The organism is Paraburkholderia sp. 35.1, assembly GCF_050436525.1.
Classification (GTDB): Bacteria; Pseudomonadota; Gammaproteobacteria; order Burkholderiales; family Burkholderiaceae; genus Paraburkholderia; species Paraburkholderia tuberum.
In genome coordinates, this window is record NZ_JBNDMJ010000002.1 from 458,842 (window position 1) to 573,136 (window position 114,295).

Here is a 114,295-nt window from a genome sequence, read left to right on the forward strand (position 1 = left end):
CCTACGATTGCGGCTTCGGCACCGCCGACCGCATGCGCATCGTGTTTACGAAGCGGCTTGGCGTGACGCCGACGCAGTATCGCGAGCGCTTTCGCCCGGTCTGAATACGGCGTGAGAAAATCGTCGACTCTGCACGTCAACGATCACCAGGAACGACATGACCTCCTCTTCTCCGATTCGCGCGATCGTCACCGGCCATACGCGCGGCCTGGGCGCGGCGCTCGCCGAACAACTGCTCGCGCGCAACGTCACGGTGCTGGGTATGCCGCGCTGAAGGCGCGCTTTGCCGCGCGGCTCGAAGAGATCGAGCTGCCGCTGGCCGAGCCCGCACGCGTCGCGCAATGGATCGCCACCGACGCACTGAGCAACTTCGTGCGCGGCGCGCAGACGGTGCTGCTGATCAACAACGCGGGCATGATGCAGCCGATCGGGCCCATCGAAGGACAGGACGCCGCGAGCGTCGCGGACGCGGTGAGCCTGAACGTCGCGACGCCGCTGATGCTCGCGAGCGCGCTCGCCGCCGCGGCCGTCGACGCAACCGACCGCCGCATCGTGCACATTTCGAGCGGCGCGGCGCGCAACGCGTATCCGGGCTGGAGCATCTACTGCGCAACCAAGGCCGCGCTCGATCATCACGCGCGCGCCGTCGCGCTCGACGCGAATCGCGCGCTGCGCATCTGCAGCCTCGCGCCGGGTGTGATCGATACGGACATGCAGGCGCAAATTCGCGGTAGCGGCGAAGAGCAGTTCCCGATGCGCCAGCGCTTCGACGAGCTGAAGCGCAACGGCCAACTGTCGACGCCCGAGCAATGCGCGGCGCAGTTGATCGACTATGCGCTCAGCGATGCGTTCGGGCAGACGCCGGTCGCGGACATTCGCGAGATCGCGAAATCGGCCTGAACGGGCTATTGCTGCCGGGTATTTGCGCTCCCGAAAATCCTCACCTCAAGCACGGAGCAGTGGCGGATCGGCGTCAGCTACCGTCGTCGTTTCTCCCGAAAAGCCTCACCTTTGAGGTGAAAAGAGGACTCGAGGAGGCATTTCAGCGAGCGCATTGCGGCGCTCACACACCGCTCCCGAAATCCCTCACCTTTGATCGAACGCAGCCGGATCGCTTCGCCGATGCCGGCCGCGCACGCGGCAGATCGCCTGGACATTCAACGACTTACGTTGCACAGCCGCCGCACGGTCACCGCGACGGATGCCATGATTGGCGACTGCATGAAGCGCGTTTTGTACGTCGGCACGACGGGCCGTCGCCTGATACAGCATCGACGGCTCCCGAATATCCTCACCTATGGCTGACAGGCATGAATGCGCGCATTCCCGCGAGCCTCTTGCCGCGGGGTTTGTGCGGTTCCCGGCCCGGCCGGTTAGTTGCAAAAGAACCGCCCGCGAGCGACTCCCGAAAGTCCTCACCTTTGACGCGATGCACGCGCCACGTTCATTCGATCGGCACGTTCTTCAGCCCCACGCACCGCGACGACGTTCTTCATCGCGTCGACGAACCTGACGAGAAGGAAGCAACGTTGGGAATGCGATATGAGTTTCAGAGGAAACCATTCGCAATTTGTAGCGCCGTCCGGGCGACTCCCGAATTCCCTCACCTTCAATTTTGAAGTGCGCGTACAGGTGCGCATATTCTCACCTCGGCGGCTCCCGAATCTTCTCACCTATCAGTATCGGCGCGTGCGCCGCAGAATATAATCGGGGCCGACGGTCGATGACTCGTCGCGAGGCGGTAGTGCGTTGCGCCGCCTCTTCCCCGCTGGCAGCACGCGGCTCGAACGGCAGTTCCTGACAAACCGGCAAAGGAGGAAGAATGAAAACAAACGGCGCGAGCAGAATCCTCGGTGCACTGTTCGCGGTGGCCATCGCGACTTGCGCGACCTGTGCAAACGCACAGACGCGCGAGATGCCGAACGATGCGTCGATGCAAAGCCAGTCGGTCCCAGCGGCTTCGAACCGGAACAACAACCGGTCCGACAGCGCAATCGTCCGCGACGTCCGCCGCGCTTTCACGCGCACCACGAACCTCAATTCGGCGAACATCCGTGTCGAAGCGCGTCACGGCATCGTTACGCTGACCGGCACCGTGCCGCGGCAATCGCAAATCGCGCGAGCCGGCAACGCCGCGCGATCGGTTCGCGGCGTCAGAAGCGTGCATAACCGGCTGACCGAGCGACGGCGCGCCAATCAGTGAGCACGGCGTGGTGGCATCGGCCGGACGGATCGGTGCCGCCTGTTCGACCTCCCCCCTATATCGGCCTCGACCCGCATGTCATTCAAAGTGCCCACCGTCGCGCGCCGCACATTTTTTCTGCTCTGCTTAAGAAACAGGTTGACCTCGGCGGAAGGCGAACCCTAGAATTCAAAAATCATCACCAATGGGGCTCATGCCTTGGACACCTGCAGTAGCCGACTTTCGAACAGATTCGCTGCCTGACCGGCAGGACGTCCGCGCTCTCTTCATCAGCCGCCGTCTTGCCAGTTGGCAGACGGTGCGCGCCGCAGTTTCTTCCCGTGCACCTAAAGTAACGTCGTATCCGCATGACAGGAACGCCGCGTTCACGCGCGTTCCCGCGCCGATACGGCGTCGCATCGCGAGCCTTGCGCTTGCGGTCGCGTTTGCGCGCGCGTTGTCAGTCAACGCAAACAGTTCAACGCAATGCGCGCGAACGCGTGGATAAACACATGCGTAGCGAACGTGTAGCGAGCGTGCGTAGCGAACGCTTCAGACGCTCGAACGCAGTCCCCGCTACACACCGACAAGGAGCCGCCATGCCCGACAGTGACAGTTATCCCTTATGCCGCTTCCCCGTTCTATCAACTGAGGAAAGCGAGTAGACCTCCACCGCCGCGCCCGGACATACGCGGCCTCCGTGTCTGCTGGCTTTCCACCAGCGCGTCGAAACCGGCGCCCGGAGATCCCTCATGCAATTCGGCCTCCTTCTTTCGCAGTTCCCGCGTGTGCAGGAATCGCGCGCCCATTACGACGGCATGCTCGTGCTGCACGCACCGCATCCGTTCATCGCCTTCTGCCGTCGCGTGATGTCGCGCGTGGCATAGCGTTTCGCGATCCGACCTTCGACAAATACAACCAGGAGAGAACGACATGTCTACTCCGACGAACATTTCCTCCCGCGCGCAGCGCCGTGCTCGATTCGGCACACGTCGGCGATATCAAGGGCGCGCTCGGCACGATCGCTCACCATGACATCGCGCCACGCACGAGCTGGTGGGCGCGCCTGCGCACGCTGCTCGCGATCCTCGGCCCCGGTCTGATCGTGATGGTCGGCGACAACGACGCGGGCGCATTCGGCATCTACACGCAGGCCGGCCAGAACTACGGCACTACGTTGCTGTGGACCATGCTGTTGCTGGTGCCGGTGCTGTTCGTCAATCAGGAGATGGTGTTGCGGCTCGGTGCGGTCACGGGCGTGGGCCACGCGCGGCTTATTTTCGAGCGCTTCGGCAAGTTCTGGGGCGCGTTCAGCGTCGTCGATCTGTTCCTGCTGAACGCGCTAACCATCGTGACGGAATTCATCGGCATCACGTTCGTGCTCGACTTCTTCGGCGTCTCGAAGATCGCGGGCGTGTGCATCGCCGCGGCGCTGACGATGGCCGCCGTCAGCACCGGCGACTTCCGCCGCTTCGAGCGTTTCGCGGTCGCGCTGTGCGTGTTGAGCCTGCTGCTCGTGCCGGTGCTCGTGTCGATTCACCCGCCGGTCGGCCAGATCGCGCGCGACTTCTTCATTCCGAACTGGCCCGCGCACTCGAAGCTGTCCGACGTGATGCTGCTCGTAATCGGCATCGTCGGCACGACGGTTGCTCCGTGGCAGCTGTTCTTCCAGCAGAGCTATGTGGTCGACAAGCGCATCACGCCGCGCTTCATGAACTACGAAAAAGCCGACCTGTGGATCGGCATCGTGTTCGTACTGATCGGCGCGGTCGCGATGATCTCGTTCAGCGCGGCGCTGTTCGACGGACGGCCCGGGTTCGGCAACTTCACGGACGCGAGCGGTGTGATCGCCGGTCTCGAGAGATACGCGGGACGTACCTCGGCCGTGCTGTTCGCGATCGCGCTGTTCGACGCGTGCGTGATCGGCGCGGCGGCTGTGTCGCTATCGACCGCCTATGCGATCGGCGACGTGTTCAAGATCCGCCATTCGCTGCACCGTAGCGTGTCGGATGCGAAGGGCTTCTACGTCGTGTACTTCGCGATCGTCGCGGCCGCCGCGGCATTGGTGCTGATTCCAGGCAGCCCGCTCGGTCTGTTGACCGAAGCGGTGCAGACGCTCGCCGGCGTACTGCTGCCGAGCGCGACCGTGTTCCTGCTGCTGCTGTGCAACGATCGCGCGGTGCTCGGTCCGTGGGCCAATTCGAAGAAGCTCAATCTGTTTACCGGCGCGGTGATCTGGGTGCTCGTGATGCTGTCGATCATCCTGACCGCGTCGGTGATCTATCCGGACATCGCGGCGGAAACGATCATCGAAGTACTGGCGGGCGGCACGTTGCTCGCGGTCGTCGGGTATGTGGCGAGCTTCGGGATGCGCAAGCTGCGCGGCGAGTCCGCGGCCGAGCCGGCTCCGGTCTATGCGAAGGACGCGCGCAACACGTGGCGCATGCCGCCGCTCGACGAACTGCCGCCGCCGCGTCTGACGCTCGCCAAACGCGTATGGATGGGCGTGCTGCGCGGCTATCTACTGCTCGCGATCGCGCTCGTGATCGTCAAGGTCGTGCAGATGGCGTTGCTGAAGTAGTGCGAATGGTGAGGAGTTCCAGGAGGTCCGGACAATGGTGAGGTTTTACGGGAGCCACGTCCGGAGCGACAACGTAAGCGCTGCCGGAGCCCGATCTGGCCGGCAGCGCTTCAAATGACTCATTGCCCCTTCCACGCGCGCGGCACCCGGTGAAAATTCCGGTCGAAGTAAATCAGGCTGTCGCCGTCGGCGCGCACGCGAATCTGCGTGGTCTCCACGAACATGACCGAGTGCGAGCCGACTTCGTCGAGAAGCCGTACAACTCGCAGCAGATGCTCGAGCGCATTCAACGCGCAATGAAACTCGCGTCCCAGCGTCACGCGAAACACATGCGCCAACTCGAACTGCGTGAGCGGATCAACTCGCTCACGTCGCGCGAGAAGGACGTGCTGCACGGTTTGATCGAGGGGAAGCCGAGCAAGGTCATTGCGGCGGACCTGTCGATCAGTGTGAAAACCGTGGACGTGCATCGCGCGATGCATCAAGAAAAAGCTCGGCGCTTCGTCGATTCCGACCCTCGTGCGCGGCGTGCTCGAAGTATTGAGCCCGTTGGACGAGCGGCCGGAATGACCCGGCCGCCTCGGCCCTTCCAGACGCATCAGCGCATGTACAGGCCTCCATTGACGTCCCAGCACGCGCCATTGGCGAAATAAGCGTCACCGGAAGCGAGCATCACCGCGACATCGGCAACATACGACGCGGCCCCGAGCTTGCCGACCGGTATCGCTTCGATCACTTTTGCCAGCTTGTCCGCCGCCACGCTCTCGTGAACGATCGGCAAATCGAGCGGCCCCGGCGAGATCGCGTTGACTGTCACACCGCGCGCGGCGAGATCGCGCGCGAAGACCTTGGTCAACGTCAGTACGCCGCCCTTCGCGGCCGCATAGTGCGCGCCCGTTGCCGAGCCGCCATTCTGCCCCGCCAGCGACGCGATATTGACGATGCGGCCCACGCCGCGCTGCGCGAAGTACTGCCCGAATACCTGGCAGCCGAACAGCACGCTGCGCAGATTCACGTTGATGACCTGATCGAACTGCTCGGCGGTAATGTCCATCACGGGCACGACCTTCGAGGCGCCCGCATTGTTGACGAGCGCGTCCACGCCGCCCCAACGTTCGAGCAACGCGTCGCGCGCCGCTTCGAAGTCCGCCTTGCGCGTGACGTCGAGCCGGATTGCGCAGGCGCTCGAGCCGTCGCTGCTGAGTTCATGCGCGAGCGCTTGCGCGGGTTCGATCGCGATATCGGTCAGCGCAACCCTGTAGCCTGCTTCGTGAAAACGACGCGCGACGACGGCGCCAAGTCCGCGCGCGGCGCCCGTCACGAGCGCGATTCTGTTCGACATGTTGCTGACTCCTTGATTGCGTTCAGGCGGATTGCCCGAGGCGCGCTTCGAGGTGCGCGGCGACCGCGCACACCGTTTCGTCGTCGTTCTTGCGACCGATGATTTGCAGGCCCGCCTTCAGCGTCGAGCGTTCGATCGGAACGGGCAGGCTCAGCGCCGGATGCCCGCTCAGGTTGAACGGCCGGATCAACGACGACATGCCGATCACCGACGTGCCGGCGCGTGCCGCTTCGAGCGTGATCGGCAATGAGGGCAGCGTCGGCAGCACGAGTACGTCGACCCGGTCGAGCGCGCGGTCCACTTCGTCGGTGAAGGTGCGGCGCACGCGTTCCGCCGCGTCGAGATCGGCGGCGCTCGTGGCCGCGGCCGCGCGCAGGCGCGCTTCGATATCAACGCCGAGCTTGCCGCTTGCCACCAGATGGCCGAATGCGCGCGATGTCTCCGCGTTGATCACCGCGAGGCCGGCCGTGAATGCGTCCTTCAGGGATGCGAGTTCGATCGCTTGCGTGGCGAGTTCGGACTTTCCGACCGCGTTGGCGATTGCTTTGGCGATGTCGTCATCCGCGTCGACTGCGACCATGCCAATGCGCAACTGCGAAACGTCTCGACGCGCATCGTCAGCGCGAAACGAAGGATCGATCGCCGTCATCACGCGAATCAGCGTGTCCGTCTCGCGCGTAAACGGTCCAACGCAGTCGAGTGTCGTGACGCGCGGCGCCACGCCGTGCCGCGACACGCGGCCGAACGTCGGCTTCAGGCCGATAACGCCGCAGCATGCGGCGGGGCCGCGGACCGAGCCACCGGTGTCGGTACCGAGCGCGGCGTCCACGAACTTCTGCCCGACCGCCGACGCGGACCCGCTCGACGATCCGCCAGGAATGCGTGCCGCGTCCTGCGGATTGACCGGCGTGCCGGAAAAGTCGTTGATGCCGGTCATGCCGAACGCGAGTTCGTGCATGTTGGTCTTGCCAGTGACGCGCCAGCCGGCGTCGAGCAAACGCCGCACGACTTCGGCGTGCTCCGATGCAAGCGGTGCGTCGGCAAGCGCGCGGCTTGCCGCTGTCGTCGCGTAGCCGGCGACGTCGATGCTGTCCTTGATCGCAATCGTCGGCGCGTCGGCGCTGTCCGTCGCGCTCAGATCGAATGTCTGCAGAAATGCGCTCATGCCGAAACTCCCTGGGCCGGGTTGACTTGCCACGGTGCATCGAAAAGACGCTCGGTACGGAAATGGCGGATCAGCCATGTCGCGCCCGCATCATGAGTGGCGGGCACGAAGTCGACTTCGAGGCGCGCCGCGATCAGTTCCGCTTTCGCATCGACATAACCCGAAGCCTGCAACATGATCCAGCGACCCTTCGTCGTGTCGCCGTTCACCTCGATATGCTCCGCAGACAGAAAGTGGACATTGGTCGCGAAGTGCGGCGTGGGCGGCAAATAACGCTGCAGCATCGCGACGATCTGCGCCGGCCCTTCGAGACGCCCGAACTTGTTCGCGTACTGCGGGCCGATGCCTTCCCAGATCGCGTCTTCGGCGAACAGCGCGGCGAGCGCCTCGCCTTCGAGCGCGCGCATGGGCACATCGCACAGCGCCATGTAGCGTGCGATCGTCTTACGCACCGCGTTCTGTGCTTCTAGCGCTTTGACGCGCGCGAGCAGCGCGTCGATAGCCGGATCGGTCATCGCGTCACGCATGGTTGGCGACCGCTGGCGGCACCGTCAGCGCACGGCCCACGCGCGCCTCGATCTTGCCGTAGCGCCACAGGTTGTAGTCGCCGACCGGCGTCGTCCGATACAGATTGCACACGGCCACCGCGGTATCGAAGTCGGCGACGTCGGCCATGATGTAGAACGTCCACGGCGCGCCATCGGCGTTGCCGACCACGAGCCGATCGTCGTCCATCACGCCCAGCACGCGCACGTTTTCCATCGCTTCGATCGCGTTCAGCATCTTGCCGTACGCTTGCCACACTTCGCCGATCTGTTCGCGCGGCAAGTCGAAGAAGTTCTGCGAGACGCCGCAGCAGAACAGCACACGCAAAGGCAGGTTTCGGTTGTCGCTCATGGGAACGTTCCTTGGTTCGGTTGATAGCCTTCGAGTGTCGGCATGACGACCGTCAGAGCAGGAAGCCGATCGCGCTCAGCGCATCGGTGGAATCGATCAGGCGGATTACTTTCTCGACGAGACGCGGCTCGCCGCTCGCCATGCTGATCTTGTGCGTCAGATCGGCCGCGAAGATCGTCGACGTGCCCCGCTTGTACGCGATGATGATCTGCGACGACTTCACTTCGACCATGTCCGCGCTATCGCTCGCGAGCGTGAAGCGCGACACCGTGCGCACCGTGCGCGCGGCATCCGACGCGGATGCCGAATAGCCCGACGTCATGCGCTGCACGCGCAGCTCGCGCATATGCTGATCGTCGTACGCGTAGTTCAGCGTTGCCGCGTAATCGGTCGTGTTCGGATCGATCGGCACCACGTAGTGGCCCGCCGGGTCCCACAACTCGAGCCACTCGCGATAGTCGCGTCGATCGAGCAATTCGGCTTCGCGCCAGATGAACTCGATCGCGCGCGCAAAGGTCTGGTGGGAAAAGAGTGCGTTTCTGTCGTCCATCATGCCTGCTCCATCATTGCGCGCCATTGCTTGTAGGCTTCGCGCATGCCGGTTTCATCGGTTGCGTGGGCGGTTTTCTCGCCGTTCGCGGCGGTCGTTTCGCGATTCAGACCGCGATTGACGAGGATCGGTACGTCCGGTCCCGCATGCGAGCCGCGCTGCACGCGCTCCCACGCTTCGGCGTCGTCGGGACTGCCGAAGCCGAACGGGCCCTGGAAGTGCTCGTGAATGCGCAGGCGCACGCGGTTCGCTTCTTCAGGACCGCCGTCCATTGCGAGCGCGACGTGGCGAATCTCCGTTTCCTCGGCGGAAATCGGCCGCAGCACACGGAAGAACGCCATCGACAGCGCGAGATTCGGGAACAGGTTCAGGTTGAAGCCGACGCCCATCAGCGAGCGCACGATGCGGCGAACTTCTTCCGGCGGGTGCTTTTGCGCGAGTTGCGCGGCGAGTTCGCTGAAGCGCTCGGGCAGCGGCGCGCCATCGTCGCGGTCCAGATCGACGATCTCGGGCATCAGCACCGCGAGGCTGTGACCGTTGCCGAGCGAGCGGCAGAACGCCTGGTCGCTCGTCATGAAGCTGGTGATCGCGGCGGCGGTTTCGTCGTCGATGGACTTCATCCACGACTTGTGCACGACCGGGAAGTGGTACAGATCCGTCGTGTTTTCGAGCTGGATCTTCCAGTTGCCCTTGAACTTGAACTTGTGCTCGCCGTTGGCCTTGATCGGATAGCCCGCGCCCTGCTTCATGAACAGGTCGATCCACGGCTTCGCGCCGCCGAGGAAGTCTTCGAGCGGTTCGATCGTTTCGTTGAAGCTCGCGAAAATGAGGCCCTGATAGACGCCCACGCGCAGCTTCTTGAGCGGCAGATCGCCCTTTTCGCATACGCCTTCGTAACCGTCGCCGTACGGCAGAGCGCGCAGCGTGCCGTCGAGCGCATAAGACCAGCTGTGATACGGGCACGTGAAGCCCTTCGCATTGCCCTTGTGCTCTTCGCACACGGTCGCGCCGCGATGCCGGCAGCGGTTTTGCAGCACGTTGACCGCGCCGCTCTTGTCGCGCACGACGATCACCGGCTGCCGGCCGATCGTCGTCGTGATGAAATCGCCGGGCTTCGGCAGCTCGCTGTCATGCGCGACCCAGATCCACGTCTTGTAGAAAATGCGCTCCAGTTCGACTTCGAACAGCTCGGGATCGTAGTACAGCGAAGGCGCGATGCGATCGGCCTCGGCGCGCCTGGCTAAGGCGCTGGTGTCGATGGTTTGATAGGTCGGCGTACTCATTGTATGCGGGGAACAGTTGCGTGGTTGGAATGAAGACGCACATCGACGCGACGAGTCGCGTGCAACACATCAGCGCATCCTCTCGTTGACATCAGTCTCGCTTTGCGACGATCATGCGTCAAATCGATTAAAAACAGGTTGCCGAATAAGTTCGACTGATATCACAAGAGACCCCATGACCTCCATCGACCACGTCGATCTCAATCTGCTGAGGGTGTTTCAGGCGATCGTCGAGGAGCGCAGCCTGACGAAAGCGGGCGAACGCCTCGCGCTGTCGCAGCCCGCGGTCAGCTACTCGCTCGGCCGTCTGCGCACGATGTTCGACGATCCGCTCTTTATCCGCACGCGCGCGGGTATGCAGCCGACCCCCGTCGCGCTCGAGCTCGCGGAAATCGTCGGCCACGCGCTCGACACCGTGCGTCAGGCGCTGCGTTACGCGGAGCGTTTCGACCCGGCGACGAGCACGCGCACGTTTCGTCTGTCGCTATCGGATGCGGGCGAAATGGCCTATCTGCCCGCGCTGTGCGCGGCGCTGCAGAAGTCCGCGCCGCGCGTGAAGCTGGTCGTCGAGCCGTTGCCGGTGGAGGAGATCGAGGAGGCGCTGCGCTCGAGCCGGTTGGACTTCGCGATCGGCAATCTGCCGTCGCTGCTGCCGCGCACGCGGCATAGCCTGCTGTTCGAGGAATCGTATGTGTGCATGACGCGCAAGCGCCGCGACCTGCCGAGCGGTGACACGCTGAAGCTCGAACGGTTTCTGGCCGCGTCGCACATTCAGGTGCGCTCGCTCGAACATAGCCACCATGCGCTCGACGACGCGCTGCGCGCGCAACGCGTCGGCCGCAATATCGCGTTCGCGTTGCCGCACTTCGTCGCGGTGCCTGGCGTGCTGGCTGCGACGGATCTGTTCGCGACGCTGCCCGAACGGCTCGCGCATATCCTCAATCGCGGCGACGCGTTCCGGATCTATGCACTGCCCGTGCCGCTGCCGAAGGCCGCCGTGACGATGCACTGGCACGAGCACTTCCACGAAGACGAAGGCATCGCGTGGATGCGCGGCCTCATCACCGAGATCCTCGCGGGCTTCGAGAAAATGTGATTGCGCGGAGGTAAATCAGAGGTCGAGCACGAGCACGGGAGTGCGCGAGCGCGACACACAGCAGCAGATCACGCTATTGCTCGCGCGCTCGGCCTTGCTCAGGCAGTGATCGCGATGCTCGGGCTCGCCGCTGACCACATCCACCATGCAGGTGCCGCACACGCCTTCGCCGCACGATGTGTCCACCTCGATACCGATCGACGCGAGCGCGTCGACGATCGACGTGTTCGCATCGACTCGCACGGTCTGACCGCTACTCGCGAGCTGCACGTCGAAGCTATCGAGCGACGCTTCGGCCGCAGGCGCCGGCTCCGCCTTGAAACGTTCGAGATGAATCACTTCCGCGGGCAAGCGTTGCTGAGCGCTTGCTACGACAAAATCCATGAACGGCGAGGGACCGCACGTGTAGACATGCGCGTTCGCGCCTGCATCGAGCAGGCACGCATCGAGCGCGGGTTTCAGCTCCTCGGGCTGCACGCCGAAATGCAGCTTCACGTGCCGTGCGAACGGCTCGCGCGTGAGCAGCGTCATGAAGGCCGCGTGCGCCTCGCTGCGGGCGAAATAGTGCAGCGTGAAGCGCGCGTGCCGCGCGGCGAGCCGATAAGCCATCGACAGCAACGGCGTAATGCCGATGCCCGCGCCGATCAGGATGTGCTCGTCCGCGCTTTCTTCGAGACGAAAAAGGTTGCGCGGCGCGCCGACCGACAGTTCGGTGCCGACGCTCACCTCTTCATGAAGCGAGCGCGAGCCGCCGCGCGATTGCTCCTCCTTCTTCACCGCGAAAATCTGCGACTCGATACACTCCGGGTCGCCGCACAACGAGTATTGCCGCGTGACGCCCGAAGGACTCGTGACGTCGATATGGGCGCCGGGTTCGTAGCGCTCGAACGGCAGCCCATCGAGCCGCGAAATGCTGAACGAGCGGACGCCGTGCGCTTCTTCGCACAAGGCATCGACGCGGACTTTCAGGGTTGAAGCTTGCATGATTGCCTTCCGATGTATTCCTGGGGGGACGATATGCCGAGATTAGCGCCCCGCATCGGATAAGCAAAATAGATTAAAAAACCGTGCTTGCATCAATGCGATTTATTTTATGCTGAAGTGTCAAGCGCCCGACATCGCGTCCTCCTTGCGTTGCGATTCGCTGCGCGGCTGCGTCGCGTCATTCGAAAACGGTATGTTCGGCTTCATGAAGAAGCTCAGCACGATGCCGAAGAGCATCACGCCGATCGACAGTACGAACGTCAGATCCCAGCTGCGCAACCGGTCGGCGACCAACCCGGCGATGACTGGGCTCACGATCGCCGCAGTGAAGCCGGTGCCGCTCATGATGCCGCTGGCCGTGCCGGAGCGGTCGTAGGCGACGTCCATCGGAATCGCCCACATCGGGCCGACGTTCATTTCGTTGAAGAACATCGCCGCGGCAAGGAAGATCAGCGAAATCATCGGATCGTGCAGCAGCACGACGGGAACCAGCGACAGCGCGGTCAACGCCATACACGAGGCCACCAGATAGCTGCGCGCAAGCTTGACGTTGCCGGTCCTGCGCAACAGGCGGTCGCTCGCCCGAGGTGAACACCACGGCCTTCCTGATGTTCAGGTGGAACGAATGCATGAAGTACAGCGGCATCCAGTCGAGCATCAGCCACAGGATCCAGTTGTAGCAGAAGTACACCGCCGAGATCGGTGCCATGCGTTTATACAGGCGCATCCACGTGCCGCGCGGATCGACCGGACGCGTCTTGGGAGGCGGCAGTTTATCCAGTTCGGCGCGCGTGATGCGCGGGTGATCGACGGGACGCTCCGTGTAGGTCAGATACCAGAGGACCAGCCAGACGGCGCTCATTGCACCGAGCAGATAGAACGAAAAGCGCCAGTTGAACGCGGTCATCAGCGTGAGGACCAGCATCGGTGCGATGGCGTTGCCCAGCCGCGCGGACGAGTGCGTGATGCCCTGTGCCATGCCGCGCTTGTCACGGGCGATCCACGAGGCCATCGCGCTAGTCGAGGCCGGAAACGTCGCGCCTTCGCCGAGACCCAGCAGCACATCAGGCACAACATCACCAGCACGGTGGTGGTGGCCTTCAGCGACATGCGTTTCATATGTCGTCCTCCAGATGTCATTTATTTTTTTGCGGTGAAGCCACGCGATTGCGCGTGCGATCCGGGACGCTCAGCCCTTCGGCGTTCCCGAGCCGAAGGCCGCGACGGCGTCGCGGAACCGCTGGCTGCCGTACACCTGCTCGACGAGATCCTCGTCTGCGAGGTTTTGATCGATCACGATGCGCCGCAAGCTCTCCTTGACCGCATGCTGCGTCACGGGCGATAGCGCAACGAGCCGCTCGGCGAGCGCGCACGCCGCGTTGCCGACCTGTTCCTTCGCCGTGACGTCATACACATAGCCGCACGCGTGCGCTTCGGCGGCGCTGAGGAAATCGGAGAGCAGCAGCATCTTCTTCACGCGCGGCACGCCGAATGCCGCCACGAGCCTCGCGAGATTGCGTGACGACAGCGTGTTCGATAACGTCTTTGCGATCGGCGCGCCGAAGCGCGAGCCCTGCGCACAGATGCGGAAGTCACACGCGGTAGCGATGGCGAGTCCGCCACCCACGGCCCAACCGTCGATCGCGGCGACGGTGGGCACCGCAATGCGTTCGACCGCGTCGATCACCTGTTCGACGAGCGCTTCGTATTCGACGCCCTGCGAGCCTGCCGTAAAGTCGCGGAAGTAGTCGATGTCGGTGCCCGAGATAAAGGACTTGCCGCCCGCGCCGCGTAGCACGATGCAACCTACGGTTTCGTCCGCGCGGCATTGGTCGATCAATGCCAGCAAGGTCTCGTACATCGGAATCGACATCGCGTTGTGCCGCTCGGGGCGGTCGATCACGATCTGCGCGACCGACTCCGTCAGACATTCGAGCCTGACTTTCTCACTCGTCGCTTCGCTCATTTCGCGGCCCCGTTGATCTCTGCGTAAAGCTCGTCGTTGTGCTCGCCCAGCCGCGGCGGATGGCGTCTTACGCGCTGCGGCGTACCGAGCATCTTGACCGGAAAGCCGATGTTCTTGACCTTGCCTTCAACCGGATGGTCGATCTCCATGCACATGCGGCGATACTGCGCATGTTCGCTGCTGAAGGCTTGCGGATACGACAGGATCGGTCCGGCGGGAATGCCCGCGGCCAGCATCGTCTCGATCCATGCCTCGCAGTCGCGCTGGCCGAACGACTTCTCGAGCGATTCGATCAGCGCTTCGCGGTTCTTCAGGCGCAGGGAAACGGTCTCGAACTCGGGATTCGTCAGCAGATCGGTCCGCTCCAGCAGTTCGCAAAGACGCGACCACAGCTTCTGGTTGGTTGCGCCCATCACGAAGTAACCGTCGCGCGCCTTCACGGCCTGATACGGCGCGCTCATCTTGTTGCTGGTGCCAAGCGGCGTCGGCTCGACACCCGTTCCCCAGTAATCCGACATGTCCCAGATCGAGAAGGCCATCGCCGAATCGAACAGAGACGCGTCGACGTGTTGCCCCTGCCCGGTCTTCTGCGCGCCGATATAAGCGGAAAGCACGCCGTACACGGCGAACAGCGCACAGCCGATGTCCGCCACCGGCACGCCGGCCTTCACGGGCTTGCCGCCTTTGTAGCCCGTCACGCTCATGACGCCGGACATCGCCTGCGCCATCAGGTCGAAGCCGGGGCGCTGCGACCACGGGCCGCTCTGACCGAAGCCCGAGATGCTCGCGTAGACGATCTTCGGGTTGATTTCACGGATCGTCTCGTAATCGATCCGCAGCCGCTGAACCACGCCGGGCCGATAGTTCTCGACAATTACGTCGGCGGTCCTGGCCAACTTGTAGAAAAACTCGCGCCCTTCGTCGGTCTTCAGGTCCAGCGCGACCGAGCGCTTGTTGCGGTTCATGTTCAGAAAGCCCATGCTGTCCGGGCCTTTCATCTTGAAGCCCATGGCGCCGCGCGTCTGGTCGCCTTCGAGGGGTTCGACCTTGATGACGTCCGCGCCGAGATCGGCGAGCATCATGCAGGCGAACGGGCCGGCCATCACCTGGCTGACGTCGAGCACACGGATGCCCTGCAGCGGCAACGGCCGGTTGTCCGTATCCGCGTCGTCGCTGGATGGTGTTTGTGCGTGGCTTTGCGTCATGTCGTCTCCTGTTTTTCCTGCCGGGCCGCTGTCGCGCGAAGCGCGTCGCGCGGCCGGCCGTTGCAGCACCGTGTTGGCGTGCGTCAACTGTCGCGCACGCGAGGTGCCGCCGCAAGAATGCGACAGTCATACCTGGTTTCGCAAAAGACGAAGGGGGTGGTGCTTTGCAGTCGAGGGTGTCGAGCGCAGGAACTGCTGCGCCCGCGCTTCAGCGGCCGGCCACGCGCCGTCCGGCCGTGAGCGCGGCTTCGACGTTGCGCAGCGTCTGCGCCTGCGCATGTCCTTCCACACAAGACAGTACGTAGCTACGTTGATGCCAGTCACCCGCGAGCTCGACGACGCCGAGGCCGTCCTCGGGATGGAAGCTGCGCAGCACGTCGGGCGGCATCAGACCCACGCCGAGCCCGTGCCGCACGACGGCGAGCATCGTGTCGAAACCATTGACCAGATAGTCGCAATCGAAGCGGCGGCCGCGGCTGTGAAACGCGCGCTGCACGGCGGCGAGGATTGCCGAGCCCTTGCCGAGGCTGACGAGCGGAAGCTCGAGCAAGGCGTCGAGCGTGATCGGCTGCGGATCAAGATGGAAATGTGCGCGGCTATAAACGAGCACCAGCCGGTCCTCGCGATAGCGCATTTGCGGCAGATCGAGAAAGCCGCTCTTCTTTTCGTAGATGCCGATGTCGATCATCTTGTCGCGCAACATCTGCTGCACGATGCGGCTGTTCTCTTCGACGATCTTCAGCGAGATGCCCGGATAGGCATTCCGGATCGCGGCGATATCCGCGGCGAGAAACTCGATGATCACGGCTTTCGGCGCGCCGATCACGATGCGTCCGTCGAACCCGCTCACGAGTGCCTGCGCCTCGCTCGCGAGCCGGTCCACCAGCGTGTCGACCTGCTGCAGATAGCCGAGCAGCTTGCCACCCGACTCGGTCATTTCCACGCCGTGCGGTACGCGCCTGAAGAGCTTCGTGCCGAGTTGCTCCTCGAGATCCGACACGCGCCGCGACGCCGCCGCCACCGCGAGCCCCAGCCGGTTGGCCGCCCGCGAGATGCTGCCCTCTTCGACCATCGCGACGACGAGACGAACGGTGGTGGTGTCGACTTTCATGCGCTGACATGAGGACCGGGTCGTGGGGGAGTGCCATGTTACCGCACTCCTTTACCTCAGACTGCGCGGGCCAAAGCGAAGCCTTCGCGCGATACACGTCACCGCGCGAAGGCTTGCACGTTAGGCTTGCACGTTAGGCAGGCGAAGCATTACGGCTGACGCGTTTCGTGCGTGAACTTCAGCGTGACGACGGTAACGAGACCGAGCAAGATCAGGAACACGGCAACCGGCCAGTAGGCCTGGTAGTGCGCGAGCAGCGCGGTCGCGATCAGCGGCGACAGGCCGCCCGCGAAGATCGACGCGACTTCGTGACCGAGCGCCACGCCGGAATAGCGGACTTCGGTGCTGAACAGTTCGCCGACGAGCGCGGGCAGCGTGCCGATCATCGCGCCGTGGCAGACGGCCGTGCCGAGCAGAAGCGCGAGCCAGATCAGCGGCGTGGACTGCGTGTTGAGCAGCCAGAAGAACGGAAACGCCATCACCACGAGCGACACCGCGCCGATCATATACACCGGCTTGCGCCCGATGCGGTCCGACAGCTTGCCCCACGCGAGCATCGCGCCCATTTCGACCACCATCGCGAGCATCACGCCGGTCAGCATCACCGAATTCGAAATGCCGACGAACTTGCCGTACACGAGCGAGAACGCGAGAAAGATATAGGCGCCGCCGTTTTCCGCGACCCGCAGACCCATCGCCATCAGGATCTCTTTCGGGTGACGCTTGATCGCTTCGAGCACCGGCATATGCGCGGTCTTGCCGGCTTTCTCCGCGTTCTCGAAGTCGCGGCTCTCCGGCAGGTTGTGACGGATGTACACGCCGAGCGCGAAAATCACGATGCTCGCGAGAAACGGCAGACGCCATCCCCATGACATGAACTGATCGTGCGGCAGCGCTTGCGCCGCGAGGAACGCGCCTGCCGACAGCACGAAGCCGCCGCCCACGCCGAGCTGACTCCACGCCGCGAAATAGCCGCGTTTTTCGGGCGGAGCGTTCTCGCTGATCATCAGCACGCCGCCGCCCCATTCGCCACCTGATGCGATGCCTTGCAGCAAGCGCAAGCCCACGAGCGCCGCGGGGGCGGCCAGACCGACGTGCTCGTAGGTTGGCAACAGCCCGATGCCGAAGGTCGCAAAGCCCATGATCAGCAGCGTCCAGACGAGCGACGCGCGGCGTCCATAGCGGTCGCCGATATGCCCGAACACGATGCCGCCCAGCGGACGCGCGACGAAGCCGATCGCAAACGCGGCAAACGCCCCGATCGTGCCGATCAACGGGTCCGCGTGCGCGGGAAAGAACAGTTGCCCGAGCACGAGCGCAGCCGCGGTGCCGTACACGAAAAAGTCGTACCACTCCATCGCGTTGCCGGCCACCGACGCAATGATGATTTTCCTGAGTGCGCGATCCGACTCTTCTGTGGCGCGCCCGGCCGCGATCGGGGATTGAACGGAGGACATGTCTGCTCGCATTTGAATTGGGGGGATGGCGGCCTTTCAGAAAAGGCTTCGCCCGATACGCAGTGTCGAGGCGACAGATAGTGGCGTCAAATTAGCCGAAAAGCAGGGCGGGTATCAGTGCAGCTAATATGCCCGGCGTGCCCGGGCACCCGCGGGCAAGCTCACGGGCGCTCAGCGTGCCGGCTGATGAAACATCGTATGGATGGTCTCGCGCAGCCACGCGATGCCGGGGTCCGCCGCGAACTGCGAGTGGCAGTGCACCTGGATTTCGATCGGCGGCAGCGAAAACGGCAGCGGCAGAATCCGGAACGCCTTGCCGCGGTTGAAGCGCTTCGCGATGCTTTTCGGAAAGATCACGGCAAGATCGGTATTCATCACGATCTCGGGCGCGACGACGAAATGCGGCAGCCGCAGCACGACCTCGCGCTTCAGGTTCAGCTCGTCGAGCCATTGCTCGACCATCCGATGCCCGGTCGCATTGGTGCTCGCGTACACGTAGCGTAGCGCGGTCAGATCTTCGCGGCTCGGCCTCGTCTTGCGCAGCGGATGACCGGCGCGCACCACGCACACGTGCTCGTCGACGAACAGCGTCCGGCTCACGCAGCCCGCGTCGAGACCCGGCACATAGCCGAGCGCGAGATCGACTTCGCCGGCGCGCATCGCCGCGCTGACCGACTCGACCGGCACATTGGCAACCTCGATGCGGATGCCGCGCGCTTCGCGATCGAGCAGCGCGGCGAGCGGGGGCAAGAAGTAGAACTCCGACATGTCCGACATCGACACGCGAAACACCCGTCGCGCAGTCGACGGCTCGAACTTCGCCAGCTGCTGCACGGCTTCGTTGATGATCGCGAACGCTTGCGCGAGCGGCGGATAGAGGCGGTACGCGGCATCGGTGGGGACCATGCCATTGGGCGTGCGCGAAAACAGCGGGTCTTCGAACAGAGTGCGCAGACGGCGCAGCGCGTGACTGACCGCCGGTTGCGTGAGACCGAGCCGATCGCCGGCCGCCGTCAGACTGCGCAGGTCCCAGATCGCGAGGAACACGCGCAGAAGATTCAGATCGGCGATGCCGGGATTCAGCTTGTTCATGCGCAGCTCTCGCAAACTAAGGCATGTCGCTGGCCGCGCGACGCGCCGGTCAATATGCGGCGAGGTTACCGTAGATGCTGCGCATTGCAAAATGCGGCGTCGCCCCGCTGTACGGCGGCAGCGCGTGGAAGTCGCGGCGCATCGCATCGCGCACCGGCGACGCGAGCGCATCGGTGAGCGCGCTCGCATCGTCGAACACGACCTTGTTGCGTTGCATCGCGCTCGCGCGCGCAAACGGCAAACCGCTGCGGCTGTCGATGCGCGTGTAGATCTCCATTTCGCGCAGCGCGGGCAATTGCAGCATCAACGGCGGATGATGCGCCAGATAGTGCGTAAGCCACGCGTTGAAGTCTTGCGCGACGCCTTCGTATGCGACCAGATAGGTGCAGCGTTGCGCGTTGTCTTCGACCGACGCAGCCTGCGGTGGCGCGAAGATGCGCACGGCCATCACCTGCTGCGAGAGGCTTTGCGGGCTGAATTCGGCGCGCGCGGCCGAATGCAACGCGTGGGCGATTGCGCCGTCAGGTTCGAGCGCGGCTTCGAGCGGCTCGAGTTCGTCGAAGTACCACTGCAGCACGCACGACGGCGCCTCGGCCGCCGGCGCGATACGCGCATCGACCTGTCCCGCGATCGGCTCGTGCACGATCAGCTTGCGCAGCCCCGCGACTTGCGTGGTGGCCCGCAGCAGCGCGCGCGGGTCCGTGAGCGATTGCCGCGCGTCGCTCGTGCCGATCAGAAAGAGACAGACCTGCATCGTCATGCCGCCTCGCAAGCCGCGACACCGGCACGCGCAAGCCGGTGGAACTGCCTGCCGAAGTAGACGAGGCCATCGCCGTCATCGCGCGTGGCGATCCGCTCGATCCGCACGAACATCACCGAGTGCGAGCCCACCGTCTTGCTGTCGACGATCTGTCCTTCGAGGCTCGCGAGCGCGTCGCCAAGCACCGGAGCGCCGAGCGCTCCCGGCTGCCACGCGCATTGATCGAAACGCGCGTCCATCGAGCAACCCGTCATGCCCGCGAACACGCGCGCCAGCTCCTGGCAGTGCGCGCCAAGGATGTTGATGCACAGGTTCGCGTTTTCGTGCATCACGTCATGCACATAGCTCGATTGATTGATGCATACCAGCATGGTCGGTGGCGTATCGGTCACCGAACAGACCGCGCTCGCGGTGATGCCGCAGCGCCCGCGCGGACCATCGGTCGTGATGATGTTGACGGCCGCGCCGAGGCAAGCCATCGCGTTGCGGAAGTGCGTGCGCGTTTCGTCGTGCGTCATGACAGTCGCTCCTACGTCGCTCAGGGATAGGGCGTGACCGGCGGTATGCCGACGAACAGCGCGCCCGACGCGTCGTAGGTGCCTTCGCCGAGAAACGCGTGCTGCGTGACGACGATCGAATCGCGCACCATCCGCTGCATGCGGCTCTCGCGATAGATCGCGCCGATGCCAGCCATCTTGTACGCCTGCATGACCACCTCGGCGCACGTATGCGCGGCATGCGTCGCGGAGAGCCGCAGCAGATTGGCCTCGCTGGGCGACACGGGGTCGCCCGCCATGACCGTGCGCCACGAAGTTTGCGCCGACTCGAAGAAGAACGCGCGCGCGCTGCGCAGGTTCGCTTCCGCCTGCGCGAGACCCGAGCGATAGTACGCGCGGTCGGCAAGACGCGGCGCGCCGGTCGTCGTTCTGGTTACGCCGGACATACCGGCCAGCAGGTCGAGCGCCGCGCGCGCGAGCCCGAGGTTCACAGCAGCATGCACCTGTGCCTGATATGCGACGGCGGGGTAGCGGTAGAGCGGCTCGTCGATCAGCGGCGCACCGCCGCGCACGAAGGTCCATTGCTCGTCGACGAACTTGTTTTTCAGGCGCAGATCGTGGCTCCCGGTGCCTTGCATGCCGACCACGTTCCAGTTGTCGACGATCTCGACTTCGCTCGCCGGAAACACGGCCGTGAACGGCTTGCCCGCGTTCGCGTCGCCGACCTTGCCCGGCGCGCCACCGATGCCGACGCCGAGCCAGTCCGCGCCCTTGCAGCCGCTCGCGAAACGCCATTGACCCGACACGACGTAGCCGCCGGGCGCACGCTCGGCCGGTTGCAGGGGATACAGGCCGCCCGCGAAAACCTGGTCCGGACCGGACGCGTAGATGCGGGCCTGAGTCTCGACCGGCAGCGACGCAAGATACGTGTTCGCGGAGCCAAAGGCCGCGACCCATGCGGTCGAACCATCGGCGATCGCGATGCGTTCGAGCATCGCCAGAAACTGTGGCGGCGGCAGCGCGTCGCCGCCGAAGCGTTTCGGCGTGCTCGCGCGGAAGATGCCCGCGCGCTTCATCTTCACGATCATGTCGCGCGGGACGTGTGAAACCGCATCGAACTCGTCGCGGCGACGCTCGACTTCGGTGATCAGGTCATCGAGCGACAGCGGGCCCGGGTATTCAGGGTAGTCCTCCTGCGTGTCGATGATGGGTGCGTCGGCGGTGCAAGCGCGAGCGCTGGCGGTATGAACGGGGTGCATGCGCGTTACCTCTTGATTCAGTGATGTGAACGATGTCATTCGGTTTCCTGATGCGCTTCGATGCGCATCGCTTTCGGATAGGTCTCACGGGCGAGCAGCGTCGCGATCACGGTGATCAGGCCGAGCACGCCGAGATACAGAGCGACCGGCGTCGCGCTGCGATAGTGCGCGAGCAGCGCCGTGGCGATCATCGGCGACAGGCCGCCGCCGAGCACCGAGGAGATTTCGCGCCCGATGCCAAGCCCCGAGAAGCGCAGATGTACCGGCAACAGTTCGCTGATGAACGCGGGCTGCGCGCCTTCGAGGATGCCGAGCGTGAGGCTGTTCGCCAGCACGAGGGCCGTGATCACTTTCCAGTATTCGCCGGAGCCGAGCAGCGCAAAGTACGGCCATGCGACGAGCACCAACGCAATCGCGCCGGCGAGATACACGGGCTTGCGTCCGACCTTGTCGGTCAGGTAGCCGAAGAACAGCGAGAACGGAATCATCAGCAGCATCGAAAGAGTCAGGCCGCCGAGCATCCAGCTCGATTTGATGCCGAGGAACTGGCCATACGCGATCGAGAACGCGAAGAAGATGTACGACGCACCGCCTTCGCCGAAGCGCAAACCGAAGATCGTCAGCACTTCGCGAGGACATTGCCGCAACACTTCGATCACCGGCATGCGGGTATCGCGACGCGTTGCCTTCGCTCGAGCAAACGCGGCGCTTTCGCCGACCGAGCGGCGCATCCACAAGCCCAGTGCGACGAGCGCGGCGCTGCAGAGGAACGGAATGCGCCAGCCCCAGCTCAGGAAATCGGCAGACGACAGGTTCTGCACCAGCAGGAACGCACCGGTCGACAGCACGAAGCCGAGCGCCGCGCCGCACGGACTCCATGCGGCGAGCGCGCCGCGCTTCGATTGCGGCGCGTTCTCATGGATCAGCAGGATGCTGCCGCTCCATTCGCCGCCCGCGGCGAGCCCCTGCACGATGCGCAGACACACGAGCAGCGCCGGCGCGGCGAGGCCGATCTGCGGGTAGGTGGGCAGCACGCCCATCAACATAGTCGCCGTGCCCATCGCGAACAGCGTCAGCATCGTCACGAGCTTGCGCCCGTAGCGGTCACCGAGATGTCCGCACAGCACACCGCCGATCGGCCGCGCGATGAAGCCGACCGTGAAGCCGCCGAACGCGGCGATGGTGCCGGTGAGCGGATCGCTGCCGACGGGGAAGAACAGCTTGCCGAATACCAGCGCGGCGGCCGTTCCATACAGGAAGAAGTCATACCATTCGAGGATTTGACCCAGCACGGCGGTCGTGACCGCGCGTCGTACGCCGCTCGTCGCGGCGGCGGATCGGCGTGATGCGAGCGGGGCGCTCAGATCGGAATTCACGGCGTCAGAGTTCATGGCTCAGGGAGAACGAAGATTGAGGTTCCCGCATGACGATGGCTCTACGCAGCGGGGCGAATCACATCCGGACGACATGGCTGCACGATATGAGCGGCGATAAACGCGGTCAAATTCGGGCCAAAAATGGTCGATATGAATGGCGTGCATGGGCGAGGCCCGGGTCGGGCGACGCGCGAATGGTGAGGAGTTCCAGGAGGTGGCGCTACGGTGAGGGTTTACGGGAGCGGTGGGCGGGATGCGCGACGGCTCACGCGGTGTGCGTCGGAACGGCGATGGGGATGAGGTGCGTCGAAGTGCGCAGCGCGTGCTTCGCTGGCTTCAGCGTTGCGGTGAACGATTGCGTTTCGGACCAGCGAGCGCGGAGCGCGTCGGCGTCCAGTGCGCGAAAAACACGCTGGAATGCAGGGCTAAAAGTTAAAGCGAGCCTGTTGAGGTGAGGTCTTCCAGGATGGTGAGGATTTCCAGGAGTCGAGAGAACGACGCTTTGTGCACCATGGTGAGGAGTTGCAGGAGGTCGACCCCGCATTCGAGACCTCGCGCTCGCGGCAATTGCTCAATCCGGGTAGAACGGAAGCCTTTGGCTCCCGAAAAACCTCACCTGGGGGCGATCGCTCACGTTGCTTACGGCTCCGTCAGAACTTTACCTTCAGCTGAAAACCAATCGTAAAGGGCAGATTGTCCGATGGGATCGGCGGAATGACGATGAAGTTCGCGCCGACGCGCTTGTATTCGAGCATCACGATCGGCGCGACCACCGGGCCGATCGTGTGATTGCTGCCAAGCCCCCAGTTGCCATAGTTATAGCCGGAGATGATCCCGCCGATCGCCGCGATCCGCACGATTCCCCAATGCGCAAACTCCGGCGCCCACACGCCGCCGCCGTAGTAGGACGGCCGACGCAGCGAGTTGCGAAAGCCGCCGGCCGTCAGCGCCCACTGGTTGTTCAGCCAGCATTCGACGCCAAGCCCGGGATTGAACTGCTCGAAGTGCGTATCGGGATCGGGGTTGATGTGATACGAGCCGAGCATCGCGTCGACCCATACACCGCCGTCACACCAGTTGCCCGCGTGCGCCGCGGAGAGCCCCGCGAAGCTGGCGAAAAGCGCCACCGCGGCGCGCCGGATATTCTTGTTCATCTGCCTGACGTGCATTTCTTCTCCGTCACCGGTCGAGCGCCGGTGTCATGGTGTTCTGGCGATCCGCGTGCCGCCCGTCGCGCACTGTACCTGAAGCCGTGCGGTCGATGTCGAGGACTCGCTCGGCTGGCCGGGCACGCGACGTGCCCCCGCTGCCGGAACCGCCACGATAACGGAGAACCGATGGCGCCGTGATGAACAAGCGGTGAAGAAGTTCGCGGCGCGCATCGGGTGCGCCGCCGGCGATGAATGTGGTGGGAACGTCTACAGACCGAGATCGGACAGGCTGGAGTGATCGTCGGGCCGCCGGCCGAGCGGCCAGCGATACAAGCGGTCGGCTTCGCGGATCGGCAGGTCATTGATGCTTGCGTGACGATGCGCCATCAGACCATGCTCGTTGAACTCCCAGTTCTCGTTGCCATACGAGCGGAACCAGTTGTTCGAATCGTCGTGCCATTCGTACGCGAAGCGCACCGCGATGCGGTTGTCGGTGAACGCCCACAGCTGCTTGATCAGCCGATAGTCGAGTTCCTTCGCCCACTTGCGGCGCAGAAAGCCGACGATCTCCGCGCGGCCATGCACGAATTCGGCGCGGTTGCGCCACACGCTATCCGTCGTGTACGCGAGCGATACGCGCTCGGGTTCGCGGCTGTTCCACGCATCTTCCGCGGCGCGCACTTTCTGGATCGCGGTATCGCGAGTGAATGGCGGCAGCGGCGGGCGGGCTTCGATCGTATCGGCCATGATGGTTCCTCAGTCAGGTGGTGGTGCGCCGCGATGGCGGCCGTTTGGTTGCGGCGGGTTTCACTGCCGCATCGAGCAAGGTCTTGCCAACCGCCCGCGCGTCGAGCGCCGCATCGGCTTCGCCGCTCACGAGCGCCACCGCGATCGCGCCGTCGAGCAGCACGAGCCATTGCCGCGCGAGCGGCGCCGCGCGACGCGCATCGATTTCGGCTTCCACGACGAACGCGACGCATTCGGCACGCACGAAACCGAGCAGCCGTGCCTTGTGTTTGCGCGCGACGACGCGGATCGGATCGTCGGCGGATTCGATTTCGCCGGCCGCGTTCAGAAACGCGCAGCCATGAAAATCCGCCGATGCGAACCACTCGCGCAGCACGTCGAACATGCCGAGCAGGCGTCTGCGCGCGCCCTTGCCGCGCCGTTGCGTGCCGGCGATAAACCAGTTCATCCAGCGCTCGTCGCGCCGTTCGAGCGCGGCCGCGATTAGCGCATCTTTCGACTCGAAATGCGTGTAAAAGCTTTTGCGCGCGGTGCCGGACTGCCGCACGATCGCATCGACGCCGGTTGCATGGATGCCGCCGGCGTAGATGAGCGCCTCGGCGGCATCGAGCAGCCGCTCGCGCGCCGTGCCGGACTGGGCCGCGTAGTTTGGATCGGTCGGAATCGTTTCGTGTGTCATGGACGAAAAGGTAGAACGATCATTCTCCATCGTCAAGTTTTTCTTCGAGCTTCGGCGCTGTGGGTGCGCTTGCTGCTATCGTGATGGAGATCGCTTGATCACCGCTCAACCGGAATCGCTTCGATGAAACCATCCTCCGTTCGCACCGCGTGGGTGCGCGCGCTGCTCGGCGCAACGCTGCTGGGCGCGGTGGCCTGCACGCCGATCCAGGTGCTCACGCATTCGGTCAGTCAGAACGAGGCGCGCGTGCCGCCCGGACGCTACGACATCGATCAGGACCATACGAGCATCACGTTCGATATCGATCACCTCAAATACACGCGCTTTACGATGCGTTTCGATCGCAAGCAGGGGGAGCTCGACTGGAACGACGGCGGCCTCGACCGCAGCACGGCGTCGGTCGCGATCGACGCCGCGAGCATCGACACGAACGTGCCGCTGCTCGACAAGATGGTGAAAAGCGACAGCATGCTCGACGTCGCGCGCTATCCGCAGATCCGCTTCGCGAGCACGCGTTTCGAGCGCACCGGCGAAGCGCGCGGTACGCTGAGCGGCGATCTGACGATCCGCGGCGTCACGCAGCCGGTCACGCTCGACGTCACGTTCAACGGCTTCGCGCCCGATCCGCTAACGAAGAAAGACACGCTCGGCTTTTCCGCGGACGGTCATTTCAGCCGCGCGAAGTTCGGTCTGTCTACCTGGTATCCGGCCGTCGGCGACGATATTCACGTGCGCATCCAGGCCGAGTTCGTGAAAACGCCCGCAGGCGCGTAAGCGCGCTGCGGGCGTCAGCGTTCTGACGGCGAAGCACCGACTCAGGCAGAGGTCCAGTCGAGAATCACCTTGCCGCTTTCGCCGGAGAGCATCGTCGCGAAGGCTTCCTGATAGTCGTCGACCTTGAAATGGTGGGTGAGGATCGGCGACAGATCGAGGCCGCTTTGCAGCATCGCCACCATCTTGTACCAGGTCTCGAACATCTCGCGCCCATAAATGCCCTTGATTTCAAGGCCTTTGAAAATCACCTGGGTCCAGTCGATCGCGGTTTGCGCGGGTGGAATGCCGAGCAGCGCGATCTTGCCGCCGTGGTTCATCGCTTCGAGCATGCCCGTAAAAGCACTCGGCACGCCCGACATTTCGAGTCCGACGTCGAAGCCCTCGGTCATGTGCAGATCGTGCATCACGTCGCGCAACGATTCGCGCGACACGTTCACCGCGCGCGTCGCGCCCATCTTGCGCGCGAGTTCGAGGCGATAGTCGTTGACGTCGGTGATCACGACGTTGCGCGCGCCGACGTGCCTGGCGATCGCGACCGCCATGATGCCGATCGGCCCAGCGCCGGTAATCAGCACGTCTTCGCCGACGAGGTTGAACGACAGCGCCGTATGCGTCGCGTTGCCGAACGGATCGAAGATCGCGGCGAGATCGTCGGAGATTTCAGGGGGGATCTTGAACGCGTTGAAGGCCGGAATTACCAGGTATTCGGCGAACGCGCCCTCGCGATTCACGCCGACGCCGATCGTGTTGCGGCACAGATGCCGGCGGCCCGCGCGACAGTTGCGGCAGAAGCCGCAGGTGATGTGTCCTTCGCCCGACACCCGGTCGCCGATCGCAAAGCCGCGCACTTCCTGCCCCATCTCGACGATTTCGCCGACGTATTCATGGCCGACGTGCATCGGCACCGGAATCGTCTTCTGCGCCCAGTCGTCCCACTTCCAGATATGAATGTCGGTGCCGCAAATCGCGGTGCGCTTGATGCGGATCATCACGTCGTTATGACCGACTTCGGGCTTCTTCACGTCGGTCAGCGTGAGGCCCGGTCCGCGTTCGAGTTTTGCCAATGCTTTCATCTGCTTCTCCATTCGAATCACGCGGCGATCACGTGGGGATGACGCCGAGCTCGCGGCCGACGCGCGCGAACGCCTCGACGGCACGGTCGATCTGCTCCGGCGTGTGCGCGGCGCTCATCTGCGTGCGGATGCGCGCGCGGCCACGCGGCACCACCGGGAACGAAAAACCGATCACGTAGACGCCTTGCTTCAGCAGCGCATCGGCCATCTTTCCCGCGAGTTGCGCGTCGCCGAGCATCACCGGAATGATCGGATGTTCGCCCGGCACGAGCGTAAAGCCGAGCGCGCTCATCGCGCGGCGGAAATGCGCGCCGTTTTCGCGCACGCGTGCGCGCAGCAGCGCCCCTTCATCGCTGGCGAGCAATTCGAGTACCTTCAGCGACGCCGCCGCGATGCTCGGCGTGAGCGTGTTCGAGAACAGATACGGGCGGGAGCGCTGCCGCAACAGTTCGACGACTTCCTTGCGCGCCGCGACGTAGCCGCCCGATGCGCCGCCGAGCGCCTTGCCGAGCGTGCCGGTAATGATGTCGACGCGCGCCATCACTCCGCAATGCTCGGGCGTGCCGCGACCGTGTTCACCGATGAAGCCGACCGCGTGCGAGTCGTCGACCATCACCAATGCGCCGTACCTGTCGGCCAGATTGCAGATGCCGGCGAGGTTCGCGATGATGCCGTCCATCGAGAACACGCCGTCGGTCGCGATCAGTTTGAAGCGCGCGCCCGCCGCATCGGCTTCCTGCAGGCGCGCTTCGAGATCGCCGAGGTCGTTGTTCCTGTAGCGAAAGCGCTTCGCCTTGGACAGCCGCACACCGTCGATGATGCTCGCGTGATTCAGCTCGTCGCTGATGATCGCGTCGTTTTCGTCGAGCAGCGTTTCGAACAGGCCGCCGTTCGCGTCGAAGCAGCTCGAGTAGAGAATGCAGTCGTCGGTTTGCAGGAACGCGGCGAGCGCCGCTTCGAGTTGCTTGTGCACGGTTTGCGTGCCGCAGATGAAGCGCACCGACGCCATCCCGAAGCCGTCGCTGTCGAGGCCTTGCTTGGCGGCTTCGATCAGCCGCGTGTCGTCGGCGAGACCGAGATAGTTGTTTGCGCAGAAGTTCAGCACGTCGCTGCCGTCGGCAAGACGCACGTCGGCCGACTGCGGACTCGCGATCACGCGCTCGCTCTTGTAGAAGCCGTCGGCGCGGATCTGGTCGAGGGTGCCGCGCAAATGGGCAAGGTATTGGTCACGCATGAACGGGACTCCTGAGAGTGATGGCGGCCGCATTCGCATGCGCGCGGGAAGGGCGGCCTGTTATAGTCGGTTGTCAGCTTTATCGGATATTTTCGTTTTTCCGAACTAAAATCCGGTATATCGAACAACTCTAAACGATGGGTCAGGAAATGGCAAGTTCGGGTACACGCCGCACCGCGTCCAATGCGGCGCCCACCTCCGCCAGCGCGGCATTACCGCCGAGTGCGGCGATTGCGGCGCCGCCGCGCGTCGGCGAACAGATTCAACGGCTGCGCGCCGAGCGGCGCATGACGCTCGATGATCTGTCGCGCGCGGCCGGCGTGTCGAAATCGATGCTCTCGGAAATCGAGCGCGACAAGGCCAATCCGACGATCGCGGTTGCATGGCGGCTGACCAATGCGCTTGGCGTAAGTCTCGATTCGCTGTTTGCGCCGCCGAAGTCGCCTGAGGCAATCGCCGTTTCCGGACCGCGCGATATTCCTACGCTAAGCGGTCACGAAGCGAAATACCAGTTGCGTGTGTGGGGACCGATCGAGCTGGCCGGCAAGTTCGAGTGGTACGAGTTGACGCTGCAGCTAGGCGGGGCTCTCGTGTCGAACGCGCACGAGCCAGGCACGCGCGAGCATCTGACCGTGCTGCACGGCTCGATCGACATCGAGGCGGCCGGCGCGACGAAGCGGCTCAAGGTCGCGGACACCGCGCGCTACGTCGCGGATGTTCCGCATGCGATCCGCAACGTCGGCAAGAGCGAGGCGAAAGCGCTGCTGGTCGTGATTCACGGGTAGGCCGTTCGGCCAGGTTGCGCCCGGTACTGTATGTTTGTACAGTATCAGGTGTCGATTGGAGCCGAGAATGAACAACCTGAAAACCGACCCTACCGATCAAACTCTCGCCGCGCTGCGCTTCCAGACCGCCGCGCGCGATCTCGAACATATCGTGCGCAGCATCGCCGCGCGCTACATCGTCAGGCAGGTGCCGCTCACGTGGCGTCTGCTCCATGCCATCGAAGCCGAGGCGCTGGCCGATCTCGGTTTTGCCAGCCGGCACGACGCGCTGATGCTCGGGCTGTTCCAGCGCCCGTCCGATCTGCCTTATCCAGAAACCGATGACGGCGTGGATTTCGGCACCTCCAACGCATTGCCGGCCGTTTTTGCGTTTGCCGTCAATGCGTACGAGGAAGCGGCGCGGCAAGCGGCGCGCCGGGCGGCGCTGCCACGGCCGGCCGATGCGCTCTTAAAGCGCGCCCGGGCGTGGGGCGGCTAATGGCGGCACCACGTCGGGATGGCTCGGATCCTCATCCATTCCTCGCGGTCGGCCTCGCGGCGGTCAGCGCCTACAATACGCGGACCAAACGGTGCAACTAACGGAAGGATTGCCCATGTCACCTCCTCATCTGTCCGACCCCGTTCCCCGTCCCGCGCCCTCTACCGATCTGTTCGATCAGCAACGCGAAGACTGGCGTCGCGACCCGCAGGTCGCGTTCGATGCGTGGCTCGCGAAGCAGCACTTCCGTCGCTCTTCGGCGTTGGTCTATCAGGCGCAGTGGGGGCAGTTTCTCGATTGGCTTGGCGCGCGGCAACAAAGCCTCGCGACGGTCGAAACGCCCGCGATCGCCGAATTCGTCGCCAGCCTCGAGATTCGCAGAACGCAGCGGATCCGCTATTTGCGGCTTATCGAGCGCGTGCTCGATCACGTGCGCGAGATCGAATCGGCGTCGACCAACCCGGCTCGTTTCATCGCTCAGGACGGGGAAGCCGCGTGGCGCAATGCGCGCGACAATGAACCGACCGGGTTTCTCACGCATGCGGAACGCACTGCGTTGATCGCGCGGCTGTTCGCGCCGTTGCCGGCGTTGTCGACCGCGCAGCGCTGGAGAGAGCGACGCGATCGCGCGTTGATCGCGGTGTTTCTGGGCGCAGGACTGAAGACGGGCGAAGCGGGAGCGCTTACGGTTAGTTGCGTCAGAGAGGGCTCGCCGTGGGTCACGATCGAGTCCGCGAATCCAGTGCTGACGCGGCGCACGCGACTCGCGCCGTTCGCAACGGCGATTCTCGACGCCTGGCTAGCCGAACGCCGGCTGACGCAACTGGCCGGCAAGCTTGTGTTTCCCGCATCGCCGTCGGGCAGGCCGATGCATAAGGCCACGATGCTGCGCGCGGTGGATGCGCTCGTCGATGCAGCGGGGATTGCCACGTCGCGCCAATCGCGCGCGAGTCCGCAGACCTTGCGCAACACGTTTGCGGCGGACCTGTTCGAAAGCGGGGTAGAAGCCGAACAGGTCGGTCAATGGCTCGGCTTCGTGCAGGCGGTGTCCGCGAACCGGCTATATCGCGCGTGGCAAACCTGGATTGATCAGCAGGATTCGCCCGCGACAGAGGAGCCGGATCCTGCTGCGGCACCGTTGGCCGAGCCCCGCCGTGACGGGCGTTTGACGAGGAAAACGGGAGCCGGCGAACCCTGAAGAACCTCACCATTGAGGTCCCGAATTTCCTCACCTTTGACGTTTTTCCCGTTGGATTGGCCGCCTCTGGTTAACGCATCGCGTGGACGGAGCGGGACGACGGCGCGGTGGCGCCATCGTTCGACAGGAACTGCTTCACCGCCGCGAGCCTCGATTCGCCGAGGCCCGAAGAGTGCTCGCATTCCGGGCAGAACAGTTCGAAACGGTGATCGACCTGCGACAGCTCCGGCTCACCTTCCTCGCATTTCGGGCATCTCGCGGGCAGCGTCACGTGGCCGTCAGCCGCGGTGCCGATCATGCTCAACTCTTTGCTCGTGAGCCGCCCCTCAGTAACCAGCGAGCACAACAGTACGGCGATGGCCGGATCGATGCCCTGCTGGCCACGCAGGGTGGCGACTTCTTTCGTCAGCGCGTCGACTTCGTCCGACTGCTCGCGCAGCTGCGCGTCGAGCCGATCGGCGCGCGCCTTGGCGGCGGCAATCTGCTGAATGAACTCGAATTCCTTGCGGCTCGCATCACGCACGCCGGACTGATACGTCGCGGCCATGCTACGCAGCGAGTCGAGTTCGACTAGCATCGGCTTGACGCGCCGCTCGGCCTCGGCCACCGCATCCTTGATCTGCTGTGCATAGTGCTCCGTGCTTTGCCGCAATTCGACGTGCAACGCGTCGATCCGGTCCCGCAACGCAGCATTGGCAGTCTGTTCGTTTTCGAGCCGTTGCCGCAGCGCCTCGTTCTCCTGGTCGAGCCGGCGCGTGGTTGCCTGCATGCCTTCGAGGTGAACGCTGCCGTGCGTAGTCGCGCTCGATAACTGGGTTTCAAGTGCGCGAACCCGCTCCCACGCGGTTTCGGCGCGCGCTTCGCTGCGCCTGATGGCGTCGTCGGCCGCATCCCGACGAATTTCCGCCTCGCGTACGCGTAGATCGGCGGCGCTGATCTGCGCGCGGATCTCTTCACGTTCGCCATCGAGCGACGCTTTGGCCTGCACGACCGCTTCTTCGAATAACGCGCCCAGCAGTTCGCCGGCGCGATCTTCCAGTGCCTTTGGTATCGCGCCCGCTCCGACCTTGACCCGCGACACGCTGCGGATGCGCTCCCAGAAATGATCGATGTCCTTCGGGATGTCGCTTGCGCTGCCGGTTTGCGTGAGATCGCGAACGGCCGCCATCGATGGCCGGATGCCGAGATCGAAAAAAAGCCGTTTGCATGCATGCAGCGACAGATCCTGGCGGCGCACGCCCTGCGCACGCATCGATTCAAGCTCGTCGCGAATGGCTTGCCGCTCCTGATCCAGATTCATGTTTACCTCGATGTGGCTCGAATTGGATGGATCATAACAATTTACGTAGTGTTTGCTACCGATTTATCGGTGGCGAACGGATTGGCGTATACCGACGGGCTTTTGCGTGCAGATTGCGATGGTAAACACGCGCCTGCCGTTTTTCTCCGTGAAACAAAACGAAGAATAGCTAATAAGCCATTGTATTAGAAGAATTTTGTTTGATTTCCGCATGGTCGCGCACTGTTTCACGATGGATCGGCAATGGCTGCGGGGTGTTGGGCCTGTGTTTCACGGGGCTCGCGGGTGTAAGGCTTGAGAGTAATAAAAATAAACACCTTTGAACCCTTGTTAAAGACGTTAACGACTCGGCAAACCCTTATCTGGCGCGGCTTTCAGGCCAGCAAGGTGAAGCTTTGCGGGAGACTTGGTGAGGGTCTGCGGGAAACTCGAGTGATGGGGTTCGGGAAGCTCGGTGAGCGGTTCCGGGACGGAACGTGAGCGGGTTCAGGAACCGCCGTATACGTGGGGTTTGGGCAAAGGTGAGGTTTTGCGGGACTTCGCGGCCGCGAAGCGCCCGACACCCCTCGAAAGTGTCTGTTCGGTTTGGTCTGAGCAAGGTGAGGGCTTTCGGGAGGCTCGCGAGCATGGTTTTTTGCCGGTTTTTTGGGGTGGTTAACCGCTTTGGTGAGCCGTAGCGGGAGAAAACGGAAAACGAAGGTGAGATTTTTCGGGGCGCTGGGTCCAGTTTTGCTTTCTTTTTGAGCATCGATACTGCTGAGGTGAGGTTTTACGGGAGCCAGGATGGAATTCGACGCATCGATCGCCCGAAAGACTGGTTGGCGGGAACCGCTGGCGATTGGAAAGGTGAGGGGATTCGGGGAACTGGCTGATCAGCTAGATCCGGGAGCCGATTTGGCCGGCGATTCCGTCAAAGGTGAGGCTTTTCGGGAAGGTCTGGATAGGGTTTTACGCGTTAAGGTGAGGAGATTCGGGACTAAAACGCGGGCTATCGGCTGGAGATGCCCGGCGGATGGCAATTTGCGAGCGAAGGTATACCTGGTCGCTGATTGCAAAGGTGAGTCTTTTCGGGAGGTCCGCGGGGACGCAATGAAAAGTGCTGCGGTGCGAAAAACTGGCTTAAGGTGAGATTTTACGGGAACACCGATGGTTCGAGCGCTACATGCGATTATCGCAAGTCACGGAAATCATTGATTTTTTTCCTGTCCTCCAGCAAAGGTGAGACTTTTCAGGAGTTCTTTGGGAGGGGGCGCCGGGGCCTCCGTAAAGGTCAAAGGTGACGCTTTTCAGGAGGTTGCATTGGGGAAATGCGGTACTGGCGCGGCATGAGCGCGTGTCGTGTTGTGCCGTTCTGCGGTGCTACGGTGAGGTTTTTCGGGAGCATTGGAGCGGTGAGGATTTGCCTGTGGTTGAATCTCCCCTTTTTCGGCGGCTTCGGACCAGGCTCGAAGTCGAAACAGGTGATTAACTCCGGCAGGTTCTCGGTAGTGAGGGCTGAATTGTCAGCGGAGGTACCAAGCAGTCGAATGGCGCGCCCGGCGATAGGAAGCTTGATGCACCGACAACAGGGCTGACGGGGCGCCCGTCGCTGGCCCGCGCCGCGTTGCGGGCCCAATACCGTGCGGGCATTCCATCTATCGATCCGGGACTGTGCATCGGCCGGCAGCACGCGACGGTCGACGAAACGATCGCGAGGCCGCACGACGAAGTCATCAGCCGCCCCGGACGCCATCCGTTTACACGAGGTTCTCGAAAAAATCCGCGAAAATTTTTGAGGTGAGAAGATTCGGGATCACATGCTCCCCGTTGCCGCACGCGGCGAAACAAGCCGGATTCGCAGACGCCGCGACCGGCAAGGAGAGCCCGATCCTGGCGGCACGCACACGAGGTGAGGGTTTTCGGGAGTTGCTCGAGGTGAGTTGCGCTTCGTAAACTCGCTTCACCGGCAATGGTGAGATGGGCGCTATAGACGCGTATCACCACAGCCGGTATGCTCTCGCGAAATCCCCTCCTCACCTCGACGCATGGCCACGAAGCGCGCGAAAAAGACCGATGTTGTCAGCCCGAGCTCGGCTGAGCTGCGCAAAGCCGTCGAGGCGATCGCGATCCAGCCCAAGAGCGGCAAGATCACGCTGCTCACGCGCAAGCTTTTTAACGTGTTACTCGCAGTGGCCCAGCAAGCGGATGAGTCGGGCGACACCTATCGGGCGCTGCTGTCCGACATCGTCGCCAATTCCGCGTTCGATTCCAATGACACCGCGCTCGTCAAGGAGCATCTGCGCCGCATGGTGTCGGTGCAGGTCGAGTGGAGCACCGGCACGTCGAGTCAGAAGCCTGGCCGCAAATGGGGTATTTCGACGCTGATCGCGGACGCGGAAATTCTCGAAGATCCGACCACGCGTCGCGTCTGGGTCGAGTTTTCGTTTGCGCCGAAGATCAAGAAGAAACTGCTCGATCCGGTTCAGTATGCGCGGCTGAGTCTGCAGTTCCAGAGCCAGCTGCGCAGCAGCGCGGGCCTCGCACTCTACGAGATCTGCGTGCGCTACCTGACCAACCCCAGCCACCTGACGATGCGCGAGACCTGGGAATGGTGGCGGCCGATTCTGTCGGGCACGCCGGACACTGAAGCCGGCGACGAGGCGAAGCGCGAGTACAAGTATTTCAAGCGCGACTACCTGCGCCCGGCCATCGCCGAGGTCAACGCGGTCACGAACATTTTTGTCGAGCTGATCGAGCATCGCGAGGGTCGGCGCGTCGCTGAAATCCAGTTCCGCGTGACCGAGCGCAAGCAGCCGATGCTCGCGCTCGACGAACATCCGAACGTGTTCGACAGCACGCTGGTCGACCGGATGGTGAAGATCGGCATTCCGCTCAAGGAGGCGCAGACGCTTTATGCGGACAGCGAGGAGAACCGGATCCGCGCGGCGCTGCAGATGACCGAGCAGCGTATGCGCAGCACGTCACTGCCGCCGGTGCGCAGTGCGCCGGCGCTGTTCAAGGATGCGTTGAAGAAAGGCTATGCGCCGCCGGTCGAGGCGCTGCCCGCGGGTGGCGGCACCAGCAAGGCCGCGGCGTCGCCGGCCGACGATCTGAAGGCGCGTCTGCTCGGTGAATACTCGGCTTACCGTCGCAAGCAGGCCTACGAGTTGTACAACGAACAGGGTGAGTCGGAGCGCGATAACGCGCGACAGTCGTTCGAGGAAGATGAATTGCCGGGGCTCGGCACGCACATGCGCGACGACTGGCGGCGTCGCGGGCTCGACTCGAAGATCGTCGAAACGGCGTTCTTCGACTGGCTCGCGCGCAGGACCTGGGGCGAACCGACCGACGGCGACCTGCTCGCCTTTACGCTGAGCCAGTCGCGCGCGGCCTGATGGGTCGATAACTGCCTTTGAAATCCAGGCGGCGGTGCATGCGCACCGCCCTCACGTCTTACTTCAGCATCTTCTCGATCTGCCGCAGGATGTCGTCGCGCTTTTCACGCGTGAGGCCTTTCAGGCGCAACTCGAGCCGGTCGTCCCCATACGACTTCAGATCGCCGACCGACACACCACCAAGCTTGATTTCCAGACGTTGCGCGTAGCGCTGCCGGCCCGCTGGTTTGACGCTTTCCTGCGAGGTCGCTCGGCCTTTGACGATGTCGGCGACCTGGCGTGTGCTCAGATCGTCGGAAAGGATCCGGTTGATCAGTCGCAGTGTCGCCTCCGCGCCGCGAGCCGTGTGGTAGCGGCCCACCTGATACGCCATGTTCGAGCCGAAGCGGTCAGGGCGCGCGACCATCTCCTGCATCACGGTTTCCGGGAGTTTGGCGATGGACAGCGCGACTGCGACCGTCGATTCGTCGAGGCCGAGATGTTCGGCCAGCTCCTTCTGGCTCTGGAAATGCCGCTCGTCGAGAAAGCGTCGCCACACGACCGCGTTGTCGAACACCGTCTGCGAGTCGCGCTGCACGTTGAGGTCGTAACCGAGCTTGTAGCTCTGGATGCCGATCGGCAGATCGATGACGATCGCTTTCACCGACTCCTTGTTCGCTTCTTTCAGCGCACGCACCCGTCTGCCGCCGTCACTGACGAAGTAGGTGCCAGGGTTGTCATAGTCGGGAATGACGTGAATCGCCTGCTGCTGCCCCTGCTTCGCCAGATTGACGGCAAGCTCCGCAATCGACGACTTCACATAGAAGTACCGTGGATTGAACGGGCTCGGCTTGATCGTCTTGAGCGCCAGTTCGATGATCTGGCCGGGACGATAGCCGTGCTCGAGCCTCCAGGCGCGGTAGGCTGCCGATTCGTTGTCCGGATCAGGAATCTCCGCGTCCTGCAGACGCGACGGCAAGACGGCCGGAATCGGACGCCCGGCGATCGTGGGAGTTTTCGCCTCGTTTCTGACCAGGCCGTCGATCGCATTCAGCCGGTCGAGCGCGGTGCGCTTTTCGCTGCTGGTCGTGTCAGGACGTGCTTGAAAGCCTTTGGCGAACTGGGACGGTTTCATTCAGGGTCCTTTATGCGCATAAATTCACGGGAGCAAGGCGGCGATCTCGTTGGCGCACGCCCGTACTTCGAGCGCGGCGAGCTTCGCGCCGCGGTCGTTCATCTGAAGCACCGTTTGCCCTAACGCCATTGCCTGCTTGTAGGCTTCGCGCGTGGGAATCTGGGTCTTGAGGAGAGGGAAGCCGAGTTCTTCGAGCGCGCGCTTCAGTTCGCGCGTCAGCATCCGTTTCTCTTCAGTCTTGTTGAGCAGGAACACGGCTCGCAGGTCTTCGTTCATGACCTGCGCTTGCTGGACCAGTTTGACGAGGCCGATGCTCGACCAGTAATCGGCAGGGGACGAGGAAGTTGGGATCACCGCGACGCTCGCCGCGAGCAGAACGACGCCCGAGACTTTTTCGGTGATGGAGGGCGGGCAGTCGACGACGATGATGTCGTAGTCAGCCACGAACTTCTTGATCTCGCGATGGATCTGGCTGCCTGCTTCGGACAGGTTGACGACGGCGAATGGAATACCGATGTCGCCGTCGGAGGCAGCACTGGCCCAGTGAATCAGAGTGTTTTGGCCATCCGCGTCGACGACGAGAACGCGTTTGCCTTTCTCGTGAAATGCAGCGCCGAGATGCATCGCGATGGTGCTCTTCCCGACCCCGCCTTTCTGCTGTGTTACCGCGATGATTTCTGCCGCCAAATTTCACCTCCTCTTTTTAGACGCAAATGGATTTTACCTGGTTGAATTGCGATTTCAAATGATTTGCGTAAGCGCAGTTCGGAAATTGGCCATTCGGCAAAGGGTTTATGCGCATAAAGAGGCATCGGACGCGTGTCCGGGGTCTTGCGGGATATCAGGGCAAGCGTGGACTGGGGCTTAAGCGTTGCTGATCGCTGTCCGGCGGCGGCAAAGGGAAAGTAACGAGTGCTCGCGCACTGCGTGCACAGTCGTCGGTGACTGTTCGCGATTCTCGGGCTGATGTGCAGAGAAAAGGAGCGCACGCATCTGAGCGACCAAAGGGTGAGAGGTGCCAGACTTTATGCGCATAAAGTTCGCGTGCCAATTGGCCCGGAGGGACCATTCGTAATGAATTCTTCCGACGCCGATTCTCCCCAGACATGGCGGCAAGCGGCAAGCGGCAAGCGGCAAGCGGCAAGCGGCAAGCGGCAAGCGGCAAGCGGCAAGCGGCAAGCGGCAAACTGCATCCGGCGCCTCATCAGCGGGGGATATAGGTTGTCGTTTGAATCGCGCCCGCGCGAGCAAATCTCAGGTGCGACTAGAACTCAGGGTGCCAGTATTAAACTATTCCCACTCGCCTCGAAGGCAGCGTCGGTTTATGCGCATAAACCGACCCACCTCGCCGATGGTTCAAACAACGCGGATGCCGCGCAGTCATCCCGCGCCACGTCATCAAGTCACCCGCTAAAATTCCCGAATCGTTCTAACCGTCGCAGCAACCTTCAACGGCGTAGCCCCCGAATCCAGCCATGATCACCATCTACCACAACCCGCGCTGCTCCAAATCTCGCACCACCTGCGAACTCGTCGCGAACACCTACAACTCCGCAAACGAAGCGACGGAAATCGTCGAATATCTGAAGAAGCCACTCACCGTCGCAGAGCTTGAGAAGCTCAATGCTCAACTCGGCTGTCCCGTCCGCGAAATGATCCGCGACACCGAGGCCGAATATAAAGAGCTCAATCTTGCCGACACGTCGCTGACGGACGCCCAGCTCTATGAAGCATTGGCGAAGCATCCGATTCTGTTGCAACGACCGATCGTCGTCAGAAACGGACGGGCTGCCATCGGCCGCCCGCCGGAAAATGTCGCCGCGCTTTTCGCCTGATCGCGCGACCGTCGAAGTAAAACGATGTGGGCAATGCGGACTCGAACTGCTGCGCTACGCTTTGCCGGACAGCGCGGCATCCTTGGTCACGATCTTCGTCGGGATCAGATGCAGTTCGGTGAACGTATCCGCGATGCGCTGTTGTTCCGCAAGCACGTTCGCGTCGACGGGCTTGTAGATATGCGCGTAATGCCGCAAGCCTGATTCGATCACGCTCGCGTCGAGCCCTTGAATTGGCGCGAGTTGGGCGGCGGCCTCGCTGTAATGGCCGCGCACCCACTCCCCTTCCTTGCTGACTTCATCGATCACGATCGCAAGGACGTCGCCGTTCTGTTGCGCGAAGGGCCGCGCGCTCAGAAAGAACTGGTGGTGACTCACGATACCCTCGGCATCGGCGAGCTGCCGCGCGTTCGTTTGCCGCCTGGCGGCTTCGAGGAACGGATCCCAGATCGCCCACGCATCGACCGCACCGCGCTCGAAGGCCGCGCGTGCATCGGCGGGCGGCAGATACACGGGTTGGATCTCGCTGAACTTCACGCCGTTCTTCTGCAACGCGGCGACGACAAACCAGTGCACATCCGAGCCCTTGTTCAGCGCAATCTTCTTTCCCTTCAAATCGGCCAAGGTTTTGATTGGCGCGTCCGGATGCACGAGGATGCCTTCGGCGTGCGGCGTCGGAATTTCATACGCCGTGTAGACGAAATTGGCACCCGCGGCCTGCGCGAACACGGGCGGCGCTTCGCCCACATAGCCGAAATCGATCGCGCCGACGTTCAGCCCTTCCAGCAATTGCGGCCCAGCCGGAAACTCGGTCCATTTGACCGTGATGCCAAGTGGCGCAAGCCGCTTTTCGAGCGTGCCGTGCGCCTTCAGCAATACCAGGGTGCTCGCGGCTTTCTGATATCCGATGCGAAGTTCTTTTGCATGTTCGTCGGCGGCAACTGCGGCGGTGGAGAAGACCGGCAACGCGGCGGCGGCCAGCGTCGCGCCTACGCCGGCCAGAAACGTACGGCGCGTCAGCAGCGGATCACGGGACATGAGAATACTCGTCGAAAAAGAATTTAACGGACGCCAAAAGATGGTTCGATTGGCTCCGACGATAATTCGTCTGCGAGCCTGGACGAACCGATAAATTCGCATAAGCAAATCATGCGGCAGTCGCGAAGCATTGCCCAAAGCCCAACCTATCCCCTCCCGCTAGAATCGACCAGCAAAACAAGCGCCCGCGACCACCAGCTCGCGGCTGCATCGGTCGACTGCAAACGAAGAGAGGAAAAAAGTCGCCGTGCCTGTAACGACAACACTGACACCGTGGGCCGCCCAGACACCCAACTGATCCTGTCGTGCGCGCTTGGACTAGCACTGATCATCATCTTCATCAGCGTGCTGAAGCTCGCGCCGTTCCTGTCGATAATGGTCGGCACCTTCGCGGCGGGCTTCACGGCCTGCCGCTCGAAGCAGTCGCGAGCGCGTTCAGCAAAGGCGCCGGCGCGTTGCTCGGCGACGTCGGCATCATCATTGCGCTGTGCGCGATGCTCGGTGCGTTGATGGCCGAATCGGGCGCCGCCGACCGGCTCGTGTCGACGATCCTCGCGCACTCGACCCCGCGTACGCTGCCGTGGATGATGCGTCGTCGCGCTGCTCATCGGCCTGCCGCTGTTCTTCGAAGCCGGCCTCGTGATGATGGTGCCGATCATCTTCGTCATGGCGCGTCGCGCGCAGCAGCCGATTCTGCGCATCGCGATTCCCGCGCTCGCCGGTATGACGACGCTGCATGCGTTGCTGCCGCCGCATCCGGGTCCGCTGATCGCGGTGAGCGCGTTGCACGCCTATCTCGGTTTGACGTTGGGCCTCGGCCTGATCGTGGCCCTTCCCCGCGGTGGTCCTCGCCGGTCCGCTGTATGGCATCTGGCTGTCGAAACGCATGCACGTCGTCGAGCCTGAAGAAATGGGCAAGCTGTTCACCGCCGAGCAGAACGGCTTCGAGCCGCCGGGCTTCGCGATCTCTCTGATCACGATCCTGCTGCCCGTCGTTCTGATGCTCGGCCGCACGGTCGCGAAGCTGCTGCTCGAGCCCGAAACGTTGCTCTTCGATACGCTGAATTTTCTTGGCGAGCCGCTGATCGCGCTGGGCCTCACCGTGCTGTTCGCGGTGGTCGCGCTCGGCTGGTCGCGCGGCATGGCGCGCGAGCGCGTCGGGGGCATTCTGCGCAGAAGCCTGCCGCCGATCGTCGCGCTGTTGCTGACGATCGGCGCGGGCGGCGGCCTGAAGCAGGCGCTCGTCGCAGCGGGCATCAGCGCGACGATCGGCAAGATCGCGGTCGGGGCGCCTATGCCGCTGATCTTGCTCGCCTGGTTGATCGCCGTCGCGCTGCGTCAGGCCACCGGCTCGGCGACGGTCGCCACGACGACGACGGCCGGCATCGTCGCGCCGGTCGTCGCGGGCCTCGGCGCGACGCACAATTCGCTGATGGCGCTCGCGATCGGCGCCGGCTCGGTGTTCTTCTGCCATGTGAACGACGCCGGCTTCTGGATGGTCCGCGAATATTTCGGACTCCGGCTTAAACAGACTGTGCTGGTGTGGTCGGTCTTGCAGACGATCGTATCGGTCGTCGGTCTCGCGTTGACGCTCGTGCTGTGGAGCGCGTTGACGTGAGCACGGCGCGCGCGACAGCCTCACCCATTTGGGCAGCGTATTGACGCGCGCACAGCGGAACACGCGCGCAGAACCTCACGCGACGCCAGGCAGCAAGCCGCGCCTCGCGTCATCAACAACAGGAGCCACCGTCATGCTCCAATTGCGACCAACCTGCGAAGGCTGCGGCAAGTCACTTCCGCCGAACGCGCCCGACGCAATGATCTGCACCTACGAATGCACGTTCTGCGAGGTCTGCGCGCTGACGAGGCTGCGCAACGTGTGTCCGAATTGCGGCGGCAATTTCGCGCATCGGCCGATTCGCACCCGCGCGCAACTCGCCAAACATCCGGCGCGTGCCGATGCGCATCCTGTCGGCATCGATGAAGCATCGCATGCCCGCTTTTTCGAACGCTATCGCGACGTGCCGATCGGCGAGCGCTGAACTGCGGTGTGGCAAAGCGGCAAATCACTCGTCGCCGCTCACCGCTCCGTCCACGTTCGCTGCTCCGCTCGCCACATGCGCGGCAACCCGCAGCAGGCGGATCTGTTTGCGATAGTTCCGGCACCCGCTGCAGGTCGGCAGATGCAGGCGGATCGCGAGCCATTCGCCAGTCGACAGGGAGCGGTCGAGCGCATCGGATAGCAGCCGCGTGATGTCCTTACATTTCCCCATTCGCATCCTCGCTGGATAGGCCTTTTTCGCTCAGGCACGTGCGCAGCCGCAGCCGCGCGCGATAGATCAGCACGCTGCAATGATTCGCGTTGATCTGCAGTTCCGCGCAGATCGCCGCGATGTCGAGGTCGAGAAACTCCCGCATCATGAACACGCGTCCAATGTGCTCGGGCAAATGCTCGAGGCACATCTCGAACAGCGTCCAGAATTGCTGCTGGCGCAATGCAGTTTCGGGTGTCGGCCACGGACGCGGTTTGGTCTCGCGCGACCAGTGGCCGTTGTCCTTGAAGAGCTCGCGATCAAGCAGCGCCTCGCCGTCGAGTTCGGCTTCGAGCGCCGACAGATTGACCGTGCGTTGGCGCGCGCGCAGCGTGTCGACGAGCTTATGGCGCAGGATGCCGAACACCCAGGTCTTGTGCTCCGACTGCGCGGCGAAACGCGTGGCCTGAGTCCACGCGGCGGTCAGCGCTTCCTGCACGGCGTCCTCGGCGGCCGCGGCGTCGCGCAATTGCAGACGGGCGAAGCGCACGAGGTCACGCCGCAATTGCGCGAGATAAATGGGATCGTCCAGCGAGGGAGCGCCTGGCTGCGTCACGGCATGCTCCGTCGCTGCGCGTGTCGTCCTGAAACGTCGTGATTCATGAGCGGATGGTCGTCCTCGCACGGTTTGCGGATGCGTGCGCCATTCTCCCTCACGCTCCTGCCCTAGCGAATCGGTATTGAACATATGCCCCTTGGCAATCGATGCCTGAGGAGCTTCGTCGCGCGGCGCGGCCGCTTATGACGCCGGAAATTAATTGTTGCAAGAAATGATATTTCGAGTCTGCGCGCGACAAGGCTGTTGGATCGCCATACGGGCCGATCAACGCGTCGCAGTCGACCACCAATTCAACGCAATCGCACAATACCGATTATTTCAATTTATAAAATAATGTCTTCTCATCTTCGCTGTTTGTGGACGCGGGCTCGCTCGCTATTCTTCACGCCATCGATCGCATCAGATCGCGCAACCCACACACAAACGAGGACGCACACCATGAAACGCATTTTCTCCGCCCTGATCGCTTCGGCCGCGCTGTTCGCAGCGGCTTCGGGTGTCGCTCACGCCGACGCTCCGGCTTCGACCTGCAACGGCCCGGCGTCGTACTGCAACGTATTTTTTGGCAACTGATCGGCACGTCGAAATACGCAGCAAGGAAGCATGAGAAAAGGGCGCCGGCAACGGCGCCCTTTCGTATTCCAGTATTCAGAATTCGGCCTGCATGGGAATACGGCGGCGTCAAGCGGCCCCTTCTAGCCACGGCCGATGGGCAACCCGCGAGTCCTAGCGGCTCGGTGCCTTCCCTCCGCCATCGAGTCCGGCGCCCGTGCGCCACACCTGTTTGCCTCGTTCCGACAACTCGCCGCAGCTATGCGTGGCATCGGCTTCGACGCCGTCGACGGCCATCTCGCCGCCCGCCGGCTCCTGCGCGCGCTGCCGCGCTTTCTTGCGCGCGGCGACCGCTTCGTCGTGGGATTTTCCTGCATAGTCGAGACTCATGATCCGGTCCTCCAGAATGTCGATGGTGTCCCATTTGCCTCAGATCGCCCTGGCCCGAAGGCATGCTTGATTGGCAAGGCAAAAGTTCCACTTATCCACAAGGTTATTCAGCGAATCTGTGGATAACTTTTCGAGCCGCGAGGTTATCCACCGTCAGGTGCCGCAAGAATCCTTCCCGATCCGCTATGAGCTGGCCAAATCCGCCAGGGCCTGGGGGTTTCGCGCGGCTTTTGCCTATGATGGACAGTTCGTACTCTCTGCGCGTCGAGCGCCTTACCTGAGGAAGCGAACATGGCCTATCACATTGCAGTGGTCGTCGGCAGCCTGCGGCGGGATTCGTTCAATCGTCAGCTGGCTCAGGCGGTGATTTCCCTCGCTCCAGCCGATTTCACCTTCGAATACATCGATATCGGCTCCTTGCCGCTGTACTCCCAGGACTACGACGCCGACTATCCCGAAGCCGGCAAGAAGCTCAAGGCGCGCGTGCAAGCCGCGGACGGTCTGCTGTTCGTGACGCCCGAATACAACCGCTCGATACCGGGCGTGCTGAAAAACGCGCTCGACTGGGGCTCGCGGCCGTGGGGCACCAACTCGTGGGCCAACAAGCCCGGCGCGGTGCTCGGCACCTCGGTCGGTGCGACCGGTAGCGCGCTCGCTCAGCAGCATCTGCGCAACGTGCTCGCCTATCTCGACGTCGCGGCGATGGGGCAGCCCGAGGTGTTCATCAAGCACGATCCAGCGGTGATCAACGAAAAAGGCGAGATCGTCAACGACGGCACGCGCAAGTTCCTGCAGACGTTCATGGACCGCTACGTCACGTGGATCAAGCGGCACGGGTCGGTGTAGCCGAGCCTCAGCGCCGCTGACCGCGTCCTGACCCCGTCCGCCGAAGCAACGCGAACACAGCGCGCGCCGCGTAAGGCGGCCGCGCTCGTGTCGCTCGGCGCATCGCCTACACGTGGTGATGGCCGGTCGCCCGCTCCCAGCCGTGACGCACCGCGAGCTTGAAGCGCTCCCACGTGCTGTCCGGCGACGTGGTTTCCCAATGGCGGCGTGCCTGGGGCTCGATCTCATCCCACGGACGATTGCGGAATCGCGCGTCGCGAGCGATCTCCGTGCCGTAGCGATAGGCCGGCACATAGTCTTCGTAGCGCGCGTTCGCGGCGGCGTACTGCTCGTCGTAGTGCGCGCGGAAATCTTCTTCGTACTCCAGATATTCGTTCGGCATCTGCGCGCCGGCACCGGTGCCCGGCTGCCCGCCTTCTGGGACGATGTCGGACGGCTGCATCACCGCGCCCGAACCTGGTACCGAGCCGGCGGCGATCGCGCGGCGTCCCGCATCGCCGGCGAGCGGATCGACGATGGGTTCGTTGACCGGATCGCTCATCGGCCGTTCGCTGATCGGCGGCGGCGCGAACGGCTTGGCGGCGGCGCCGATGTCCGCCGGCGGCATGGCGGCCAGCGGATCAGGGCGCGGGGCGGCGGGAGGGGGCATGGTGTCGGGTGCGGTCGTACCGGTCGCCGAAGTGGCGCCCGTCGCGCCGGCGATTCCGGTCGATTCGGTCATGGCCGCCGCACCCGCTGCGCCGCTGCTCGAACTCACGCCCGCTGCACCCGGTGTCGCAGTGGCGTCGCGCATCCCGGGCGTCGCACCCGCCTCGGTCGTTACGGTCGACGTGCGCGGCGTTCCCGGCATCACCGCGCCGATGCCCAGCTCATCGAGTATCGAGTGGTCGCGGTCGGTGGCGGCCGGCGTGTCCGCCTCGGGCGGGCGGTCGCCGATATCCGTCGCGCCGAGCCGCACGAGCGTATTGCGCGCCAGCTCCGCATGCGACTCGCTTGCCGCGTGGACGCACACGAGCACAGCGCCGCGCCGCATCGCCTCGGCATAACGCGCGGTGTCCGATGGGCGCGGCCCGGTCGAGAACAGGCTGGCGAGAAAGCGCTCGATATTCGCGAGCACGCCCGCGTTGGCGACTTCGCTGGTGGCCGAGCCAACCGAAGGTTCGGCGTTCGCCTGCAACTCGATCTTCTCGCGCGCAAAGCCGGTTTGCACGAGCGTGTCGCGGGCGGTTTCGGCCTGCATGTAAGTGTCGAATAAACCAATCACGGTATGTTGCATGGTTGTCTCCCGACATGTTCTGCTGGAAAGGGCGACCCTCGCAGCGTCGTCCCCTTGCCGTGTGCAGGCAAGCAACCTTCATGCCCCGCACCGCCGCGCGGCGCCGCCGCGTCCCATGCCCAGCCGCGCTGCCCGGCGTGCTACGCATGACGCGGGCTCACGATGAAAAAAGCGCGGCGTGTAAGCGCCGCGCTTTTTACAAGGCCTGGTAAATGACGCCGGCACGGCGTGGACATCAGGTATCGGCCGGATGTGTGGCGGCATCGTTGTTCGTTTGCACGGCGTCGTGCTGGATCGTTTCGAGCAGTTGCTCCAGCAGTCCGATATCGAACGGCTTGGACAGCACGCGCACGTTCGCGTGCCGCGCGCGGTCGAGCTCTTCCGCGTAGCCGGTGACGAGGATGACCGGCAGCTGTGGGTCGAACCTGAGCACCGCTTCGGCCAGATCGATGCCGTTCATCTTGCCGGGCATGTGGATGTCCGACAGCACCAGATCGAACGGCAGCGGCTCGCCGGTGCTCGCGCGCTTCGCGCGGGCGTCGTCGAGTACACGCAGCCCCGTGTCGGCGTTGAACACGCAGGTGACCTGATGACCCATCATCTGCAGCAGCGCCTCGGTGCCGGCCGCGACTTCTTCGTTGTCCTCGACGAGCAGCACGCGCAGGCCCTGTGGCACGCCGCTTTCGGTCGCTAGCGCTTCTGCAGGCCCGGCCGTGTGCGGCTCGGTCGACGCGCGCGGCAGATAGAGCCGCACCGAGGTGCCCGCGCCGATCGCGCTGTCGATTGCCGCGAGCCCGCCCGAGCCCTCGCAGAACGCGAAGACCTGCGGCAACCCGAGTCCCGTGCCCATGCCTTTGGGCTTGGTCGTGAAAAGCGGCTCGAACGCGCGCGCGAGCACGTCGGGCGCCATGCCGCCGCCGGTGTCCTCGAGCGACAGTTGCACGAACTCGCCGGTCAGCGGAAAGCCGTCCTCGTGACGGAACACGACATTGCTCGCGCGCACCGTGAAGCGTCCGCCGTTGGCCATCGCATCGCGCGCATTGACGGCGACGTTGATCAGCGCGAGCTCGAGCTCGGCGACGTCGACGCGCACCGGCCAGGTATCGACGCCGCTATTGATCACGAGCGACACCTTCGCGCCGAGCGACGCGCGCAGCAGTTCGCGGCACGACGGCAGCCAGCGTTCGAGCGACAGCGTCTCGGTGCGCAGCGGCTGCTTGCGCGCGACGCCGAGCAGCTGCCGCGTCAGCGACTGGCCGCTCTTCAGCGCGCGCTCCATCGCCGACAGTTCGCGCTCCAGTTCGCCGACGCCGCGCCGTCGCACGATCTGCACGTTGGCCGACAGGATCATCAGCAGGTTGTTGAAGTCGTGCGCGACGTTGCCGACCAGCCTGCCGAGCGCTTCCATCTTGCGCGACTGGCGGTACGCGGATTCGATCGAGCGGCGCATCGATGCCTCGGCCTGCCAACGCTGCCACGCTTCCTCTTCGGCGCCGAGGCGGCGCAGCGACAGCCAGATCACGCACCACAGGGCGATCGACGGCGTGAACATCGACAGGACCAGCACGCTCAGGTGCTTGTACCAGGCGGCCCAGATCGCCGACGTGCGATAGCCGCACAGCACGTAGACCGGATACGAGCCGACGTGCCGGAAGGCGACGATCAGGTTGCCGTCGGCGAAGCTCGAGCGCATCCGCACGACGCCGGAGCGCTGCCCCTGCCTGACCGCTTCGGCGAACGGCGAATCGGACGCGAGCGCGGTCGGCTCGCGTGGGCCGCGCGGGTAATGCGCGAGCACCGCGCCGTCGGTGCGCACGAGGCTCATGATGATCGGCGTAGCGTCGCTGCTGCCGAGCAACTCGCGATAGAACGCGTCGAAATAGCTGGGCCGCAGCGCGATCGACACGACGCCCGCGAACGAGCCATTGGGCGCCTGGCGCTCGACGCCCATGTTGAACACCTGCTCGCCGCTCACATGTCCCGTCATCACTTTCGACACGCGTTCCAGCACGTTGCCGTCGCGGATGCCGACGAAATCGTCGCGCTGGCCGACCGAATTTTCCGGCGACGGATACAGGCGGCTGCTCACGAGCAGCGCGCCCTGCTGGCCGAAGATCGACACCGAGGCTACCTGCGGATAGCCGCCGCCCATCGTGCGCAACTTGTCGTGAATGGTGTGTTCGCGCGCGCGAATGCCGTCGTCGTCGAGGCCGTCGGTCAGTTCGACGATGCGCGAGTTCAGCGTCTCGTTCATGTCGAACACCTTCAACGCGTGTTCTTCGGCGACCCGCACCGTGCGCAGCGCCAGATCGGTCGCGTCGGCCTCGCGCGAGCGCAGATCGGCGAATGCCATCGCCGCGACGTAGACGAACGGCAGCACGATCGCCGCGACCAGCAGCGCGATCAGCGTGATGCGACGCACCTGGAAATTCTGTTCCGGCACGCTGGGAAACGACGCGTCGTCCTGCTCGCGGGCAGGACGACGCGAAAGACGGCCCGCGCGGGCGGAGTCGACCCGGTCTGATGTCATTGTCGTTGACGCGAAAAGTCGTTCGGATGTGGCAGCCCCGTATCGGGCCGTTGCCGGCACCATGCCGCCTTCAGAACAAGCATAGACGCAGCACGGAATAATTTGCCGCAACGCGTCGGAGATGGGCGTCCGCCGTGCCGGCCGTTCTTTAAGAGCGGCTTTAAAACAGCGACGAATCGGGAAGCGCAAACGTACACAAAAGGATAAAGATTAAAGAATGTCCGCCCCGACGATAGATCTATTTCTGATATTCGCCTAGCAGAGAAACAGATCGTTACCGTCAGCGATTCTGGCGAGTTGCTTTTGCGCGACTTTACTTCGACAATCCTCGTCACGATAAAAAGGGCCGTTGCCACCTCTGTGCGCCGGATCGTCAAGGTTAGCCAAACGCGTCCTGCTGCATTCGCGCCCCCTCTCGCCAAAGGCAATCGCAATTCGACAGGCGCCACTGTACCTGGTCGCGCATCGGTCGGCATCACGCGAAGGTGTGCCGCCCTCCGCTGTCGCGACGAACGAAATACGCACACAACCAGGCGCGGAAAGCGCGCAGACGAACCAGCCGATTCCTTTATCCGACCCGCCCAAACCGCCCGACCCGCCGTTGCCATGCTCCCCATTGTGATCGCCGACGATTCGCTGCTCGCCCGCAAGTTGCTCACGAAGGCACTGCCGCCCGACTGGGCAGTCGACGTGTCCTACGCGACGAACGGGCACGAGGCGCTCACGCTATATCGCGAGGGCAAGGCATCGGTGATGTTCCTCGACCTGACGATGCCGGACATGACCGGCTACCAGGTCCTCGAAGCGTTGCAGCAAGAGGACCTCAACACCTTCGTGATCGTCGTTTCCGCCGACGTGCAGCCGCTCGCCCAGCAGCGCGTGCGCGAGCTCGGCGCGATCGCGTTCATCGCCAAGCCGGTGACGCCGGAGGCGGTCCTGCCCATCCTCAAGGAGTACGGCTTGTATGTCTGAGCCCGCCTTCACCGAAGACCAGCGCGACGCGCTACAGGAAATCGCCAATCTCGCGATGGGCCGGGCCGCGACGCGGCTCGCGGGCCTGCTCGATTCGTTCATCGAACTGTCGGTGCCGCGCGTGCGGATGGTCGCGGTGAGCGACGCGGCGCGCACGCTGCGCGAGATGACCCATATCGACGACACGGTCAGCGCGGTGCGTCAGGGCTTTCGCTCGGACATCAAGGGCGAGGTGCTGGTGATCTGTCGCAGCGACAGCATCGCGCAGCTGTGTTCGCTCGTCCGCGACCCGTACGCGCGTTCGAGCTACGAGGAGGTCGGCGAGCGCGAACTGATGCTCGACGTCGCGAACCTGCTGTCCGGCGCGTGCGTGTCGTCGATACTCGACCAGCTCGGCCGCACGCCGGTGTTTTCCGCGCCGGGCATGCTCGGCGACACGCTGACGCTCGACGAAGTGTTCCAGCCCGGCGTGCTGCAATGGCAGGTGGCGCTGCTCGTCGAAGTGAATTTCGCGCTCGAACATCAGAGTTTTCGCGCGCATCTGGTGATGCTGATGGCCGAAGAATCAATCCGTCACATGAACGAAGCGCTCGATGCGCTGCTGTCCAGTATATGAACGTCTCCGTGGAATCGTTGAGCGACCTCGTGGTCGAGCGGGTCGGTTTTGGCATCTTCGTGCTCGACCGTGAACTGAACGTGCTGATGTGGAATCGCTTCATGCAGGACCATAGCGGCCTGTCGGCGGAGCAGGTGGTCGGCCACTCGATCTACCAGAACTTTCCGGAGCTGCCGCGCGTGTGGCTGTCGCGCAAGATCGAGAGCGTGTTTCAGCTCGGCAGCTTTGCGTTCAGCTCGTGGGAGCAGCGCCCGTATCTGTTCAAGTTCGATCACGACCGGCCGATCACCGGTGGGGTCGACTTCATGCAGCAGGACTGCACGTTCATGCCGCTGATGCGCGGTCGTGAAGTGGTGGCCGTGTGCGTGACGATCTCCGACGTGACGCATGTGAGCATCGTGCAGCGCGAACGCGAGGAGGCAGTTGCGAAGCTGCAGGAGTACGCGAATCGCGACGGACTGACCGGCATCGCGAACCGGCGCTTTTTCGAAACGCGGCTGCGCGACGAGTTCACGCGCTGGCAGCGCTACGGCGGCGAGATGTCGATGTTGCTGTTCGACCTCGATCACTTCAAGAAGATCAACGACCAGTTCGGTCATGGCGTCGGCGATACGGTGCTGCGTGTGATGGCGCAGCGCGTCGCCGGCGTGGTGCGCGCACAGGACACGTTCGGGCGCTTCGGCGGCGAAGAGTTCGCGCTGCTGCTGCCGTGCACGCCGCTCGACGACGCCATGCTGGTGGCGGAGAAGATCCGTCGCGTGATCGAGGAAACGCCGGTGGAGCTGATCGGCACCAGCGTGCCGGTCACGGCGAGCCTCGGCGGCGCGACGGCGCGCGCCGGCGTGCCCGCCTACGACGTGCTGATCAACGAGGCCGACGCGGCGCTCTATAGCGCAAAGCGTCAGGGCCGCAACTGCGCGGTCGCGTTCCGGCTCGCGGGAGCCTGATTCGCTAGCGGGGGCGGCGCGGTCGAGGCCGCCGCGCCCGGCGGCCTTCCTTCCCGTCCCCCTATTGACCGGCGAAACTGCGGTCACCGGCAAAGATTGCTATACTTTTCGCCGTTTCCGGCCGCCCAGCCGGATGTTTCGCGCGTGTCCGCGCGCGCGGGCCCACTGCCCTGCGGGTCGGCATAAAAACCTCTTTGAACGCCTTTCAGCGGGCGCCTCCAGCGGAGATCGTCTTGGCTGTTTCCAATCTTGTCGTGGACGATACTGAAACCGACGCCGCTGCCGCCACGTCCGGCAGCTCGTTTTATCTTGCGATGCGCATCTTGCCGGCGGCGCAGCGCGATGCGATGTACCAGGTCTACGCCTTCTGCCGCGCCGTCGACGACATCGCCGACAGCGACCGGCCGCGCGCCGAGCGCGCGGCCGGGCTCGAGCAATGGCGCGCCGAGATCGACGCTTGCTACGCCGGGCAGCCGCGCGCGTCGCTGCGCGCGCTGACGCGGCACATTCACACGTTTCATCTGCAACGCGAGGATTTTCACGCAATGATCGACGGCATGGCGATGGATGCCGCCGCCGACATCTGCGCGCCCGACGACGCCACGCTCGACCTCTATTGCGACCGCGTCGCGAGCGCGGCCGGCCGTCTGTCGGTGAGGATATTCGGGATGCGTGACGAGCCGGGCCGGCTGCTCGCGCACCATCTCGGCCGCGCGCTGCAGCTCACCAACATCCTGCGCGATATCGACGAAGACGCCGTCATCAACCGCTGCTATCTACCGCGCGAGCTGCTCGCGCGCGAAGGCATCGCGGCCACGGACCCGCGGCAGATCGCTGACGATCCGACGCTGCCGCGCGTCTGCGCGACGCTCGCCGAGCGCGCGAAGCAGCACTTCGCCGCGTCCGACGCAATCATGGATCGCGAGCCCCGCGCTCAGGTGCGCGCGCCGCGCATCATGTCGGGCGTCTATCGCGTGCTGCTCGAGCGCGCGCTGGAGCGCGGCTTCGACGTTCCGCGCACGAAGGTCCGCAAGCCGAAGCTGCGCCTGCTGTGGATCGTCGCGCGTTACGCGCTTTTCTGAGCTGATGCCGAAGCTCGTCCACGTGGTCGGCGCGGGCGTGGCCGGACTCGCCGCCGCCGTGCAACTGCAGCGGCGCGGCGCGCGGGTCGTGCTGCACGAAGCGCAGGATCACGCGGGCGGCCGCTGCCGTTCGTACTACGACGCGAAGCTTGGTGCGACGCTCGACAGCGGCAATCACATCGTGTTGTCGGCCAATGCCGCGACGCTCAACTACGTGCGCGCGATCGGCGCCGCCGACGAACTGGTCGGCCCCACGCAGCCCGAGTATCCGTTCGTCGATCTGGCCACGCGTTCGCGCTGGAGCGTGCGTCTGTCGCCGGGGAGTTTGCCGTGGTGGATTTTCGATGCGCGCGCGCGCGTGCCGAACACGAGCCCGACCGATTACCTGTCGCTCGTGCCGCTGCTGTTTGCGAAACCGGGCCGCAGCGTCGCGCAGACGATGCGCTGTCACGGTCCGCTGTGGGAACGGCTGCTGCGGCCGCTGCTGCATGTGCTGCTGAATCTGGAGCCGCGCGACGCGTCGGCCGAGCTGACCGGCGCGCTCGTGCGCGAAACGCTGCTCGCGGGCGGGCTCGCGTGCCGGCCGCTGGTCGCGCGTAATGGTCTTGGCAGCGCGTTCGTCGATCCGGCGCTGCGTCTGCTGCAACATGGCGGCGCGACGATCCGGCTCGGTTCGCGTCTGCGCGACATCACGTTCGCGGCCGACCCGGCCCGTGTGCGGACGCTGCATTTCGACGATGAGAGCATCGCGCTCGGCGCGAACGAGGCGGTGATTCTCGCGCTGCCGCCCGAAGCCGCGGTGGCTCTCGTGCCGGGCCTGCGCGCGCCGACGCGTTTCGCGGCCGTGCTCAACGTGCATTTCGCGGTCGAGCCGCCGTTCGGCTTGCCGCAGATCACCGCGCTGCTGAACGGAACGGCCGAATGGCTGTTTGCGTTCGACGACCGCCTGTCGGTGACGCTCAACGGCGCCGAGCGGCTCTTCGACACGCCGCATGACGTGCTGGCGGCGACCGTCTGGGCCGAGGTCGCGCAGGCGGTCAATCTGCCGGCCGCGCCGCTGCCGCGCTGGCAGGTGGTGATGGAATCGCGCGCGACGTTTGCCGCGCTGCCCGCGCAGGAGACATTGCGGGCGGGCACGCGCACTCGCTGGAACAATTTGCTGCTCGCGGGCGACTGGACGGCCACCGGCCTGCCCGCGATGCTCGAAGGCGCGATCCGCTCCGGCCAGAAGGCCGCGGATACGCTGCTGAATCAACCGATGGAACGCAGATGAACGACTTATCTCACACCCAGCCGCTCGACGCGGCGCTGCCCGAAGCCGCCGATGCGGCGCCGGACCTGGCCGAAGCTGCCGTGGTTGCCAACGCGCCCGCCGTGGCGGACGCATTGGCAACCGCAACGCCGGCGCCCGTGCAGGGCGCGAACGCGCTCGACGCATCGATCACGCGCGCGACCGATGCGATCCTGGCCGCGCAGCAGCCGGACGGCCATTGGGTCTACGAACTCGAAGCCGACGCGACGATTCCGGCCGAATACGTGTTGCTGGTCCACTATCTCGGCGAAACGCCGAACCTCGAACTCGAACAGAAGATCGCGCGTTATCTGCGCCGCATCCAGTTGCCGAACGGCGGCTGGCCGCTCTTCACCGACGGCGCGCTCGACATCAGCGCGAGCGTGAAGGCGTACTTCGCGCTGAAGATGATCGGCGACCCGGTCGATGCCGAGCACATGGTGCGCGCGCGCGACGCGATCCTCGCGCACGGCGGCGCGGAACACGCGAACGTGTTCACGCGAATCCTGCTCGCCCTCTTTGGCGTGGTGTCGTGGCGCGCGGTGCCGATGATGCCGGTCGAGATCATGCTGCTGCCGGTGTGGTTCCCGTTCCATCTGTCGAAGGTGTCGTACTGGGCGCGCACGGTGATCGTGCCGCTGCTGGTGCTCAACGCGAAGCGGCCGCTCGCGCGTAATCCGCGCAAGGTGCGCATCGACGAGCTGTTCCGCGGCGCGCCGGTGAACACCGGCATGAACGAGCGCGCACCGCATCAGCACGCGGGCTGGTTCGGCCTGTTCCGTTGTGTCGATTCGGTGCTGCGCGCGGTCGATGGCCTGTTGCCGAAGGGGACCCGCGAGCGCGCGATCCGCGCGGCGGTCGCGTTCGTCGACGAACGGCTGAACGGCGAGGACGGCCTCGGCGCGATTTTCCCGGCGATGGCCAACTCGGTGATGATGTACGACGTGCTCGGCTATCCGGCCGATCATCCGCATCGCGCGATCGCTCGCAAATCTCTCGACAAGCTGCTCGTCATCAAGGACGACGAAGCGTATTGCCAGCCGTGTCTGTCGCCGGTGTGGGATACGTCGCTCGCGGCGCACGCTTTGCTCGAAACCGGCGAAGCGCGCGCCGAACAGGCGGCCGAACGCGGGCTCGCATGGCTGCGTCCGCTGCAGATTCTCGACGTGCGCGGCGACTGGATTTCGCGCCGCCCCAACGTGAGGCCGGGCGGCTGGGCGTTCCAGTACAACAACGCGCATTTCCCGGATGTCGACGATACCGCGGTGGTCGCGATGGCGATGCACCGCTCGGCGGCGCTCACGCAATTCGATGTCGATCGCGAAGCAATTGCCCGCGCGCGCGAATGGGTGGTCGGCATGCAAAGCAGCGACGGCGGCTGGGGCGCGTTCGAACCGGAAAACACGCAGTACTACCTGAACAACATTCCGTTCTCGGACCACGGCGCGCTGCTCGATCCGCCGACCGCGGACGTGTCGGGCCGCTGTCTGTCGATGTTCGCGCAGATCGGCGAGCTGCCGCAAAGCAGCGAGCCGGCGCGGCGCGCGTTCGACTACATGCTGCAGGAGCAGGAGTCGGACGGCAGCTGGTACGGCCGCTGGGGCCTGAACTACATCTACGGCACATGGACCGCGCTGTGCTCGCTGAACGCGGCCGGCATGTCACACGACGACCCGCGCATGCGGCGCGCGGTGCAATGGCTCGTGTCGATCCAGAACGACGACGGCGGTTGGGGCGAGGGCGGCGAGAGCTACAAGCTCGACTATCGCGGCTACGAGCGTGCGCCGAGCACCGCGTCGCAGACAGCCTGGGCGCTGCTCGGACTGATGGCGGCGGGGGAGGTCGATCACGAGGCGGTGGCGCGCGGTATCGACTATCTGCAGCGTGAGCAGCGCGAGCATGGGCTGTGGGACGAAACCCGGTTTACCGCGACCGGCTTTCCGCGCGTGTTTTATCTGCGCTACCACGGCTATCGCAAGTTCTTCCCGCTGTGGGCGCTCGCGCGCTTCCGTCATCTGAAGCGCAATGGGCTCACGCGCGTCACGGTCGGGATGTGACGGATGTCCGTGTCGATGACGCCGTCCGTGGGGACGGGCGCTAGCAGCTTGCCGGTGATCGTCGTGACGGGCATGGCGTTCGAGGCACGCATCGCACGCGGCGACGGCAGCGTGCGCGTCGAAGTCGTGTACGCGGCGCGCGCCGATCTGCTCGAGCGCGCGCTGAACGCGGCGGTCGCTCGCGGCGCGGCGGGGATCGTCAGTTTCGGCACGGCGGGTGGGCTCGCGCCGGATCTGCAGCCGGGGGCGCTGATCGTCGCGGATGCCGTGCACGGGCCGTTCGGGCGTATCGACACGGATCGGCAATGGGCGGAGCGGATTGCCGCCGCCGTGACCGACGTCAGGACGGCCGAAGGGCTCGCGGGACGTCTGCGCCGTGGCGCGATGGCGGCAGTCGCCGCGCCGCTGATCACCGCCGAAGACAAACGCGCGCTGCACGAATCGACCGGCGCGCTCGCGGTGGATATGGAATCGCACATCGCTGGCGCGATCGCTGTCGCGCACGGTCTGCCGTTCGCCGTGTGTCGCGCGATCGTCGATCCGGCCTGGCGCACGCTGCCGCCGGCCGCGACCGCTGGTTTGCGCGACGACGGCAGCACCGCCCTCGGGCCAATTCTGCGCGAATTGCTGCGGCAGCCGTCGCAACTCGGCGCGCTGCTGCGCCTCGCCGGCGATGCGCGCGCCGCGCGGACTACGCTGGTCGAGGCGCGGGAGGCCTTGGGGAAGGGCGGCGCGCTGCGGATCGCGGGCGTCAGCAGTTGAGCGACGGGGATGGCGGTTAGCCATCCCGACTGCGTCTGGGGCCGGCAGCAAGTCGCTAGCATGGGCGTGACCTACCCCTGGAGCGGCGACTCGAGTCTTCGCCCAGGTCCCTTAGGCGGTTGCGCAGTCGCTGGTTATCTGCGTAAAGCCCCGCAAATGCCAGTATGAACAGTAGCAGCGGAAACCACTGGCCGCTGTAGCGAATCAGCGCCCATGCGATCGCCGCACAGGCGATCGCGGCGAGCAGAAGCGCCACTTTATCGACGATCCAATTCATACCAATTCCGCTCGATGGAGCGCCAGACAGGCGTAGTGCCGGCGCGCTGGCCTGTTTGTCAGCACTTCCGGATGGCGATGGATGAATGCCAGCATGGTCTGCGGAACGACCAATCCGAGGCGGGCCGTTGCAATTCGCGCAGTGACCGCCGCGCTGCTGGTGCCGCACGTTATCGCTGCCTTGGTCGCGACGATCAGCGAACCGATGCATGCACCGACGTAGAACGCCGCACTTAGCGCGCCAGCGACGGATAGCGCCTCCAGTGTCGTTGTTGCGCCGATCAACTCGGCAACCGTTGCGCTAGGTCCCAGTGTCTTCAGCGCGTTGAGCATGGCCGTAATATTGGACGTCGCCGTCTCGAGAGTGCTGAACAGGCTGCTCGGCGAAGGAAGGCCCAACGCGTTCATATTTGCTGCAAATGCACTTCGAAGTTGCCACAAATAACCGAATTCATAAATTGTCTGACTACGCCGTAGTCGGGGATGCCAACTTTAGGTACGGACAGAGCCCGAACCAATCAGCAACTTCTTAAAAATTGCGGGGATAGTGATGGACGTGCCTCCTAGCCATCGCCCGAAGCGGTTGACCACTAGCGGTGGTCCATCGTGGGCCCCCAAGACTATCAGCACGATTAATTATGCAATTTTGAAATATAAGGGAAAACCCTTACTCTTGGTACAATGTTAGTGTTAACCCTTAGGTTCCGGCGCATGACGCGCCCTCCCGGGAGCCTCAGACACGGAGTACCAAGTGAATTTCCACACGAGAAAATGGGTCAAGCCCGAAGACCTGAATCCCAACGGGACTTTTCCGTGCTGACCGAGAAATCGTCAATCGGAGTCACAGGATTCTGTTACTTAATGTAACAGAATCCTCCGGCGGCCCCCGCGTTACAACTGTTACTGAGGGTATCTTTGTGTTACTGGCGCACTAACCGCCCGGCGCAAAAGGGCGCTGGAGCGACAGTTTGCGAAGGCTCGGCCGGTAACTGGCGGGTGCAGGCAATGTGTGGTTTCGCAATGCAAATTTGGCCCCAATATATGCCACTGGCGGAGCCGTTCTCCATTCTTTAAGCACCGACCTGCCTACGCCCAATACGAAAGCCACCGTCGCAAAACGGAATGCACTCGGACAAACCGTGCAACAGGGCAGTTGTCCAATGGTTCAAGCCAAACGAGTCAGCATGATGAGTTGCTGACCGGGTGAGAAATCGCGCAACATTATTGGCTCCTTCGGGCGTGGCGTACGCATCATCGAGACTGGTTCGTAACGACGTTATCAGCGACGTGACTGGTCCTTTAAGCCGCGTATTCAAATCCAATCGCGTTAATTGATATTGAAGCCGCCGGTAAGCGCCTTCGGAGAGTCCCGGAGTCTCAATGATATTGAAATCGGTGACTAGCGCCCTTTCGACCATTGTGCAGGTCGTACGAAGGAATCTTTCTTTTGGAAGGTTCGCGAAATAGGCATTGATGAACCGCTTATCATCGGCCTCTCCAACGACTGTCGAGCCTTTTTTCGTATTGCAGGTTTCACAGGCCGGCACAAGATTTCGTGCATAGACTGCAAGTGCCTTAAAATTCGCGCGCGGAAGGTGGTGGTCGAGCGTTGTAATTGGACCAAAACCGCAGAACGGGCACTGTTCAATTTCGGCCTTCAGTCTTGCGCGAAGACTCGCAAGCCGCCCCGCCCCTTTTGTGGCGTCATATCCATCATGCACCGCCTGCGCAACTGCCTGTGCAATGTGGCCCTCCTGGAGCTCCGGAACGGGTTCACCTAGCCCTTTGTCGTAAGCCTGATACAAGGCGAGAAAAGCAGCCTTATCTTCGTCAGTGAGGTCTGCGAGAGCATCGCCTCGCGCCGGAGTCACTGCTGTGACAAGTTCCTCCATGCATACATCGGTATCAGGTAAAGGAAGCTTCCACATCGTCTTATTCCTTCGAAGCCTGAACGGACATCACGTACGCTCGCGCCTGAAGGCTCAATCCTCCTAGTTCGAACAGTGCTTCAATTTCCTCAATATCCTGAATCTGGTCAGCAAGTTGCCGAAGCGTCGCAGTGAAATCTGTTACTTCGGAAGTGAGATTAAAGACATTCGACGTCAATATCCCAATATTTTCGCCGAACGTCTCAGTCTTTGGCTTTCGGACAACCGTGTGCGCCCCCTCCCGGGAGATTACGTGGACGTGCTTCGCCAATGTTTCTTGTAGAACGACTGGCGAGTGAGTGGCGACAATGGCATACGCGTCTTGCTCATCAAGCACGGTCCGTATTGAGTGCATCAAGGCTGCGAGTAATGGCGGATGCAGATGTGTCTCTGGTTCGTCGAAGAGTACCAGCGAGCGTGGCTCCACGTATGCAACTAGGCAACAGATAACGTGAAGGACAATCTTGTGACCGGTACTCCAGTCAAAAAACATTTTCTTGCAATCGTCGCGAAGCAAGGAACCATAGAGCGTGGACCTCAAGTCGTTGAAAGACGGGTCCGAGAGAAGAGGTGTCAGCGCGGTAGCTAAAAGCTCAGTTTTCTTAAGAGTTATAATGCGTTCGACCGTCCGAGCAAACTCCGCACTCAACTCTTCAGCTGACCTTAAGAATTGTCCGCTGTTGTCTGTCCTCGAGTGGGATATCTTCGGCCGAGTCATCGAAATCTTCATCGCTGAGCTCTGCGCCGATATTACGCAATCCGCAGAAGATAAACCTCCCGGTACCACTGCGTATCTCATTGGCGATTGTCTTGCGTTCCCGCAACGTGATGCCTGGAACCTGGAAATTATCGAAGCCGCTGTAGGAGACGGTTAATACGCGAGAGAAGCCGAGCCCATCTGGAGCGAGCGCTGCCATGCGGGCTAAGCTTGTCCGGCGACGATTGCCCCGAGACGCATGTGCGATTCGCGCCAATCTCGATAGAAGCGTGCTTTTGCCGGAGCCGTTACGGCCTATCACAACCGCGATTCTGCTTGGCAATACAGCTGCACGAGCTGCCGAGGCAAGTCGTTGCGGATAAGGCCTTTTATCTGGAGCGATTGGAGCGTCAAATGTGAACTGAATAGAGTTCGACCACTCGGACATCCTGAATTCAAAACTTGCAGCTAGACCTTTGGGGAGCTCACTGTAGTTTTGCTCGAGAATTGTCCGTGCCATGAGCAAGAAATCATCGAGGGAATCGAAGTCACGTGTTAAAGACTTCTCCCAAGCAACGTGCGCTGCGAAACTATCTATGCGAGTTTTATCTTGAACGACGTCTCGAAGAGAGATTAGAATAAAATCTCTATCGGGCTCCGGTATTTCAGATAGACGCTGATAGTAGTCCAAGGACTGCCCGAGAGAGCAGTAGTTATCGTCAAGAACGTCAAAGGGTTCTTGAAGAATGGAGGACTCGGTTTGCGGCTGGTCACGTTGCAGAATCTTGACGTCCCCGATGCCACGCCGCTTGCCGGTTCCGTCAATGTATTCAAGATGATATTGGGTCTTGTAGCCGTGGTCGTCCCATCTATCTTGCATAAGAACGAATGAGCTGGGGGGATTTGATGAGGGAATTCCCCGGGGTGGAACTACAAATACTCTGAGGCTCATGCGGACGTTTTATATAGGGTGTTTATGAAGTCGCTGTCCCAAGCGCTGTCCGACCAGTGACGGCATAGGCGTAGTGGACAGACCGCATGCTAACGTCGACAGCATTCTTTTTGTTGGCTTCCGTGGATGCATATCGCGATTCACCACTTTTGAGTGGTGTGGACGCCCTCGCCGAGTCACTATCGACGCGCTCCCTTTCTTTCATCGGAAAGTTGGTCGAAACCAGAAGCGTTCTATTGCTTTATCGCCCTCGTTTCTGCCTCGCCTGAAGGGTGTGGGGTTCCGGCTCCCCTTTGTCAGGAACAGGATTCGAGAGAAGTTCCTGTGGGTCGATGCCAAGCGCTTCAGCAATCCGCTGAAGGTTATCTATTGTAAGGTTGTTCGCCGCACGCTCTATCTGGCTGATGTATGTGCGATGCATTCCGCAGTTCACGCTCAGTTGTTCTTGCGACAACCCCTTCGCTAACCGTTTGCGACGCACGTTAGCGGCTATTCGCTGACGCAACCACGGCTCGACGTCCTTGTTATCAATTTTTTCCATGTGCCGCAGCGTGGCGGAATGGCGGGCATTCGTCTACCTTTCAAACATCTACCGTTCTTGCGTATACTGGATATACATCTACCGCGTTTACATATACTTTGTAAACGTCTACACTGTGCTCATGGCAGCGGGGTGCGATGGCGTCGTTGACGATGCTCGAGTAGCTACCGCCGAATCACTGTGGCCTGAGGTGACATCGACGTTCGTCTCGATGACCGATGGGGCGGGAAATGAACAGTCATGGTCTACCTATTTTTCTGCGTGAGCGGCGCACTTGGCCCGTTGAACCTAAATTTCTCTGTTCCTAGGCGGCAGGGTGCGATAGCAAATATGCGCAGGCTCGAGCCCGATGTTTCGCTTTTGACAGAGACGCTGCGCGACTACCCTGGTGCCGTCATCGTTGTCGGGAACGCGTGGCCGTTTCACTACAGCCTCGACTCGCTGCGACAGGCATTCTCTACGTTGGGGCGGCGTGTCACAAATTTCGTCAGCACGCTGGCTGACAGGCAAGAAGAAGCGATTCTTGATTTCATGAAGGGCCGCACCGAGCCGTGCGTGGTAGTTGCCTCCAAGGATGCTGAGTTTTCAAAACTCACGGACGCTCGGCGTGTCGACGTTGATATGCAACTGGGATTCAACGAATCAGCTCAGTCCGCTCTGTTGCGGCACCTGCGGGCAATTGGCGAGCCTGCAATTCGGGAGCTCGCGTTCGACGACATGCTCCGTGCGACCGTCTCTGGCCATGCCCTTCGCCGGGCCAGCCGGATGCTGTCGCTCGTGCACGCAAGGGACGACGTTGAGTTTCAGCGGAGGCTTCGCTCGATACTCGGCGACGGGTAAGCAAGCGGACAGAAATACAACGACGACGCACATTACAAAAGTTAGGTTTACGAAGCATAGATGGGAGAACGCACTCTGTGACATGCATATCTTCATCTCAACATCCGGTTCGCCGACGGATTCGAGTCGTGCCCTCACCGACTCGTGAGTTGTCAAACAGAGTTCGGCCTAGGCGACCTGGCGGTCGTCGAACTGTTTCGCCAGCGATTGCGACAGTTCTTCTGAGAGGCACCCGTACATGACACCAGCGAGTAAGCAGAACGAGCTCGAAGAGCTCTCGCTTGATGCCGCCGCGCGAGTACTGGGCGTTCCGCGCATAGTCGTCAGGAAGCTCGTCGAGGACAACGTGCTCCCGAGTCGCATCGTCAAGACAGGTTACCGACAGATACTACGGATACCGACGGTGGCCGTACACGCGCATCGAGAGAAAATGCGTGCAATACACAATGCGGGGCTACGTCGACAGATGGACATCGGGGCGTGCGGGCCTCTACGACGCAGAGAATGAGGACCTCCCGAAGCACCTGAAGTCTAAGGGCGAGAAAGAATCAAGAGTGGTCACTCTTTTTCCGCGCACTAGAAAGGCCGCACGTGCTGGTGAAAAAGTGCGGTGCCGCCCGGCGAGCCGGGTCCCACCTGGAGTGAGAGTTCTACAGCCACGGATAGAGAACCCAGCGCTACGGCGACCAGCGTTTGCTGGTCGCCGGTCTCATACGCATCTTTACGCACAGCAAGACCAACGTGTGCGGCCTGACAGGAGGCGGCACTATGGATAGCCACAACAATGTAGGAGTTAAATGATGGAAGAAGGTGGCATGACCGAACAGTGCACAACCAAAGCACAGCGGAGTCTCTTGCCAGTTAGAGTCTCAGATGACGCTTTTTTTCATGTGCGCTACGACGGAAAGACTGGTGACGCCCCAGGGAACGAGAACGCCTTTATTGCACACACGCTCGACAGCGTTCTAACTTTGCTGGCGACAGCGAACTGCGATACGCCCGCTGTGTATCTCTGTTCCAAGAAAGTTGATGGAGACATTGCGGTTCGGCGCGTAACAGCGGTCAGTGAGCTTCCGGACACGGACATGTGCATCCTTTTTTTCGGGGACGGCAACGGTGTGCTTTGGGATGAGAGCAAGCATCTAGGGGCCATCAGCACTTACGTCGATGTAGATGCGCCGTTGAGCCTGAATCAATTGGCAAACATTGCCGCTCGTGTGGCAAGCGCCAGCGATGCCGAGCGTGAACCGAATGATACGGGTCAGACGGAAGCTGACATTCAGCGGCCGCTATGAACGGAAAAGTCGACAGCATCAGGAAAACGGAGCGGAATCGACAGGTCTTATTTCTGGATTTCGACGGAGTGCTTCACCACTTTGGGGCCGTTCGCGCCCGGAGAGGCATCACCAGTATCTCTCCGGCCGTCCAGCTTTTCGAATTTGCCCCGATTCTCGTGGAATTCCTTGCCCCACACAGTCGCGTGGAAATCGTTCTTTCGACGTCGTGGGTACACCAATTAGGCTACCAGCGAGCGAAAAAGGCGTTGCCGGGAGCATTAGGTAAGCGCGTGGTCGGTGCGACATATCACTCGAGGTATTTCGACGCCGGAACGTGGGCATCGAAGGCGCGCGGGACTCAGATTTTGCGCTATGTCCTGACTCATCGTCTGACGAGATGGCTCGCAATTGACGATGAAATCATCGGTTTCGATGAACATCTGTCTCACGTCGTCCGGTGCGACGAGAGTCTGGGTCTTGGCGACCCGGAGACTCAGAAGTTGATGTGCGCTCGACTTGCAGAGCAATTTGGATAACCAACTTTACGGCACGTAGACAAATGCGACATGTCCTCTTCCTTGATATTGATGGAGTGCTTCATCGAGGTATCGCTCGTCGCGCTGGAAACCGCGTAATGAGCAGCGCCCCCGACATAAAGTTATTCGAATTTGCGTCGGTGCTCGACGATTTGCTATCTCCGTATCCTGAGGTCGAAATCATCATTTCTAGCGACTGGTCGCTGGTACTGGGCACCGAGTTCACACGAGCCGCTATTCCTTCGCAGGGTCTGAGAGACCGTATCTCGGGCGCGACCTTCGACGGATGCACGTTTAATTCGCTCTTGTGGCCGGTGCTTTCACGCGGAGAGCAAATTCTCGATTATGTGAAACGGAATGCGCCGCTGGAATGGTTAGCGGTCGACGACCGAACAGACGGATTCGAAGCGCACCGGCTTAGGCTCGTAAATTGCCAAACCGATGTCGGATTAGGCGACAGTGCAGTCGTCGAGCAATTCCGCGACCGCCTACAGCGCTTCTTCACGAAAGCTCCTAATGATGACGCCGAGAACTATCGCGCACAGGAAGGCTAAGCGTGACGAAGGTCCTGCCTCGATGTCTAAGAGCAGACCGAGCGGACAGCTTAAAAAACAGCTGTCTGTAGCAATCGACCTTGGTCTTGCTCATGTCGTAGCGGAGCTAACTCCACGTCGCTACGTTGAATTGATGACAACGGGGAGTGCCGAGATTGGTCGGGCGCTCAAGCAGGCGATTCTAGACGAACAATTCGAGCAGCGACGTAGGGCGAGGGGGAATGCTGAGTTGTAGTTGAGACTCGGTTGTAATTGGGACCGACGTTGAGGGGAGAAAGAATGTCCATTTACCTGGAGCTCGCTGGAGAGGGTGCCGAAATCGTCTGGCTCGCGCATTGGTCGATACGCGAGACCGCTGACGGTGCGCGGCATTTCGTTGGTTACAGCCTGGAAACTTCTAACGGACGCGTCAGCACAAAAATCGTTCACCTGGATAAGGCGACCCGTACTGCGCAGACACTAAGTGGGCGAATCTACCAGCTCGTTGGTCCGAGCGGGCATAGCGTCGATGCCGAGTATGTGTTCAACACGTTCGCCAGAGGGCTCGGCAACGGAAAACCATGGCGAAATGTGTCGCGCGAGCTGATTCCTGATTGTCAGGAGCGAAGTCAGGTGACAGCCAACTGTGAGGAGGTGACCCTCGAGGCCGCCGCACGGCTGCTCACCCTATCGCGCTCATATGTGAAGTCGCTCATCAGAGACGACAAAATTTCAGGTCGAGTTGGCGAGGGCGGTGTTCAATGGATTCCGATTGTCGCGTTGACGGAATACCGTGCAAAGATGCGTGCAGAACAGAAAGCGGCACTCGAAGCCCTAATGAGCGAGTCCGAACGGCTCGGCCTCTATGACGTCGAGGCTTCGGAGCTTCCGATGCGTGGAACGCCCGGCGGCAGTGAACATGAGTAAATTACGTCACCACCCTTTGTTCGGTGACGGACGAATCGCGAAGCGGTTTGTTGGATGGGGGGTGCTTGTTCAAACTGACTATCGTCGTCGCGGATGAGCACTTTCATATCCGGAAATGCCATCAACTCCCCGAAAAATTCATATCCTCGATGTCCACGTGCCTGTCTGCCTTCACCGACCCTGCCAGGTCGAGAATCGACAGGCTTTTCGCGCGCACGATGACATCGCCGTCTGGCGTCACATGCCAACGGAGGCGAGTGCCCGGTTTGGCTTTAAGCGCCGCTCTCACTTCTGCAGGAACCGTGGTTTGCCCTTTAGATGTCACGGTTGATTCTGCCATGCTCCCTCCTGGGCTGTCCGGTAACTGTAAGGCGACGTCGCAACGCGCGCAAGTCCGAACGTCACCGGCCGGCAGCTGCCTCATTCAGAAGTTCCTCTTCAAACTGAACATTACGGCCTAGTTCGTCGTAAACGCCCGATGTGTTCGTTGCAGGACGCTCGGTCGTTGCGAAATGCCAAAACGGCGAGCATGGTTCAAAGCCGCCGAAGTTCATGCCGTGAAGCATAACGTTGCTCCGAACGAGCCGACTTACTTCCAACCGACGTTGGGCGGCATACTATTCGTTGTAATTTAATTGCAATCGAGCAACAGTATCCGGGGCAAGGCCAAATTTCCCAGCTAGGCGGCAGAAGAATCGGTCGAACGTTTCCGCATGATGACGAGGACGATGTGCGAGCTTGAAGGGCGCGATATCAAGCAACTGAGAAGGCGAGAAGAGCCGTTCCGCAGCGACACCTTGTCGTCGTCTAAACTCAGCAAAGAAATCGTCAAAGGTGCTCTGACACAAGCTGACTGCCTCGACCAATTGGTCCAAGTGGTCAATGCTCAGAATATGCGGCAGGTCGTCTTCCTCTTTGTCGTCAAACAAAAACTTTCCAGAGCCGAGGAACAAGTCTCCGTAGGTGATGGTGACCTTGTGAACAGCTAGACGGCGAGGCCATTAATGCGACTCGTTCTAAGTCATCGGCAGTACATCGCTCAGCGACCCCTTCGATGCTTGAAGGGTGATTGAGCCGAAGCAGCAGGCGGACTGGGCGGTAGACGAACCCCCTGCCTCCCGCTTCATTGTTCTGTGTGCCGAGCAATACGAAACCCGGCACCTTGACGGAGTTCATGATAGCGTGGCGTGATGAAGTGAAAATATGGGACTAATCGCCGGTCAGGCTGCCAATCGATGCTCGTAGTAAGGTCGGTCCCATTCGTCAAGTATAGTCCACGCCGGTATCGCCGAGAGTGGATTTAGTCCTCAAATGGCTGACCGAAACGCGAACAGTCGGTTCGATGCCAGAGCGCCCCAGTCTTCGGGGCAGAATAAGACGAAATCAGGAATCCGACCTGGCGGTGCTCAGTTGGTCGGGCGCATATGTTAGAGTCCGAGCGCTCTTTTGGAGCGGAGTCTCTACTGATTGAATAATTACAAATGAACGACGAAAAACTAACCACGGAAGAAATCGTACTTCAGCGGAGTAAAGCAGGCCTCGTTTTGCAGCAGGCTGCAACGGTTTGCGATGCGAATCGAGATGCACTGCTCGCCGTCTGCAAGCTGAAAGCACCTGCATTCGGAGGCGGCGACCAGAACGGAGGGGTACTGGTCGAATCGATAGTGCAGATGTTGTATAAGTTCGGCTATCATCTGCGCCCTCGAAACCCGCCTCGGGTCGAAGCAGGAATCGAGAAGCTTCGCAAGGAACAAGTCCGAGCCATGATGAGCAGAAGCGGGCGCGCTGTGCGAAATGCAGCCTCCATATGCAAAGCGAATCGCGATATGCTCGTTTCTTTCTTGAAGACACAGGCAGACGTAATGACCGACGCCGGGACTCTTCCAGCATTTGTTGACGCTGTGGCCGCAGTCTTACTCGCTTACGCGCTACAGCTAGAGTTCGATGAGACCATCGAGGGCTTCAAAATCGCTGACAATCCGTTTCGGTTTTAATCGCTTCCACACGCCCCCGAGGTGTATTCCTGTCGGCGATAGGTCGACGCGATGACGGCGGCTGTACGGCGCGAACTTGCATGCGAGGCGGTGACAGTTGTGCACCCCGTCAAATCTCCCGAACGCACGGAAACAACGGAATTCCGCTGTCGTCCGGCGCGCGCCAGTTGGGCACGCCGTGCCGCTGGACACATCGCCATACTGCGACTCTCGGGGTGCGGCCGACCGTCCGGTTCGCTTCCTCGTAATTCTTTCCAACGGCCTAGGGGACAGGCGCGCGTTCGGCTCCCGTGGACCTCCGTGATTTGAGAGCGGACGGATTGATTGCTAGGGCAGGGAAAACGTAGAGCGTTCGAAAAACCGGTTGGCGAGATGCCGTCCTGATTGACGCCTACTAACTAGGCGCGACCTTAGACGCCGCTCTTCTTCAGCTATTGTACGCGGTCCATAAGTGCGGTCGTCGGCGTAATGCGCGACCAATTATTACTAGCGCTAACGCTCGAACCCTTGCTGGTTCGAGAGCTCTGTATCAGGGCCGTTTCAAGTATTCTAGCCAGTTCGATTAGAGCCAGAGCGGTAGAGCGCGTTGAGGCTACCGCTAACATACGCGCCCAGCTTTTACGGCTGCGGCAGCAATCGAAGAAGCTGCCTGCCGGAGGAATTCTGCATTACCTACCTCGGAGTTGTCCTTTGGCTCACGCCAGCGCTCTCGCGGCCGGAGTGCAACTGGTGCAGATGGACAATTGAACAATGCATGCCAAAGCCGCAGCGCCTACATGAATGTGGCAACGCAGGCGCTGCGCGGTTGCATACTGCGCCGCAACAAATTCGGTTCCTGGCATAACTTTAAAGAAGTTGCTTCACTCCGCCGGACAATTTGCCGTAGGCGTGCGGAGCGCCGGGCAAGAGGTGCTGACGCGTCGCACGGCCCTTTCACCCGCCGAACCGAACTGAATTAGGCCGGATTCTGGGTCGGCGCGAGTATCATCTTAACTTTGCTCCGTCATTCGGCGTCAAATGAACCAAGACCTAAAAAAGACCCTTTGGGCGGCAGCCGACAAGCTGCGCGCTTCCATGGATGCCGCAGAGTACAAACACATTGTCCTCGGCCTGATTTTCCTCAAATATATTTCAGATGCATTTGATGAGCGTCGTGCGCAGCTTGCCGCCGCATTCGCAGACGAGGGCGGCGACCTCTACTTGCCCGAGTCGGTGGACCGTGCAGACGCTCTGGAAGAGCGCGACTATTACACAATGGCAAACGTCTTCTGGGTGCCTGCGGCGGCACGCTGGGAGGCACTGCGCGCGCAGGCAAAGCAAGCCGACATTGGCGTTCGGATTGATGCCGCGCTGGAAGCCATCGAAGCCGACAATCCGCGCTTGAAGGGCATTCTCGACAAACGTTTCGGTCGCACTCAGCTCGAACCCGGCAAGCTCGGCGAGCTGGTTGACCTAATTTCCAAGATTGGCTTCGGCGAAGGCCACCACGCGAAGGACCTGTTGGGCGAGGTGTACGAATATTTCCTCGGTCAGTTCGCTACCGCCGAAGGCAAGAAGGGCGGGCAGTTCTACACGCCCGCCTCGGTGGTTCGCGTACTGGTTGAGGTGCTGGCACCCCATCAAGGGCGTGTGTATGACCCGTGCTGTGGCTCGGGCGGCATGTTCGTGCAGAGCGAGAAGTTCATCGAGTCCCACGGTGGGCGCGCGGACGACATCAGCATCTACGGCCAGGAAGCCAATCCAACCACGTGGCGTCTGGTGGCGATGAATTTGGCGATTCGTGGCTTCGCGGCAGACCTCGGCAAAGAGCCCGCCGATACGTTCCACCGAGACCAACATCCGGACTTGCGTGCGGACTACGTGCTCGCGAACCCGCCGTTCAATATTAGCGACTGGGGTGGTGAACGCCTGGCTGATGACCGGCGCTGGGCGCATGGCACGCCTCCGGCCGGTAACGCGAACTACGCGTGGCTCCAGCACATCCTGCACCACCTAAGCCCGCGCGGTCAGGCCGGCGTGGTGCTCGCCAACGGAAGCATGAGCAGTAATCAAAACAGCGAAGGTGACATTCGCCGCGCCATGGTTGAGGCCGATGTGGTGGACGTCATGGTCGCCCTGCCGCCTCAACTGTTCCTAAACACGCAGATTCCGGCTTGCCTGTGGTTTCTCGCTAAAGATAAGAGCGGTACGCCGATTGCAGGTGCCAAGCCGGGACGTGACCGACGAGGTGAAGTGCTGTTAATTGATGCGCGCAAGCTCGGGCGCATGGAATCACGTGTAGTGCGCGTGTTTGATGACGAAGACATTGCGAAGATTGCTGCGACGGTGCATCGCTGGCGTGCCGATGGCGAGGATGGCACCAACGAGTCGTATGCGGATATGCCGGGCTTCTGCCGGTCAGTGAATCTGGCCGAGATTGCTGGGCATGGTCACGTGCTTACGCCGGGCCGCTATGTGGGCGCGGAAGAAGCGGAAGATGACGACGAGGCGTTTGGCGAGAAGATGGAACGCCTGACCTCGCAGCTTGCCGAGCAGATGGCGAAGGGGGCTGAACTGGATGCTGTGATTCGCGAAAAGCTCGGGAGGATGGGCTATGCGGTCTGAACGCTCTTTGGAGTCACGCACGGGGGGGCGAGCAGCTACTACCGGTGTAATACCTGGTGACTGCGCCATCTCGGTAGGAAACCCGGGGTCGGCCCTGCCGGACGGGTGGGGCTGGCAATTGCTCACCGATGTTGCAAGGCTAGAAACTGGACATACGCCGAGCCGCAAGCATCCCGAGTACTGGGGTGGAGATGTCCCGTGGATTGGGATTCGCGATGCCACTGGCAATCATGGTGGCACGCTCTACAAGACGCTTCAGTACACGAACGAGCTTGGGATTAGAAATTCATCAGCGCGCATTCTGCCTGCGAATACAGTTTGCCTTTCTCGCACTGCATCAGTTGGCTATGTCGTCGTCATGGGCACACCTATGGCGACAAGTCAGGATTTTGTGAACTGGGTCTGCGGCCCTATGCTGGACCACCGATTCTTGAAATACGTGCTGCTTGGGGAGCGGGGAAGTTTCCTGCGATTTGCCTCGGGAACGACGCACCAGACGATTTACTTTCCGGAGGTTAAGGCTTTCCACATTGCACTCCCGCCGCTCGAGACTCAACGAGGGATTGCAGATGTACTTGGCTCGCTTGACGACCGTATCGACCTGCTGCGCCAAACTAACGCAACGCTCGAGTCCATCGCCCAAGCGCTATACAAAAGCTGGTTCATCGACTTCGACCCGGTGCGAGCGAAAGCCGAAGGCCGCGAGCCTGAAGGCATGGATGCGGAAACCGCAGTGCTTTTCCCGGTTTCGTTCGAGGATTCAACGTTGGGGCAGGTTCCGAAAGGGTGGGCTGTCGGCGTTGTTGATGACCTTCTGGTTTTACAACGTGGATTCGATTTGCCAGCACAGCAGCGAGAGGAAGGTCCATATCCCGTTCTTGCTGCAAGCGGACCGAGTGGCAGCCACAGCCAGTCAATGGGTAGTGCGCCGGGCGTCACAACTGGCCGAAGCGGTGTAATCGGCAATGTGTATTTCGTCCAGCGCGACTTTTGGCCACTGAACACGTCTCTTTGGGTCAAGCAATTCAAGGTTGCAACCCCGGCTTACGCGTATCAGCTCTTGAAAACCCTAGATTTGAAGAGATTGAATGCAGGTTCGGCGGTACCGACACTGAATCGTAACCACGTGCATGCTCAACCGGCGTTATTGCCCGCGCGGGAAGTAGTTGAACGATACACTGAAACGGCAAATGTGCTGCTGGCTCGCATCGGGGAAAACGAAATCCATGAAGATAGCTTGGTCGAACTGCGCAATACGCTTCTCCCCCACTTAATCTCCGGCAAACTTCGCCTCCCCGAAGCGGAGGCTCAAGTGAACGAGGCGTTGGCATGAGCGGAATCACCGAGGACGCAGTCGAACAGGCAATGCTCGAATGGCTGGCCGCCCTCGGCTGGCAGACCGCTCATGGCGCGGACATTTCGCCTCCCGATGCCAAGACGCCCGGCACGGAACGCGATACCTATCGCGACGTGTCACTGCGCCACCGCCTGGCAGCCGCCATCGCGAAGCTGAATCCGCGCATTCCCGCTGTTGCCCGCGACGACGCGCTGCGCCATGTGCTGAATCCAAACGTGCCCGGCCTCGTCAACGCCAATCGCCAGCTCCACCGCTGGCTTGTCGACGGCGTGCCGGTCGAGTTCCAGAAGGACGGCGAAACACGTGGCGACCGCGTACGCCTAGTCGATTTCACCGACATCAGCGCGAACGACTGGCTCGCAGTCAACCAGCTCGCCATACAGGGACCGAAACAGCTTCGCCGCCCGGATGTCGTGCTATACCTCAACGGTCTGCCGATTGTCGTGGTAGAGCTGAAAAACCCCGGCGACGAGAACGCCGACATTTGGGCTGCATGGAACCAGCTCCAGGCGTACCACCAAGACATTTCCGACCTGTTCAACGCCAACGCGCTTGAAGTCATCTCCGACGGCACCACCGCCCGCATGGGCTCGCTCACGTCGAACAAGGAACGTTTCCTGGCCTGGCGGACCATCGACGGCCACGAGACTGACCCGCTCGGCGCGATGCACGAGCTGGAGACACTGACGCGTGGCCTTTTTCGTCGCGACTACCTGCTCGAATACCTGCACCACTTCATCCTGTTCGAGGACGACGGCCAGCCCGTCAAGAAAGTCTCGGCCTACCACCAGTTCCACGCCGTGCGAGCGGTCGTGCAAAGCGTGTTGCACGCCTCAGCTCCCGGTGGCTCCCGCAAGGGCGGTGTTGTCTGGCACACGCAAGGCGCGGGCAAGAGCATCGAAATGACCTGCTTGGCCGGTGCATTGATGGCCCATGAAGCCATGAGGAACCCAACTCTCGTGGTCGTGACCGACCGCAACGACCTCGACAACCAGCTATTCGGGGTATTCGCAGGCGCGAAAGAACTGCTGCGCGAAACCCCCGTCCAGGCCGACACCCGGCCCGAGTTGCGCCGCCTTCTGGCAAACCGCCCATCGGGCGGCATCATCTTCACGACTATCCAGAAGTTCACGCCCGGCGCTGACGAAGACACGTTCCCCTTGCTGTCCGACCGCCGCAATATCGTCGTGATTTGCGACGAGGCCCACCGAAGCCAGTACGGTTTCGACGCCCGCCTGCCGAATACGGACGGCAAGGGCGATGGCTCGGTTGTCCGCTACGGCTACGCGCAGTATCTGCGCGACGCGCTGCCGGAGGCTACCTTCGTCGCATTTACCGGCACGCCAGTATCGCTTGATGACCGCGACACCCGAGCCGTGTTTGGCGACTACGTGCATATCTACGACATCGAGCAGGCTGTAAAGGATGGTGCTACGGTGCCCATTTACTACGAAAGCCGGCTCGCGAGCTTGGAGCTCAAAGAGGAAGACGCCAGCGCACTCGATGACGAGGTAGATGAGCTGACCGAGGATGAGGAAAGCGACGAGGCCAAAGTCGCGACGCTGCGCCGCTGGGCTGCGCTGGAGAAAATTGTTGGCGCACCGCCGCGCATCCAGAAAATCGCCGCCGACATTGTCAGCCATTTTGAGAGTCGTCAGACCGTTATGGACGGCAAGGCGATGATTGTCGCGATGAGCCGCGACATCTGCGTGCATCTCTATAACGCGATTACGCAGCTTCGCCCGGAATGGCACAGCGATGACCCGACACGGGGTGCCATCAAGATTGTGATGACCGGTTCCGCGTCCGACAAGGCATTACTCAAGCCGCACATTTACGCGAAGAAGGTACGCGACGACCTCGAAAAGCGCTTCAAGGACCCAACCGACCAGTTCAAGCTCGTTATTGTCCGTGATATGTGGTTGACCGGCTTCGATGCGCCGTGCATGCACACGATGTATATCGACAAGCCGATGCGCGGGCACAACCTGATGCAGGCTATCGCACGAGTGAACCGGGTTTTCAAAGACAAACCTGGCGGTCTGGTGGTCGACTACATCGGCATTGCAAACGAGCTGAAAGCAGCGCTTGCCACGTACACCCAGGCCCAGGGGCGCGGCAGACCTACCATTGACGCCCACGAGGCCTTGGCTATCCTGGCCGAAAAGATGGACGTACTGCACGACATGCTGCACGGCGTCGATTACGCGGGGTTCCGCACCCAAGCATGGCAACTACTGCCAGCCGTGGCGAACCATGTCCTCGGCCAGGATGACGGCAAGAAACGGTTCGCTGACACCGTGCTCGCCGCAAGCAAGGCGTTCGCACTGTGCTGCACGCTTGAGGAAGCGCTTGCCTATCGCGACGAGCTGGCCTTCCTTCAAGCCGTGAAGGCAGCGCTAATCAAGCATGACGGCGCGGACAAGACGTTGACGGACGAGCAGAAAGAACACGCGCTGCGGCAAATCATTAGTAGAGCCGTGGTTAGCGACCAGGTCATTGATATCTTCTCTGCTGCCGGCTTGAAGCGGCCTGACATCAGTGTGCTCTCGGACGGCTTTCTCGAAGACGTGAGGCACATGCAGCAACGCAACTTGGCCGTTGAGCTGCTGGAGCGTCTGCTGAAAGACCAAATCAAGTCGCGGTTCAAGACTAACGTCGTACAGAGTGCGAAGTTCTCGGAGCTACTGCAACAGAGCCTGACGCGGTATCGCAACCGTGCCGTAGAGACTGCGCAGGTCATCGAAGAGCTGATTGCTATGGCGAAAAAGTTCCAGGCCGAAGCCCAACGCGGCATTGAGCTCGGCCTGAGCCCCGATGAAATGGCTTTCTACGATGCGTTGGCGACCAACGAAGCCGCTGTGCGCGCGTTGGGTGATGAAACCTTGAAGAAAATCGCGGTCGAGCTGGTTGTGAAGCTTCGCGCTTCAGTCACGGTCGATTGGGCAAAGCGGGAGACCGTACGAGCTAGGTTGCGAGTCATGGTCAAGACGCTGCTCAAACGCTATAAGTACCCACCGGACCGACAAGAAGAAGCAACGGACACTGTGTTGTCCCAGGCGGAATCACTTTCGACAGCCTGGGTTGGAGCCTAGGCGAGAGCCATGGGCCAACCAAAACACAGTATTTCGGACCGAACTGTCACCGGTGAGAACAACGACAGCCGCCTCGCGAAGTTGCTGTCGTTCGAGCCGCCGTGCCATTCGTCGGACTCCATTCGTAGACCCTGGAAAGTATCCACGACAGCGAAGGGCAAACGAATGGTGCTCGCGGCATATGCGCCCTATATGAAATGTTCACGCGAGCGGCAGCCCGGAAATCGCCACTGTGCGATGGCCTTCCACTGTTCGTCGGGAATGTGCGTAAATCGGACTTACGGAAACAAGCAGACGCTTCAGCGAACTGTCGGAACCTCGAGCAAACTGTCAGCCACGGCTGCTAGGAGCCATCGGCTAATTGGAACCGCGTACTAACGAGTAAAGCTATGGTTAGAGATGCGAACTCCCAAGAGTGGGGACGATTCTGGGTACCTCGGAGTGAGCCGATACACGTCGATGAACATGGGTTTACGATACACGCGACGAAACACTGGCGAGAGTTTTCGAATCCACAACTGCGCACGACCGCCGAACTTGTTTACGTTTCGCCTGTTACGGTCCTGCTCGGCGAACCAGGCTCAGGAAAGTCTTTTGAGCTGGATTGGCTTAAAAAGCATCTAGAGACGTCTTGTGACCGCGCCGTGCAGTTCTTAGACTTGGGAAGGTACGCCCAACCGGGGACGCTCGAAGCAGCGCTTCGGCGTATCCTGAAAGACTGCATTGACGACAACGCCGCGACGGTCCTACTGCTGGACGCGCTCGATGAATGTCGCGTCAATATCAAGCGCGCTGAAGCTGTTCTCGAGAATGTGCTTTATGACGTGACGCCCTCCGCGTTGCGCATTTTCATCGCATGTCGCACGCCAGCATGGCCTACGACTTTCGAAGAAATGTTGCGAGCGCACTGGAAAGGCCAAGAGGATGTCGGCATCTTCGAAATTGCTCCACATTCTCGCGAACAGGTTTGCGAACGGTTACGCGAGCACCGCATAGACGAACTGGACTTCTTCAAGGCGCTCCTGCACTCGCGAGCGTACGGGCTTTCGCTACAGCCTCTAGGTTTGAAGTTCCTCATATCGCAATTCGAAGACGAGGCTGAATTTTCGACAACGAGATGGGACCTCTACGAAAGAGGGTGCAGCGCGCTACTTCGAGAGAGCAAGCGTCGTCTTGACGACGGGGTTCTCGCGCTTCCCAATACGCACCAGCGATTGCAGCTCGCAGGCCTGCTGGCGACCTGCGCGTTGCTGACGAACTGTACGGATTTCGTTCTTGATGGCGATGGCGAGGTGCCGCAAGGGGAGACAGCCTGCTTAAGCGCTGAACAACTAAACTCGATTCCGCTCCTTTTCCACGACAACGAATGGCATCCGGGCAGGGAACATTGTGATGAAATTCTGCAGTCGGGACTATTTGTCACGAAATCCAGCGGCGTGTTTACATTCGCGCACCGCACATACGCCGAGTTTCTGGCCGCTCGCTTTGTCGACTCTCTCGGTTTGTCGGTCGAAAAAGTGACCAGGTTGCTAACACTTCCGGACGGAACAGGGCGGCTCGTCCAGCAACTGCGCGAGTTCGCGGGTTGGATGACCCACGGGAATCGTCAGATTCTCGAGTTCCTCCTTGGGAGCGACCCTGCATTCATCTTCGATAGTAGCGTCCCCATGGCGGATGACGAGGGGATAGCCAGCGCGTTTGAGGAATTAGCTGACCTGGTAAGGCGCTACAAGTTTCCCATCTACGAGCTGAGCTTGATTCGCTCATATGGAAGGCTGGCGCACCCGGGACTGCGTGAAAAACTCCGGGCAATCGTCGCGAACCGGGAGGAGGTCTGTGCGCTGCGTCAGTTTGCGGCAGACGTTGCGTCAGCGTCGGGGCTTGTGAATGAAATAGCAGAGCTAGTTGACATTGCACTCAACGAGTCGGAGAACTACGAGGTCCGACAGCACGCCGCAAACGCAGTTCGCGATGCGGGCTCGTCAGAACTGAAGTGCTGCCTGCTTCCCATGATGAAAGGAAGCCATGAAAGTGACGTCGACGACGAACTGAAAGGGATAGCATTGCATTGTGCGCTGGACGCAAACGCTTCCGTTGGTTCACTTATTTCGCATCTTGAGGGAGAGAAGAACCCTCATTACGCGGGCGCGTATGCTAGTGGCATGCGCAGGATGGAGAACGCGGATATTGTGCAAAGCGATATCGTTCCGTTGATTAGATGGCTGAGGCATCAGCTCGCGCCTGAGCGCCTCGACTATTCATGGGAAGAGTTTGTTTTCCACATGTTCAGCAAGACGGCATCTGCTGTAATTCAGTTCGACGACGGTTGGGTTGAATTCGGCGAGGCGGCATGGCTCGCGGTATCCAAGCATCATAGGCTATCCGCCGAACGACAGAATAGGCGCTTCGATTCTGGCCTTGAACTGGAAAGACACCGTGAGCGCCGACTACGCATGTTCGAGGCAATGCTGGTCGCTGCATCTGGAAACGAGGCGTTCGCAGCATCGACCCTTCGTTCAGGAACTGGCCTGCTGACGGATGCCGATGGTGCGTACCTCATAGAAGCTTATGAACGTGAGGTCGGAACAGAAAGCACCCAAAGAATTCTCGCAAATCTCATGCTTGGATACTTGTTTGAGAGCGATGGAATCGTAAGGGAGTGGGTGCTGAATGCTGCCGGTCCGGACGCGGACCCACTTGACCAGTTGCTTGCAGAGGTAGTGGGCGGAAGCTTGGCCGCGATTCCGCTTGATTCGCCTTTGGCCGAAACGCTCCGGAATTCGGCTTCGATGGCGCGGGAGTTCGCCGAAAGGAAGTCGTCTTCTTCCGGAGAGATGTCGGTGGACTTGCTCTATGCCGCGCTACAGCGCGCGGAAGGTGGCGAATCATGGCAGTGGTTGAATATCCTGTCCTATCTCTGCCACGAAGGAGAATTTGGGGGATTTCCGAGCTTTTTCGATGAGGTCACGAAGCTGCCTCTATGGACAAAGCTGGATGTCGAGACGCACTCGCGGCTTGCGGCCGTTGCCTGTCGGTATCTTCATGACAGTGCTCCAGTTGCGACTGAGCTAACTCCAAATCAGGGAAATACCTACGAGGACGGAGGCATCGCCGCACTAGTTCTGCTGTGGTCGAGGCCGGGCGACAGAACGAGCGATTTCCTTGAATTGGCAGTCAAATGGTCACGTGGGTTGGCGCGATATAACAGGGACGGCCAGCCTCGGTCTGTGGTCAATGAGCTTCTTGAGGAAGGCTACGAATTCGACTCAGGGTCCGTACTGCCGGTATTGCTGGCAGTATGCGTGCGGTACATCACCCACGATTCGCCCCGGATGCCAGACTTTGCCGATGAGTTCATGCCAGCGGCGCTACTTGCTCGGCTTGAACAAACGCTGCCCTCACTGCCAGACGGAGAGGGCTTCTTCACGCTATGCACATACCTGCTCAAGCGAAATAGTTCTGCCGCTCTCGAGTTGCTGGTTACTAGATTGAGCACATTGCAAGACCTTGCTACACACTTTTCCTCAAAATGCCTTGAATTGCTAGCTCAAAGCGCACCGAGGAAATTCATTGATGTAGTTTGGCCACGCCTTTGCCGCGACGCAAAGGCCGTGGCATCGTTCGCTGCAGAGGGACAGCTCATGGCATCTTCTCAAGCGTATCCCTTGCTTCTTGTAGAGGCAGCCGTAACCGAACAGATTTTTGAGATTCTTGAGGAGAGTTATCCTAGCTCTGAAGACTTACCGACGAATGGTCCTGTTACGCGACGCCACCATATCCAGGAATTTCGCAAGTGCTGCATCTTCAGCCTTCGCGAGAAGGCGGATGTACCTAGTATTGCGGCTTTGGAGAGAATTTTCTCACGCCACCCCGAGCTTCCTTGGATTGCATCTGCGGCGCACCACGCCGAACAAAAGGCCGCCCGTGACGCGTGGATTCCATTCGAATTGAACGAGGTAGCTGCGGTGGTTAGCCGGTCCGCCTCAAGGGTTGTCCGAACCGAAGAGGAACTCCACGCGACGGTGATTGAAGAGCTGCAAGCCATAGCAAATTCGATTTCAGCACGGTCTGCGCAACCGCTCGCATATTTTCTCTGGGACGAAAAATCGGGTGAACCGAAGCATGAACCACGTCTTTGCGATTGGTTGGCTTCGGAACTTCGTAGACGACTTGAGTATCGAGGTGCGATTGTAAATCGAGAGGTGCAGGTCAGAGCTCACAATCCCAAAGGAGTCGGGGAACGAACTGATATCTTGATTGAAGTCTCGCGAGCACTCTTCCGGAAGGGGGGCGGCGACGTGTTGAGGCTGGTAATCGAGGTTAAAGGATGCTGGAACGACGAACTACTTACAGCGCCGGCCTCTCAGTTGCGCGACAACTACATGAAGGCTGTTGGCGCATCGACTGGTATCTACCTCGTCATGTGGTTCTATTGCGATAGGTGGGCCGATGTCGATAGCAGGAAACGGCGTACTCGGAAGCTGGTGCCCGACGAAACCGTAGCTGGTTGTCTGGCAGCAATCTCCGCTTCCTGTGCGGAGGCGTCCACCGCTACTGCGCTCGTGAGCCCACTGCTCATCGACTGCACGTACTAAAACTGTAGGTCATAGAAAGTAACAACGGAGCACGAAATGAATCATCTTCTGGCTTCGCGTACGTCTAGCCCGTTGAATACCCTGGAACATATGGTGGTCAACGTTACCGGATGAGTCGGCCCGGACGTTTCGAGAGCAGCACCGGACGACGCCGACAATTTCATTTTATGCCTTATGCATGACGTTACGAGCTTTGCTGGATGACCACTTCCACTGGGGCGCTGGCAGGTAATATATCGGAAAAACAACGGGGCAGTAGGAGGGGAAAGTGCAAGAGACGATATCGCCGAGCGACGTGTACGACAAGGACTTGAATTTCCTCTTCGGTGCCGGCGCGTCCTCAGGATTGTTTCCAACCCTTGCGCTTCAGATTAGGAACGAGCAAGGCATGCCCTGGACGCTCGAAGAACTCGCTACGCACTTCGAGGCTACGGGCGACCAACGCTATGTCCCATTATTCATGCATTACTACAACACTTGCATTCGCCCGGCACAAGTGTTCAATGTTGAGTCGGCCGCTGGAGATGAAACACGCGAGAAAGTCGTTGCCAACTATCGCACGTTCATGAAAACGGTTCTGCAGATACTTCAGCGTCGTAAGGCGCTCGAACGACGCTGCAACCTGTTCACCACGAACTACGATGGATGTTTCCCGCTCATCGCCGACGAAATTCTCAGGGAAGGCAACATTGACTTTCTGCTGAATGACGGTGCGAGGGGCTTCCGGCGTCGATATCTTCAAGCGCGCAATTTCAATACTTACCTGTGTCAGACCGGAGTGTTTGAGCGGCACCAGACCAGCGTTCCTCAAATCAACTTGGTGCATGTACATGGCTCAGTCTATTGGGAAAAGGACAGCGCCAATATCGTAGTTGACTACGACCGACAATCAAGTGCTGGCCTGCTTGACCAGGACGCCCAGAATAGGCTGGCCGCGTTTTCGGCGTCATTGACCAATCCACAGGCAACTCTGGCGCAGCTAGCGCCACCGGAATTCTCACAACTCGAGCTCGACACATTCATGGCAGAGTATCAAAGCCTGCCGATTGTGAACCCGACCAAGTGGAAGTTTCACGAGACCGTGTTCGAAGAACATTACTATCAGATGCTTCGAATGCTGAGCTACGAGCTGGAGAAGCCGAACGCAGTGCTTATCACGTTCGGCTTCTCGTTCGCTGATGAGCATATCTTGAATCTGGTGAAACGTTCACTCTCGAATCCGCATCTTCAGGTCTACGTTTGCTGCTTTAGCAAGCGCTCAAAAGACAAACTGCAAGCAGAGTTCGGCGGATTCCGAAACGTCCGTTGCTTGGCGTTGGACGACGGCTCGATGGACTTCACCGCGTTTAATGAACAGGTTTTTTCACTGGATGCGCCATCGGTCGTAGAAGTGCTGCTCCCGGCTGCCAACGACGCCGTCGCGCCCGTTGCGCCGTTAGTAAATGGTGGACCCGCAGCATGAGCATACGTGTTGGTGAGGTCATAGCAGTGACCGGCGTGAAAATCACGCTCAAAATTGACGAAGATTCGAGCAAGGAGACCCTCTTCTACGCGGGAGAGAAGTTTAAGGGCGTCTCAATTCGCGAGTACATTGCGGTCCAGCGCGGGTTCCGGGACATCATCTGTGTCATCGAAGGCGAGTACCTCGACGAAAGTCGGGTCGAAGGCGAAGGTGGGAAGGTAACCTATATCAGAAAGGTCGACGCGAGGCCGATAGGCTACTTTCATCAGAACGCATTCCAGCAAGGTATCAAATACCTGCCGATGATACGAGACCCGGCGTTTCTGTTGCAGGAAGAACGTATCGCGGAGATTTTCGGGCGGGATAGCGGCAACGCCTTCACCATCGGTAGGCTGCTGAAGGAAGGTATCGCAATCGGACTCCCGTGGCAACGGCTGTTCAACACGCATATTGGTGTGTTCGGTAACACCGGGAGTGGGAAATCCAATACACTGACAAAGCTATACACCGCACTATTCGAGCAGAAGGCTGCCGCAATCGGCAATAAGAGCCGTTTTGTGATTCTTGATTTCAACGGCGAATACACCGGTGGGCAAATGACCGCACCGGAGTCGAAGACGGTCTTTCAACTCAGTACACGTGCAGCGCCCGGTGCGGGCCCTGCGGCTGAAGGTGGCAAGTTTCCGCTGCATGAGCACGAGTTTTGGAACGCGGAGACTCTATCGCTGTTGTTCCAGGCGACGCAAAATACGCAACGGCCCTTCCTAAATCGATTGATAGAGGGGAAACGCAGATTCGAGGCAAATGCTGGTTCGTTGTCGACCTACGCCAAGGCAAAGTTTCGCGAGGCGTTCTGCGCTGGAGAGTGTAAAGCCGCCACTCTGGACCTGATGCGCAATGTGGCGAGACTACTGAAATACACCGCACTCGTCGACATGCTCAAGAGCGTATCGTGGCACACGACGAGGGGCCGCTTCACTCGCGCAGGGGTCTATTTTGATAGCGACGGCGGCAACTATACGAGGCATCTCTTCCCCACAATTGATGCAATCGACGCCTCTCAGCTAGATGCATTCGACCAGTTAGTGCTTCGTGCGAACCTGCAGCTTATAGGCGACCTCATAAGCGGTTACGTGCAGTTTGAGCACATTCAGCCGCTGTTAAAGCGAATCGAATCGTCCTTGAACAGCCTTCGACGGGTAATTCGCGTGGGCGCTGACCAGCCAGAGGACAGGCTTCTAACCGTCATCTCGATGAGGCGCTGCAATAGCGAAATCAAGAAGGTGCTCCCGCTCTTGATTGCAAAGCACTACTACAACGCACATAGAGATAGTGTTGCTAATCCCCCTGACAAGACCATCCATCTCATCATTGACGAGGCCCATAATATTCTCTCTCAGCAGTCAGCTCGGGAGCACGAGAGCTGGAAAGATTATCGCCTTGAACTCTTTGAGGAAGTCATTAAGGAAGGACGAAAATTTGGTGTTTTTCTGACGATTTCGAGCCAACGTCCTGCGGACATCTCGCCGACCATCGTTTCGCAACTCCACAATTTCTTTATCCATCGCCTCGTCAATGACCGTGATTTGTTTCTCATAGACAATACCATTACGACGTTGGACAGTTTGTCGCGGAGCCTCATTCCAAGTCTGGCGAAAGGCTGTTGCGTCGTCACGGGTACGGCGTTTGATTTGGCAATGGTCATCCAGGTGGACCGGCTAGAAAAGACTAAGCAGCCTGACAGCGAGGATGTTGACCTGGAAATCTTATGGAATGCGAGGCTTGCTGCCGCTACGTAACAAGCCTTTTGATGTATCCGCTTCACCTCCTTTCCTATACGCTAATGCGTTTTGCGCACACTTTTTCTCTGCAAATTACTACAGATTCGAGCGCTCTTTGTTGCAATTGGGTGACGCACGCCACCAACTCGACCGTGCTTTCGTGGACTACAGTTGAACCTCCTTCCGCAGTGAGGGTGATACATTTGCTTTCGCGTACCGACATGCATCTACAAGTTCCTTCATTTCCTTCGTTGCAGCATTGAACCAATGAAGTCTTTCGCGAAGATACTGTAACTGCTCTGCTGGATTTGCCTTCGCTATCACGTCGATTGAGGGAGCGAGGTCCTGGACTATGGTCTCCATCATCATGTTGAGCTTAATCGAAGCCTCGATAGCATCGAACGCACCAAGCTCTTTCCACGCGAGATGAATATAGGGGGTGAGACTTTCCCAATGCTTATGCCCGGTTATAGCGGCGACCTTCTGAAGCAGAGTTGAATAATTGGCATCAGTCATTGTCAAGATTACTGCTTCGTTAGCGCCCCCGAGAAATTCTCCAAAATGTAGCGCAACCAAGTTTGTGATGCCGCGATGGCGATACATGCTCAGACAACTCCTATACTTTAAATTTGCTTTTAAGCATAATCGGCGAAAATCAGAGGTCAACGTTTCTTTTAAAAGTGGACGTCCGAAGGTGTTGATAAACAACGAGTCGTTGGGTTTGTAATCGCCTGATTTTTGAAGTCTAGTGACAAGTTCCGCACGATACTTTTTGATGTATACTTCGATGTCGATGATGATGCTCATTGGCACGGGGATTTTTCGCTGTGCACCGTCTTCTCGCTTTTCTGTATCTAAAATCACACTCTTTTCGTTGAGCATTGATTCAAGATTCAAACTCATTGACATCTGCGCGAGCTCGCCTGGACGGCAAGCCAACGCAGTCATCAGTTTGAGCACAAGCTGTAAAGTTCTCATCCGAAAGGTTATGGTAGCCAGAAAATCCTCCTGCGTTTTAAACCTTTGGCGGTAGCGAGCTGGTTGCTTATCCGGGTCTCCGATTTGGCTGGCCGCTGTCTGAAGCTTATTGACGCCGTCGGTAGGCATCGGGGTCTTTTGTCTCGGTGAGGACCGCGATGGATTCAAGGCAAAAGTTCTGTAGACACGTGTATGCTTTTTGGCATCAACAACCTTGTGCTCCTTAAGTAGTATTTGATGCGGTTGCCCCGCGACGTCAACGATGGAACGCAATGGGAGAAGGTTTGTCTGTAGCCAGTTGAAGAATCTAATTCCCGCCTCTGAAATCGCTATAACCTCGTTGGCTTCCCTCACTGGTTTTTCGGTGACTCCATCTCTCTCGTTTAAAAGTCTATGCAACATATCTGCGTAATCACTAGACCGAAGTTCCCAAAGATTCTTATTTTTAGAAAAGGCATATCGAACAATTGACGTGAGCTTGACGGCTTCTTGGCGAACAGAGCCCCCTCGTCTATCCAGCTTGTATCCCGAGTCGACGAGGCTTGATAGATAGAGGTCCATCTCTACGCACGGTGTTCCATCCGGCCAGAACATATAAACCATCGACGTGTGATTTTCACATATCGGTGCTTCATAGTTTCCGCTGCATGCGTCGATAGCTGAAAATGATGGTATGGAAACGTTATTAACGACGTCAAAAAGTTGATGCTCCGAAGAGTTCCCGGAGGTATCGAAGGTTCGATTAGTTGCCATCTTGCCCGCCCACATTTGAAAGGGTCCGAATATTGAAAATCGCTTCGTGTTCGCTCAGACGTGCCACGAGTGCTGGTGAGAGGTGCGCGTGTACGCGTAGTATCTCGATGGTATCCATATACGCTGATAACAGAGTACTTCTGCCGCGTAGGAGGTTTTGAACTTTTCGCTTAAGCTCTGCATTCTCTGCATCCGTTTGCTCTAATTTCTCTCGGATGCCGCGAGTGCGCTTAAGCTTTGGCGACCAACTTGTGCGCAGTCGCGCGACCCTCTTGCGGAGCGACTCTAACTCGTCCCAACCGCCGGGTTGGACCGCAGTTGCAGCCGCACTCTTGAGCGTATTTAGTGCTAAAGGAAAAATCTCTTTGCTTGCATTCTTGTAACGTGACAAAGTAACCTGCGTAGCGCAGGCTATGACCAGCGCCGGTGGTGCTTCGGCCGGCGTTGAAAGTGCTTGTTTTAAGAGCAGCCAAAGCGCTGTCGTGCTGGCCACTGCCTGTGCCGTTGGAACGTGCTTACTCATGATTTGCTTCTCGTATCAGCGGCAGACGCTTTCGAGCGCTTACGGAATTTCACGCGAAAGGCGACGCGTTTATGTCCAAGTTGCGTTGTGATGTTGACTACTTCAATCGCCAGTGACTCGTCTGCAACGCGTAGCTCTAACCAATCGTTGAGTTGGTCGAAATCAACATCGCTGATTTCTCGCACTTTAAAATGTGCACAGACCCGGTCGTATAAATCCTCGATGTTTTTGATTTCTCCGAGATTTTTCCGGGAAGCGGACAGATTCCAAAGAGCCTTGGCTAGGTAGTCGGCCTCTAACTCCGAGATGGATACATGCGGGAATTCCATCAATATGTATGCGAGAATCTGTTGCTCGTTTCCATGGCCTGCAAGCCATCGCGCGGCGTCGAGGGACGCGTATTTGAAGTACCAAACGAAGGAAAGTAAAAATGACTTCCTGTTTTCATGAACACGCACGTACCAACGTCGCGCCAATTCATCCGGGGGAAGTCGGACAAAGTCGCAGAATTTGTCGAGCGCATAGTTGATATGAGCCTTCTTTTTGTGGCTGAATGCTAATGAGTCGACCGAGAAGAAATTCGGAAGATAAAGGAGAAAATGCCCCTCTAAAGCAGAGTAGTCGGCAGCGAACTCTTTCGTTTCATCGCTGATTCGCGACAGGAGGCGGATTGTAGTCGCGACGATTTTTGGGATGGGAAGGTCGAGAACGTTTCGCTCGCCCTCTTCACCGGCCTTCTCGCGTGGTTTGGTTATCCAGTAGCCATCACCGGTTGCAAAGCTTAGGCAATTCTTTTCCAGATAGGAAACCTCGCCAACTCTTGATGGCAATAGATTGGTGACTAAATAAAGGCATGCGCCTAAGAGAACCTCCATTGCATTCGACAGTCCAAAATATTGGCTTGCATTTGATTCTACTAATGCGCCATTGGGACCCCAGCCGGTAATATTTAGGGGAGAAAGTTCGTTAGGAATATTTTCCCTCAGCCACCTCTCTCTTTTGCTTCTTGCGTAGTCTGATGCTTTACCCAGCCATAATTTTTCTGAAAATTTTTGCAAACCTTTCGCGTACAACTCAACGAGATGAGGTCCATAAGTGAGAATCCACCGGATAGATTCATCTAAATAAATCATCGATGCTTCGACTGGTATCCAAGGTGTATTTCCCATAATCTGGGCATCGGCGATGAATTTTCCGGAAACTGTACTGAGCTCCTCGGCCCCGATGCTCGGGGCAAAGTTTTCTGGGCGCTCTTTAAGTTGAATAACCGCATTGATTGTGGTTGTCATGCGAATAACCGAGGATTGCGCAGTCTTTGAGCAAAGGGCCTCGGAAATGGTGCTCGTTCGATGAGATGGGTATTCTCGAAAAAGCGGGGCCACTCTAACGCAAAGTGGACCAAAACGTGCAATATAATCGGGTTCGAATTGACGAAAAAAGGCGATGGCTCGCGGGCTTTTGAATTCCTTAACGTCGCAACTCAGAAGATTCGATAGTTTGATTCTGTCCAAATGTTCGAGTTCGGAATTGACGCCTCCGGGCGGCGTTCGACGATAGAATCCCTTCGTGCGCAGTTCTCGGCATAGCGCATCAATATATGGCGCTGGAAGTTCGTAAGGATTTTCTATTTTTTGCGATGTTTTTTCGAGAATCTTCTTTTCGATATCAATTAAACTAAGGAATCGAAGTGGATACCCTCCAGTTTCGAACGCTGCTCCCGTCCCGTAGTCTTTTAAAAAATTCTTTATAGCTCTTGCATCGAGCCGGTTCAACAATTCGGAAGCTGGCTGATATCTGCCTGCGTATCTGTAGACCCAGTTGGTAAGCGTTTTAAGATTGTATATTTCGGTCAAAAACGAGCTGTTTGCCCTGATATCCAGTATTGAATTTTCTCGGAGAAGAAAGGCAGTCTTTTGAAGAAAATGACGGTAGTTGTCGTTGCTTGGTGCGGAAAGAAGGGTGCCATTTGCTAGTTTTTCGTTCCAGCATACGTTGAGAGTGCTCTGCCACTCGTTATTCACTAGGATTGTCTCAGACGTGCGCAATTTCCACGTAATGGCATGTAGGTCTGTCAGTAACCACGAAGCGGTCCAATTACGACGCTCTTGGCGTCTTTGGCTTCGCAAGTCCTCCAAGAGAGCCTCTATCGCCGCCTCTTCTTCGGCAGTGGATTGAGTTAGCGACCGCTTTTTAGCCATTGCACGGCTCCAGAGGACTTATGGTCATCCGGCTATTAGCGTCGATATGTCTTAGAAAATCAGGCGCTCTCGACATCGCTTGCTCGTGAACGCGCCGGTAAGTTTGATTTTCGTGTGTGGGCAGACGGGCACATAGCAAGTCAGCGAGGTCTACCACTACAGAGGAAGGCAGCACACCGTTATGTTCCACGCGGTGTTCAGATGAGTGGAATCCGGTCATGTAGATGTTGTCCCTGAAGGCATACAATGCCGTAAGCGTTTCGGGGCTAATTGGTATAACTAAGCTACTGTCAGCAGTGTCCGTGGAGTCTTCTTGCGAATCATCTTCAGTGGCACCGAATTCGGCGTGGAGAAGTTCTGCGAGTTTGCTGCTCGACGCTGCGTGCTGATTTAGCATGTCGCTGATGAACGCTTGAAGTTCGTCTACGGACTGGAAATCAGTGCTTGCGAGGAGATAGCTCTCGTGCGCTGTGGCGACGCACAAAGTCAAATTATGGAAACGACGTATTAAGCGCGTGTTCCAGGCGTGGATAAGTACTTCGGGAATGTAATTCTTCAACACCACTTCAGTTGTGTTGTTGAGCTTATGTGCGGCAGCGGTTACAGAGCCCGTCCTGAACCATTCGATAACCGCAATGCTGGCTCGCAATCGCGCCGGATTTATGTGGACAATTGCATCGTTTGAGGCGACTTTGGGTAAGAACGCATGAATGCGACGCGCATGGTCACCTTCACCGGCAAAGGCGTACAGTGACGTATAGTGAACGGCTCTTGCACCCCGGCAGTCCTGCTGAAAGAATAGACGGTCACGAAGCGCATTGTTCTTGGCCATCAATGACCGTGCCGCAGCCGTCATTTTTAGCAATGTGTCGACGGCGAACTGGCTGACTTCATCGAGTGTGTGTTTCTTTAGAGAGGCTACTCGTCTCTTGTCAACGGAAAAAGCGATTCCATCAACGACAAGTTCAAACATGCTGCGGTCATGCTTGTCACGGATGACACCATCGAAAAGCGGTAAGGCGTTAAAACTTGGATTTCGTATCAGAAGTAATGCATGGACGACAGTGAGGTCGGTCACATTTATGTGCCCGCACATCCAAGCAAAGCGCCGAGTTATGGAAAATTGCGGCGTAGGGGCGGCTGGACAAGAGCCCGGTAGCTTAAGCTGCTGGAAAGAAGGTAGCCACGGGCTCTTCTGAAACGCTGTTCTAAATGAAATTACAGTGCGGGTGTCTTGATAGGACCGGAGAATTCGGGCGAGCGAGATTTCCGTACTGCCCGGTAAGGTCCTCTGTTCTAAAGCATCACACTCTAGAGCATTGCGCACGGCGTTGTACGGCGAGTCGTGCATATTCGTCTGAACCCGGTCGTACTTTTCCTGAATCGCCCGCCAATCTCCCTCACTGCAAAGCGCAAGCAGCTTCTCACCATATGCGAAATGTTCGGCCATGGCCTTCACATATGTGATGAGGTCTGCTTCGACGTCGCTCATTGAATCGATAAGCGACGTCTTTACCGCGTCGAGGTAGGCGGCATCCTTTCTGCTGATGTCAATGTTAACTAACAACTCGCCCGATGGCGATTCGACGTCTGCTGCTGAGCGCGATGGGGTATTTACGGTCTTTTGGGTGCTACCAAATTTTCGAGGCTTGCGAAATCCCTTTCGTGGGGGGATATCGACTGCGGGCGGAACGATGTTTTGGATGTCGCGAAGGTACTCAAACTGTTTCCTGTGATGCCACGCCCAAAGTTCGGTTCGCTTATTCAGTCGAATCGTCCTATCGGAAAGATTGTGTGTATAGCAAGAATCAATCAAATCTTGCCATGAAGATTCGGTTGTCGGGATTGTTTGCACCCCAGTTTTGCCAATTAACACAATAAGGCGCTTCAGCATCTCCACTTCGAGAAGCTGACTGTTATAGCTCGTGCTGCGTGATGCGTAGGGAAGTAAACCTTTCAAAAAAACGTCTGTTTCCGCAGCCGACGGAAACACCGGCGGAATAGTTCTCGGATGCACGAGACCGCTTTTGTCCACGATGGTGATGTAGTTGACTCCGTCTACGTCTCTGTGGATTTCCATTGGTTCTTCTCCCGAGAAGTTATCCACAATCGGCCATATGATGTGGCACTCAAAGCTACAAGGCGTTCTGCCTAGTTATCCCCGCATTCGTCAATACAAAATCGGCAACACAGCTAGCTAGTGGATTGTTTATAAAGACAATAGGTCAATTTTGACGAATGTGTTAGCCTGGAAAATAAAACATTGTTCGGCGGCAGCCTGCTACGCTGGATCGACGAAGAAGCCGCGATCTACGCGATCTCTCAGCTGGACAATCAGCGCGTCGTGACCAAGTTCATGTCAGAGATTAACTTCGTCAGTTCGGCACGCCAGGGCGACATCATCGAACTGGGCATGACCGCCACGCATTTCGGCCGCACGTCGATCACGCTGCGCTGCGAAGTGCGCAACAAGATCACACGCAAGAGCATTCTGACGGTCGAGAAAATGGTATTCGTCAATCTCGACGAAAACGGCGATCCGGTGCCACATGGCCGCACACGTATCCGTTATGCGGACGAGCAGTTCGCTCACTATCGCGCGAACTCCAAGCCAGTGCCGCAAACGGCACCAGTCGCGGCGGTCGAGGAAGATCGGGGCGCGGCGCGCAGCGAGGTCGAGAGCCTGCACTGAGCGGGTTGCAGCGATGCCCGCGGGCTTGGTCGGGCGACGTTTGGCTGTACTTCCACGCGGGGCACCCATCGAGGGCGCCCGCTGTGCCTTGGAGCGCTGGATCGACGTCCCCAGACCCCTGGAGCGCTATTGCGGGGCCGACGCCGGCTCAGCAGGCACGGCTGGCGTAGCGCCAGCGCCACTGTCACCCGGATCGGTGTAGTTCGGCAGATCCCCGCTGGGCGCGTTGGTCGCTCCACCGGAAGCCCCATTGGGCGCCGGCGAGGACTCACCCGGATCGTTGTAATTCGGCAGCGCGCCGGGCGCGCCCTTGGCCGCGCCGCCCGCTCCCGAAGCGCCATTGGGCGTCTCGCCCACATCGCCCGGATCGGAGTAATTCGGCAGGCCGCGCGCCGGCGCGCCTGCCGCTGGGGCAGCAGCCGGGCCCGTATCGCCCTGATCGTCGTAGTTCGGCAGCGGCGGAGGGTTATTGCTCGTGCCGCGCAGCCGCGCGAGGCGCTGCTGCACATAGGCATCACGCACGAACGAGTACTTGTCGAGCGCAGCCTGCTCCAGAAGGCTGGTCGCGCCGAGCAGATCCGCACGTGTGCTCACGAACTGCAGCACGTACAGCGGATTGCGGGTCGCGGGTTCGATATAGTTCAGCGGATTGAACTTCACATCGACGACGAGCCCCATGCTGTCGCGCACCGTGCTCGGCCCGAACAGCGGCAGCACCAGATACGGACCCGACGGAATGCCCCAATGCCCGAGCGTCAGACCGAAGTCCTGATGATGCTTGGGCAGACCGGCCGGCGTCGCCCAGTCGAGCAGGCCGCCAATCCCAAACACCGAGTTGAACGCGAAGCGCATGATGTCTTCGGTCGCATCGGTGATCTTCAGTTGCAGCAGCGCGTTTGCGGCGTTGGTGAGGTCGCCGAGGTTCGAGAAGAAATTGCTGACGGCGGTGCGCAGCGGCTGCGGCGTCACTTTCTGGTAGCCCTTCGCGACCGGCACCGCGATATAGCGATCGACTCCGTCATTGAAATTGAAGATCACCCGGTTCACCGGCTCGAACGGATCGCCCGGCTTGCGATCCGGAGCGGTCGCGCAGCCGGAAATGAAACCCGCGGCGGTGAGCGCCAGCGCGGTGTTACGCAGCTTCATGCTTATATTCCTTTTTGCTTCCCGCGACGTTGACGCGGCTTGCCCATCAGCACCGGCTGGAAAACCACCGCTCCGATCAGCGTGCAGAACAGCGAAAGCACGAGCAGCCTCCCCATGCTGGACGTGCCCGGATGGTGCGACAGCCACAGGCTACCAAACGCGGTGGCCGTTGTGGCGGCGCTGAACAGCACCGCATGCGTGAGGCTCGACTGCAACAGGCCGGTCTGGCCGTGGCGCCACGCCATCACGAAGTAGATCTTGAACGCGACGCCGACGCCGAGCATCAGCGGCAGCGCGATGATGTTCGCGAAGTTCAGCGGCATGCCGAATACCACGCACAGTTCGAGCGTGACGATCGCGGACACCAGCAGCGGCACCAGCGTGCGCAGCACGTCGCCGACACGGCGCAGCGCGATCCACAGCAGCACGGCGATCGACAGCAGCGCATAGAGGGCCGCCTCCAGGAACGCCTTGATGATCGTGTTGGCCGAATGCAGGATCGAGATCGGTCCGCCGATCGCGCCCGGCTCCGCCCTCTTCACCGCGTGCGCGAAGCGCGCGAGCATCTGGTCGTCGTTTGGATCGACGCCGGGCGGCACCTTCGGCGCGATATCGACGAGCGCATGACCGCCCTTGCCGATCCACATCGCGGTGATGCCTGGCGGCAGGGTCTGCTGGGTTATTTCGGTCGGCTGCAGAAGGTTCTCAAGCTGCTTCAACGCGATGCGCAGCGTGTCGGACATCGCGACTTCGGCGCGGTCGCGCGTGGCGGCGTCGGCGGCGGCGAGCTTTTGCAAGGTCGCGGACAGGTGCTGCGCGTCCGCCGCGCCCGGGCCCGGATGGTCCTCGGCCGCGAGCGACAACTGATTCGCCGCGCGCTTCAATGCGGCGACGCGCAACGCGTCGGTGGCTTGCGGCGCGGGCTGCTGTTGCAGCGCCGGCAGCAGCTGTTGCGCGGCGCTCGCGATCAGCATCATCTTCTGCTGCTGGTCGGCCGGCACGAAGGTGCTCAACGTGTTGACGCGGCCCACTTCCGGCAGCTTGCGCAGTCGCTCGGCCATCGCGTCGGCGTCGGCAAGCGACGGCGCCAGCGCCTGCACGTTGTTCACCGCGGCTTCGGGCGAATCCTTCAGCGACAGCAACGTTGCCATCGACTCGGTATGCGGGTCCTTCAGATGCAGCGGATTGAAGTCGAAACGCAGGTGCGTGAGCAGCGGTGTCGCGCCGATCACGACAAGCAGCGTGCCGATCAGCACCGGCTTGCGATGGCGGTCGAGGAAGTCGTCGACGGGCTCGAGCTGCTTGAAACCGGGCGAGGCGACTTCGCCCGGCGGATTGAAGAGCTTCAGCAGCGCTGGCAGCAAGGTCATGTTGGTGAAGTACGCGACGAACATGCCGACGCCCGCGATCTGGCCAAGCTCCGACACGCCGCGATAAGCGGTCGGCAGGAACGAGAAGAAGCTCAGCGCGACTGCCACGGCCGCGAGCGTGAGCGGCACGCCGATGCTGTGCGCGGTGTGCATCAGCGCGGCCGACAGCCGGTCGTCGCGGTTGCGCTCCTCGCGATACTTGACGCCGAACTGCACGCCGAAATCGACGCCGAGCCCGACGAACAGCACCATGAACGCGACCGAAATCATGTTGAGCGCGCCGACCATCAACAGGCCGAGCGCGGCCGTGATCGCGAGGCCGACGAACAGCGTGATGAACACGGCCGCGATCATGCGGCCCGAGCGCAGCGCGAGCCACAGAATGATCAGGACGACGATGAAAGTGCCGATGCCGTTCAGCACCGCACCGTCCTGCACTGACGCGAACTCCTCGTCGGCGAGTGGCTGCTCGCCGGTCAGGCGGATCGTCGCACCGTAGCGCTGCTGGAGATGCAGCGAGACCGCGGTTGCGCGAATCGCCCTCGACGCGCTCGCGCCCGGCTCCAGCGCGTCGTAGTTGACGACCGGATGCACGACGACAAACGAACGCGCCGGATTGGTGGCGACGCTTTTATCGACGAGAGCGCGCCACGAGAACGCGGCGGGCTGGCCGGCCAGCACGCGATCGAGCGTGTTCGCGCTTTGCGCAAGCAGCCGGCTCATGTCAGGGAGTTTGACCTGGCCGAGTTGCAGCGGCAGCAGCAGGGTCGTAGTCAGCGTGCCGGCGAGACCGGTCAGGCTCGGATCATGCGCAAGTTGATTGACGAGCGGGCGCGACTGCACGAGTTGCGAGGTGGTGGACATCACCTCGTCGGTGGACAGAAACAGCAGGCCGTTGTGTTCGAAGAAGGGGCCGCCGGCGGGCTGCGAGACCGACGTGAACTCCTTCGGATCGGCTCTGAGCGCGGCGGTCAGCGCGTTGGCGGCGGCGTCGGCGAATTCGGGCGCGCGCGCCTCGACCACCACCAGCACGGTGTCGCCACGGTCGGGGAAGGCGGCGTCGAGCGCGTTCTGGACTGCTGCCCATTGCTTGTCGGTCTCGATGAGACGGCTGATGTCCGTGTTGATCTTGAAGTTATGCGCGACGTATATGCCGCTCAGGACAGCGAGCACGATCGACAGCGCGATGATCCTCAGCGGATGACGCACCGAATACGCGACGAGACGGACGATAGATGACTTCAGCATGTAGGCGGACGTGGCCTTATCACGGGTGTTGTTTTTGACGAAGGTGCATAAGTATACAGAGCCCGGGCAAGCAAGCCCGACTTCGGTAGCAAGTACGGCTCCTGACGGCTTCGTCCGGATGGGAACGTAATCCCCGCTATACTGGTGTACCCCTCTTTAGCCGCGGGGCTGCGGCCCGTCGGCGCTACTTCTTTCGAGTCATGACAAGCGTATGAAACGATATCTGACTGCTTTTGTGGCTGCGGCCGTGGTATCCACGGCGGCGTTTGCGCAGAGCGCACCCGACGCGGTGGTAAAAAGTGCAGTCCAGGGCACGGTGGCTGCAATGAAGGCTGACCCGCAGGCGCGCGGCGGCGACATGGCGCAGATCACCCAGGTCGTCCAGACGCACTTCCTGCCCGCCACCGACTTTCAGCGCACCACACGTATCGCGGTAGGCAAGCCGTGGGCGACCGCGACGCCGGAGCAGCAGAAGCAACTGTACGAGCAGTTTACGCTGCTGCTCACGCGTACCTATGCCGCATCGCTGTCGCAACTGCGCGACCAGGACGTGAAGTTCCAGTTTGCGCCGGTCAGCGTGCAAGGCGGCGCGACCGACATCGTCGTGCAATCGCACGTGATCAGCAACGGCGGCGATGACGCGATCGACTACCGGCTCACCAAGGGGCCGTCGGGCTGGAAGATCTATGACATCAACATGATGGGCGCGTGGCTGATCCAGGTGTATCAGACGCAGTTCGCCGACCAGATCGCCAAAGGCGGCATCGACGGGCTGATCAAATTCCTGACCGCGCATAATGCGCGCGGCGCGTAAGCGGGTCGGTCGACAGAAGTTTCAATCGGTAAAAGCAAAGCGCGGTGGCCTTGATTGGCCACCGCGCTTTTTTTCGAGTTGCTTGTGCTAACGATCAGGCGCAATACAGGGGCGGCGCGCGGCCGCTCTCCTGTCGAACGCCTCAGTGCGCGGCCGTCGCGGTCTCCACCTTCTTGCCCTTGCCGGCGCGCGTGATTTCTTCGAGCTTGATCTCGACGTGACGCGAGAACACGTACTCGGCGGGACGCTGCTTGTCGAGCGGAATGTCCTGCGCGAACGCGCCCGTGGTTTTCGGGCCGCGCATGCTGACCTTCAGCGCCTTCAGCGGATGCGCAACCGTGTCCATCACGGCCGTCGCTTCGAAACCGCAGTGGACCATGCAGTCCGCGCACTTTTCGTAGTTGCCGGTGCCGTACTTGTCCCAGTCCGTGGTTTCCATCAGTTCCTTGAAGGTCTTCACGTAGCCTTCGCCGACCAGATAGCACGGTTTTTGCCAGCCGAACACGGTACGCGCCGGGTTGCCCCACGGCGTGCATTCGTAGGTCTGGTTGCCCGCGAGGAAGTCGAGGAACATCGCCGACTGGCTGAACGACCAGTTCTTGCCGTTGTTGCCGCGCTTGAAGATTTCGCGGAACAGCTGCTTGGTCTTGTCGCGGTTCAGGAAGTGCTGCTGATCCGGCGCGCGCTCATACGCATAACCCGGCGATACCGTGATGCCGTCGACGCCCATCGGGCCCAACGTGTCGAAGAACTTCGCCACGCGTTCCGGCTGCGCGTCGTTGAACAGCGTGCAGTTGATATTCACGCGGAAGCCGCGGCGCTTCGCTTCGCGGATCGCGGCCACGGCCTTCTCGTACACGCCTTCCTGCGACACCGAGTGATCGTGCGCTTCCTTGTCGCCGTCAAGATGAACCGACCACACGAAGTACGGATTCGGCTCGTAGTCGTCCATCTTCTTTTCCATCAGCAGCGCGTTCGTGCACAGGTACACGAACTTCTTGCGCGCCATGATGCCCTTGACGATCTGCGGCATTTCCTTGTGCAGCAGCGGCTCGCCACCCGCGATCGACACGACCGGCGCACCGCATTCGTCGACGGCCTGCAGGCATTCTTCCAGCGACAGACGCTGGTTCAGAATCGGATCCGGATAGTCGATCTTGCCGCAGCCATTGCAGGCGAGATTGCAGCGAAACAGCGGCTCCAGCATCAGGGCGAGCGGATAGCGTTTGTTGCCGGAGAGATGCTGGCGCATGATGTATGCGCCGACGCGGACTTTCTGTAGCAGCGGAATAGACAAGGCGTCCTCCTTAAACTTCGCGTGCAGCGAGTGGTTGCATCAGTTTCGATGGCAACTTGAATTCGACTTTTTCTTCACGGCCCGCCATCGTCGTGACATCGACGGGCCCCAATGCGCGTAGCGCATCGATTACGTTTTCGACCATTTCTTCGGGCGCCGACGCGCCGGCCGTGATGCCGACCGTGTGCACGTTGGCGAACCATTCCGGCTTCACTTCAGAGCCGTCGGCGACGAGGTAGCTCGCCACGCCGCTCTCGCTGCCGATTTCGCGCAGCCGGTTCGAGTTCGAGCTGTTGGTCGCGCCGACCACCAGCAGTACATCGACCTCTTTGCTCAATTCGCGCACCGCCGCCTGGCGGTTCTGCGTTGCATAGCAGATGTCGCGCGTGTCGGGACCGACCATGTCGGTAAAGCGGCGCAGCAGCGCGTCGATGATGCCGCGCGTGTCGTCGACCGACAACGTGGTTTGCGTCACGTAGGCGAGCGGCGCATCGACCGGCAACTCGAGTTTCGCGACTTCTGCCTCGCTCTGCACGAGCATCACCGTGCCGGGGATCTGGCCGATCGTGCCTTCCACTTCTGGATGGCCGGCGTGGCCGATCAGGATCAGCGTGCGGCCGGCGGCCACGTACTGACGACCTTGTACGTGCACCTTGGTCACGAGCGGGCAGGTTGCGTCGAGCACGTCGAGGCCGCGCGCTTCGGCATCACGTTCGACGGTTTGCGCAACACCATGCGCGCTGAATATCGCGACGGCACCTTGCGGCACTTCATCGAGTTCCTCGACGAAACGCGCGCCCTTCTGGCGCAGATTGTCGACCACGTGACGGTTATGGACAATCTCGTGGCGGACATACACGGGCGCGCCGTGTTGCTGTAACGCACGATCGACGATTTCGATTGCGCGGACAACGCCCGCACAAAAGCCGCGCGGCTGAGCAAGGATGACTCGCATAAGTTGGCGAACTCCGACTAACGCGGGTTTCGAAGAAGTCGTGAAACTGACTTTATCGCCGCGCTCATCTTGATTAGTTGACGTCTTGAGCCCCGGCGACCGGCCGGTACAGCAAAACCAAACGCGCATTCTAACGCTATCGGGGCCACTTTGCTTTTTGCTGCGGCCCCTGTGTTGGCCGCTTGCCGCACCCGCTGGGCCGTGCGGACGACCGGGGCGGCGAGCGTTACAACGATGTAAGGAGTCAGCGTGGGATTGCCTCGTAACGCGCCCGACCATGACCGCACACTGCACTGTCACGGCGGAACCCTTAAACTACCGATCCTTGCCGCGCGGACATCGCGCTGTATTACAGAATGGTTTCGAGGCTCGCTGGATGGACGTCGATCAGCACGAAAACTTTCCGATCGCGAGCGTGTTGCTGCCTAAGGCCCTACGCGCGCCTGTCGGTATTATCTATCAGGTCGTGCGCACTGCGGCCGATATCTCCGCCGAAGGCCAGTGGAGCGCCGCCGAGCGGCATGCCCGGCTGGCCGATTTCCGCGCCGGGCTTGACGCGATCGCGCAACGGCGCGCCGCGCCCGTGCATGCGCTGTTGTTCGGCAAGCTCGCTGGCGTGATCGCGCAATACGAGCTGCCGCTCGAACCGTTCTACGATCTGCTCGAGGGCTGCGCGCAGGACATCGATACGAATCGCTATGCGGATCGCGCCGCGCTCGTCGACTATTGCCGCCGCTCGGCGCATCCGGTCGGGCATCTGCTGCTGCGTCTGGTCGGCGCGGCGACGCCGCACAATCTTGCCGACGCCGACGCGATCTGCACGGCGTCGCAGCTGATCAGCTTCTGGCTCGACGTCGCCGCCGACTGGCAACGACAGCACGTGTACCTGCCGCAAGCCGATTTGCGCCGCTTCGGCGTGACCGAGGCGCAGATTGCCGATGGTGTCGTCGACGATGCGTGGCGCGCGCTGATGGCGTATGAAATCGCGTTCGTGCGCGCCACGCTGGTCCGCGGCGCACCGCTCGCGCTGCGCATGCCGGGGCGGCTCGGCATCGAGCTGTGCGGCGCGGTGCATGCAGGCTTTCGGTTTCTCGAGCGCATCGAGCGCGCGGATTACGATGTGTTCCGCGCGCGCCCGGTCCTCAATCTGTTCGACTGGTGCGTGGTGGCGGCGCGCACCCTGAAAATGCGACTATCCAGACGCGTCGGCATGGCGGCGCGCTCAATCGAGGGTAATGCTTAATGGCGGCGGTCCTGTTCGTTCTTTCGTGTGTTTCCCTGCTGATCTGGTGCGTGCTGCTGTTCGCGCGTGGCGGCTTCTGGCGCGCGCGTCCCGCCGCGCCGCTGGCCATCGCGGCGCGCGACGCATGGCCGGCCGTCGCAGCCGTCGTACCGGCGCGCAATGAAGTCGACGTGATCGCCGAGGCGGTCACGTCGCTGCTCGAGCAGGACTATGCAGGCGCGTTCCACGTGATCGTCGTCGACGATCACAGCACCGACGGCACCGCCGACGCCGCGCGTGCCGCAGCGCTGCGGCTGCAATGTCCGGAGCGCCTCACCGTGCTGAGCGCGAAGCCGTTGCCCCCAGGCTGGTCCGGCAAGGTGTGGGCGCAGTCGCAGGGCATCGAGGCGGTGCGCACGCTCGATCTGCCGGCCGAATTCCTGTTGCTGACCGATGCCGACATCGGCCACCCCGCCGAGGCGTTGACGCAGCTCGTCGCGCGCGCGGATGCCGAAAAGCGCGACCTCGTCTCGCTGATGGTCCGGCTGCGCTGCGATTCGTTCTGGGAAAAGGCGCTGATTCCGGCCTTCGTGTTCTTCTTCGCGAAGCTGTATCCGTTCGCGTGGGTCAACAATCCACGCAACCGCACCGCGGCCGCGGCGGGCGGCTGCATGCTGGTGCGCCGCGCGGCGCTCGAGGAAGCGGGCGGCATCGAGTCGATTCGCGCCGAGCTGATCGACGATTGCAGTCTTGCCGCGCGCATCAAGCATCGTGGCACCGGCCGTCATCCGATCCGGCTCGATGTGGCGGCGAAGAGCGTGTCGCTGCGTCCCTACGATAGCTGGCGCGACATCTGGAACATGATCGCGCGCACTGCGTTCACGCAGCTGCGCTACTCGCCGCTGCTGCTCGCGGGCACGCTCGTCGGCATGGCGATCATCTATCTGTTGCCGCCGGTCGCGGCGTTGATCCTCGGGCCACTCGGCTGGCCGGCCTGGATCGCGTGGGCGGCAATGTGCTGCGCCTATGCGCCGATGCTCGTCTACTACCGGCGCTCACCGCTGTGGGCGCCGTTTCTGCCGCTCGTGGCGCTGTTCTATGTCGGCGCAACGTTCGCATCGGCGGTGCGCTACTGGCGTGGCAAGGGTGGGCAGTGGAAGGCGCGCGTGCAGGCACCAGTGCAGGAGCGCTGAAGTCTGTCGATGGCCGATGCGCTCGTCGGATGCAGAAGGCAGACGTAAAAAAAAAGCGGCTCCAGGCCGCTTTTTCTACGTAGCGCGTTTCATCACGCGTTCGTCAGCATCATGTACATCTGGATCACGATGTCCGGCGAGAACGTGAACGGCACCCAGCCGTGGCCGGTGTGGCGCATCACCAGCAAGCGGTCGCCGTTCGATTGCTTTTGCACGGCCATCATCGGATTCTTCGTCGAGACGAATTGCCAGCCCGGCGGGATGCCTTGCGGCTGCTCCGGCGTCATCGAGGCCCGTGCGTTCGACAGTTCCTCGATCAGCCGGCTGATCTGGTCCGGGCGTAGCGCGACGGTCTGATCGCCGATCGTCATCGTGATTTCGTCGCGCGCGGGGCGGTTGATTTCGAGCGTCGGCTGTAATTGCGGGGCGGCCGGCGTATCGATCGCTTCGGCGTGCGTTTCTGCGTTTGCTTCGGTGCTCGCGGGCTGTTCCGCTGCTGCTTGCGCCGCCGCTTCGTGCGCCGCTGCTTCGTGCGCGGCATGCTCCACCGCCGCGGGCAATGCCGCAGCGTCAGCGCTTGTCTCGGGAGTGTTCTCGGCCTGCGTGGCCACGACAGCCTGAATGAGCTGGTCGACGCCCATTTCCAGCGCGCCGAGCTGTTCGTGAAGGTTCATGCGAGGTTTCTCAGGTAGGACCCGCGATTTTACCCGCTGCGCGCAGGCTTGGACCCGTCGCCGGCGCGGGACTTGTAACAAAATGCTTACGGCCGCTGTTCAGCCTTTCACCTGACCGTTCACTTATCCCTTGATCACCGCTTCAGATACCCCGCCTGCCGGAACCATTCGAGCGCATCGGCGAGCCCCTCGCGATAAGGCCGCGCCCGATACCCCAGCTCGCGTTCCGCCTTCGCCGACGTGAAATACATCTTGTTCTTCGACATCTTCAGTCCGTCGACGGTGACGAAAGGTTCGCGCTTCGTGAATTTGGCGACCGCTTCCGCGCCCATCGCGAGCGGATACAACGGCCAGCGCGGCAGGCTCAGTGTCGGTGCCTTGCGGCCGGTCAATGCCGCGATATCGGCGAGCATCTGCTGCAACGGCAGATTTTCGCCGCCCAGAATATAGCGCTCGCCGATCTTGCCGCGTTCGAGCGCAAGGAAATGACCGGCGGCGACGTCGTCGACGTGCACGAGGTTCAGCCCCGTATCGACGAATGCGGGAATCTTGCCGAGCGCCGCCTCCAGAATGATGCGCCCGGTGGGCGTCGGTTTCACGTCGCGCGGGCCGATCGGCGTCGATGGATTGACGATCACCGCGGGCAGACCGTCCTCGGCGATCATGCGCTCGACCGCGCGCTCGGCGAGCACCTTGCTGCGCTTGTAGACGCCGATCGCCTGGTCGGCGCGAAGCGGCGAGGTTTCGTCGGCGGACTGGCCGGAGCTCGTCACCTTCAGCGTGGCGACGCTGCTCGTATATACGATGCGTTCCACGCCTTCCTTCAACGCCGCGCGCATCGTCGCCTCGGTGCCTTCGAGATTGGCGCGCTCGATCTCGCCGGGGTCCGGCGCCCACAGCCGATAATCGGCGGCCACGTGCAGCAGATAGCGCACGCCGCGCAGCGCGTTGCGCATCGATGCTTCGTCGCGCATGTCGCCGACGACGATTTCCGCGTCGAGCGATTCGACGTTCTTGCGCGGACTCGTCGCGCGCACCAGCACGCGTACGCGAAAGCCCTTGCTCTGCGCGATGCGCGCCACCGACGATCCGACGAAGCCGGACGCGCCGGTCACGAGCACGAGATCGCGATTCTGTTCGGTCATTCTGTTTCCATTTCCGGCGTGACGGTCGACGGATTGTACGTGGCGCGCGCAAAGGATGGGCGTTGCCGAGCGCGCTCGCCGCGACGCGACTAGAATGCCGGCTTGAAAGATTGTCAGGCATTAAAAGGAGGTAGCGGCATGGCCCCGGATCTGGATGAGCGGATCGAAACGTATTACGCGCGGGTGCGCGGCACCGTGCAGGGCGTTGGTTTTCGCCTTGCGACGGTGCGCCAGGCGCACGCGCTCGGCATCAAGGGATGGGTCGCGAATCTCGACGACGGTTCGGTCGAGGCGATGTTGCAGGGACCGGCCAATCAGATCGACAGGATGTTGTCTTGGCTGCGTCACGGACCGCCGGCGGCGCGCGTGACCGAAGTGAGCGGCGAGGAGCGCGCGACGGACAGGCGTTACGAGCGCTTCGAGCAGCATTGAGCTCGAGCTGCGCGAGTTAAAAAAGCGGCGCGCCGTCCAGAGGAGGTCGCGCCGCTTTTTCGTTTATGCCTTTATCGGCCGTTATTTGCCGCGTGGTCAGCGCTTACCGGGCCACCAACAAACTCTCCGCGAATCCCCACTCATCCTCGATCCATTGATGGCTGCACACGAAGCCGGCGCCATCGGCGATCGCGGGCAACTCTTCCGCGCGATACTTGTGGCTGCTTTCGGTCCAGATTGTCTCGCCTTCCTTCAGCGACACCGTCAGCTTTGCGGCGCGCACGTGAGCGGTGATATCGCGCTTCGCGCGCAGATGCATCTCGATGCTGCGCGCGTCCGGATTGAAGCGCGCGACGTGCTCGAACTCATCGAGCGGAAAGTCGCCGTCGAGTTCGCGGTTGACGCGCGCGAGCAGGTTCAGATTGAACGACGCGGTCACGCCGATCGCGTCGTCATAGGCTGCGACCAGCACCGGCGTCGGTTTGATCAGATCGGTGCCGAGCAGCAGCGCGTCGCCGGGCGCGAGCATGTTGCGGATCTCGCGCAGAAAACGCGTCGCCGCGAGCCTGCCGAAGTTGCCGATCGTGCTGCCGAGGAACAGCACGAGCAAGCGGTCGCCGGGCGCGCGCTGCCGGCTCACTTCGGCCAGACCGGCCAGATAGTCGCGCTCATAACCGACGATCGAAATCCGCTCGATGTCACCGAGTTCGCGCCGGCACAACTGCAACGCACTGCGCGAAATTTCAATCGGGCAGTAGGAAGTAGGGCGTTTTTTACACAGCGCCTCGAGAATGCGCCGCGTTTTACGGCCGCTGCCGCTGCCGAGTTCGGCGACCGTGACGTCATGCGGCAAATGCTCGACGATGTCGGCCGCGTGCTTCGCGAGCAGACGTTCTTCGGCGCGCGTGACGCCATATTCGGGTAATACGGTAATCACTTCAAAAAGTGCGGAACCGACCTCGTCGTACAGATACTTCGACGGCAGCTCTTTTTGCGGCGTATGGGTGAGGCCGGCGTACACGTCGGCGGCGAAGGCGCGACGCAGTTCGGAAGGCGAGTTGCTGAGCGATAGGGCTGGCTGGGTCATGCTGGCTCCAGTAGTCACATTCGATGAGCGGGATTGCTGCCGGGCGGTGGCATGCGCGATGAAACGCAGTTGAGGCATGCCGTGGACGAGATGCGCGGGCGGTGATTCGTGGCGGCCTGACAGACTGCGCTCGAGGCTGCATTCGCCGACCCGGCTCGTGGCTGCTGCTCGTTGCGTGCCGCTGTGGACGTCGTTGTCGCGAGTGGTGCGGCCACAGCGTGCAAAACTTGGGTAGCAAGATTCGCGCGAGGCGAGGACGAACCGGGAATGGCTTCGCCGGCCGCGGCGCACGAAGTTATGTTCTAGTGCATCGACGCGCGACGCGCACGACTAATTGCAGCCGACTGACGAAAAAGCGCAAGCCCGTTGGCGAATAACCCGTCTAGAATGCCCGTTTTCCTACGGTTTTGCACCGCCGCTTCAGAACAACAACGCAGCGTCTGCCGCTTTGCCCGGGTGGCCGCCTGCTCACGAGACATCATATTCATGACGACAACGAACGCCGCGAGCCTGCGTCGCGCGCCGCAAGCCCACGCGTCACACCGAGCCCCGACCGCGCAATGAATCACAACGACTTCAGGCGCGGGATCGCATTGTCGGTCGGCGCGTCGGCGATGTTCGCATTATTGTCCGCTTACGCGACGCTGCTCAAACCGCTGTCGGGCCTCGACATCTTCGCGTGGCGCATCGTGTGGACCGTGCCTGGCGCGCTGCTGCTCGTCGCGGTGCGCAAGCGCCTGCCGATTCTGCGCGCGCTCGTTGTCCAAATGATGACGCAGCCGAAGCTCGGTGTCGCGATGGCCGTGGCTGCGGGCCTGCTCGGCGTACAGCTGTGGCTGTTTCTGTGGGCGCCGCTGCATGGGCGCATGCTCGAAGTGTCGCTCGGCTATTTCCTGCTGCCGCTCGCGATGGTACTGGTCGGGCGCTTCCACTATCGCGAGCGGCTCGACGCGTTGCAGTGGCTCGCGGTCGCGTGCGCGGCGGTTGGCGTCGCTCACGAACTGTGGGTGACGGGTGCGTTCTCGTGGCCGACGCTCGTCGTCGCGCTCGGTTATCCGCCTTATTTTGTGGTGCGTCGTCAGATCAATCAGGATTCGCTTGCAATGTTCACCGTCGAGATGGCGTTGCTGCTGCCGGTGGCCGCCGTGTGCATTCTCAGCGGCGGCTCGCTGCAAGCGATCGCCGGCCGCGCCGAAATGTGGTGTCTGCTATTGCCGGGGCTCGGTGCGTTGAGCACGCTCGCGCTCGCTTCGTATCTGAAGGCGAGCCGACTGTTGCCGGTCGCGTTGTTCGGCATTCTCGGCTACGTCGAGCCGGTGCTGCTCGTGTTCGTGTCGATCGCGCTGCTGCGCGAAACGCTGAGCGTCGCGCAACTCGCGACCTATGTGCCGATCTGGATCGCCGTCGCGCTGACCGCGCTGCACAGCGTGCGCTTCGTTCGGTTCGCGTCGAACTGAACTACGGCGCTCGCTCAGCGATGCGCGTCGGGCCTACCTCAGCCTCGATCGCATCGCGCAGTTCGGGGCGCCAGCCGACACCGAACAGCGCTTCGGCGAGCACGAATAGCGGGCCGATCAACAGGCCGATCACGTCGTCGACGAATGCCGGCTTGCGATGTTCGTAGGCCACGTGGCCGACAAACTGGAACACCCAGCCGACCACGAACAGCCCAATGCCGGTCGCGAGCCACACGAGCGTCGTTTGCGCGGCGATCCACTCGCCGAACCCGACACAGAGCGCCGAGACGCAGGCCATCAGCACGCCGAGCGGCACGTCGAGCGCGAGGTAGTAGACGGTCGCCGCCACGAACAGCAACCACGCCGGCGACAACGTGACCGGGAACATCCCGGCGCCAAACGACGGGCGGCTCAGCAACACCGCGAGCGCGAGCACGATCATCGGAATGCCGACGAAGTGCGTGGCGATATTGCGCCGGTCGCGATGGTAGGCCGCGTATTGCGTCAGTTGCTGCGTCAGCGTTCTCATCAGTGCCGCTCCTGTGTCAAAGCCAGCATAATCGCGGTGCTGCTCGCGCACAAGTTGCGTCTGGCGTTCGAGGCGATCGAGGAAGCCGCGCTATTGCCGGCCGCACCGCGTGTCGCGCGGCGCCTGTTGCTGATGGCGGGCGGCTATGGCGAACCCGGCGCATTGCGCAACGTGCTGAAGGTCCCGCAGGAAGACCTGGCGATGATGCTCGCGTTGTCGCGGCAGACGATCAATCAGGTGCTCAAGCACTTCGAGACGCAGGGCGCGTTGAAGCTGCGTTATGCGGAGATCGAAATCGTCGATGCCGACAAGCTGCGTGAACAGTCTCTCGTCGAGCGCATTTAACGCGCGCTCGGATGGCTGACGCGACGTTTCAATGGACCGATCGTCGCGGCGGGCAACATGGTGATCAGCATGTGCAACGTGAAGTGGAGATCTTCGCGCGCGATGTCGAGTTGCACGCGGTCTTCTTCGCGCACGGTTTCCGTGTTGATTACATAGACGCCGAGCGGCGAATGAAGCAGTGCGCGCAAGTGAGCGTGCGGCAGCGTCACGAGTAGAGCCGCGCGCGCCGACGGAAACGCAATGACGTTGCTGTGTTGAACCTGCTTGCTGGCAGGTTGCGGCGAGAGTTTGTCGAGCGATTGGGTAAGAGCCATGTGATGCGGCGTTGGTGCGACGCGATGGTGAATTGGAACAATTCGAGAGTAGTCGGCCGCGAGTAAAGACGGTGCAAAAATTCGCGCGTTTGTCGGCAAAAAGATACGACGGGGAATGACACGCGGCATAAAAAAAGGCGAGTCATAAGACTCGCCCTCCCTGAACGGCACAGTCCGGCTTCGATCAACTTCTATTTGAACAGCACCCGCATGGCCGGTCAGCGCCGAAACCGATCACGTGTTATTGCGTTTTGGTCGTGTCGGCTTGTGCGCCGTCGGCTTTCGCCGGGGCAGTGCTGGCCTCTTTCGCACTCTCCGTTTTAGTCTTCGCGGCACTCGTTTCGACGGCATTTTTGGCCGTGGACTTGTGGGCCTTCTTCGTATGGGCGGAAGTCTTTTTCACGTGCTTTTGCGTAGCGGCTTCGGCAGGCGCTTTCGTTGCGGTCGCGCCGGCTTGTACCGCGGTGCTTGCCTTCAGATTCGCCTGGCCGGTGGCTGGCAACTGCGTGGTTTGCGCGGGTTGTGCGGCAGACGGTGCGGCCGTTTGAGCAAAGGCGGTCGACACGAGCAGTGCGGAAGCAACAGCGGCGAAAAGCGTCTTCATGATGTGACTCCAGGTTGAATCGGTGGATTCGTTTGTCGCGGCTGAATCATTTCAGCGCTGCCGGTTTAACGTAGGGCGGAATACAGGAGTTGACGCCGCGCTGGTGACAAAACGTAAGTAGTGCGTCAGCGCGGATACATGTTGCGACTCACCAAGCGAATCCCCGGAAAGGCGCCACGCTCAATGAAGACGCGACCGCGGTCTTGCCGAGCAATTGCGCTAAAGCCTCCGGCGAGACCGCTGGGCTAAACAGGAAACCCTGGGCCACCGTGCATCCGTGACGGACCAGAAACTCGCGCTGGACATCGAGCTCGACCCCTTCAGCGACGACATCGAAGCTCAGCGTTTCAGCAATCGCGATGATGGCAAGCGACAGAGCTTCGAGTTCCTTGTCTCTGCCGATTTCGCAAACGAAGGCGCGATCGATCTTGATGCGATCGACGCTAAAGCGTTTCAGATAGCTGAGGCTCGAATAACCGGTGCCGAAGTCGTCGATAGCGATGGACACACCGAGTTCGCGCAGTTCGCGAAAAGCCCGTTGCGCTTCTTCAGCGTTGCGCATCAACGTGCCCTCGGTGACTTCGAGCTCCAGCAGTTCGGCGGGCCAATGGGCATCGTCGAGTGCCGAGCGCACTACGCCTGGAAGGTCTGCCCGTTCGAGTTGAAGTGGCGAAACATTGACCGATATGCGCACGGGCGGAAGCCCCGAGCGTACCCATGCGCTCGCCTGCAGACACGCCTGCCGCAATACCCACGTGCCGATGCTCTGGATCAGACCGGTTTCTTCGGCAAGCGGGATGAAGACGGCCGGCGAAACTTCACCGAGTTCGTCGTCGTGCCACCGCAAAAGTGCCTCGGCACCGACGATGCATCCGGTTTTCATGTCGATTTGCGGCTGATACGCCAGATACAACTCATTGGCTTTCGCCGCGCGCCGCAGTCGCGTCGTGAGCCGCAACTTCTCGGCGGCCGCCCGGCTCAGCTCCGGTTCGTAGAATTGATAGCCGTTTCTCCCGCGCGATTTCGCCACGTACAACGCGGCATCGGCATTTCGCGTGAGCAGTTCCGGCTGGGCGCCGTCTTGTGGAAAAGTACTGACGCCGATGCTTGCTTCGAGATAAAGCTCGTGCTCGCCGATGCGATACGGCTCGCTCATCTCGTGAATGAGCGTGTCCAGCATCTCGGTGAGTTGCTTCGCGTCGGCCCGTTCCGCGACGATGACGAATTCATCGCCCCCGTAGCGCGCGACGAAATCCGTCGCGCGCAGCAGACGCTGAAGCCTTCGCGCCACGGCCTGTAGCAGCAAATCGCCAATGCGGTGTCCGAGCGAATCGTTGACGTCCTTGAAACGATCGAGATCGAGGAACAGGACGGAAACGTTCTGACCTGTCGCTGCCGCGCGTACGAGCGACTCTGAAAGATGTTCGCCGAGCAGCACCCGGTTGGGCAGATCGGTCAGGGCGTCGTATCTGGCTTGATGCTCGAGTCTTGTGAGCGAACGACGAAGATGCGCTCCGATGCGCCCGTTCCAGTGAATCAGCGAAAGCAGCAACAAGGCCGAAGCGACGCCGCAGCTCAACAGCATGCGCGTAAACCACTTCCCATCCAACGAGGATTTGCTGACGACTAAAGCGACCTTGGCGTCGGCCGCGAGTCGTACGTCGACGACCCGCCCGAGAACGCTATAGAAATAGGCGTCGATTTGTTCGAGTCTGGGGTCGCCCACTGCCACACTGCCGGGATGTTCCGCGATCTTGCGCGCAAGACCAAAGCTCAGCTCGCTAAGTCTGCCGATCATGTCGTCCAGATCCGACAGCCTCGATATGCATTCCTGATTCTCGCTGCAGCTCTCGCGCGCGTCGCGCGTCAACGCGAGCAGTTCCAGCATCGGAAAGCTATAAGCGGCGCGGTTGTAAAGCGGCACCGTTGCGATCGAGGTGTAGAGCGTCGCATGCTCATCGAGCATGACTTGCTGAACCCGGTCGAGGTCGTGGCGCAGCCGCCCGGAAGCCTGGATCGTCCGAAGCGAACTGTCCTGCTCGCTGCTCTGGCGGATTGCGAGGAAGGTACTCGTCGCAATGACAGCGAGAATGGCAAGTACGGCTATGACAGTACCGGCTTTGCGCGTTGCTTCCTGTCCCAAGGCCCTTCCCTTTCCGTCAACCCGGCGCGGGCGAACACCGACCCGCCCGGATAGTGAATGTTTAGGTGGCTGCATGACTTGCCTTAGGGCGCTGCGGATCTGCCTGTAACGGCGCGCGATGGGTCTGCTTATCCGCCTATCGATCGGCAAATTCCACGCGGTTGCGCCCGCTTCGCTTGGCGCGGTACAGAGCCGCATCGGCGAGGCCATATGCGGTGTCGAAACAGGTTCCGACCTCGTTGATGCTGACGCCAAAGCTGGCCGTGATGCGGCGCTCGACGGGTGGAACGACCAGCGAGTCGCCGATGGCTTCTCGCATGCGCTCGGCAAGAATGGCACCGCTGGCCGGTTCATGACCGGGCAGCAGCACGGTGAACTCCTCACCGCCCACTCGCCCGATGAAGCCTTGTTCCCCGACGATTCTGCGCAGACAATCGACGACCCCCGAAATGACCGCGTCTCCGGTGGGGTGGCCGTAGTCGTCGTTGATCCGCTTGAATTCGTCGATGTCGAGGATGATCATCACCGCGCTGCTGATGCGCAAGACCTTGGTGGTCCGTTCGATCACGGCACTGCGGTTCAGTACGCCCGTCAACGCGTCGTGCGATGCGCGATACGCCAACTGCTGGGCCAGCGCCTGCATCTCGCGTTCGGCCCGGTCGCTGCGGCCGATCAGGCGCCGTGTCTCGCGCATCAGGCGCTGGAAGTGCTCGATCAGTTCGCCCAACGACTGGCGATACTCCGCGGGGTCCGCATCGATGATCGAATGCATGGCCCGAGCCTTTGCCAGCGCGGTGCTTTCGTTCTGGAACAGATCGGGTGCGCCGCCCGAGGACACGTCAAGGGAAGAGGTCGAACGCACTTTACTTTCCCTGCTGCGCAATGGGACGATCGGTGAACTCGATCGCGCGGAAATCGGCTTTCAGTTCTTCGCCGAATTCGGCAATGGTCTCGTCTTCCTCGTCGCGATACCAGTTCATCGACACGCGGCTTCCCGATTCCGCCGCCTGATCGAGCGCGTCGAAGATGCTGAACAGCATTTTGGTACTCGAGCTATTGAAGTACGTCAGCGCGACGTCGATGGTGATCTCGGCCCCGGCGTTCGCGGCGAGGTATTTGCGCATCTGCTCGATGATCGGCGCGTAAAAGGCGGCTGCGTTTTCGGGGTAAGACTCTCCCCTGATCGACAACGCGTGTTGGTCGAAGCGAAAATCGACTTCGGGCGACGTCGTCGTCGCCGGGATGTGTAGGTTTTCCATTGTTCGTGTGCCTTCCTGCTCAGATGATGGCCATGAGGCAAAACAGCGTGGTGCCCGGTTCGTCGGCACGCGGATGAAAAGCGAATTCAAGCGGCGCGCTCGCATCGCGCGCCATCGTCAGGAAGCCGAGCCCGGCGCCCTTGCTGTCTTTCGGAGCATCGGTGCGCAATGAAACCTTGTACGCTTGCTTGATTTCTTCGAGTGACATGTTGCGCAGAGGCTCCAACCTGCTTCGCAGGTCCTCGACTTCGGCGGTCGCGATGGGATTGACGCACAACATTACGTGATGTTCGCCGTGCCTGGAGATGCACACCGCGCCCTCGCGTATCTCGCCTGCCCGTTCGCCACCGGGCTCCAGCGCGTTCGACGAGTAATGAACGATGTTCTGTGCCAGCTCGATAAAGGACGAGAAGAGTTTGCGGCGAGTAGGACCGCTGACGCCGGCGACTTCGAGCTGCAGTTTCACGACTTCGCCCATCGACGCGACGATGTTATGGGAGAAGTAGCCCTTGTGATAGAAGAGCACGTTGCGCCGCTGCGCGAGTTCGAAAAAGGCGCTGTCTTGTTCTAATAGTTGGGACATTCTGGGAATTCGCTAAATACGGGCACAGAAAAGCGTGACGTCGTCACGGCGCGGTTGCTGGCCTTGCCAATCCGCGAGCGCGAGCCGGACGCGCTCGCAAATCGTCGCCGGAGTTTCGGCGCGGTTTTTGAGTATCAGGTCGAGCGCACGGCGCCGGCCGAAAGAAATGTTGCGCGGGCCGCCGATCTGATCGGCGAGGCCGTCGGTATAGATGAACAGCAGGCTGCCCGCCGTGACCGGAATCGAGCGCAAGCTCCACGCATAGTCGGCGCGACTGTCCACATAACCGACACCCATGCGGTCGGCGCCGATCGTTTCGAACTCCGCGGCATCGCGTGACAGGATGTGCAGAGCGATCCTCGCGCCGGCAAAATGCAGCACGCTCTGCGTGGCGTCGAACCAGAAGAGTGCGGTATCCAGACCGTCGTTGGATTGGGTTCCTTCGTCGGCACTGTTCACTTGCCCAAGCAAGCCCTTGACGTTTTGATTGACGGCCGCCAGTAGCGCGGCGGGGTCGCGCGGACCGATCTGTTCGAGCGCCTTCGACAGTGACGCCGAAGCAAGCAAGGTCATGAAGGCGCCCGGTACGCCATGTCCGGTGCAATCGGCAACAGCGCCAAACCAGCCGGTCGGAAAGGCCGCGAAATGATAGAAGTCGCCGCCGACGACGTCGCGAGGTTCCCAGACCATCGCCGCGTCGCGCAGCTTCATCGACAGGGTCTCGCTGGAAGCACGCAACATGGCGCGCTGTATCACGCTGGCGTACTCGATACTCTGCATGATCTGGCGGTTCTTCTCCGCCTGCATTTCCGCGACCGCACTGATGAGCTGCAGACCACTGCCGAGACCCGAGAAGAGTCCGTCACGTGTCACGATGAAACCATCGACCAGCGCTTTTTCTCCCGCCTCGACGGTCCTGAAGGTCAGCGCTTCGATGCTCACGTCGGCGTCGACGATGAGCGGTTCCTTGTCCATGAACGCGATGCAACTCTTCTTGTCGTAAAGCTCTCGATGGAACGGCTTGCTCATTTGCGACATGAAGATATCGCGGTTGATCAGGCCGATGGGACGGTGGTCGTCGATGACAGCGAGACTCTGCATGTCGCGGCGTGCCGAGAAGATCTCCATGACCACGGAGTTGGGATCTTCAACGTCTACGGATGGAACTTCCTGGCACAAGTCTCCGGCAGTGCGCGGATTACCCTGTGCGGAAGAACGGCGAAATCTCGAGAACGCAGCATGCATGGCGACGCCAGTCGATGTGTGAAGAAACCTCGCACGCTAAGGTTTCTCTATGTACATTATGTGACAGAGGCGAGGCGATCCGCTCTATTGGCGCGAGATTAGAAAACTAGCGGTCACGCAAAGGTTTGCGTGACCGACATCAGTAAAAATTGCGATCTGCGAAGTTGCGCAAATGCAACGCTGCCGAATCCGTTATTGAAACGGGTTCTGCACGATACCCGGTTTAGCATCCGGCTCGTCCTGCACCTTTGCCGGTAAATCCTTCTGCGCCTGCAGGCTCGCGACGATCGCATCGAGCGCTTCCTTCAACGCGAGCGCCGCCTTCAGTCCGCGTTGATCGCGCGTCAATTCGAGCGTGCCATTCAGCACGACACGCGTCGTGCCATTGCTGAGCGTGAGCGCATCGCCTTGAATGTTGAGCAGGTCGTCATCGTTCGAATAGGGCTTAAACACCTTTCAGTCCTCCTGGCCGCTGGTCCTTGAGGTTGTCCGGAATGCCCGGAAAGCGGATGCCCGACATCGCTTCGAGTTCGTGAATCGTGCGGATGTCGTAGCGGTTGGTCGCTACATTATCAACCACGACTGCGAAGGCCAGTTGACGCGACGGCACGTAGACGACCTTGTACAACTGGGTGGGCACGAACACGCGCGTCGGGCCGATCGTCTGCAATTGCTGGCCGGTGAACAGCGGTCCGGTGACGACGTACGTGTCGTCGTAGGCGAGTGCGATCTTGCGCACGGCAGTTTCGATGCGTGCCCACAATCGTTGGTTGTTCTGACGATTTTGCGGCACGATGTTCGCGAGCGAGAACGATTGCGCCATCGCCTCGTCGTTCCACCGATTACCCGCCGGACTCATATGACCGCGATCGAAGCCGCTGCGTTTGTAGTCGGCGAGTGTCGCGCCTTCGCCTTCGGGCAGACGCGCGTCTTCGAAGAACTTGTTGGTGCGCACCATGTCCTTCGCTTCTTCGATGTGCTCACGCGTCAGATGCTCGGCAGACCACAGCGGACCGTGCGTGATACCCGAATGCAGCACCGCGAAATCGCTATAACAAAGCAGGCGCGTTTTCGGCGCCATCTTCTGATTGGTGAGGACGGGCCATTGCGCATTCGGCGTGAATCCGGTGCAGGAAGGCGCCGCGCTCGCATGAGCGGCGACGGCGAGTAACAGACAGGCAAGCCACTTCTTCATGGGTCGGTGGTTCGATGAACGGGGACGCAAGTATAGCGTCGTGGCCCGCATCGAGCGACTGCACAATGCGAATCGAAGGAAGGGAATTGGAAACGGCAGAGGCGGCGTGCGCCGGACAAAAAAGTGGGCCGCTTTGCAGCGACCCGAATGCGTGGACTTCCGAATCTACGCACGCAATCTTAAGAATGTCTTAAGGCTTGCGAGATCGCGGCACGTTATGTTCGATTGCGCACGAACAGATTTACGCGTACGAACAGTGCTCGTGCAATGAGCCGGAAGTTTCGACCGGAAAAGAGAAGCGCGACGAATCGCGCCAGAACTTAATTACCGAACACGCTGTTTTCAGCGCGCACTTTTTGACGATCCACCGCCTGCAAACGCCAGAAGCCGCTAGTCGCCTTGCGTGTTTGCAGCGCGGTCCATGCAGCGGCGCCTTGCGCGGCGCTCACTCGCTCCTTGCGATCGACGTGCAGACCGCGCAACGTACAAAGCGGCGCCTCGGCGCTCGGTGCGCACAGCGTGGTCACGCCGTTTTCGTCGCGCAGTTCGCCCCATGGGGGCAGGTCGATCCCTTGATGCGCTTCTCTCGACCACCGATGTTCATCGGTATCGAGCCAGAGCACAGCGTAATCATGGCTTACGGTGGGATCGGAACCGTTAATCAGGATGGTCAGTCGCATATCAGTTCCGTTCATAAATTGCGAAGCGCTTTATCAGTCTAGGCGGCGCGGCGCTTTATGCAAGACAAAGGCATGATGTGCGAATGGAAAATCAAGTCGCCAAAAGGTGTGGCGAGGTACGGTGAATCCTTACTGCGCCGCGGCGTACGCGATATGCATGCAGTAACGACCACATGCAGACCGCGAGCCGCGACAAATCAACGCAGCCGAGAGGCGCTCAAGCGAGATCGAGCGAAGCGGTCAGATCGCCGAGCGGCGCGAGTCCGTTGCTTGCGAATGCCTTGTCGCGCGCGACCACGCCATCGAGTGGCGCGAGTCCATGCACACGGTTAATGAAACGCAGAATCGAGTTCGTGTCGTACACCGTGTGATCGACATAAGCCTTCTTCGCCAGCGGCGAGATCACGAGCGCGGGAACGCGCGAACCCGGACCCCAGCGATCGCCGATCGGCGGCGCGACGTGGTCCCACCAACCGCCGTTCTCGTCGACGGTGACGATCACGACCGTGTTCTGCCATTGCGGGCCGCGCTGGATGTGCTCGATCAGCGTCGCGATGTGACGGTCGCCCGAGGCGACGTCCGCATAGCCCGCGTGCATGTTCAGGTCGCCCTGCGGTTTATAGAACGTCACGGTCGGCAAACGTCCCGCGTCGATGTCGGCAATCAGGCGATTGGTCGACGCGTCGTTACCCATGCCGCCGTCGCGCAGATAGCGGCGGCGCGCGGCGGTGCCCGGCGCGTAATTGGCGAAGTAGTTAAACGGCTGATGGTGGTACTGGAAGTCGGGCATCGACCCCGTATCGCGATGATCGAGCGCGAATTGCCACGCGCCGCTGTACCACGCCCAGTCGATGCCCTTGCCGGTCAGCCGGTCGCCGATCGTCGCGTAATTCTGCGGCGGCATTACCCGCGGGTTCGACGGATCCGCGAAAGCCGGGTCGCCGCCTTCGGCCGGACGCACGCTGCTCGGCTGATACGGCGGCGCCATCGTGTTGACTGCGTAGCCGTCGGCGGTGAAAGCGCCGTCATTGACGAACTTCGGCGGACCGTCGAGCGCCGACGCAGGCGAATTGGGCGCGAGCTTCAAACGGGTGCCGGTCGGATCGTCGCCTTCCACGACCGACACCATCTTCTTCGCCGGACTGTTGTGGATGTCCGGATAGTAGGGCGCCTGCGCCGAGATCAGGAAGATATGGTTCAGCCAGGAGCCGCCGAAGGCGGCCATGAAGAAGTTGTCGCACAGCGTGTACTGCTGCGCGAGATTCCACAGACGCAGCGTGTCGGCGGAATTGCGGTAGTGCCCCATCACAAGGCCGCCGGAATCGCCCCACGCGGCGAACTGGTTGTTGCGCCCCGCGTTGATCTGCATCTGGTTCTGATAGAAGCGATGGATGAGGTCGCGCGTGATCACGCCGGTCGGCAGCGGCGCGCCGTGCGCATCGACGATGCGGAACGGCCGGTTGCGCAGATGATCGAGATCCTTTTCGCCGATCATGTAGCGCTTGCCGTCCACTTCCTGCGCCTGCGGCACGAGCCCGCCCCAGATGGCCGGCAGCCGCGGCAGCGGCGTCTTGCCGTCGCGGTCGAGCTGGACGTATTGCTCGGCGGTGAGCGCGTCGAGCGGATGCTGGACGCCCGGGTAGTTGCCGTACAGGTTCGCGAAGCTGCGATTCTCCGCGTAGATCACCACGATGTTCTTCACCTGATCGTGCAGCGCAGCGTCGAGCCGCAAGTCGGCGGCGCTGCGCGGCGGCCCGTTGCCCGCGAGACCCTCGCCTGTTTTGCAGCCGGTCAGCGCAAGGCCGAGGCCGACCGCCGCGAGACCGGTCAGTACGCGCCGGCGTTCGGGATCGTCGGGGGCGTCGTTGGTGTTATCGATTGAATCGGGGTTGTCCAGTTTCGGCGGCAGGTGAGGATCGTGGTCGGTCATCGGTGAGTTCCGAAGGAGACGTGACGGTCGCATCGGCGCCGCTCGAAGCGGCGCGCGCGACACCGGTTACGGGTCCGCCGAGGGCGGCAGGCCTCGCGGCTTTACGGCAGCCGACGCTTGACGCGCCAACTGTGATGCGTGGCATCGACGGCCAATAGTAGCCAGTGCCGTGCGTCGATCGGATGACGTTTTTGCGTCGCATAACGCTCGACGGTCAATTCGAGTTCGTCATGTGCGCGCCGATGGCAGGTGGCGTGCGCACCGGAACCGTCCGCGAATTCGACGCGCGCCTCGGCGACGTTTGACGCGCAGGCCGGCTCGGGAAGATTCGCGATGCGCACCGCGCAGCCCGGATAAAGATGCGAGTCGGCAACCTGAATTTGGACCGCGCTGGACATGACGTGGCCTCCTACGCTTGGGCGGCGCGAGCGAGCGGCTGGAATACACCGCGCCGCCGGACCGGATCAAAGCATAGCACCGCCCATGGCCGATTCGCCGCGTGCTTCGCGCTATCATCCTGAATTGAACCCGATGAACCGCATAGAGACGGCAGCCAAGATGGCAAAAGAAGAGCAGACAGGAGTGGGACGCAGGCAGGCCAAACCCCGTGCGGCGGCAGCCTCCGCGGCACAACACGAACCGGCGCAGTCGCACGCGCAAAGCGCGGACGTGTCCGCTTCCGCCAACGACGACGACAGCGCCGGCGGATCCACATATCTGGTGCCCGGCCTCGAACGCGGCCTGCGCATCCTCGCCGAATTCAGCGCGCGCGAGCCGGTGCTCGGCGCGCCGGAGTTATCGAAGCGGATCGGCATCCCGCGCACCACCACGTTTCGTTTATTACAAACGCTCGAGGCGCTCGGGTTCCTCGAACGCGTCAACGGCGACCGCTATTTCCGGCTCAGCGTCGCGGTGCTGCGGCTCGGCTTCGAGTATCTGAGCTCGCTCGAGCTGACCGACGTCGGCACGCCGATTCTCGAACGCCTGCGCGACGCGACCGGGCTCAGCACGCATCTGCTGATCCGCGATCAGCGCGACGTCGTGTTTGTCGCGAAGGCGCAGACGCACGAGCCGATGTACAGTTCAGTCAAGGTGCACGTCGGCACGCGCCTGC

The 114,295-nt window shown here is 61.1% G+C and carries 101 protein-coding genes and 8 pseudogenes (2 of these 109 running past the window's edge); 45 read left to right on the plus strand and 64 right to left on the minus strand.

The genetic code is table 11. The features are described 5' to 3' along the window. The 6 genes and pseudogenes from OKW27_RS07900 to OKW27_RS07925 form a co-directional block, all read left to right on the plus strand. Positions 1-104: pseudogene (locus OKW27_RS07900) on the plus strand (GlxA family transcriptional regulator); it begins 858 nt to the left of the window's first position. Positions 105-157: 53 nt separating this feature from the next. Further along, positions 158-900: pseudogene (locus OKW27_RS07905) on the plus strand (SDR family oxidoreductase). A gap of 192 nt (positions 901-1,092) precedes the next feature. Next, the gene (locus tag OKW27_RS07910; RefSeq protein ID WP_429333119.1) at positions 1,093-1,305 is read left to right on the plus strand and encodes a hypothetical protein; all 213 of its coding nucleotides are present in this window, start codon (positions 1,093-1,095) and stop codon (positions 1,303-1,305) included. Between the two features lie 517 nt (positions 1,306-1,822). Beyond that, complete coding sequence (locus tag OKW27_RS07915; protein WP_429333120.1) at positions 1,823-2,203, plus strand: BON domain-containing protein; 381 nt, start codon at positions 1,823-1,825, stop codon at positions 2,201-2,203. A 731-nt stretch (positions 2,204-2,934) separates the two neighbouring features. Next, positions 2,935-3,069, plus strand: coding sequence for a hypothetical protein (locus tag OKW27_RS07920; protein ID WP_018424053.1), 135 nt, complete (start codon positions 2,935-2,937; stop codon positions 3,067-3,069). A 46-nt stretch (positions 3,070-3,115) separates the two neighbouring features. Further along, positions 3,116-4,763: pseudogene (locus OKW27_RS07925) on the plus strand (NRAMP family divalent metal transporter). Between the two features lie 119 nt (positions 4,764-4,882). Here OKW27_RS07925 and OKW27_RS07930 read toward each other — a convergent pair. Further along, a pseudogene (locus OKW27_RS07930) lies at positions 4,883-5,008 on the minus strand (4-hydroxyphenylacetate 3-monooxygenase reductase subunit); the annotation flags it as partial. Here OKW27_RS07930 and OKW27_RS07935 point away from each other — a divergent pair. Next, a pseudogene (locus tag OKW27_RS07935) lies at positions 5,003-5,333 on the plus strand (response regulator transcription factor); the annotation flags it as partial. The pseudogenes OKW27_RS07930 and OKW27_RS07935 sit on opposite strands and share 6 nt — an antisense overlap. A gap of 28 nt (positions 5,334-5,361) precedes the next feature. Here the strand turns inward: OKW27_RS07935 and OKW27_RS07940 are convergent. From OKW27_RS07940 to OKW27_RS07965, 6 genes are read right to left on the minus strand one after another with little or no spacing between them, the layout of a single operon-like run. Next, positions 5,362-6,105, minus strand: a complete 744-nt coding sequence (locus OKW27_RS07940; RefSeq protein ID WP_429333121.1) for an SDR family NAD(P)-dependent oxidoreductase — start codon at positions 6,103-6,105, stop codon at positions 5,362-5,364. Positions 6,106-6,127: 22 nt separating this feature from the next. Continuing rightward, positions 6,128-7,270 (minus strand): amidase, encoded by a 1,143-nt coding sequence (locus OKW27_RS07945; protein WP_429333122.1) that lies wholly within the window; start codon positions 7,268-7,270, stop codon positions 6,128-6,130. Further along, the gene (locus OKW27_RS07950) at positions 7,267-7,785 is read right to left on the minus strand and encodes a nuclear transport factor 2 family protein (protein WP_429333123.1); all 519 of its coding nucleotides are present in this window, start codon (positions 7,783-7,785) and stop codon (positions 7,267-7,269) included. Before OKW27_RS07950 ends, OKW27_RS07945 begins: the two co-directional genes overlap by 4 nt. Positions 7,786-7,789: 4 nt before the next feature. Beyond that, the gene (locus OKW27_RS07955) at positions 7,790-8,167 is read right to left on the minus strand and encodes a hypothetical protein (protein WP_184073051.1); all 378 of its coding nucleotides are present in this window, start codon (positions 8,165-8,167) and stop codon (positions 7,790-7,792) included. 52 nt (positions 8,168-8,219) lie between these two features. Then, the gene (locus tag OKW27_RS07960; RefSeq protein WP_429333124.1) at positions 8,220-8,720 is read right to left on the minus strand and encodes an aromatic-ring-hydroxylating dioxygenase subunit beta; all 501 of its coding nucleotides are present in this window, start codon (positions 8,718-8,720) and stop codon (positions 8,220-8,222) included. Next, positions 8,717-10,000, minus strand: a complete 1,284-nt coding sequence (locus tag OKW27_RS07965) for an aromatic ring-hydroxylating oxygenase subunit alpha (protein WP_184037866.1) — start codon at positions 9,998-10,000, stop codon at positions 8,717-8,719. The genes OKW27_RS07960 and OKW27_RS07965 overlap by 4 nt, the downstream gene beginning before the upstream one ends. Positions 10,001-10,175: 175 nt before the next feature. Between OKW27_RS07965 and OKW27_RS07970 the strand changes: the two genes are divergently transcribed. Then, positions 10,176-11,096 carry a LysR family transcriptional regulator gene (locus tag OKW27_RS07970; protein ID WP_090808172.1) on the plus strand — a complete coding sequence of 307 codons (921 nt, stop codon included), beginning with the start codon at positions 10,176-10,178 and terminating at the stop codon, positions 11,094-11,096. Positions 11,097-11,111: 15 nt separating this feature from the next. Here the strand turns inward: OKW27_RS07970 and OKW27_RS07975 are convergent, their stop codons facing one another. The 15 genes and pseudogenes from OKW27_RS07975 to OKW27_RS08045 all read right to left on the minus strand — a co-directional run bounded on the left by OKW27_RS07975 (position 11,112) and on the right by OKW27_RS08045 (position 25,380). Next, positions 11,112-12,080 carry a PDR/VanB family oxidoreductase gene (locus OKW27_RS07975; protein WP_429333125.1) on the minus strand — a complete coding sequence of 323 codons (969 nt, stop codon included), beginning with the start codon at positions 12,078-12,080 and terminating at the stop codon, positions 11,112-11,114. A 120-nt stretch (positions 12,081-12,200) separates the two neighbouring features. Beyond that, on the minus strand, positions 12,201-12,647 hold the full coding sequence (locus OKW27_RS07980) for an MFS transporter (RefSeq protein WP_429334636.1): 447 nt from the start codon (positions 12,645-12,647) through the stop codon (positions 12,201-12,203). A gap of 91 nt (positions 12,648-12,738) precedes the next feature. Then, positions 12,739-13,092, minus strand: a pseudogene (locus OKW27_RS07985) (MFS transporter); the annotation flags it as partial. Between the two features lie 177 nt (positions 13,093-13,269). Next, on the minus strand, positions 13,270-14,046 hold the full coding sequence (locus tag OKW27_RS07990) for an enoyl-CoA hydratase (protein WP_429333126.1): 777 nt from the start codon (positions 14,044-14,046) through the stop codon (positions 13,270-13,272). Further along, the gene (locus tag OKW27_RS07995) at positions 14,043-15,251 is read right to left on the minus strand and encodes a CaiB/BaiF CoA transferase family protein (RefSeq protein WP_429333127.1); all 1,209 of its coding nucleotides are present in this window, start codon (positions 15,249-15,251) and stop codon (positions 14,043-14,045) included. The genes OKW27_RS07990 and OKW27_RS07995 overlap by 4 nt, the downstream gene beginning before the upstream one ends. Positions 15,252-15,459: 208 nt before the next feature. Continuing rightward, entirely contained in the window at positions 15,460-16,362 is a 903-nt protein-coding gene (locus OKW27_RS08000) for a LysR family transcriptional regulator (RefSeq protein WP_090808166.1), read from the minus strand. Between the two features lie 149 nt (positions 16,363-16,511). Next, positions 16,512-17,819: an MFS transporter gene (locus OKW27_RS08005; protein WP_429333128.1), complete on the minus strand. Its 1,308-nt coding sequence runs from the start codon at positions 17,817-17,819 to the stop codon at positions 16,512-16,514. 171 nt (positions 17,820-17,990) lie between these two features. Continuing rightward, entirely contained in the window at positions 17,991-18,911 is a 921-nt protein-coding gene (locus OKW27_RS08010) for a LysR family transcriptional regulator (RefSeq protein WP_090808162.1), read from the minus strand. A 49-nt stretch (positions 18,912-18,960) separates the two neighbouring features. Beyond that, a complete protein-coding gene (locus OKW27_RS08015; RefSeq protein ID WP_429334567.1) occupies positions 18,961-19,665 on the minus strand; it encodes an EthD family reductase in 705 nt (234 codons plus the stop codon). Positions 19,666-19,667: 2 nt separating this feature from the next. Further along, on the minus strand, positions 19,668-20,189 hold the full coding sequence (gene hpaC, locus OKW27_RS08020) for a 4-hydroxyphenylacetate 3-monooxygenase, reductase component (RefSeq protein ID WP_090808158.1): 522 nt from the start codon (positions 20,187-20,189) through the stop codon (positions 19,668-19,670). A 20-nt stretch (positions 20,190-20,209) separates the two neighbouring features. Then, positions 20,210-21,427 carry an acyl-CoA dehydrogenase family protein gene (locus OKW27_RS08025; protein ID WP_429333129.1) on the minus strand — a complete coding sequence of 406 codons (1,218 nt, stop codon included), beginning with the start codon at positions 21,425-21,427 and terminating at the stop codon, positions 20,210-20,212. A gap of 35 nt (positions 21,428-21,462) precedes the next feature. Then, the gene (locus OKW27_RS08030; RefSeq protein ID WP_429333130.1) at positions 21,463-22,818 is read right to left on the minus strand and encodes an MFS transporter; all 1,356 of its coding nucleotides are present in this window, start codon (positions 22,816-22,818) and stop codon (positions 21,463-21,465) included. Between the two features lie 635 nt (positions 22,819-23,453). After that, complete coding sequence (locus OKW27_RS08035; protein ID WP_429333131.1) at positions 23,454-23,972, minus strand: hypothetical protein; 519 nt, start codon at positions 23,970-23,972, stop codon at positions 23,454-23,456. A gap of 249 nt (positions 23,973-24,221) precedes the next feature. Continuing rightward, a complete protein-coding gene (locus OKW27_RS08040; RefSeq protein ID WP_429333132.1) occupies positions 24,222-24,701 on the minus strand; it encodes a DUF1348 family protein in 480 nt (159 codons plus the stop codon). A gap of 13 nt (positions 24,702-24,714) precedes the next feature. Beyond that, positions 24,715-25,380: a TetR/AcrR family transcriptional regulator gene (locus OKW27_RS08045; protein WP_429333133.1), complete on the minus strand. Its 666-nt coding sequence runs from the start codon at positions 25,378-25,380 to the stop codon at positions 24,715-24,717. Positions 25,381-25,503: 123 nt separating this feature from the next. Between OKW27_RS08045 and OKW27_RS08050 the strand changes: the two genes are divergently transcribed. Further along, positions 25,504-26,154, plus strand: a complete 651-nt coding sequence (locus OKW27_RS08050; protein ID WP_429333134.1) for a YceI family protein — start codon at positions 25,504-25,506, stop codon at positions 26,152-26,154. 41 nt (positions 26,155-26,195) lie between these two features. Here OKW27_RS08050 and tdh read toward each other — a convergent pair whose 3' ends face one another. Together tdh and OKW27_RS08060 are read right to left on the minus strand one after the other, a co-directional pair. Next, positions 26,196-27,227 (minus strand): L-threonine 3-dehydrogenase, encoded by a 1,032-nt coding sequence (tdh, locus tag OKW27_RS08055; protein WP_429333135.1) that lies wholly within the window; start codon positions 27,225-27,227, stop codon positions 26,196-26,198. Between the two features lie 28 nt (positions 27,228-27,255). Beyond that, a complete protein-coding gene (locus OKW27_RS08060; RefSeq protein ID WP_429333136.1) occupies positions 27,256-28,461 on the minus strand; it encodes a glycine C-acetyltransferase in 1,206 nt (401 codons plus the stop codon). 137 nt (positions 28,462-28,598) lie between these two features. On the opposite strand from OKW27_RS08060, the gene OKW27_RS08065 reads away from it, so the two are divergent. The 3 genes from OKW27_RS08065 to OKW27_RS08075 all read left to right on the plus strand — a co-directional run bounded on the left by OKW27_RS08065 (position 28,599) and on the right by OKW27_RS08075 (position 30,922). After that, positions 28,599-29,246 (plus strand): helix-turn-helix domain-containing protein, encoded by a 648-nt coding sequence (locus OKW27_RS08065; protein WP_429333137.1) that lies wholly within the window; start codon positions 28,599-28,601, stop codon positions 29,244-29,246. 67 nt (positions 29,247-29,313) lie between these two features. Further along, positions 29,314-29,724 (plus strand): DUF2471 family protein, encoded by a 411-nt coding sequence (locus OKW27_RS08070; protein WP_429333138.1) that lies wholly within the window; start codon positions 29,314-29,316, stop codon positions 29,722-29,724. Between the two features lie 115 nt (positions 29,725-29,839). Then, the gene (locus tag OKW27_RS08075) at positions 29,840-30,922 is read left to right on the plus strand and encodes a tyrosine-type recombinase/integrase (RefSeq protein ID WP_429333139.1); all 1,083 of its coding nucleotides are present in this window, start codon (positions 29,840-29,842) and stop codon (positions 30,920-30,922) included. 70 nt (positions 30,923-30,992) lie between these two features. Here the strand turns inward: OKW27_RS08075 and OKW27_RS08080 are convergent, their stop codons facing one another. Continuing rightward, positions 30,993-32,222, minus strand: coding sequence for a DNA-binding protein (locus OKW27_RS08080; RefSeq protein ID WP_429333140.1), 1,230 nt, complete (start codon positions 32,220-32,222; stop codon positions 30,993-30,995). A gap of 2,024 nt (positions 32,223-34,246) precedes the next feature. Here OKW27_RS08080 and OKW27_RS08085 point away from each other — a divergent pair. After that, positions 34,247-35,596 (plus strand): replication initiation protein, encoded by a 1,350-nt coding sequence (locus OKW27_RS08085; RefSeq protein ID WP_429333141.1) that lies wholly within the window; start codon positions 34,247-34,249, stop codon positions 35,594-35,596. A 58-nt stretch (positions 35,597-35,654) separates the two neighbouring features. Here the strand turns inward: OKW27_RS08085 and OKW27_RS08090 are convergent, their stop codons facing one another. Together OKW27_RS08090 and parA are read right to left on the minus strand one after the other, a co-directional pair. Beyond that, positions 35,655-36,710, minus strand: a complete 1,056-nt coding sequence (locus OKW27_RS08090; protein ID WP_429333142.1) for a ParB/RepB/Spo0J family partition protein — start codon at positions 36,708-36,710, stop codon at positions 35,655-35,657. 24 nt (positions 36,711-36,734) lie between these two features. Further along, positions 36,735-37,397 carry a ParA family partition ATPase gene (gene parA / locus OKW27_RS08095; RefSeq protein WP_013092840.1) on the minus strand — a complete coding sequence of 221 codons (663 nt, stop codon included), beginning with the start codon at positions 37,395-37,397 and terminating at the stop codon, positions 36,735-36,737. 788 nt (positions 37,398-38,185) lie between these two features. On the opposite strand from parA, the gene arsC reads away from it, so the two are divergent. After that, a complete protein-coding gene (gene arsC / locus OKW27_RS08100; RefSeq protein WP_429333143.1) occupies positions 38,186-38,545 on the plus strand; it encodes an arsenate reductase (glutaredoxin) in 360 nt (119 codons plus the stop codon). Between the two features lie 54 nt (positions 38,546-38,599). Here arsC and OKW27_RS08105 read toward each other — a convergent pair whose 3' ends face one another. Next, positions 38,600-39,583: a sulfonate ABC transporter substrate-binding protein gene (locus OKW27_RS08105; protein WP_429333144.1), complete on the minus strand. Its 984-nt coding sequence runs from the start codon at positions 39,581-39,583 to the stop codon at positions 38,600-38,602. A 247-nt stretch (positions 39,584-39,830) separates the two neighbouring features. On the opposite strand from OKW27_RS08105, the pseudogene OKW27_RS08110 reads away from it, so the two are divergent. Together OKW27_RS08110 and OKW27_RS08115 are read left to right on the plus strand one after the other, a co-directional pair. Next, positions 39,831-41,201: pseudogene (locus OKW27_RS08110) on the plus strand (gluconate:H+ symporter). 133 nt (positions 41,202-41,334) lie between these two features. After that, positions 41,335-41,625, plus strand: coding sequence for a DUF1272 domain-containing protein (locus OKW27_RS08115; RefSeq protein WP_429333145.1), 291 nt, complete (start codon positions 41,335-41,337; stop codon positions 41,623-41,625). 24 nt (positions 41,626-41,649) lie between these two features. Here the strand turns inward: OKW27_RS08115 and OKW27_RS08120 are convergent, their stop codons facing one another. Together OKW27_RS08120 and OKW27_RS08125 are read right to left on the minus strand one after the other, a co-directional pair. Then, complete coding sequence (locus OKW27_RS08120) at positions 41,650-41,862, minus strand: zf-HC2 domain-containing protein (RefSeq protein ID WP_429333146.1); 213 nt, start codon at positions 41,860-41,862, stop codon at positions 41,650-41,652. Then, positions 41,843-42,451, minus strand: coding sequence for an RNA polymerase factor sigma-70 (locus tag OKW27_RS08125; RefSeq protein ID WP_184052738.1), 609 nt, complete (start codon positions 42,449-42,451; stop codon positions 41,843-41,845). Before OKW27_RS08125 ends, OKW27_RS08120 begins: the two co-directional genes overlap by 20 nt. A gap of 441 nt (positions 42,452-42,892) precedes the next feature. Between OKW27_RS08125 and OKW27_RS08130 the strand changes: the two genes are divergently transcribed. Continuing rightward, positions 42,893-43,027, plus strand: a complete 135-nt coding sequence (locus tag OKW27_RS08130; protein ID WP_018424013.1) for a hypothetical protein — start codon at positions 42,893-42,895, stop codon at positions 43,025-43,027. A gap of 153 nt (positions 43,028-43,180) precedes the next feature. Here OKW27_RS08130 and OKW27_RS08135 read toward each other — a convergent pair whose 3' ends face one another. Then, positions 43,181-43,396 (minus strand): hypothetical protein, encoded by a 216-nt coding sequence (locus OKW27_RS08135; protein ID WP_026226445.1) that lies wholly within the window; start codon positions 43,394-43,396, stop codon positions 43,181-43,183. 291 nt (positions 43,397-43,687) lie between these two features. On the opposite strand from OKW27_RS08135, the gene OKW27_RS08140 reads away from it, so the two are divergent. Continuing rightward, complete coding sequence (locus OKW27_RS08140; RefSeq protein WP_429333147.1) at positions 43,688-44,242, plus strand: NADPH-dependent FMN reductase; 555 nt, start codon at positions 43,688-43,690, stop codon at positions 44,240-44,242. Between the two features lie 106 nt (positions 44,243-44,348). Here the strand turns inward: OKW27_RS08140 and OKW27_RS08145 are convergent, their stop codons facing one another. Next, positions 44,349-45,518 (minus strand): hypothetical protein, encoded by a 1,170-nt coding sequence (locus tag OKW27_RS08145; RefSeq protein ID WP_429333148.1) that lies wholly within the window; start codon positions 45,516-45,518, stop codon positions 44,349-44,351. A gap of 235 nt (positions 45,519-45,753) precedes the next feature. Beyond that, a complete protein-coding gene (locus OKW27_RS08150; RefSeq protein ID WP_429333149.1) occupies positions 45,754-48,048 on the minus strand; it encodes a response regulator in 2,295 nt (764 codons plus the stop codon). A gap of 606 nt (positions 48,049-48,654) precedes the next feature. Between OKW27_RS08150 and OKW27_RS08155 the strand changes: the two genes are divergently transcribed. The 7 genes from OKW27_RS08155 (at position 48,655) to OKW27_RS08185 (ending at position 55,775) form a co-directional block, all read left to right on the plus strand. Beyond that, complete coding sequence (locus tag OKW27_RS08155; RefSeq protein WP_429333150.1) at positions 48,655-49,020, plus strand: response regulator; 366 nt, start codon at positions 48,655-48,657, stop codon at positions 49,018-49,020. Continuing rightward, positions 49,013-49,636 (plus strand): chemotaxis protein CheC, encoded by a 624-nt coding sequence (locus OKW27_RS08160; RefSeq protein WP_184031036.1) that lies wholly within the window; start codon positions 49,013-49,015, stop codon positions 49,634-49,636. Before OKW27_RS08155 ends, OKW27_RS08160 begins: the two co-directional genes overlap by 8 nt. Continuing rightward, positions 49,633-50,583, plus strand: coding sequence for a sensor domain-containing diguanylate cyclase (locus OKW27_RS08165; RefSeq protein ID WP_187617622.1), 951 nt, complete (start codon positions 49,633-49,635; stop codon positions 50,581-50,583). Before OKW27_RS08160 ends, OKW27_RS08165 begins: the two co-directional genes overlap by 4 nt. A gap of 233 nt (positions 50,584-50,816) precedes the next feature. Next, complete coding sequence (gene hpnD, locus OKW27_RS08170) at positions 50,817-51,665, plus strand: presqualene diphosphate synthase HpnD (RefSeq protein WP_429333151.1); 849 nt, start codon at positions 50,817-50,819, stop codon at positions 51,663-51,665. A gap of 4 nt (positions 51,666-51,669) precedes the next feature. Further along, positions 51,670-52,938 (plus strand): hydroxysqualene dehydroxylase HpnE, encoded by a 1,269-nt coding sequence (gene hpnE, locus OKW27_RS08175; RefSeq protein WP_429333152.1) that lies wholly within the window; start codon positions 51,670-51,672, stop codon positions 52,936-52,938. Beyond that, complete coding sequence (gene shc / locus OKW27_RS08180) at positions 52,935-55,013, plus strand: squalene--hopene cyclase (RefSeq protein ID WP_429333153.1); 2,079 nt, start codon at positions 52,935-52,937, stop codon at positions 55,011-55,013. Before hpnE ends, shc begins: the two co-directional genes overlap by 4 nt. Positions 55,014-55,016: 3 nt before the next feature. Continuing rightward, positions 55,017-55,775 (plus strand): phosphorylase, encoded by a 759-nt coding sequence (locus OKW27_RS08185; RefSeq protein ID WP_429333154.1) that lies wholly within the window; start codon positions 55,017-55,019, stop codon positions 55,773-55,775. A gap of 273 nt (positions 55,776-56,048) precedes the next feature. Here the strand turns inward: OKW27_RS08185 and OKW27_RS08190 are convergent, their stop codons facing one another. From OKW27_RS08190 to OKW27_RS08210, 5 genes are all read right to left on the minus strand, one after another. Beyond that, the gene (locus OKW27_RS08190) at positions 56,049-56,459 is read right to left on the minus strand and encodes a hypothetical protein (protein WP_429333155.1); all 411 of its coding nucleotides are present in this window, start codon (positions 56,457-56,459) and stop codon (positions 56,049-56,051) included. A gap of 662 nt (positions 56,460-57,121) precedes the next feature. After that, a complete protein-coding gene (locus OKW27_RS08195) occupies positions 57,122-57,979 on the minus strand; it encodes an HNH endonuclease signature motif containing protein (RefSeq protein ID WP_429333156.1) in 858 nt (285 codons plus the stop codon). Between the two features lie 4 nt (positions 57,980-57,983). Continuing rightward, positions 57,984-58,472, minus strand: coding sequence for an AAA family ATPase (locus OKW27_RS08200; RefSeq protein ID WP_429333157.1), 489 nt, complete (start codon positions 58,470-58,472; stop codon positions 57,984-57,986). A 160-nt stretch (positions 58,473-58,632) separates the two neighbouring features. Continuing rightward, entirely contained in the window at positions 58,633-59,556 is a 924-nt protein-coding gene (locus OKW27_RS08205) for a hypothetical protein (RefSeq protein WP_429333158.1), read from the minus strand. 313 nt (positions 59,557-59,869) lie between these two features. Beyond that, positions 59,870-60,169 (minus strand): helix-turn-helix domain-containing protein, encoded by a 300-nt coding sequence (locus tag OKW27_RS08210; RefSeq protein WP_429333159.1) that lies wholly within the window; start codon positions 60,167-60,169, stop codon positions 59,870-59,872. A 240-nt stretch (positions 60,170-60,409) separates the two neighbouring features. Between OKW27_RS08210 and OKW27_RS08215 the strand changes: the two genes are divergently transcribed. From OKW27_RS08215 to OKW27_RS08235, 5 genes are all read left to right on the plus strand, one after another. Further along, on the plus strand, positions 60,410-61,009 hold the full coding sequence (locus OKW27_RS08215) for a hypothetical protein (RefSeq protein WP_429333160.1): 600 nt from the start codon (positions 60,410-60,412) through the stop codon (positions 61,007-61,009). 797 nt (positions 61,010-61,806) lie between these two features. Next, positions 61,807-62,304, plus strand: coding sequence for a hypothetical protein (locus OKW27_RS08220; protein WP_429333161.1), 498 nt, complete (start codon positions 61,807-61,809; stop codon positions 62,302-62,304). Further along, positions 62,301-62,822, plus strand: a complete 522-nt coding sequence (locus OKW27_RS08225) for an HAD domain-containing protein (protein ID WP_429333162.1) — start codon at positions 62,301-62,303, stop codon at positions 62,820-62,822. Before OKW27_RS08220 ends, OKW27_RS08225 begins: the two co-directional genes overlap by 4 nt. 23 nt (positions 62,823-62,845) lie before the next feature. Further along, on the plus strand, positions 62,846-63,376 hold the full coding sequence (locus OKW27_RS08230) for an HAD domain-containing protein (RefSeq protein ID WP_429333163.1): 531 nt from the start codon (positions 62,846-62,848) through the stop codon (positions 63,374-63,376). A gap of 279 nt (positions 63,377-63,655) precedes the next feature. Further along, on the plus strand, positions 63,656-64,282 hold the full coding sequence (locus OKW27_RS08235; RefSeq protein WP_429333164.1) for a hypothetical protein: 627 nt from the start codon (positions 63,656-63,658) through the stop codon (positions 64,280-64,282). 121 nt (positions 64,283-64,403) lie between these two features. On the opposite strand, the gene OKW27_RS08240 is transcribed toward OKW27_RS08235, so the two are convergent. Together OKW27_RS08240 and OKW27_RS08245 are read right to left on the minus strand one after the other, a co-directional pair. Beyond that, positions 64,404-64,622 (minus strand): AbrB/MazE/SpoVT family DNA-binding domain-containing protein, encoded by a 219-nt coding sequence (locus OKW27_RS08240; RefSeq protein WP_429333165.1) that lies wholly within the window; start codon positions 64,620-64,622, stop codon positions 64,404-64,406. A 277-nt stretch (positions 64,623-64,899) separates the two neighbouring features. Further along, a complete protein-coding gene (locus OKW27_RS08245) occupies positions 64,900-65,211 on the minus strand; it encodes a hypothetical protein (protein WP_429333166.1) in 312 nt (103 codons plus the stop codon). Between the two features lie 552 nt (positions 65,212-65,763). On the opposite strand from OKW27_RS08245, the gene OKW27_RS08250 reads away from it, so the two are divergent. The 7 genes from OKW27_RS08250 to OKW27_RS08280 all read left to right on the plus strand — a co-directional run bounded on the left by OKW27_RS08250 (position 65,764) and on the right by OKW27_RS08280 (position 81,188). Next, positions 65,764-66,276, plus strand: a complete 513-nt coding sequence (locus tag OKW27_RS08250; protein ID WP_429333167.1) for a hypothetical protein — start codon at positions 65,764-65,766, stop codon at positions 66,274-66,276. 1,017 nt (positions 66,277-67,293) lie between these two features. Then, positions 67,294-68,880 (plus strand): N-6 DNA methylase, encoded by a 1,587-nt coding sequence (locus OKW27_RS08255; protein WP_429333168.1) that lies wholly within the window; start codon positions 67,294-67,296, stop codon positions 68,878-68,880. A 118-nt stretch (positions 68,881-68,998) separates the two neighbouring features. Continuing rightward, complete coding sequence (locus OKW27_RS08260) at positions 68,999-70,213, plus strand: restriction endonuclease subunit S (protein WP_429333169.1); 1,215 nt, start codon at positions 68,999-69,001, stop codon at positions 70,211-70,213. Continuing rightward, positions 70,210-73,332 (plus strand): type I restriction endonuclease subunit R, encoded by a 3,123-nt coding sequence (locus OKW27_RS08265; protein WP_429333170.1) that lies wholly within the window; start codon positions 70,210-70,212, stop codon positions 73,330-73,332. The genes OKW27_RS08260 and OKW27_RS08265 overlap by 4 nt, the downstream gene beginning before the upstream one ends. A gap of 389 nt (positions 73,333-73,721) precedes the next feature. Further along, complete coding sequence (locus tag OKW27_RS08270; RefSeq protein WP_429333171.1) at positions 73,722-77,927, plus strand: NACHT domain-containing protein; 4,206 nt, start codon at positions 73,722-73,724, stop codon at positions 77,925-77,927. 268 nt (positions 77,928-78,195) lie between these two features. Next, entirely contained in the window at positions 78,196-79,389 is a 1,194-nt protein-coding gene (locus OKW27_RS08275) for a hypothetical protein (protein ID WP_429333172.1), read from the plus strand. Further along, positions 79,386-81,188 carry an ATP-binding protein gene (locus tag OKW27_RS08280; protein WP_429333173.1) on the plus strand — a complete coding sequence of 601 codons (1,803 nt, stop codon included), beginning with the start codon at positions 79,386-79,388 and terminating at the stop codon, positions 81,186-81,188. The genes OKW27_RS08275 and OKW27_RS08280 overlap by 4 nt, the downstream gene beginning before the upstream one ends. Positions 81,189-81,335: 147 nt before the next feature. On the opposite strand, the gene OKW27_RS08285 is transcribed toward OKW27_RS08280, so the two are convergent. Genes OKW27_RS08285 through OKW27_RS08300 form a run of 4 tightly spaced genes read right to left on the minus strand, consistent with a single transcriptional unit; the run spans position 81,336 to position 87,702 of the window. Then, positions 81,336-82,916 carry a hypothetical protein gene (locus OKW27_RS08285; RefSeq protein ID WP_429333174.1) on the minus strand — a complete coding sequence of 527 codons (1,581 nt, stop codon included), beginning with the start codon at positions 82,914-82,916 and terminating at the stop codon, positions 81,336-81,338. Then, the gene (locus tag OKW27_RS08290; protein WP_429333175.1) at positions 82,891-83,424 is read right to left on the minus strand and encodes a hypothetical protein; all 534 of its coding nucleotides are present in this window, start codon (positions 83,422-83,424) and stop codon (positions 82,891-82,893) included. The genes OKW27_RS08285 and OKW27_RS08290 overlap by 26 nt, the downstream gene beginning before the upstream one ends. After that, positions 83,421-85,622: a hypothetical protein gene (locus OKW27_RS08295; RefSeq protein WP_429333176.1), complete on the minus strand. Its 2,202-nt coding sequence runs from the start codon at positions 85,620-85,622 to the stop codon at positions 83,421-83,423. Before OKW27_RS08295 ends, OKW27_RS08290 begins: the two co-directional genes overlap by 4 nt. Continuing rightward, positions 85,615-87,702, minus strand: coding sequence for a hypothetical protein (locus tag OKW27_RS08300; RefSeq protein ID WP_429333177.1), 2,088 nt, complete (start codon positions 87,700-87,702; stop codon positions 85,615-85,617). The genes OKW27_RS08295 and OKW27_RS08300 overlap by 8 nt, the downstream gene beginning before the upstream one ends. 183 nt (positions 87,703-87,885) lie before the next feature. Between OKW27_RS08300 and OKW27_RS08305 the strand changes: the two genes are divergently transcribed. Continuing rightward, complete coding sequence (locus tag OKW27_RS08305) at positions 87,886-88,314, plus strand: acyl-CoA thioesterase (RefSeq protein ID WP_429333178.1); 429 nt, start codon at positions 87,886-87,888, stop codon at positions 88,312-88,314. Positions 88,315-88,440: 126 nt separating this feature from the next. On the opposite strand, the gene OKW27_RS08310 is transcribed toward OKW27_RS08305, so the two are convergent. Both OKW27_RS08310 and OKW27_RS08315 read right to left on the minus strand, forming a co-directional pair. Further along, complete coding sequence (locus tag OKW27_RS08310; RefSeq protein ID WP_429333179.1) at positions 88,441-89,460, minus strand: MlaA family lipoprotein; 1,020 nt, start codon at positions 89,458-89,460, stop codon at positions 88,441-88,443. A gap of 2 nt (positions 89,461-89,462) precedes the next feature. After that, entirely contained in the window at positions 89,463-92,078 is a 2,616-nt protein-coding gene (locus OKW27_RS08315; RefSeq protein ID WP_429333180.1) for an MMPL family transporter, read from the minus strand. A gap of 211 nt (positions 92,079-92,289) precedes the next feature. On the opposite strand from OKW27_RS08315, the gene OKW27_RS08320 reads away from it, so the two are divergent. Beyond that, positions 92,290-92,892: an MlaC/ttg2D family ABC transporter substrate-binding protein gene (locus OKW27_RS08320; RefSeq protein ID WP_184057725.1), complete on the plus strand. Its 603-nt coding sequence runs from the start codon at positions 92,290-92,292 to the stop codon at positions 92,890-92,892. 142 nt (positions 92,893-93,034) lie between these two features. Here the strand turns inward: OKW27_RS08320 and hpnH are convergent, their stop codons facing one another. Both hpnH and ispH read right to left on the minus strand, forming a co-directional pair. Then, entirely contained in the window at positions 93,035-94,189 is a 1,155-nt protein-coding gene (gene hpnH / locus OKW27_RS08325) for an adenosyl-hopene transferase HpnH (RefSeq protein ID WP_018423996.1), read from the minus strand. A gap of 10 nt (positions 94,190-94,199) precedes the next feature. Further along, positions 94,200-95,144 (minus strand): 4-hydroxy-3-methylbut-2-enyl diphosphate reductase, encoded by a 945-nt coding sequence (gene ispH / locus OKW27_RS08330; protein WP_429333181.1) that lies wholly within the window; start codon positions 95,142-95,144, stop codon positions 94,200-94,202. A 376-nt stretch (positions 95,145-95,520) separates the two neighbouring features. Here ispH and hpnC point away from each other — a divergent pair, with 376 nt between their 5' ends. Both hpnC and OKW27_RS08340 read left to right on the plus strand, forming a co-directional pair. Continuing rightward, positions 95,521-96,387: a squalene synthase HpnC gene (gene hpnC / locus OKW27_RS08335; protein WP_429333182.1), complete on the plus strand. Its 867-nt coding sequence runs from the start codon at positions 95,521-95,523 to the stop codon at positions 96,385-96,387. Further along, positions 96,387-97,559 carry a glycosyltransferase gene (locus OKW27_RS08340; RefSeq protein WP_090808094.1) on the plus strand — a complete coding sequence of 391 codons (1,173 nt, stop codon included), beginning with the start codon at positions 96,387-96,389 and terminating at the stop codon, positions 97,557-97,559. Before hpnC ends, OKW27_RS08340 begins: the two co-directional genes overlap by 1 nt. 92 nt (positions 97,560-97,651) lie before the next feature. Here OKW27_RS08340 and OKW27_RS08345 read toward each other — a convergent pair whose 3' ends face one another. Both OKW27_RS08345 and hpnA read right to left on the minus strand, forming a co-directional pair. Beyond that, complete coding sequence (locus tag OKW27_RS08345) at positions 97,652-98,233, minus strand: hypothetical protein (RefSeq protein WP_429333183.1); 582 nt, start codon at positions 98,231-98,233, stop codon at positions 97,652-97,654. A gap of 134 nt (positions 98,234-98,367) precedes the next feature. Next, positions 98,368-99,378 carry a hopanoid-associated sugar epimerase gene (gene hpnA / locus OKW27_RS08350; protein WP_184057734.1) on the minus strand — a complete coding sequence of 337 codons (1,011 nt, stop codon included), beginning with the start codon at positions 99,376-99,378 and terminating at the stop codon, positions 98,368-98,370. Between the two features lie 138 nt (positions 99,379-99,516). On the opposite strand from hpnA, the gene OKW27_RS08355 reads away from it, so the two are divergent. Then, positions 99,517-99,810 (plus strand): acylphosphatase, encoded by a 294-nt coding sequence (locus OKW27_RS08355; RefSeq protein WP_187617609.1) that lies wholly within the window; start codon positions 99,517-99,519, stop codon positions 99,808-99,810. 103 nt (positions 99,811-99,913) lie between these two features. On the opposite strand, the gene egtD is transcribed toward OKW27_RS08355, so the two are convergent. Then, a complete protein-coding gene (gene egtD, locus OKW27_RS08360; protein ID WP_184052776.1) occupies positions 99,914-100,897 on the minus strand; it encodes an L-histidine N(alpha)-methyltransferase in 984 nt (327 codons plus the stop codon). A 560-nt stretch (positions 100,898-101,457) separates the two neighbouring features. Here egtD and rarD point away from each other — a divergent pair. Beyond that, on the plus strand, positions 101,458-102,354 hold the full coding sequence (gene rarD / locus OKW27_RS08365; RefSeq protein ID WP_429333184.1) for an EamA family transporter RarD: 897 nt from the start codon (positions 101,458-101,460) through the stop codon (positions 102,352-102,354). Between the two features lies 1 nt (position 102,355). On the opposite strand, the gene OKW27_RS08370 is transcribed toward rarD, so the two are convergent. Then, positions 102,356-102,883, minus strand: a complete 528-nt coding sequence (locus OKW27_RS08370) for a DUF962 domain-containing protein (protein ID WP_090808084.1) — start codon at positions 102,881-102,883, stop codon at positions 102,356-102,358. Between the two features lie 36 nt (positions 102,884-102,919). Here OKW27_RS08370 and OKW27_RS08375 point away from each other — a divergent pair. Continuing rightward, a pseudogene (locus tag OKW27_RS08375) lies at positions 102,920-103,228 on the plus strand (Crp/Fnr family transcriptional regulator); the annotation flags it as partial. Here the strand turns inward: OKW27_RS08375 and OKW27_RS08380 are convergent. From OKW27_RS08380 to OKW27_RS08435, 12 genes are all read right to left on the minus strand, one after another. Further along, positions 103,225-103,542, minus strand: coding sequence for a hypothetical protein (locus OKW27_RS08380; RefSeq protein WP_429333185.1), 318 nt, complete (start codon positions 103,540-103,542; stop codon positions 103,225-103,227). The pseudogene OKW27_RS08375 and the gene OKW27_RS08380 sit on opposite strands and share 4 nt — an antisense overlap. 241 nt (positions 103,543-103,783) lie before the next feature. Beyond that, positions 103,784-104,146 (minus strand): hypothetical protein, encoded by a 363-nt coding sequence (locus OKW27_RS08385; protein ID WP_090808080.1) that lies wholly within the window; start codon positions 104,144-104,146, stop codon positions 103,784-103,786. A 148-nt stretch (positions 104,147-104,294) separates the two neighbouring features. Further along, positions 104,295-106,499: a putative bifunctional diguanylate cyclase/phosphodiesterase gene (locus OKW27_RS08390; protein WP_429333186.1), complete on the minus strand. Its 2,205-nt coding sequence runs from the start codon at positions 106,497-106,499 to the stop codon at positions 104,295-104,297. After that, positions 106,426-107,151 (minus strand): GGDEF domain-containing protein, encoded by a 726-nt coding sequence (locus OKW27_RS08395; RefSeq protein ID WP_184073471.1) that lies wholly within the window; start codon positions 107,149-107,151, stop codon positions 106,426-106,428. Before OKW27_RS08395 ends, OKW27_RS08390 begins: the two co-directional genes overlap by 74 nt. A 1-nt stretch (position 107,152) precedes the next feature. Beyond that, positions 107,153-107,548, minus strand: a complete 396-nt coding sequence (locus OKW27_RS08400) for a DUF1987 domain-containing protein (protein WP_090808074.1) — start codon at positions 107,546-107,548, stop codon at positions 107,153-107,155. 19 nt (positions 107,549-107,567) lie between these two features. Further along, positions 107,568-108,131: a SiaB family protein kinase gene (locus tag OKW27_RS08405; protein ID WP_090808073.1), complete on the minus strand. Its 564-nt coding sequence runs from the start codon at positions 108,129-108,131 to the stop codon at positions 107,568-107,570. Between the two features lie 12 nt (positions 108,132-108,143). Next, the gene (locus OKW27_RS08410; RefSeq protein ID WP_429333187.1) at positions 108,144-109,259 is read right to left on the minus strand and encodes a SpoIIE family protein phosphatase; all 1,116 of its coding nucleotides are present in this window, start codon (positions 109,257-109,259) and stop codon (positions 108,144-108,146) included. A 309-nt stretch (positions 109,260-109,568) separates the two neighbouring features. After that, positions 109,569-109,829 carry a hypothetical protein gene (locus OKW27_RS08415; protein WP_090808069.1) on the minus strand — a complete coding sequence of 87 codons (261 nt, stop codon included), beginning with the start codon at positions 109,827-109,829 and terminating at the stop codon, positions 109,569-109,571. Then, positions 109,822-110,571, minus strand: coding sequence for a DNA/RNA non-specific endonuclease (locus OKW27_RS08420; RefSeq protein WP_090808067.1), 750 nt, complete (start codon positions 110,569-110,571; stop codon positions 109,822-109,824). Before OKW27_RS08420 ends, OKW27_RS08415 begins: the two co-directional genes overlap by 8 nt. Before the next feature lie 320 nt (positions 110,572-110,891). Beyond that, positions 110,892-111,251 carry a DUF3564 domain-containing protein gene (locus tag OKW27_RS08425; protein ID WP_090808065.1) on the minus strand — a complete coding sequence of 120 codons (360 nt, stop codon included), beginning with the start codon at positions 111,249-111,251 and terminating at the stop codon, positions 110,892-110,894. 217 nt (positions 111,252-111,468) lie between these two features. Further along, on the minus strand, positions 111,469-113,181 hold the full coding sequence (locus tag OKW27_RS08430) for an acid phosphatase (protein ID WP_429333188.1): 1,713 nt from the start codon (positions 113,179-113,181) through the stop codon (positions 111,469-111,471). Positions 113,182-113,282: 101 nt separating this feature from the next. Further along, positions 113,283-113,579 carry a hypothetical protein gene (locus OKW27_RS08435; protein WP_090808061.1) on the minus strand — a complete coding sequence of 99 codons (297 nt, stop codon included), beginning with the start codon at positions 113,577-113,579 and terminating at the stop codon, positions 113,283-113,285. 160 nt (positions 113,580-113,739) lie between these two features. Between OKW27_RS08435 and OKW27_RS08440 the strand changes: the two genes are divergently transcribed. Beyond that, on the plus strand, positions 113,740-114,295 hold the 5' portion of the coding sequence (locus OKW27_RS08440) for an IclR family transcriptional regulator (protein WP_429333189.1). It continues 419 nt past the right edge of the window; the window shows 556 of its 975 coding nt (coding positions 1-556); it begins with the start codon at positions 113,740-113,742; its stop codon lies off the right edge, out of view.

Coding starts and splice junctions, on each gene's coding strand:
- OKW27_RS08040 (WP_429333132.1), bottom strand. CDS start 24,701: ATGGCCGATACGATCGAAGCCCGCCCGCCGCTGCCGCCATTCACTCGC.
- OKW27_RS08205 (WP_429333158.1), bottom strand. CDS start 59,556: ATGCAAGATAGATGGGACGACCACGGCTACAAGACCCAATATCATCTT.
- OKW27_RS08035 (WP_429333131.1), bottom strand. CDS start 23,972: ATGCACGTCAGGCAGATGAACAAGAATATCCGGCGCGCCGCGGTGGCG.
- OKW27_RS08270 (WP_429333171.1), top strand. CDS start 73,722: ATGGTTAGAGATGCGAACTCCCAAGAGTGGGGACGATTCTGGGTACCT.
- hpnA (WP_184057734.1), bottom strand. CDS start 99,378: ATGACCGAACAGAATCGCGATCTCGTGCTCGTGACCGGCGCGTCCGGC.
- OKW27_RS08265 (WP_429333170.1), top strand. CDS start 70,210: ATGAGCGGAATCACCGAGGACGCAGTCGAACAGGCAATGCTCGAATGG.
- OKW27_RS08150 (WP_429333149.1), bottom strand. CDS start 48,048: ATGACATCAGACCGGGTCGACTCCGCCCGCGCGGGCCGTCTTTCGCGT.
- OKW27_RS07995 (WP_429333127.1), bottom strand. CDS start 15,251: ATGACGCAAAGCCACGCACAAACACCATCCAGCGACGACGCGGATACG.
- OKW27_RS08105 (WP_429333144.1), bottom strand. CDS start 39,583: ATGTCCCGTGATCCGCTGCTGACGCGCCGTACGTTTCTGGCCGGCGTA.
- OKW27_RS08290 (WP_429333175.1), bottom strand. CDS start 83,424: ATGAGTAAGCACGTTCCAACGGCACAGGCAGTGGCCAGCACGACAGCG.
- OKW27_RS08060 (WP_429333136.1), bottom strand. CDS start 28,461: ATGCGTGACCAATACCTTGCCCATTTGCGCGGCACCCTCGACCAGATC.
- egtD (WP_184052776.1), bottom strand. CDS start 100,897: ATGACCCAGCCAGCCCTATCGCTCAGCAACTCGCCTTCCGAACTGCGT.
- OKW27_RS08200 (WP_429333157.1), bottom strand. CDS start 58,472: ATGTTTTTTGACTGGAGTACCGGTCACAAGATTGTCCTTCACGTTATC.
- OKW27_RS08280 (WP_429333173.1), top strand. CDS start 79,386: ATGAGCATACGTGTTGGTGAGGTCATAGCAGTGACCGGCGTGAAAATC.
- OKW27_RS07955 (WP_184073051.1), bottom strand. CDS start 8,167: ATGAGCGACAACCGAAACCTGCCTTTGCGTGTGCTGTTCTGCTGCGGC.
- OKW27_RS08085 (WP_429333141.1), top strand. CDS start 34,247: ATGGCCACGAAGCGCGCGAAAAAGACCGATGTTGTCAGCCCGAGCTCG.
- OKW27_RS08210 (WP_429333159.1), bottom strand. CDS start 60,169: ATGGAAAAAATTGATAACAAGGACGTCGAGCCGTGGTTGCGTCAGCGA.
- OKW27_RS08000 (WP_090808166.1), bottom strand. CDS start 16,362: ATGAAAGTCGACACCACCACCGTTCGTCTCGTCGTCGCGATGGTCGAA.
- OKW27_RS08230 (WP_429333163.1), top strand. CDS start 62,846: ATGCGACATGTCCTCTTCCTTGATATTGATGGAGTGCTTCATCGAGGT.
- OKW27_RS08420 (WP_090808067.1), bottom strand. CDS start 110,571: ATGAAGAAGTGGCTTGCCTGTCTGTTACTCGCCGTCGCCGCTCATGCG.
- OKW27_RS07915 (WP_429333120.1), top strand. CDS start 1,823: ATGAAAACAAACGGCGCGAGCAGAATCCTCGGTGCACTGTTCGCGGTG.
- OKW27_RS07920 (WP_018424053.1), top strand. CDS start 2,935: ATGCAATTCGGCCTCCTTCTTTCGCAGTTCCCGCGTGTGCAGGAATCG.
- hpaC (WP_090808158.1), bottom strand. CDS start 20,189: ATGACGCACGACGAAACGCGCACGCACTTCCGCAACGCGATGGCTTGC.
- tdh (WP_429333135.1), bottom strand. CDS start 27,227: ATGAAAGCATTGGCAAAACTCGAACGCGGACCGGGCCTCACGCTGACC.
- OKW27_RS07970 (WP_090808172.1), top strand. CDS start 10,176: ATGACCTCCATCGACCACGTCGATCTCAATCTGCTGAGGGTGTTTCAG.
- OKW27_RS07975 (WP_429333125.1), bottom strand. CDS start 12,080: ATGCAAGCTTCAACCCTGAAAGTCCGCGTCGATGCCTTGTGCGAAGAA.
- ispH (WP_429333181.1), bottom strand. CDS start 95,144: ATGCGAGTCATCCTTGCTCAGCCGCGCGGCTTTTGTGCGGGCGTTGTC.
- OKW27_RS08135 (WP_026226445.1), bottom strand. CDS start 43,396: ATGAGTCTCGACTATGCAGGAAAATCCCACGACGAAGCGGTCGCCGCG.
- OKW27_RS08430 (WP_429333188.1), bottom strand. CDS start 113,181: ATGACCGACCACGATCCTCACCTGCCGCCGAAACTGGACAACCCCGAT.
- OKW27_RS08405 (WP_090808073.1), bottom strand. CDS start 108,131: ATGTCCCAACTATTAGAACAAGACAGCGCCTTTTTCGAACTCGCGCAG.
- OKW27_RS08285 (WP_429333174.1), bottom strand. CDS start 82,916: ATGTGGGCGGGCAAGATGGCAACTAATCGAACCTTCGATACCTCCGGG.
- OKW27_RS08070 (WP_429333138.1), top strand. CDS start 29,314: ATGAACAACCTGAAAACCGACCCTACCGATCAAACTCTCGCCGCGCTG.
- OKW27_RS07965 (WP_184037866.1), bottom strand. CDS start 10,000: ATGAGTACGCCGACCTATCAAACCATCGACACCAGCGCCTTAGCCAGG.
- OKW27_RS08160 (WP_184031036.1), top strand. CDS start 49,013: ATGTCTGAGCCCGCCTTCACCGAAGACCAGCGCGACGCGCTACAGGAA.
- OKW27_RS07945 (WP_429333122.1), bottom strand. CDS start 7,270: ATGAGCGCATTTCTGCAGACATTCGATCTGAGCGCGACGGACAGCGCC.
- OKW27_RS08385 (WP_090808080.1), bottom strand. CDS start 104,146: ATGAAGACGCTTTTCGCCGCTGTTGCTTCCGCACTGCTCGTGTCGACC.
- OKW27_RS08225 (WP_429333162.1), top strand. CDS start 62,301: ATGAACGGAAAAGTCGACAGCATCAGGAAAACGGAGCGGAATCGACAG.
- OKW27_RS08090 (WP_429333142.1), bottom strand. CDS start 36,710: ATGAAACCGTCCCAGTTCGCCAAAGGCTTTCAAGCACGTCCTGACACG.
- OKW27_RS07950 (WP_429333123.1), bottom strand. CDS start 7,785: ATGACCGATCCGGCTATCGACGCGCTGCTCGCGCGCGTCAAAGCGCTA.
- OKW27_RS08250 (WP_429333167.1), top strand. CDS start 65,764: ATGAACGACGAAAAACTAACCACGGAAGAAATCGTACTTCAGCGGAGT.
- hpnC (WP_429333182.1), top strand. CDS start 95,521: ATGGACGTCGATCAGCACGAAAACTTTCCGATCGCGAGCGTGTTGCTG.
- OKW27_RS08145 (WP_429333148.1), bottom strand. CDS start 45,518: ATGCAACATACCGTGATTGGTTTATTCGACACTTACATGCAGGCCGAA.
- OKW27_RS08235 (WP_429333164.1), top strand. CDS start 63,656: ATGTCCATTTACCTGGAGCTCGCTGGAGAGGGTGCCGAAATCGTCTGG.
- OKW27_RS08220 (WP_429333161.1), top strand. CDS start 61,807: ATGATGGAAGAAGGTGGCATGACCGAACAGTGCACAACCAAAGCACAG.
- OKW27_RS08115 (WP_429333145.1), top strand. CDS start 41,335: ATGCTCCAATTGCGACCAACCTGCGAAGGCTGCGGCAAGTCACTTCCG.
- OKW27_RS08140 (WP_429333147.1), top strand. CDS start 43,688: ATGGCCTATCACATTGCAGTGGTCGTCGGCAGCCTGCGGCGGGATTCG.
- OKW27_RS08400 (WP_090808074.1), bottom strand. CDS start 107,548: ATGGAAAACCTACACATCCCGGCGACGACGACGTCGCCCGAAGTCGAT.
- OKW27_RS07960 (WP_429333124.1), bottom strand. CDS start 8,720: ATGATGGACGACAGAAACGCACTCTTTTCCCACCAGACCTTTGCGCGC.
- OKW27_RS08185 (WP_429333154.1), top strand. CDS start 55,017: ATGTCCGTGTCGATGACGCCGTCCGTGGGGACGGGCGCTAGCAGCTTG.
- OKW27_RS08130 (WP_018424013.1), top strand. CDS start 42,893: ATGAAACGCATTTTCTCCGCCCTGATCGCTTCGGCCGCGCTGTTCGCA.
- OKW27_RS08215 (WP_429333160.1), top strand. CDS start 60,410: ATGGTCTACCTATTTTTCTGCGTGAGCGGCGCACTTGGCCCGTTGAAC.
- arsC (WP_429333143.1), top strand. CDS start 38,186: ATGATCACCATCTACCACAACCCGCGCTGCTCCAAATCTCGCACCACC.
- OKW27_RS08025 (WP_429333129.1), bottom strand. CDS start 21,427: ATGCACCCCGTTCATACCGCCAGCGCTCGCGCTTGCACCGCCGACGCA.
- OKW27_RS07990 (WP_429333126.1), bottom strand. CDS start 14,046: ATGAGCGAAGCGACGAGTGAGAAAGTCAGGCTCGAATGTCTGACGGAG.
- OKW27_RS08320 (WP_184057725.1), top strand. CDS start 92,290: ATGAAACGATATCTGACTGCTTTTGTGGCTGCGGCCGTGGTATCCACG.
- OKW27_RS08120 (WP_429333146.1), bottom strand. CDS start 41,862: ATGCGAATGGGGAAATGTAAGGACATCACGCGGCTGCTATCCGATGCG.
- OKW27_RS08345 (WP_429333183.1), bottom strand. CDS start 98,233: ATGAACCTTCACGAACAGCTCGGCGCGCTGGAAATGGGCGTCGACCAG.
- OKW27_RS08190 (WP_429333155.1), bottom strand. CDS start 56,459: ATGAACGCGTTGGGCCTTCCTTCGCCGAGCAGCCTGTTCAGCACTCTC.
- OKW27_RS08425 (WP_090808065.1), bottom strand. CDS start 111,251: ATGCGACTGACCATCCTGATTAACGGTTCCGATCCCACCGTAAGCCAT.
- hpnE (WP_429333152.1), top strand. CDS start 51,670: ATGCCGAAGCTCGTCCACGTGGTCGGCGCGGGCGTGGCCGGACTCGCC.
- OKW27_RS08065 (WP_429333137.1), top strand. CDS start 28,599: ATGGGTCAGGAAATGGCAAGTTCGGGTACACGCCGCACCGCGTCCAAT.
- OKW27_RS08015 (WP_429334567.1), bottom strand. CDS start 19,665: ATGCAGGTCTGTCTCTTTCTGATCGGCACGAGCGACGCGCGGCAATCG.
- OKW27_RS08165 (WP_187617622.1), top strand. CDS start 49,633: ATGAACGTCTCCGTGGAATCGTTGAGCGACCTCGTGGTCGAGCGGGTC.
- OKW27_RS08380 (WP_429333185.1), bottom strand. CDS start 103,542: ATGGCTCTTACCCAATCGCTCGACAAACTCTCGCCGCAACCTGCCAGC.
- OKW27_RS08435 (WP_090808061.1), bottom strand. CDS start 113,579: ATGTCCAGCGCGGTCCAAATTCAGGTTGCCGACTCGCATCTTTATCCG.
- OKW27_RS08370 (WP_090808084.1), bottom strand. CDS start 102,883: ATGAGAACGCTGACGCAGCAACTGACGCAATACGCGGCCTACCATCGC.
- OKW27_RS08045 (WP_429333133.1), bottom strand. CDS start 25,380: ATGACACACGAAACGATTCCGACCGATCCAAACTACGCGGCCCAGTCC.
- OKW27_RS08075 (WP_429333139.1), top strand. CDS start 29,840: ATGTCACCTCCTCATCTGTCCGACCCCGTTCCCCGTCCCGCGCCCTCT.
- OKW27_RS08080 (WP_429333140.1), bottom strand. CDS start 32,222: ATGAATCTGGATCAGGAGCGGCAAGCCATTCGCGACGAGCTTGAATCG.
- OKW27_RS08310 (WP_429333179.1), bottom strand. CDS start 89,460: ATGAAGCTGCGTAACACCGCGCTGGCGCTCACCGCCGCGGGTTTCATT.
- OKW27_RS08300 (WP_429333177.1), bottom strand. CDS start 87,702: ATGGAAATCCACAGAGACGTAGACGGAGTCAACTACATCACCATCGTG.
- OKW27_RS08155 (WP_429333150.1), top strand. CDS start 48,655: ATGCTCCCCATTGTGATCGCCGACGATTCGCTGCTCGCCCGCAAGTTG.
- OKW27_RS08050 (WP_429333134.1), top strand. CDS start 25,504: ATGAAACCATCCTCCGTTCGCACCGCGTGGGTGCGCGCGCTGCTCGGC.
- OKW27_RS08005 (WP_429333128.1), bottom strand. CDS start 17,819: ATGTCCTCCGTTCAATCCCCGATCGCGGCCGGGCGCGCCACAGAAGAG.
- OKW27_RS08315 (WP_429333180.1), bottom strand. CDS start 92,078: ATGCTGAAGTCATCTATCGTCCGTCTCGTCGCGTATTCGGTGCGTCAT.
- OKW27_RS08390 (WP_429333186.1), bottom strand. CDS start 106,499: ATGGCCTCGCCGATGCGGCTCTGTACCGCGCCAAGCGAAGCGGGCGCA.
- OKW27_RS08355 (WP_187617609.1), top strand. CDS start 99,517: ATGGCCCCGGATCTGGATGAGCGGATCGAAACGTATTACGCGCGGGTG.
- OKW27_RS08030 (WP_429333130.1), bottom strand. CDS start 22,818: ATGAACTCTGACGCCGTGAATTCCGATCTGAGCGCCCCGCTCGCATCA.
- OKW27_RS07940 (WP_429333121.1), bottom strand. CDS start 6,105: ATGTCGAACAGAATCGCGCTCGTGACGGGCGCCGCGCGCGGACTTGGC.
- OKW27_RS08340 (WP_090808094.1), top strand. CDS start 96,387: ATGGCGGCGGTCCTGTTCGTTCTTTCGTGTGTTTCCCTGCTGATCTGG.
- OKW27_RS08410 (WP_429333187.1), bottom strand. CDS start 109,259: ATGGAGATCTTCTCGGCACGCCGCGACATGCAGAGTCTCGCTGTCATC.
- OKW27_RS08240 (WP_429333165.1), bottom strand. CDS start 64,622: ATGGCAGAATCAACCGTGACATCTAAAGGGCAAACCACGGTTCCTGCA.
- OKW27_RS08010 (WP_090808162.1), bottom strand. CDS start 18,911: ATGAACAAGCTGAATCCCGGCATCGCCGATCTGAATCTTCTGCGCGTG.
- OKW27_RS08195 (WP_429333156.1), bottom strand. CDS start 57,979: ATGTGGAAGCTTCCTTTACCTGATACCGATGTATGCATGGAGGAACTT.
- shc (WP_429333153.1), top strand. CDS start 52,935: ATGAACGACTTATCTCACACCCAGCCGCTCGACGCGGCGCTGCCCGAA.
- rarD (WP_429333184.1), top strand. CDS start 101,458: ATGAATCACAACGACTTCAGGCGCGGGATCGCATTGTCGGTCGGCGCG.
- OKW27_RS08255 (WP_429333168.1), top strand. CDS start 67,294: ATGAACCAAGACCTAAAAAAGACCCTTTGGGCGGCAGCCGACAAGCTG.
- OKW27_RS08295 (WP_429333176.1), bottom strand. CDS start 85,622: ATGGCTAAAAAGCGGTCGCTAACTCAATCCACTGCCGAAGAAGAGGCG.